Raw genomic sequence first — 111,699 nt, forward strand, 5'->3', positions numbered from 1 at the left:
TGATGGGGTGCAAGCTCCTGATTGAAGTCCCGGTAAACGGCGGCCGTAACTATAACGGTCCTAAGGTAGCGAAATTCCTTGTCGGGTAAGTTCCGACCTGCACGAATGGCGTAACGATGGCCACACTGTCTCCTCCCGAGACTCAGCGAAGTTGAAGTGTTTGTGATGATGCAATCTCCCCGCGGCTAGACGGAAAGACCCCATGAACCTTTACTGTAGCTTTGCATTGGACTTTGAACCGGTCTGTGTAGGATAGGTGGGAGGCTATGAAGCGTGGACGCCAGTCTGCGTGGAGCCGTCCTTGAAATACCACCCTGATCTGTTTGAGGTTCTAACCTTGGTCCGTGATCCGGATCGGGGACCGTGCATGGTAGGCAGTTTGACTGGGGCGGTCTCCTCCCAAAGTGTAACGGAGGAGTACGAAGGTACGCTAGGTACGGTCGGAAATCGTGCTGATAGTGCAATGGCATAAGCGTGCTTGACTGTGAGACTGACAAGTCGAACAGGTGCGAAAGCAGGTCATAGTGATCCGGTGGTTCTGTATGGAAGGGCCATCGCTCAACGGATAAAAGGTACTCTGGGGATAACAGGCTGATACCGCCCAAGAGTTCATATCGACGGCGGTGTTTGGCACCTCGATGTCGGCTCATCTCATCCTGGGGCTGTAGCCGGTCCCAAGGGTATGGCTGTTCGCCATTTAAAGAGGTACGTGAGCTGGGTTTAAAACGTCGTGAGACAGTTTGGTCCCTATCTGCCGTGGGCGCTGGATATTTGAAGGGGGCTGCTCCTAGTACGAGAGGACCGGAGTGGACGAACCTCTGGTGTACCGGTTGTCACGCCAGTGGCATCGCCGGGTAGCTATGTTCGGAAGAGATAACCGCTGAAAGCATCTAAGCGGGAAACTCGCCTTAAGATGAGATATCCCCGGGGCTTCGAGCCCCTTGAAGGGTCGTTCAAGACCAGGACGTTGATAGGTCAGGTGTGCACGTACAGTAATGTACTGAGCTAACTGATACTAATTGCCCGTAAGGCTTGATCCTATAACAGGTGTGTCTCGACCCGCGTTAGTGCTTCAGCACTTGCGCGGGTCCGATCCCCGAAGGGGATTGGTGTGAACTCCCGCGGGAGCTAACAGAAACGCACGGTTGGGATTCAGTGTTGTGCCAGAAACAACACAACCCCCACACGAATCCTTTACGCTTCTTCCCGATTGGCTGTGGCGCAACCGGTTGACTCCAACCCCTGCGACGCAGCAACCCGTCATGCCTGATGACCATAGCGAGTCGGTCCCACCCCTTCCCATCCCGAACAGGACCGTGAAACGACTCCACGCCGATGATAGTGCGGATTGCCCGTGTGAAAGTAGGTAATCGTCAGGCTCCCCCCCAGGTCAGAAACCCCACCCGCCGCGGTGGGGTTTTTGCGTTTACGGACAGCTAACACCCAATCGCTATATAAGTGAGAGCGTTGGGATCGGAACGGTCAAGCAGCCCTTGACAAAGAGACATTGTTCCCCCATAATCATTAGTTCTCTGCGGAGGGGTGCCCGAGTGGCTAAAGGGGGCAGACTGTAAATCTGTTGGCTTACGCCTACGTTGGTTCGAATCCAACCTCCTCCACCAGAATGCAAGATGTAGCAGTTGTTGGGAATCCATGATCCTTGCGGGTGTAGCTCAATGGTAGAGCAGAAGCCTTCCAAGCTTACGACGAGGGTTCGATTCCCTTCACCCGCTCCAGCAACATAGAGGTAGCGCCCATGTGGCTCAGTGGTAGAGCACTCCCTTGGTAAGGGAGAGGTCGGCAGTTCGATCCTGCCCATGGGCACCAGAAGTAATCGGTGATTGTTTGCGCCCGGCGCAACGTACGGAAAATCCTCTTAGGAGTCGAAAATGGCCAAGGGTAAGTTTGAGCGGACCAAGCCGCACGTGAACGTGGGCACGATCGGTCACGTTGACCACGGCAAGACCACGCTGACGGCAGCGATCACGACGGTTCTGACGCAGAAGTTTGGCGGCGAAGCGAAGGCGTACGACCAGATCGACGCGGCGCCGGAAGAAAAGGCGCGTGGTATTACCATTAACACCGCGCACGTCGAGTACGAAACGGCTAACCGCCACTATGCCCACGTCGACTGCCCGGGCCACGCTGACTACGTGAAGAACATGATCACGGGCGCGGCGCAGATGGACGGCGCAATCCTGGTGTGCTCGGCCGCTGATGGTCCGATGCCGCAAACGCGTGAGCACATCCTGCTGGCGCGTCAGGTTGGCGTTCCGTACATCATCGTGTTCCTGAACAAGTGCGACATGGTGGACGACGCCGAGCTGCTGGAACTCGTCGAAATGGAAGTTCGCGAACTTCTGTCGAAGTACGACTTCCCGGGCGACGACACGCCGATCATCAAGGGTTCGGCCAAGCTGGCGCTGGAAGGCGACAAGGGCGAACTGGGCGAAGTGGCGATCATGAACCTGGCCGATGCGCTGGACACGTACATCCCGACGCCGGAGCGCGCGGTTGACGGTGCGTTCCTGATGCCGGTGGAAGACGTGTTCTCGATCTCGGGTCGTGGCACGGTGGTGACGGGCCGCGTCGAGCGTGGCGTGGTCAAGGTCGGCGAGGAAATCGAGATCGTCGGTATCCGCGCAACGGCCAAGACGACCTGCACGGGCGTGGAAATGTTCCGCAAGCTGCTCGACCAAGGTCAGGCAGGCGACAACGTCGGTATCCTGCTGCGCGGCACGAAGCGTGAAGACGTGGAGCGTGGTCAGGTTCTGGCCAAGCCGGGTTCGATCAACCCGCACACGCACTTCACGGCTGAAGTGTACGTGCTGAGCAAGGACGAAGGCGGCCGTCACACGCCGTTCTTCAACAACTACCGTCCGCAGTTCTACTTCCGTACGACGGATGTGACGGGCTCGATCGAACTGCCGAAGGACAAGGAAATGGTGATGCCGGGCGACAACGTGTCGATCACGGTGAAACTGATCAACCCGATCGCGATGGAAGAAGGTCTGCGCTTCGCAATTCGCGAAGGTGGCCGTACGGTCGGCGCTGGTGTCGTCGCCAAGATCATCGAGTAACGCCAGAGAGTTCTCGATAATCGGTTGTATCGGGGTTGGCGGTGTCGTCGACCCTGGATGGTTTAGGGGTATAGCTCAACTGGCAGAGCGTCGGTCTCCAAAACCGAAGGTTGGGGGTTCGATTCCCTCTGCCCCTGCCAACTATCGCGTCGTAGTGGCGCTTGTTAAGGTGTTATGGCGAATCCTTCCGTCGAAACTGTAAATACATCCGGCGACAAGTTGATGTTGATCGCAGGTGTGTTGCTGGTCTTGGCCGGGTTCGTGGGGTTCTTCTGGCTTAGTGGCCAGGAATGGTACATCCGCGGAGTCGCCTTGGCTGTTGGTGCGATCGCGGGTGTCGCAGTCGCTCTTCTCTCGACGCCTGGCAAGGGTTTCATCGCTTTCGCCAATGACTCGTACAAAGAGGTCCGCAAGGTAGTTTGGCCGAGTCGCAAAGAGGCGACCCAAACAACACTCGTGGTCTTCGGCTTCGTAGTCGTGATGGCTATCTTTCTCTGGGTTTGTGATAAATCCATTGAGTGGGCGATTTTCTCGGCGATTCTGGGTTGGAAATGATATGAGTGATACTCCGGCATCCCCGAGCGGCAAACGTTGGTACGTAGTGCACGCATATTCCGGTATGGAGAAGAGCGTGCAACGAGCGCTTCAGGAGCGCATCGAGCGGGCTGGTATGCAGGGTCAGTTCGGCCAGATCCTCGTTCCAACAGAAGAAGTTGTTGAGGTAAAGGGCGGTCACAAATCAGTAACCGAACGTCGTTTTTTCCCGGGCTATGTTTTAGTCGAAATGGAAATGACAGACGAAACGTGGCACCTCGTGAAGAATACGGCGAAGGTGACCGGTTTCGTCGGCGGGGCGCGTAATCGGCCGAGCCCGATCTCCCCTCGGGAAGTTGAAAAGATCATGTCGCAGATGCAGGAGGGCGTGGAGAAGCCGCGCCCGAAGACCCTGTTTGAGGTAGGCGAGATGGTGCGGGTGAAAGAAGGCCCGTTCACAGATTTCAACGGCAGCGTCGAAGAAGTGAACTACGAAAAGTCGCGAGTCCGTGTTTCCGTTACAATCTTCGGCCGCGCAACGCCGGTCGAGTTGGAATTCGGCCAAGTCGAAAAGTTGTAGTCCAGATTTTACGGAACGCACCGCTAGGTGCGTTCCGTATTTCGTGCTTACGGTCCGCGTAATGGCCGTTGAGGAGCGTAACTAGCCAGTTTGTCGGCGAACACGCGCTACTACTCACTGAGCGTCCGCACGTAAGGCGGCGTTCCAAAAGAGGTTCTCGAAATGGCAAAGAAAATTATCGGCTTTATCAAGCTGCAGATTCCTGCAGGTAAAGCCAACCCGTCGCCGCCGGTTGGTCCGGCACTGGGTCAGCGCGGCCTGAACATCATGGAGTTCTGCAAGGCGTTCAACGCACAGACTCAAGCGATGGAACCGGGTCTGCCGATTCCTGTCGTGATCACGGCATTCGCGGACAAGAGCTTCACGTTCGTTCTGAAGACGCCGCCGGCTACGGTTCTGATCAAGAAGGCAGCGAAGCTCGACAAGGGTTCGAGCAAGCCGCATACCGACAAGGTCGGCAAGATCACCCGCGCTCAAGCTGAAGATATCGCCAAGACCAAGATGCCCGATCTGACGGCTGCTGATCTGGCCGCAGCGGTTCGTACGATCGCTGGTAGCGCCCGCTCGATGGGCATCACTGTGGAGGGCGTGTAAATGGCTAAGCTTTCGAAGCGTCTGCAAGCATTTGCAGCCAAAGTGGATCGTCAGAAGCTGTACCCGATCGAAGACGCTCTGTCGCTCGTGAAGGAATGCGCAAGCGCGAAGTTCGACGAGTCGATCGACGTCGCCGTGCAACTCGGCATTGACGCAAAGAAGTCGGATCAAGTGGTTCGCGGCTCGGTCGTGCTGCCCGCTGGTACCGGTAAGTCGGTCCGCGTCGCTGTGTTCGCGCAGGGCGAAAAGGCTGAGCAGGCTCGTGCCGCTGGTGCTGACGTCGTCGGTATGGAAGACTTGGCCGAGCAGGTCAAGGCCGGGAACCTGAACTTTGACATCGTGATCGCTTCGCCGGACACGATGCGTATCGTCGGTACGCTCGGGCAAATCCTCGGCCCGCGTGGCCTGATGCCGAACCCGAAGGTTGGCACGGTCACGCCGGACGTCGCGACCGCGGTCAAGAACGCCAAGGCTGGTCAGGTTCAATTCCGTGTCGATAAGGCCGGCATTATCCACGCAACGATCGGCCGCGCTTCGTTCGAGCCGGCAGCACTGCGCAACAACCTGAATGCGCTGATCGAAGCGCTGCAGAAGGCGAAGCCTACCACGAGCAAGGGCGTGTATCTGCGCAAGGTCGCTCTGTCGAGCACGATGGGCGTTGGTGTTCGTGTCGACCAGACGTCGATCGCTGCCCAGTAATGAATTTCGCCGCTCCGGCGCGAGTTGGGGCGGCGTTTAAGGGCTTTGGGCGGTTGCGAGGTGGCAGTCTGCATCGCGCGACCGGTTGTCAAAGACCGTTGGTGGGCACGCAGCAAGTAGGCGGGTCCTTAATGTAAAGCCAACGCAGATGGCGAACCCGAAAAGGTTTTGTAGTGATGAAGCCGTTGGATGTCTGTAGCGATACGGATTTTTGATGGTCGAAATACTCCTGACTGGTCGGACGCCGTTATTGAACGCGGTACACAAGGCGCACGCCGCGTGTATCGAATCTGGAGGTTAACCGTGCCACTCAACAAAGAAAGCAAGCAGGCCGTCGTCGCTGAGGTTGCCGCGCAAGTCGCGAAAGCTCAGACCGTGGTTCTGGCTGAGTATCGTGGAATCGCGGTTGGCGATCTGACCAAGCTGCGCGCGAAAGCGCGTGAGCAACAGGTTTACCTTCGCGTGTTGAAGAACACGCTGGCGCGTCGCGCCGTCGAGGGTACCCCGTTTGCTCCGCTGGCAGAGCAGATGACTGGCCCCCTGATCTACGGCATCTCGGAAGATGCGATTGCTGCTGCTAAGGTCGTCAATGACTTCAGCAAGAGCAATGACAAGTTGGTCATCAAGGCTGGTTCCTACGAAGGCAAGGTGATGGACAAGGCCGGCGTGCAAGCGCTGGCAAACATCCCGAGCCGCGAAGAACTGCTCTCCAAGCTGTTGTATGTTATGCAGGCACCTGTTTCTGGATTCGCGCGCGCTCTGGCCGCGCTGGCAGAAAAGAAGCAAGGCGAAGAAACCGCTGCGTAATGCACTTCAGTCGAGGCGTGATTGATCGCTGGCTGTATCCGAAATCAATTTAGGAGTATTTCAAATGGCAATCGCAAAAGAAGACATCCTCGAAGCCGTAGGCTCGATGTCGGTTCTGGAACTGAACGAGCTGGTCAAGGCGTTCGAAGAAAAGTTTGGCGTGTCGGCAGCTGCTGTTGCAGTGGCTGGCCCGGCAGGTGCAGCTGGCGGCGCCGCTGCTGCTGAAGAGCAGACTGAATTCACGGTCATCTTGGCTGAAACCGGTGCAAACAAGGTTTCGGTCATTAAGGCCGTTCGCGAACTGACGGGTCTCGGCCTGAAGGAAGCGAAGGATCTGGTCGACGGTGCACCGAAGCCCGTTAAGGAAGCGGTGCCGAAGGCTGCTGCTGAAGAAGCCAAGAAGAAGCTGGAAGAAGCCGGCGCGAAGGTTGAAATCAAGTAAGCTTCAACGCGCTGCGCGAAGGCTGGCGGTTTTTCACCGCCGGCCTTTTTGTGCTTTGTGGAGGACGCGTTTCTGCGGGTGTATGCCGGCAGGAATGTGATCCCAGAAGCCAAAGAAAAACGCCCACGGTAATATTGACCGGCATTTCTCTTTGTCTTCTGAAGCGACTGCAGAAGGCAAGTTTGGTCGGGTAGCGGGCAACACAGGCATTCGCTGCCGTCAGCCAGCGGTTGGTAGCGGCCAACCACCAAGCTTCTAGGCTCGTTCAAGCCATCGGACGGCCATCGGGTCTCAGTCGGTGAACACTCGGGTTGTCTCATCAAGGTATCCTGCCTCGACAACTATGCCCGCCGTGATTCGGAGATCGTATGCAATATTCCTTCACCGAGAAGAAGCGTATTCGCAAGAGTTTTGCGAAGCGCCCCATCGTTCACCAAGTACCTTTCCTGCTGGCTACCCAGCTTGAATCATTCAGCACGTTTCTGCAAGCAGATACGTCGTCTACGCAACGCAAGCCGGAAGGCCTGCAAGCTGCGTTTACTTCCGTTTTCCCGATCGTTTCGCATAACGGCTTCGCGCGTCTCGAGTTCGTCAGCTACATGCTGTCGCCGCCGGCGTTCAACATCAAGGAATGCCAACAGCGCGGTCTGACGTACTGCTCGGCGCTGCGCGCCAAAGTGCGTCTGGTGCTGCTCGACAAGGAATCGCCGAGCAAGCCAGTCGTCAAGGAAGTGAAGGAACAGGAAGTGTACATGGGCGAAATTCCGCTCATGACGCCGACCGGTTCGTTCGTCATCAATGGCACGGAACGTGTGATCGTTTCGCAGCTGCACCGTTCGCCGGGCGTGTTCTTCGAACACGATAAGGGCAAGACGCACAGCTCGGGAAAGCTGCTGTTCTCGGCACGTATCATTCCTTACCGCGGTTCGTGGCTCGACTTTGAGTTCGACCCGAAGGACGTGCTGTACTTCCGCGTCGACCGTCGCCGCAAGATGCCGGTCACGATCCTGCTGAAGGCGATCGGCCTCACTCCGGAACAGATCCTCGCAAACTTCTTCGTGTTCGACAATTTCACGCTGATGCCGGAAGGCGCGCAGATGGAATTCGTGCCGGAGCGTCTGCGTGGCGAAGTTGCGCGTTTCGATATCACGGACCGCGACGGCAACGTGATCGTCCAGAAGGACAAGCGGATCAACGCCAAACACATTCGCGATCTCGACAACGCGAAGACCAAGTTCATCTCGGTCCCGGAAGATTATCTGCTCGGTCGCGTGCTCGCGAAGAATGTGATCGACGGCGATACCGGTGAAGTCATCGCGAACGCGAACGACGAGATCACCGAATCCGTGCTCGACAAGCTGCGCGAAGCGAAGATCAAGGACATCCAGACGCTCTACACGAACGATCTGGACCAAGGTCCGTATATCTCGTCGACGCTGCGCATCGACGAAACGGCCGACAGGATGGCCGCGCGGATCGCGATCTACCGCATGATGCGCCCAGGGGAGCCGCCGACTGAAGAAGCGGTCGAGGCACTGTTCAACCGTCTGTTCTACAGTGAAGAAGCGTACGACCTGTCGAAGGTGGGTCGTATGAAGTTCAATCGTCGCGTCGGCCGTGACGAAATCGTCGGCCCGATGACGCTGCAGGACGACGACATCCTCGCGACGATCAAGATCCTCGTCGAGTTGCGCAACGGCAAGGGCGAAGTAGACGACATCGACCACCTCGGCAACCGTCGTGTACGTTGCGTCGGCGAACTCGCAGAGAACCAGTTCCGCGCGGGCCTCGTGCGCGTCGAACGTGCTGTGAAGGAACGTCTCGGCCAGGCCGAAAGCGAAAACCTGATGCCGCACGACCTGATCAACTCGAAGCCGATTTCCTCGGCGATCCGCGAGTTCTTCGGTTCGTCGCAGCTGTCGCAGTTCATGGACCAGACCAACCCGCTGTCGGAAATCACGCACAAGCGTCGTGTTTCTGCACTGGGCCCGGGCGGTCTGACTCGCGAACGCGCAGGCTTCGAAGTCCGCGACGTGCATCCGACCCACTACGGCCGCGTGTGCCCGATCGAGACGCCAGAAGGTCCGAACATCGGTCTGATCAACTCGCTTGCTCTGTACGCGCACCTGAACGAATACGGCTTCCTCGAAACGCCGTATCGAAAGGTCGCGGACGGCAAGGTCACCGATCAGATCGACTATCTGTCGGCGATCGAAGAGGGCCGTTACGTGATCGCTCAGGCGAACGCGGCAGTAGCCGACGACGGCACGCTGACCGACGAACTCGTGTCGTCCCGTGAAGCGGGCGAAACGCTGATGGTCACACCGGACCGCATCCAGTACATGGACGTGGCGCCGTCGCAGATCGTGTCGGTCGCAGCTTCGCTGATTCCGTTCCTCGAGCACGACGACGCGAACCGCGCATTGATGGGCTCGAACATGCAGCGTCAGGCCGTGCCGTGTCTGCGTCCGGAAAAGCCGGTCGTCGGTACGGGCATCGAGCGCACCGTGGCGGTCGACTCGGGCACGACGGTTCAGGCACTGCGTGGCGGTGTGGTTGATTACGTCGACGCGGGCCGTATCGTGATTCGCGTGAACGACGACGAAGCGGTTGCGGGTGAAGTCGGTGTCGACATCTACAACCTGATCAAGTACACGCGTTCAAATCAGAACACGAACATCAACCAACGTCCGATCGCGAAGATGGGCGACAAGGTTGCGCGTGGCGACGTGCTGGCTGACGGCGCATCGACCGATCTGGGCGAGCTCGCGCTCGGCCAGAACATGCTGATCGCGTTCATGCCGTGGAACGGCTATAACTTCGAAGACTCGATCCTGATATCGGAGAAGGTGGTTGCGGACGACCGCTACACGTCGATCCACATCGAAGAACTGAACGTCGTTGCTCGCGACACGAAGCTCGGACCGGAAGAAATCACGCGCGACATCTCGAACCTCGCGGAAGTGCAGCTTGGCCGTCTCGACGAGTCGGGCATCGTGTACATCGGCGCGGAAGTCGAGGCGGGCGATGTGCTGGTTGGCAAGGTCACGCCGAAGGGCGAAACCCAGCTGACGCCGGAAGAAAAGCTGCTGCGCGCGATCTTCGGTGAGAAGGCGTCGGACGTGAAGGACACGTCGCTGCGCGTGCCGTCGGGCATGAGCGGCACTGTGATCGACGTGCAGGTATTCACGCGTGAAGGCATCCAGCGCGACAAGCGCGCGCAACAGATCATCGACGATGAACTGAAGCGCTATCGTCTCGACCTGAACGACCAGCTGCGTATCGTGGAAGGTGATGCGTTCCAGCGTCTCGCACGTATGCTCGAAGGCAAGGTGGTGAACGGCGGTCCGAAGAAGCTCGCGAAGGGCACGAAGATCGACCGCGCTTACCTCGAAGATCTGGACCACTATCACTGGTTCGACATTCGCCTTGCGGATGAAGAAGCAGCGGCCCAGCTCGAAGCGATCAAGAACTCGATCGAAGAGAAGCGTCACCAGTTCGACCTCGCGTTCGAAGAGAAGCGCAAGAAGCTCACGCAAGGCGACGAACTGCCGCCGGGCGTGCTGAAGATGGTCAAGGTGTATCTGGCGGTGAAGCGCCGTCTGCAGCCTGGCGACAAGATGGCAGGCCGTCACGGTAACAAGGGTGTCGTGTCGAAGATCGTGCCGATCGAAGACATGCCGTACATGGCCGACGGCCGTCCGGCTGACGTCGTTCTGAACCCGCTCGGCGTGCCGTCGCGGATGAACGTGGGTCAGGTTCTCGAAGTGCATCTGGGTTGGGCCGCGAAGGGTCTCGGCTGGCGTATCGGCGAAATGCTGCAGCGTCAGGCGAAGATCGCTGAACTGCGCGAATTCCTGATCAAGATCTACAACGAATCGGGCCGCGCCGAAGAGCTGGACAGCTTCAGCGACGACGAAATCCTCGAACTGGCGAAGAACCTGCGCGAAGGCGTGCCGTTCGCAACGCCGGTGTTCGACGGTGCGACGGAAGAAGAAATGTCCCGCGCGCTGGATCTGGCATTCCCGGACGACATCGCTGAAAACCTCGGCATGACGCCGTCGAAGAACCAGGTGCGTCTGTTCGACGGTCGCACGGGCGAGATGTTCGAACGTACGGTGACGGTCGGCTACATGCACTACCTGAAGCTGCACCACCTGGTCGACGACAAGATGCACGCGCGTTCCACGGGCCCGTACTCGCTCGTCACGCAGCAGCCGTTGGGCGGTAAGGCGCAGTTCGGTGGCCAGCGTTTCGGTGAAATGGAAGTGTGGGCGCTCGAAGCGTACGGCGCATCGTACGTGCTGCAGGAAATGCTGACGGTGAAGTCGGACGACGTGACGGGCCGGACCAAGGTTTACGAGAACCTGGTCAAGGGCGATCACGTGATCGATGCCGGCATGCCTGAGTCGTTCAACGTGTTGGTGAAGGAAATCCGGTCGCTGGGTATCGACATCGACCTGGACCGGAACTAATCGGACTACTGGAGAGAAGCGATGAAAGCTTTGCTCGATCTATTCAAGCAAGTCCAACAACCTGAAGTTTTCGACGCGATCAAGATCGGTCTGGCCTCGCCGGACAAGATCCGTTCGTGGTCGTTCGGTGAAGTCAAGAAGCCGGAAACCATCAACTACCGCACGTTCAAGCCAGAGCGCGATGGTCTGTTCTGCGCGAAGATTTTCGGTCCGATCAAGGACTACGAATGCCTTTGCGGCAAGTACAAGCGCCTGAAGCACCGCGGTGTGATCTGCGAGAAGTGCGGCGTCGAAGTGACGCTTGCGAAGGTGCGTCGTGAGCGGATGGGCCACATTGAGCTGGCCTCGCCGGTCGCGCACATCTGGTTCCTGAAGTCGCTGCCGTCGCGTCTGGGCATGGTGCTCGACATGACGCTGCGCGACATCGAGCGCGTGCTGTACTTCGAAGCATACGTGGTGATCGATCCGGGCATGACGCCGCTCAAAGCGCGGCAGATCATGACCGAAGAGGATTACTACAACAAGGTCGAGGAATACGGCGACGAATTCCGTGCCGAGATGGGCGCGGAAGGTATTCGCGAACTGCTGCGCGCGATCAACATCGACGAGCAGGTCGAGCTGCTGCGCACGGAGCTCAAGAATACCGGCTCGGAAGCGAAGATCAAGAAGTACGCGAAGCGCCTGAAAGTGCTCGAGGCGTTCCAGCGTTCGGGCATCAAGCCGGACTGGATGGTCCTCGAAGTGCTGCCGGTGCTGCCGCCGGAACTGCGTCCGCTCGTCCCGCTCGACGGCGGCCGTTTCGCGACGTCGGACCTGAACGACCTGTATCGCCGCGTGATCAACCGTAACAACCGGTTGAAGCGTTTGCTCGAGCTGAAGGCGCCTGAAATCATCGTCCGCAACGAAAAGCGGATGCTGCAGGAAGCCGTCGACTCGCTGCTCGACAACGGCCGTCGCGGCAAGGCGATGACCGGTGCGAACAAGCGTCCGCTGAAGTCGCTCGCGGACATGATCAAGGGTAAGGGCGGTCGCTTCCGTCAGAACCTGCTCGGTAAGCGTGTCGACTACTCGGGCCGTTCGGTGATCGTGGTCGGCCCGACGCTGAAGCTGCATCAGTGCGGTCTGCCGAAGCTGATGGCGCTCGAACTGTTCAAGCCGTTCATCTTCAATAAGCTCGAAGTGATGGGTGTCGCTACCACCATCAAGGCTGCGAAGAAGGAGGTCGAGAACCAGACACCGGTGGTGTGGGACATCCTCGAAGAGGTGATCCGCGAACATCCGGTCATGCTGAACCGTGCGCCGACGCTGCACCGTCTCGGCATCCAGGCTTTCGAGCCGGTGCTGATCGAAGGTAAGGCAATCCAGCTGCACCCGCTCGTTTGCGCGGCGTTCAACGCCGACTTCGACGGTGACCAGATGGCCGTTCACGTGCCGCTGTCGCTCGAAGCGCAGATGGAAGCGCGCACGCTGATGCTCGCGTCGAACAACGTGCTGTTCCCGGCTAACGGCGATCCGTCGATCGTGCCGTCGCAGGATATCGTGCTGGGCCTGTACTACGCGACGCGTGAAGCGGTGAACGGCAAGGGCGAAGGGCTGACGTTCACGGGCGTGTCGGAAGTGCTGCGCGCGTACGAGAACAAGGAAGTCGAACTGGCCTCGCGCGTCAACGTGCGGATCACCGAAATGGTCCACAACGAAGACAAGTCGGAAGGCGCGCCGGCGTTCGTGCCGAAGATTACGCTGTATGCGACCACGGTTGGCCGCTCGATCCTGTCGGAAATCCTGCCGCCGGGTCTGCCGTTCTCGGTGCTGAACAAGCCGCTGAAGAAGAAGGAAATCTCGCGTCTGATCAACACCGCGTTCCGCAAGTGCGGTCTGCGTGAGACGGTGATTTTCGCCGACCAACTGATGCAGTCAGGCTTCCGTCTGGCAACGCGCGCTGGTATTTCGATCTGCGTCGACGACATGCTCGTACCGCCGCAGAAGGAAACCATCGTTGGCGACGCCGCGAAGAAGGTGAAGGAATACGACCGTCAGTACATGTCGGGTCTCGTCACTGCGCAGGAGCGCTACAACAACGTGGTCGACATCTGGTCGGCGACGTCGGAAGCGGTCGGCAAGGCAATGATGGAACAGCTGTCGACGGAACCGGTCACGGACCGCGACGGCAACCAGACGCGTCAGGAGTCGTTCAACTCCATCTACATGATGGCGGACTCGGGTGCTCGTGGTTCCGCGGTTCAGATCCGTCAGCTGGCCGGTATGCGCGGTCTGATGGCGAAGCCGGACGGCTCGATCATCGAGACGCCGATTACGGCGAACTTCCGCGAAGGTCTGAACGTGTTGCAGTACTTCATCTCGACCCACGGTGCACGTAAGGGTCTGGCTGATACGGCACTGAAGACCGCGAACTCGGGTTACCTGACGCGTCGTCTCGTTGACGTGACGCAGGATCTGGTCGTCGTCGAGGAAGATTGCGGCACGTCGAACGGCGTGGCGATGAAGGCGCTCGTGGAAGGCGGTGAAGTGGTCGAAGCGCTGCGTGACCGTATCCTGGGTCGCGTGGCCGTGGCTGACATCGTCAACCCGGAATCGCAGGAAACGCTGTTCGAAGCGGGCACGCTGCTCGACGAAGACGCGGTCGAAGACATCGAACGCCTCGGCATCGACGAAGTGCGCGTGCGCACGCCGCTTACCTGCGAAACGCGCTACGGTCTGTGCGCGGCCTGCTACGGTCGCGACCTCGGCCGCGGCTCGCTCGTGAACGTCGGCGAAGCGGTCGGCGTGATCGCGGCGCAGTCGATCGGTGAACCGGGCACGCAGCTCACGATGCGTACGTTCCACATCGGTGGCGCGGCGTCGCGTGCGGCGGTGGCTTCGTCGGTCGAAGCGAAGTCGAACGGGACGGTGCGTTTCACGTCGACGATGCGTTACGTCACGAATGCGAAGGGCGAGCAGATCGTCATCTCGCGTTCGGGCGAAGCGATGATCACCGACGATCACGGCCGCGAGCGCGAGCGTCACAAGGTGCCGTACGGCGCCACGCTGCTGCAGCTCGACGGTGCGCAGATCAAGGCTGGCACGCAACTGGCCACGTGGGATCCGATGACGCGTCCGATCATCACCGAGTACGGCGGTACGGTGAAGTTCGAGAACGTCGAGGAAGGCGTGACGGTCGCGAAACAGATCGACGACGTGACGGGTCTGTCCACGCTCGTCGTGATCGACGTGAAGCGTCGTGGTTCGCAGGCGTCGAAGACGGTGCGTCCGCAGGTCAAGCTGCTCGATGCGAACGGCGAGGAAGTGAAGATCCCGAACACCGAGCACTCGGTGCAGATCGGCTTCCAGGTCGGCGCGCTGATCACCGTGAAGGACGGTCAGCAGGTGCAGGTTGGCGAAGTGCTTGCACGTATCCCGACCGAATCGCAGAAGACGCGTGATATTACCGGTGGTCTGCCGCGTGTGGCGGAACTGTTCGAAGCACGTTCGCCGAAGGACGCGGGTATCCTGGCGGAAGTCACGGGTACGACGTCGTTCGGTAAGGACACGAAGGGCAAGCAGCGTCTCGTTATCACGGACCTCGAGGGCAACCAGCACGAGTTCCTGATCGCGAAGGAAAAGCAGGTTCTGGTGCACGATGGTCAGGTCGTCAACAAGGGCGAAATGATCGTCGACGGACCGGCGGATCCGCACGACATCCTGCGTCTGCAGGGCGTCGAGGCGCTGTCGCGCTACATCGTGGACGAAGTGCAGGACGTGTACCGTCTGCAAGGCGTGAAAATCAACGACAAGCACATCGAAGTGATCGTGCGTCAGATGCTGCGCCGCGTGCAGATTTCGGACAACGGCGACACGCGTTTCATCCCGGGCGAACAGGTCGAGCGGTCGGACATGCTCGACGAGAACGACCGTATGATCGCGGAAGACAAGCGTCCGGCAACGTACGAAAACGTGCTGCTCGGTATCACGAAGGCGTCGCTGTCGACCGATTCGTTCATCTCCGCGGCGTCGTTCCAGGAAACGACCCGCGTGCTGACCGAAGCGGCGATCATGGGCAAGCGCGACGACCTGCGTGGCCTGAAGGAAAACGTGATCGTCGGCCGTCTGATTCCGGCCGGTACGGGTCTCGCGTTCCACAAGGCGCGCAAGAGCAAGGAACTGGCCGACCGGGAGCGTTTCGATCAGATCGCAGCGGAAGAGTCGTTCGACTTCGGGACGCCGGAAACCCCGGCTGCCGAACAGCAGCACTCGGGCGAGTAAGTGCTGGCGGCGCAAGCCGCCTTGCCTGACGAGTCACGAAAGCCGCTCAGTTTCGACTGAGCGGTTTTTTTTTGCTCTTTTTGCGCGTGCCATCGGTGCTACGTGCCGGAGCAGTAGTACTAGGCCCGATGGCTAACGTTGTCGCAAAGCGCGGGCGCGGCACGAATGCGTTGGTAAAATTCGTCTCACCGCCTGCGTGCCTTTCCTTCGCCGTCTCTCTCAAATACATGTCCCGACCGCTCGAAATCCTCAATGAAGTCTTTGGTTATCCCGCGTTCAGAGGGCAGCAGGGCGAAATTGTCGAGCACGTCGCCGACGGTGGCGATTGCCTTGTGCTGATGCCGACGGGCGGCGGCAAATCGCTGTGCTATCAGATTCCGTCGCTGGTGCGTCGCGAACGCGGCTTCGGCGCCGGTATTGTCGTATCGCCGTTGATCGCGCTGATGCAGGATCAGGTGGCCGCGCTGACCGAAGTCGGCGTGCGGGCCGCGTACCTGAACTCAACGTTATCGAGCGCGGAGGCGGTGGCCACCGAGCGGGCGCTCCGCGACGGCGACGTCGATCTGCTCTACGTCGCACCGGAGCGGCTGATGACTCCGCGCTTCCAGGAACTGCTCGAACGCACGCGCATCGGTCTTTTCGCGATCGACGAAGCGCACTGCGTGTCGCAATGGGGACACGATTTCCGGCCCGAATACATCCAACTGTCGGTGCTGCACGAGCGCTTTCCGAATGTCCCGCGCATCGCGCTGACGGCGACCGCCGACGCGATCACGCGCGACGAAATCATCCACCGTCTCGCGCTCGAGGATGCGCGCGTATTCGTGTCGAGTTTCGATCGGCCGAACATCCGCTATCGCATCGCCGAAAAAGACAACGCGCGCACGCAACTGCTCGACTTCATTCGCGCGGAGCATACGAAAGCCGATGGCACGACCGACGCGGGCGTCGTTTATTGCCTGTCGCGCCGCAAGGTCGAGGAAACCGCGGAGTGGCTGAAGGAAAAGGGCATGCGCGCGCTGCCGTACCACGCCGGCATGGAGTTCGAGGTGCGCCAGAAACATCAGGAGATGTTCCAGCGCGAGGAAGGCATCGTGATGTGCGCGACGATTGCGTTCGGCATGGGCATCGACAAACCCGACGTGCGGTTCGTCGCGCATCTGGATTTGCCCAAGAGCGTGGAAGGGTACTACCAGGAAACCGGCCGCGCGGGCCGCGACGGACTGCCGTCGAACGCGTGGATGGCCTACGGGCTCGGCGACGTCGTGCAGCAGCGCAAGATGATCGACGAATCCGAAGCAGACGACGCGCACAAGCGCGTCCAGACCGGCAAGCTCGACGCGCTCCTCGGTTTGTGCGAAACGGCGACTTGCCGGCGGGTGCGCCTGCTCGCGTACTTCGGCGAAACGAGCGAACCGTGCGGCAACTGCGATAACTGTCTCGAGCCGCCGCCGACCTGGGATGCGACGCGCGAGGCTCAGATGGCGCTGTCGTGCGTGTTTCGCGCGCAGCGTGCGAGCGGCTTTCATTTCGGCGCCGGACACCTGATAGATATTTTGCGTGGCAACCGCAGCGAAAAAATCCTGCAGCGCGGCCACGAGAAGCTGACCACGTTCGGTATCGGCGCGGCGCTCGGTGAGCCGGAGTGGCGTGCGATCTTCCGCCAACTCGTCGCATTCGGTTACCTGACGGTCGATCACGAGGGCTTCGGTTCGCTCGTGCTGACGGAGGCGAGCAAGCCGGTGCTCAAGGGCGAGCAGAAGGTGACGATGCGCCGCTACGTCAAGCCGACACGCACACGTCAATCGTCGGGTCGTACGAGCGAGCGCGCGGATCCGACCGTCGGCATGGGGCCTCGCGAGCGGGCCCGCTGGGAGCGTCTACGCATGTGGCGCACAGAAACCGCAAAGAGCGACGGAGTGCCGGCTTATGTGATTTTCCATGACGCGACGCTCGCGGAAATCGCCCGTCTCGGCCCCCATTCGATCGACGATCTGCGCGGGATTCCGGGCATGGGGGCGCGTAAACTGGACCGTTTCGGCGACGAATTGCTGCACGTCGTAGCGGCAGACTGACGTAGTCTGACTGTTTAGCCGGATTGACAGGGGGCGAAACACCGCAACTTGTTGACTCTCTTGGTATTTTCGGAATATTATACTAGGTTCCGGTTCTTGGAATGCCTACGCGCAACTTCAGTTAGTGCGTGAGCGGGCCAGCCGGGAAGTTCGATGCGCGGGCGTTTCCGCTTTGCCCGGAAACCGATGCGTCGATTTTCTTCAATTTCAGGAATAAACAATGCCAACCATCAATCAACTGGTTCGCAAAGGCCGCACGTCGGAAACGACGAAGAGCAAGAGCCCGGCTTTGCAGGACTGCCCCCAGCGTCGCGGCGTGTGCACCCGTGTGTACACCACGACGCCGAAGAAGCCGAACTCGGCACTCCGTAAGGTCGCCAAGGTTCGTCTGACGAACGGCTTCGAAGTCATTTCGTACATCGGTGGTGAAGGCCACAACCTGCAGGAACACTCGGTCGTGCTGATTCGCGGCGGCCGTGTGAAGGACTTGCCGGGTGTGCGTTACCACATGGTTCGCGGCTCGCTGGATACCCAGGGCGTCAAGGATCGTAAGCAGGCTCGCTCGAAGTACGGTGCGAAGCGTGCCAAGGCTGGCAAGTAATTAGCCAGTCGATCGTGGTTTCAGGTCGCCTGCAAAGGCGGTAATAGCGATGGTGCCGGAATCGCCGGTGCTATCGAGTAAGTGGTCACCCGACCAGGCTGGTTAGTCTTACGGATGAATCGGGTTAGTTGGTGGCCGCGGGGCTGTAAACGGCTCCAACTGAAAAGATAAAGGAAGAAACATGCCGCGTCGTCGCGAAGTCCCCAAGCGGGAAGTGTTGCCGGATCCGAAGTTTGGCAACGTTGATGTAGCAAAATTCATGAACGTGCTGATGCTCTCCGGCAAGAAGTCAGTTGCCGAGCGTATCGTGTACGGCGCTTTCGAACAGATCCAGACCAAGGGTGGCAAGGACCCGCTGGAAGTGTTCACGGTGGCGCTCAACAACGTCAAGCCGGTGGTCGAAGTGAAGAGCCGCCGCGTTGGTGGTGCGAACTATCAGGTTCCGGTCGAAGTGCGCCCGTCGCGTCGTATGGCATTGGCGATGCGTTGGCTGCGTGAAGCCGCGAAGAAGCGCAGCGAGAAGTCGATGGCCCTGCGTCTGGCAGGTGAACTCTCCGAAGCGGCCGAAGGCCGTGGGGGCGCGATGAAGAAGCGCGACGAAGTTCACCGGATGGCAGAAGCCAACAAGGCGTTCTCGCACTTCCGTTTCTAAGCTTCCCGACCCCGGGTTTAGCGGAAAAACGGAAAGAAATTCCGGGCGGGTGCGCTTCAAAGGCGCCTCGCCCGTTTGTGTTACAGCGCGATGGGTATCTCTCGCATCGCGTCATCCCAATAGAGGATCAAAGTGGCTCGCAAGACTCCTATCGAGCGCTACCGTAACATCGGTATTAGCGCTCACATCGACGCCGGCAAAACGACGACGACCGAGCGCATTCTGTTCTACACGGGCGTGAACCACAAGATTGGTGAAGTTCACGACGGCGCTGCCACCATGGACTGGATGGAGCAGGAACAGGAGCGCGGCATCACGATTACTTCCGCTGCTACCACGGCATTCTGGAAAGGCATGGCAGGCGACCGCGCCGAACACCGCATCAACATCATCGACACCCCGGGTCACGTCGACTTCACGATTGAAGTCGAGCGCTCGATGCGTGTGCTCGACGGCGCGTGCATGGTGTACTGCGCTGTGGGCGGCGTGCAGCCCCAATCGGAAACCGTATGGCGTCAGGCTAACAAGTACAAGGTTCCCCGTCTCGCGTTCATCAACAAGATGGACCGTACCGGCGCGAACTTCTTCAAAGTCTACGACCAGCTCAAGCTGCGTCTGAAGGCGAACCCGGTTCCGGTCGTCGTGCCTATCGGCGCGGAAGAGAACTTCACGGGCGTCGTCGATCTGATGAAGATGAAGGCGATCATTTGGGACGACGCGTCCCAAGGCACCAAGTTCTCGTACGAAGACATCCCGGCAGACCTCGTCGACACATGCAACGAATGGCGTGAAAAGATGATCGAAGCCGCGGCTGAAGCGAACGAGGACATGATGAACAAGTACCTCGAGTCGGGTAAGCTGACCGAAGAGGAAATCATCAAGGGTCTGCGCGACCGAACGATCGCTTGCGAAATCCAGCCGATGCTGTGCGGCACCGCGTTCAAGAACAAGGGTGTGCAGCGCATGCTGGACGCCGTGCTCGACTTCCTGCCGTCGCCGATCGACATCCCGCCGGTTACCGGCGAGTTGGAAAACGGTGAAAAGGGTGAGCGCCGCGCTGCTGACGACGAAAAGTTCTCGGCACTGGCATTCAAGATCATGACCGACCCGTTCGTCGGCCAACTGATCTTCTTTCGGGTGTACTCTGGCGTTGTGAATTCGGGCGACACCCTGCTGAACGCGACGAAGGACAAGAAGGAACGTCTGGGCCGTATTCTGCAGATGCACGCGAACCAGCGCGAAGAAATCAAGGAAGTGCGCGCAGGCGACATCGCTGCTGCGGTGGGCCTGAAGGACGCGACCACGGGCGACACGCTGTGCGATCCGACGAGCCCGATCGTGCTCGAGCGCATGGTTTTCCCGGAACCCGTGATTTCGCAGGCTGTTGAGCCGAAGACGAAGCCGGACCAGGAAAAGATGGGTCTGGCTCTGAACCGTCTAGCGCAGGAAGATCCGTCGTTCCGCGTTCAAACGGACGAAGAATCGGGTCAAACCATTATTTCGGGCATGGGCGAGCTCCACTTGGAAATTCTGGTCGACCGGATGAAACGTGAGTTCGGCGTCGAAGCAACGGTTGGCAAGCCGCAGGTGGCTTACCGCGAAACGATTCGCGGCAAGGCGGAAGACGTTGACGGCAAGTTCGTCAAGCAGTCGGGTGGTCGCGGCCAGTACGGTCATGCGGTCATCACGCTCGAGCCGAACGAGCAAGGCAAGGGCTACGAGTTCCTGGACGAGATCAAGGGCGGTGTGATTCCGCGTGAATACATCCCGGCAGTCGACAAGGGTATCCAGGAAACGCTGAAGGCCGGCGTGCTGGCGGGGTTCCCGGTCGTGGACGTGAAGGTTCACCTGACGTTCGGTTCCTACCACGACGTCGACTCGAACGAAAATGCGTTTCGCATGGCCGGTTCGATGGCGTTCAAGGAAGCTATGCGCAAGGCACAGCCGGTCATCCTCGAACCGATGATGGCTGTCGAAGTCGAAACGCCGGAAGACTACATGGGCAACGTGATGGGCGACCTCTCTGGCCGTCGCGGTATTGTTCAGGGCATGGATGACATGGTTGGCGGCGGCAAGATCGTTCGCGCCGAAGTGCCGCTGTCGGAAATGTTCGGCTACTCGACGTCGCTGCGTTCGCTGACGCAGGGTCGCGCAACGTACACGATGGAGTTCAAGCACTACGCTGAAGCTCCGCGTAACGTGTCGGAAGCGATCATCAACGCGAAGTCGAAGTAATCGCGCGGCAAAGTCATTCAACGATTAACTTTCTGAAAGAAGAGAAACATGGCTAAAGGTAAATTCGAACGGACCAAGCCGCACGTGAACGTGGGCACGATCGGTCACGTTGACCACGGCAAGACCACGCTGACGGCAGCGATCACGACGGTTCTGACGCAGAAGTTTGGCGGCGAAGCGAAGGCGTACGACCAGATCGACGCGGCGCCGGAAGAAAAGGCGCGTGGTATTACCATTAACACCGCGCACGTCGAGTACGAAACGGCTAACCGCCACTATGCCCACGTCGACTGCCCGGGCCACGCTGACTACGTGAAGAACATGATCACGGGCGCGGCGCAGATGGACGGCGCAATCCTGGTGTGCTCGGCCGCTGATGGTCCGATGCCGCAAACGCGTGAGCACATCCTGCTGGCGCGTCAGGTTGGCGTTCCGTACATCATCGTGTTCCTGAACAAGTGCGACATGGTGGACGACGCCGAGCTGCTGGAACTCGTCGAAATGGAAGTTCGCGAACTTCTGTCGAAGTACGACTTCCCGGGCGACGACACGCCGATCATCAAGGGTTCGGCCAAGCTGGCGCTGGAAGGCGACAAGGGCGAACTGGGCGAAGTGGCGATCATGAACCTGGCCGATGCGCTGGACACGTACATCCCGACGCCGGAGCGCGCGGTTGACGGTGCGTTCCTGATGCCGGTGGAAGACGTGTTCTCGATCTCGGGTCGTGGCACGGTGGTGACGGGCCGCGTCGAGCGTGGCGTGGTCAAGGTCGGCGAGGAAATCGAGATCGTCGGTATCCGCGCAACGGCCAAGACGACCTGCACGGGCGTGGAAATGTTCCGCAAGCTGCTCGACCAAGGTCAGGCAGGCGACAACGTCGGTATCCTGCTGCGCGGCACGAAGCGTGAAGACGTGGAGCGTGGTCAGGTTCTGGCCAAGCCGGGTTCGATCAACCCGCACACGCACTTCACGGCTGAAGTGTACGTGCTGAGCAAGGACGAAGGCGGCCGTCACACGCCGTTCTTCAACAACTACCGTCCGCAGTTCTACTTCCGTACGACGGATGTGACGGGCTCGATCGAACTGCCGAAGGACAAGGAAATGGTGATGCCGGGCGACAACGTGTCGATCACGGTGAAACTGATCAACCCGATCGCGATGGAAGAAGGTCTGCGCTTCGCAATTCGCGAAGGTGGCCGTACGGTCGGCGCTGGTGTCGTCGCCAAGATCATCGAGTAAAATCGCGCATTGCTGTAATAGTCTGTAGCGCCCGGGCTCGGGCACTCGCTCGGCGCGAGCGTCCGAGCCCACGTTCTTTTTCTAATCGGCGGTGCAATATCGCCTCGCTCTTTTTAAGGAATTTGTCATGCAGAACCAGAAAATCCGCATTCGCCTGAAGGCTTTCGACTATCGCCTGATCGACCAATCGGCAGCTGAAATCGTCGATACGGCAAAGCGGACTGGCGCAATCGTTCGTGGTCCAGTGCCCCTGCCGACCCGCATTCAACGCTTCGACATCCTGCGTTCGCCGCACGTCAACAAGACGTCGCGTGACCAGCTTGAGATCCGCACGCACCAGCGTCTGATGGACATCGTCGACCCGACGGACAAGACTGTCGACGCGCTGATGAAGCTGGATCTGCCGGCTGGCGTGGACGTTGAAATCAAGCTGCAGTAAGGCTTCACCCTTGGTCCGGCAAGCCGGGCAGCGCTAAGTCATTGATTGCTTGCGAAAAACGAAAAGACTCGCTACAATAATGGGCTTTTCGCGCATTTGCGCAAAAAAGCCGGCGTGCTGCAGCATGGTTTCATGCCCGAAACAGCGCCGGCATTTTGTAAATTAGCCCCGACCAATCGCAGTCGGGAATGGAGAAAACGATGAGCCTTGGACTCGTAGGTCGCAAGGTTGGCATGACCCGTATCTTCACGGCTGAAGGGGATTCGATTCCCGTCACCGTGCTGGACGTGTCCGACAACCGCGTGACGCAGATCAAGACTGTTGAAACCGACGGCTACACGGCCGTGCAGGTTGCCTTCGGTACACGCCGCGCATCGCGCGTGACGAAGCCGTTGGCAGGTCATCTCGCCAAAGCCGGCGTTCAGGCCGGTGAAATCCTCAAAGAATTCCAGATCGATGCCGCTAAGGCTGCCGAGTTGTCGAGCGGCACCGTGGTTGGTCCCGAGCTGTTCGAAGTGGGCCAGAAGGTCGACGTGCAAGGCGTGTCGATCGGTAAGGGCTACGCCGGTACCATCAAGCGTTACAACTTCTCGTCGGGCCGTGCGTCGCACGGTAACTCGCGCTCGCACAACGTGCCGGGCTCGATCGGTATGGCGCAGGATCCGGGCCGTGTTTTCCCGGGTAAGCGCATGACCGGTCACATGGGTGACGAGAAGGTAACGGTGCAAAACCTCGAAATCGCTCGTATCGACGCTGACCGCAAGCTGCTGCTGGTCAAGGGCGCCGTTCCGGGTGCGAAGGGTGGCAAGGTATTCGTTACGCCGGCCGTGAAGACACGTGCCGTGAAAGGAGCGAAATAATGGAACTTAAGCTCCTGAATGCCAATGGTCAGGAAGGTGCGGGCGTTAGCGCGTCGGACGTCGTGTTCGGCCGCGATTACAACGAAGCCCTGATTCACCAGGTGGTGGTGGCGTACCAGGCGAATGCCCGTAGCGGCAACCGCGCGCAGAAGGATCGTGAGCAGGTCAAGCACACGACCAAGAAGCCGTGGCGCCAGAAGGGTACGGGTCGCGCCCGTGCCGGTATGTCGTCGAGCCCGCTGTGGCGCGGCGGTGGCCGTATCTTCCCGAATTCGCCGGAAGAAAACTTTTCGCACAAGGTCAACAAGAAGATGCATCGCGCAGGTCTGTGCTCGATCTTCTCGCAGCTGGCCCGCGAAGGCCGCATCTCGGTCGTCGACGAGCTGACGCTCGAAGCGCCGAAGACGAAGCTGCTGGCCGAAAAATTCAAGGCGATGGGTCTCGACTCCGTGCTGGTGATTACCGACACGGTTGACGAAAACCTGTACCTCGCGTCGCGCAACCTCGCCCACGTGGCGGTTGTCGAGCCGCGTTACGCCGACCCGCTGTCGCTGATCTACTTCAAAAAGATCCTGATCACGAAGGCTGCGGTCGCCCAGATCGAGGAGTTGCTGTCATGAGCGAGATTCGCAAGAACGATCATCGTTTGATGCAGGTCCTGCTCGCGCCGGTGGTCTCCGAAAAGGCGACGCTGGTTGCCGACAAGAACGAGCAAGTTGTGTTCGAAGTCGCGCCGGATGCCACGAAGCAGGAAGTGAAGGCTGCAGTCGAGCTGCTGTTCAAGGTGGAAGTCGATTCCGTCAATGTGCTGGTCGCGAAGGGCAAAGCCAAGCGCTTTGGCCGCTTCATGGGCAAGCGCAAGGACGTGAAGAAGGCGTACGTCTGCCTGAAGCCCGGCCAGGAAATCAACTTTGAAGCGGAGGCCAAGTAATCATGGCAATCGTGAAAGTTAAGCCGACTTCGCCGGGCCGCCGCGCGATGGTCAAGGTGGTCAACAAGGAACTGCATAAGGGCAAGCCGTTCGCAGCGCTGCTCGACACGCAGTCGTCGACCGCCGGCCGTAATAACAACGGTCACATCACCACGCGTCACAAGGGTGGTGGTCACAAGCATCACTATCGTGTCGTCGACTTCCGTCGCACGAAGGATGGTATTCCCGCAAAGGTCGAGCGTCTCGAGTACGACCCGAACCGTAGCGCGAACATCGCGCTGGTTCTGTACGCAGACGGCGAGCGGCGCTACATCATCGCTCCGAAGGGTATCACCGTCGGTCAACAGCTGATGTCGGGTTCGGAGGCGCCGATCCGCGCAGGTAACACGCTGCCGATCCGCAACATCCCGGTCGGTACGACGATTCACTGCATCGAAATGCTGCCGGGCAAGGGCGCGCAAATGGCGCGTTCCGCAGGTACATCGGCGATGCTGCTGGCTCGCGAAGGCATCTACGCGCAGGTCCGTCTGCGTTCGGGCGAAATCCGCCGCGTTCACGTTGAATGCCGCGCAACGATCGGTGAAGTAGGCAACGAAGAGCATAGCCTCCGTCAAATCGGTAAGGCTGGTGCGAACCGCTGGCGCGGTATCCGCCCGACGGTGCGTGGCGTTGCAATGAACCCGGTCGACCACCCGCACGGTGGTGGCGAAGGCAAGACTGCGGCAGGCCGCGATCCGGTGAGCCCGTGGGGCACGCCGACGAAGGGCTATCGTACCCGCAGCAACAAGCGCACGACGAGCATGATCGTCCAGCGCCGTCACAAGCGTTAAGGAGTAGGCAATGGCACGTTCTATTAAGAAAGGTCCGTTCTGCGACGCCCATTTGCTGAAGAAGGTTGAGGCGGCTGCGGCATCGCGTGATAAGAAACCGATTAAGACTTGGTCGCGTCGCTCGACGATCCTGCCGGACTTCATCGGTCTGACGATCGCCGTTCACAACGGCCGTCAACACGTTCCGGTGTATGTCACGGAAAACATGGTCGGCCACAAGCTTGGCGAGTTCGCACTGACCCGTACGTTCAAGGGTCACGCGGCCGACAAGAAGGCCAAGAAATAAGGGGTATCAAGATGGAAGTGAAAGCAATTCATCGCGGTGCCCGCATCTCGGCGCAGAAAACGCGCCTTGTGGCTGACCAGATCCGCGGTTTGCCGGTCGACAAGGCGCTGAACGTTCTGACGTTCTCGCCGAAGAAGGCTGCGGGAATCGTGAAGAAGGTCGTGCTGTCGGCGATCGCGAATGCGGAGCACAACGAAGGTGCCGATATCGACGAGCTCAAGATAAAGAGCATCTACATCGACAAGGCAGCATCGCTGAAGCGTTTCACCGCGCGCGCTAAAGGCCGCGGTAACCGCATCGAGAAGCAATCCTGTCACATCACTGTGACGGTCGGGAATTAAGGGGTCATACGATGGGACAGAAAATTCATCCGACTGGCTTCCGTTTGGCCGTCAGCCGCAATTGGGCGTCGCGTTGGTACGCGAACAACAACAATTTCGCGGCGATGTTGCAGGAAGACATCGGTGTTCGTGAATACCTGAAGAAGAAGCTGAAGAACGCGTCCGTCGGTCGCGTTGTGATCGAGCGTCCTGCAAAGAACGCCCGCATCACGATTTTCAGCTCGCGTCCGGGTGTCGTGATCGGTAAGAAGGGTGAAGACATCGAACTGCTGAAGTCCGAGCTGCAAAAGCGCATGGGCGTTCCGGTTCACGTCAACATCGAAGAAATCCGCAAGCCGGAAACGGACGCGCAACTGATCGCTGATTCGATTACGCAACAGCTCGAGCGCCGGATCATGTTCCGTCGCGCGATGAAGCGTGCGATGCAGAACGCGATGCGTCTGGGTGCTCAAGGCATCAAGATCATGAGCGCTGGCCGCCTGAACGGTATCGAAATCGCCCGTACGGAATGGTATCGCGAAGGTCGCGTGCCGCTTCATACGCTGCGTGCGGATATCGACTACGCAACGTCGGAAGCAAAGACGACGTACGGCATCATCGGCGTGAAGGTGTGGGTCTACAAGGGCGACACGCTCGGCCGCAACGACGCGCCGGTGGTCGAAGAAGTCGCCGAAGAAAAGCGTCCGCGCCGCAACGCGCGTCCGGGTGGCGATCGCCGTCCGCGTCGTGATGGTGAAGGTGGTGGCCCGGCAGGTGCACGCCGTGGCGCTCCTCGTCGTGCTGGCGGTGCTGGCGGCGACGGGAAGACTGGAGAATAACGATGCTGCAACCGAAACGCAGAAAGTATCGCAAAGAGCAGAAAGGTCGTAACACCGGCGTTGCTACCCGCGGCAACGCGGTGTCGTTCGGTGAGTTCGGCCTGAAGGCTGTCGGTCGTGGCCGTCTGACCGCGCGCCAGATTGAAGCGGCGCGTCGCGCAATGACGCGTCACATCAAGCGCGGTGGCCGCATCTGGATCCGGATCTTCCCGGACAAGCCGATCTCGACCAAGCCGGCGGAAGTGCGTATGGGTAACGGTAAGGGTAACCCGGAGTACTACGTCGCTGAGATTCAACCGGGCAAGATGCTGTACGAAATGGACGGCGTAACCGAAGAACTGGCGCGCGAAGCGTTCCGTCTGGCTGCAGCGAAGCTGCCGCTGAAGACGACGTTTATCGTGCGTCAGCTCGGCGCCTAAGGAGCAAATGATGAAGGCTTCCGAACTTCACCAGAAAGATCAGGCCGCGCTCAACAAGGAGCTGTCGGACCTGTTAAAGGCGCAATTCGGCCTGCGCATGCAACTCGCGACCCAGCAGCTCACGAACACGAGCCAGCTGAAGAAGGTCCGTCGCGACATCGCACGTGTGCGGACCGTCCTGACTGAGAAGGCGAACCAGAAATGAACGATAGCGTAAAAACCTCGCTCAAGCGGACGCTGGTCGGCAAGGTCGTCAGCAACAAGATGGACAAGACGGTTACCGTGCTGGTCGAGCACCGCGTGAAGCACCCGATCTACGGCAAGTACGTCGTGCGGTCGAAGAAGTACCACGCGCATGACGACGCGAACACGTACAACGAGGGCGACCTCGTTGAAATCCAGGAAACTCGTCCGATTTCGAAGACGAAGGCTTGGGTTGTGGCTCGCCTAGTCGAGGCTGCTCGCGTCATCTAATGTCGCCAAGCTTTAGAAGTAGTTGAAATCGCAGTAAGTTTCGCTTGCAAGACCGAGGTTATTTGATATAATTTCGGTCTTCCCTCTTTATGGGAGCCCCGTCGCGGGCGAAGTTGGTGGGGGAAGCGGTTCGGGCGCCAGCCTAGACCGAAGGATTCACCGGATTGCGATGGCGGGTTTCGTTTGCCGTCGCTGCTGTTCTAACCCAAGCAGCCGATCGGCTGACGGGACCAAGACTGACCGGGAAGCGCCATGGTGGTGTGACCGGATTAAGTTGGGAAAGATAAACCATGATCCAGACCGAAACTCGGCTTGAAGTAGCCGACAACACGGGTGCACGTGAAGTCATGTGCATCAAGGTGCTCGGCGGCTCGAAGCGTCGTTATGCCAGCATTGGCGACATCATCAAGGTGACTGTCAAAGAGGCAACGCCGCGCGGGCGCGTGAAGAAAGGCGAAATCTACAACGCCGTGGTGGTTCGCACCGCCAAGGGCGTGCGCCGTCAGGACGGCTCGCTGATCAAGTTCGACGGCAACGCAGCTGTGTTGCTCAACACCAAGCTCGAACCGATCGGTACCCGTATTTTCGGGCCTGTCACGCGCGAGTTGCGTAGCGAACGATTCATGAAGATCGTTTCGCTGGCGCCTGAAGTGCTGTAAGGAGTCGCGATGAACAAGATTCGCAAGGGTGACGAAGTTATCGTCATCACCGGCAAAGATAAGGGCAAGCGTGGCGTAGTGCTGGCCGTTCACGGCGAGACCGTGACTGTCGAGGGCATCAATCTCGTCAAGAAGCACGTCAAGCCGAACCCGATGAAGGGTACGACGGGCGGCGTGGAAGCCAAGACGATGCCGCTGCAAATTTCGAACGTCGCATTGGTGGACGCGAATGGCAAGCCATCGCGTGTAGGCATCAAAGTCGAAGGGGACAAGAAGATCCGTTTCCTGAAGACGACCGGTGCCGTACTGAGCGCCTGACGCTGCGGAGTAAAAAATGGCTCGTTTGCAAGAGTTTTACAAAGAGAAGGTTGTACCCGGCCTCATCGAGAAGTTCGGTTACAAGTCCGTGATGGAAGTGCCGCGCATCACCAAGATCACCCTGAACATGGGCCTTGGCGAAGCCGTCGCTGACAAGAAGATCATCGAAAACGCCGTTGGCGATCTGACGAAGATCGCGGGCCAGAAGCCGGTGATCACGAAGGCACGCAAGGCAATCGCTGGCTTCAAGATCCGTCAGGGCTATCCGATCGGTGCAATGGTCACGCTGCGTGGCCAGGCAATGTACGAATTCCTGGACCGTTTCGTGACGGTTGCGCTCCCCCGTGTGCGCGACTTCCGTGGCGTGTCGGGCAAGGCGTTCGATGGTCGCGGCAACTACAACATCGGTGTGAAAGAGCAGATTATTTTCCCCGAAATCGACTACGACAAGATCGACGCACTGCGTGGGCTGAACATCAGCATCACGACGACTGCGAAGACTGACGACGAAGCAAAGGCTCTGCTCGCCAGCTTCAAGTTCCCGTTCAGAAACTGAGGTTACCGTGGCTAAACTGGCACTGATCGAACGTGAAAAGAAGCGTGCTCGCCTCGCCGCCAAGTACGCTCCCAAGCGTGCAGCATTGAAGGCAATCATTGGCGATGCGAGCAAGTCGGAAGAAGAGCACTACGCAGCACGCTTGGAACTGCAGCAACTGCCGCGAAACTCTAACCCGACCCGTAAGCGCAACCGTTGCGCAATTACCGGTCGTCCGCGCGGCACGTTCCGTAAATTCGGGCTGGCGCGTAACAAGATTCGCGAAATCGCGTTCCGCGGCGAGATCCCTGGCCTGACCAAGGCGAGCTGGTAATAGGAGAAACATAAATGAGCATGAGTGATCCTATCGCCGATATGCTGACTCGCATCCGCAATGCGCAGATGGTCGAGAAGGTTTCGGTGACTATGCCCTCGTCGAAAGTCAAGGTTGCGATTGCGCAGGTCCTGAAGGACGAAGGTTATATCGACGATTTCGCAGTGAAGTCCGAAGGTGCGAAGTCGGAATTGAACATCGTGTTGAAGTATTACGCTGGCCGTCCGGTCATCGAGCGCATTGAACGCGTCTCGAAGCCTGGTCTGCGTGTGTACCGCGGCCGTAACGACATCCCTGTGGTCATGAATGGCCTGGGCGTGGCAATCGTGTCGACGCCGAAGGGCGTGATGACGGACCGCAAGGCACGTGCAACGGGCGTTGGCGGCGAAGTCATCTGCTACGTCGCTTAAGGCCGAAAGGAGAGAAACATGTCTCGAGTAGGTAAGAGCCCGATCGCGCTGCAAGGCGCGGAGGTGGCCCTGAGCGCCGACAGCATTACTGTCAAGGGTCCGCTGGGTACGATTTCGCAGGCTGCCAACAGCCTCGTGAAGGTAGTGAACGACAGCGGCACGCTGAAGTTCGAGCCGGTCGATGAAAGCCGCGAAGCGAATGCGATGTCGGGCACGATGCGCGCGCTTGTTGCGAACATGGTGCACGGCGTGACGAAGGGTTTCGAGCGCAAACTGACGCTGGTTGGCGTCGGTTATCGCGCACAAGCGCAAGGCGACAAGCTGAACCTGTCGCTGGGTTTCTCGCACCCGGTGGTGCACCAGATGCCGGCTGGCGTCAAGGCAGAAACCCCGTCGCAAACCGAAATCGTGATCAAGGGGATCAACAAGCAACAAGTCGGTCAAGTCGCTGCAGAAGTGCGCGGCTACCGTCCGCCGGAGCCCTACAAGGGCAAGGGCGTGCGTTACGCCGATGAGGTTGTGATCCTCAAAGAAACGAAGAAGAAGTAAGGGTGCGCAATCATGGATAAGACTCAATCTCGCCTGCGCCGCGCTCGTCAGACGCGTATCAAGCTCGCTGAGCTGCAGGTCGCACGTCTCGCCGTGCATCGCACGAACACGCACATCTATGCGCAAGTGTTCTCGCCGTGCGGCACCAAGGTGCTCGCCAGCGCGTCGACGCTCGAAGCCGAAGTGCGTGCGCAACTGGCCGATCAATCGGGCAAGGGCGGCAACGTTGCTGCTGCGACCCTGATCGGCAAGCGCATTGCTGAAAAGGCTAAGGCTGCCGGCATCGAATCCGTCGCCTTCGACCGTTCGGGTTTCCGTTACCACGGCCGCGTGAAAGCGCTGGCTGATGCGGCGCGCGAAGCCGGACTCAAGTTCTAAGGGAAGAATTCGTCATGGCAAAGATGCAAGCTAAAGTTCAGGCTGACGAACGCGACGACGGCCTTCGTGAAAAGATGATCTCGGTCAACCGCGTGACCAAGGTCGTGAAGGGTGGCCGTATTCTCGGCTTCGCTGCACTGACCGTGGTTGGCGACGGTGATGGCCGCGTCGGTATGGGCAAGGGCAAGGCGAAGGAAGTGCCGGTCGCTGTCCAGAAGGCGATGGAGCAGGCTCGTCGCAACATGTTCAAGGTGCCGCTGAAGAACGGTACCCTGCAACACGAAGTGCACGGTAAGCACGGCGCATCGACGGTTCTCCTCGCTCCGGCGAAGGACGGTACCGGCGTGATCGCTGGGGGCCCGATGCGCGCAGTGTTCGACGTGATGGGCGTGCAGAACGTCGTGGCCAAGAGCCACGGTTCGACGAACCCGTACAACCTCGTTCGTGCGACGCTCGACGGCCTGCGCAAGCAGTCCACGCCGGCCGACATCGCTGCGAAGCGTGGCAAGTCCGTCGAAGACATTCTGGGCTAAAGGTGGACACCATGTCTGATAAAACTGTCAAGGTCCAGCTCGTCAAGAGCCTGATCGGCACCCGTGAATCGCACCGTGCAACGGTGCGTGGCTTGGGTCTGCGCCGACTCAATTCGGTTAGCGAGTTGCAGGACACGCCGGCTGTGCGCGGCATGATCAACAAGGTTTCGTACCTCGTTAAGGTCATCAGCTAAGCGGCTGACTAGGACTCAAGGAGTTGATAATGGAATTGAATAACCTGAAGCCGGCTGAAGGCGCGAAGCACGCAAAGCGTCGCGTTGGTCGCGGCATCGGTTCCGGCCTCGGCAAGACCGCTGGCCGTGGTCACAAGGGTCAGAAGTCGCGTTCGGGCGGCTTTCATAAGGTTGGCTTCGAAGGCGGTCAAATGCCGCTGCAACGTCGCCTGCCGAAGCGTGGATTCACCTCGCTGACGAAGGAATTCGTCGGTGAAGTGCGTCTCTCGGATCTGGAGAAGCTGCCGGTCGACGAAATCGATCTGCTGGCTCTCAAGCAAGCCGGCTTGGTCGGCGAGCTGATCCGTAGCGCCAAGATCATTGCAACGGGCGAGCTCAAGCGCAAGGTCGTTGTGAAGGGTCTGGGTGCGACGAAGAGCGCACGTGCTGCTATCGAGGCAGCCGGTGGCTCTTTTGCCGAGTAACGCGCAAGTTATTTGCCGTCACTAGCATTTGCATCGGAGAAGGTACTTGGCTAACAGCCCGAGTCTCGCAAAACCCGGTCGCAGCGCGGCGAAGTTTGGTGATCTGCGCCGGCGAGCAGTGTTCCTGCTGCTGGCGCTGGTCGTCTACCGAATCGGCGCGCACATTCCGGTGCCGGGTATCGACCCGGACCAACTGGCGAAGCTGTTCCAAAGCCAGTCGGGTGGCATCCTAGGCATGTTCAACATGTTCTCGGGTGGCGCACTTTCGCGGTTCACGATTTTCGCGCTTGGGATCATGCCGTACATTTCGGCGTCGATCATCATGCAGTTGCTGGCGATTGTTTCGCCGCAGCTCGAAGCGCTGAAAAAGGAAGGGCAGGCAGGTCAGCGGAAGATTACGCAGTACACGCGGATCTTCACGGTCGTGCTGGCGACGTTCCAGGCCTTCGGTATTGCCGTCGCGCTGGAAAATCAGCCGGGCCTCGTGATCGATCCGGGGATGGTTTTCCGCTTGACGACGGTCGTAACGCTAGTGACCGGCACGATGTTCCTGATGTGGCTGGGTGAGCAGATCACGGAACGCGGGCTTGGTAACGGTATCTCGATCATCATTTTCGGCGGTATTGCGGCAGGTTTCCCGAACGCAATCGGTGGTCTCTTTGAACTGGTGCGAACCGGCTCGATGAGCATCATCTCGGCGATTATCGTCGTCGCGCTGATTGCGGCTGTGACGTATCTGGTGGTGTTCATCGAACGTGGCCAGCGCAAGATTCTTGTGAATTACGCGAAGCGGCAAGTGGGCAACAAGATTTACGGCGGCCAGTCTTCGCATTTGCCGCTGAAGCTGAACATGTCGGGTGTGATTCCGCCGATCTTCGCATCGTCGATCATTCTCTTCCCGGCAACTATCCTGAACTGGTTCAGTTCGGGTTCGCGTACCAGCTGGTTCGCAGACACGTTGCACAACGTGGCCGAAGCCCTGAAGCCCGGTCAACCCGTGTACGTGTTGCTGTACGCGTTGGCGATCGTCTTCTTCTGTTTCTTTTACACCGCACTGGTGTTTAACAGCAGGGAAACGGCCGACAACCTGAAAAAGAGCGGCGCTTTCGTCCCTGGCATCCGCCCGGGCGATCAGACGGCGCGATATATCGACCGCATCCTAACGCGTCTGACGTTGGCCGGTGCGATCTACATCGTGTTCGTTTGCCTGCTGCCCGAATTTCTGGTGCTGCGCTGGAACGTGCCGTTTTATTTTGGTGGAACGTCGCTGCTGATCATTGTCGTCGTCACAATGGATTTCATGGCACAGGTGCAGTCGTACGTTATGTCGCAACAGTATGAATCGCTGCTGAAGAAAGCTAATTTCAAAGGCGGCGGCGTCCCGATGCGTTGAAAGGACTTATGGCCAAAGACGATGTTATCCAGATGCAGGGCGAAGTAATCGAGAACCTGCCTAACGCTACCTTCAGGGTGAAGCTGGAAAACGGCCATGTCGTGTTGGGACACATATCCGGCAAAATGCGGATGCACTACATCCGGATTTTGCCGGGCGACAAGGTGACGGTTGAATTGACGCCTTACGATCTGTCGCGTGCGCGGATCGTGTTCCGGGCGAAGTGATTTGAAAAAAGGGTAATATCATGAAAGTGATGGCATCGGTTAAGCGCATTTGCCGCAATTGCAAGATCATCAAGCGCAAAGGCGTTGTGCGCGTGATTTGCAGCTCTGATCCGCGCCACAAACAGCGTCAAGGCTGAACGCCGCGCTTTTGCTTGCGCTTTTTGTTTGAGGAAAAACAATGGCTCGTATCGCAGGGGTTAACATCCCGAATCACCAGCATACTGAAATCGGCCTGACGGCTATTTACGGTATCGGTCGCACGCGCTCGCGCGACATTTGCGTCGCTGCTGGTGTGGCATTTTCGAAGAAGGTCAAAGACCTGACTGACGCAGACCTCGAAAAGCTGCGTGAAGAAGTCGGCAAGTTCATCGTTGAAGGCGATCTGCGCCGTGAAACGACGATGAACATCAAGCGCCTGATGGATCTCGGCTGCTATCGTGGCGTGCGGCATCGTAAGGGTCTTCCCCTGCGCGGCCAGCGTACGCGTACGAATGCCCGTACGCGCAAGGGGCCGCGTCGTGCAGCGCAATCGCTGAAGAAGTAAGCGGAACTGACAGTTACAGGAAAACGTAATGGCTAAGGCTTCGAACAACTCCGCGGCGCAACGCGTTCGCAAGAAGGTCAAGAAGAACGTCGCCGAGGGCGTGGTTCACGTTCACGCGTCGTTCAACAACACCATCATCACCATTACCGACCGTCAAGGCAACGCGCTTGCTTGGGCAACGTCAGGCGGTCAGGGCTTCAAGGGTTCGCGTAAGTCGACCCCGTTTGCAGCTCAGGTCGCAGCTGAGTCGGCTGGCCGGGTGGCAATGGAATACGGCGTTAAGAACCTCGAAGTGCGGATCAAGGGCCCCGGTCCTGGCCGTGAATCGGCGGTGCGCGCGCTGCATGGTCTTGGCATCAAGATCACCGCGATCTCCGACGTGACGCCGGTCCCGCACAACGGCTGCCGTCCGCCGAAGCGTCGTCGTATCTAAGACGCTGGGATTGCAAGCGCCTGTTGCCGCCTTGCGCGGTGGCGGGCTGCGCGCGTTATTGAATTGACTAAGCCCACCGTTCGACCCAAAGGGTTCGGACTAGCGCGAGTGGAAGCATTCGCGTGATAAATCACCGAAGGAATCAACGTGGCACGTTATATCGGCCCCAAGGCCAAGCTGTCCCGCCGTGAAGGCACTGACCTCTTCCTGAAGAGCGCGCGCCGTTCGCTCGCTGACAAGTGCAAGCTTGACAGCAAGCCCGGCCAGCACGGCCGTACCTCGGGCGCACGTACGTCCGACTATGGCACTCAGCTGCGCGAGAAGCAAAAAGTAAAGCGTATCTACGGTGTCCTCGAGCGCCAGTTCCGCCGCTACTTCGCTGAAGCAGACCGCCTGAAGGGCAACACGGGTGAAAACCTGCTGCAACTGCTCGAATCGCGTCTGGACAACGTCGTGTATCGCATGGGCTTCGGCTCGACGCGCGCTGAAGCGCGTCAGCTCGTTGGCCACAAGGCAATCACGGTGAACGGCGTCGTGACGAACATCCCGTCGATGCAAGTGAAGGCTGGGGACGTCGTCGCCGTGCGTGAACAGAAGCGCAAGCAGGCTCGCGTCATTGAGGCGCTGTCGCTCGCTGAACAAGGCGGCATGCCGAGCTGGGTCGCGGTCGACGCGAAGAAGTTCGAAGGTACCTTCAAGCAGAAGCCGGAACGCAGCGACATCGCTGGCGACATCAACGAAAGCCTGATCGTCGAATTGTATTCGCGGTAATCGGATTGACGGCCGGGGCGCCCTGATTGCGTTGCGCAAGGGGGCGTCTCGGCTGTTTATTTTCAGGTTGTTACCGGTCAGCCTTATCGGTGTAACGAGCCGAGGGTATTGAAAAGGAAAACCTATGCAAACCAGTTTGTTGAAGCCCAAGATTATTGCAGTTGAATCGCTTGGCGAGAGCCATGCGAAAGTGGTCATGGAGCCGTTTGAACGCGGTTATGGCCACACCTTGGGTAACGCGCTTCGGCGCGTGCTGTTGTCGTCGATGGTGGGCTACGCCCCGACCGAGGTGACGATTGCAGGCGTCGTGCACGAGTATTCGACGCTCGACGGTGTGCAAGAGGATGTGGTCAACCTGTTGTTGAACCTGAAGGGCGTCGTCTTCAAGCTGCATAACCGTGACGAAGTGACGGTTACCCTGCGGAAGGAAGGCGAAGGCGTGGTCACGGCCGGCGATATCGAACTCGCACACGATTGCGAAGTCATCAATCCCGATCACGTGATTGCGCATCTGTCGAAGGGCGGCAAGCTCGACGTGCAGATCAAGGTCGAAAAGGGCCGCGGGTATGTGCCGGGCAATGTGCGTCGTTACGGTGAAGAGTCGGCCAAGATCATCGGCCGGATCGTGCTGGACGCCTCGTTTTCGCCGGTTCGTCGCGTGAGCTACGCGGTCGAAAGCGCTCGCGTCGAGCAGCGCACCGACCTCGACAAGCTCGTGATGAACATCGAGACCAACGGTGTGATTTCGCCGGAAGAAGCGATCCGTCAATCGGCGCGCATTCTGGTCGATCAACTGTCGGTGTTCGCGGCGCTGGAAGGTACCGAAGCAGCGGCGGAAGCGCCGTCGCGCGCACCGCAGATCGATCCGATCCTGCTGCGTCCGGTCGACGATCTCGAACTGACGGTTCGTTCCGCGAACTGCCTGAAGGCCGAGAACATCTACTACATCGGCGACCTGATCCAGCGTACCGAGAACGAGTTGCTCAAGACTCCGAATCTGGGTCGGAAGTCGCTGAACGAGATCAAGGAAGTTCTGGCATCGCGTGGTCTGACGCTCGGCATGAAGCTCGAAAACTGGCCGCCGGCTGGTCTCGACAAGTAAGCGGACAACTCGGTCGGGTGTAACCCGCGAATTGCGCCGCTGTACTGTACTGGCAAAGACGCGGATTTTCCTTTAAAATCCGCGTCTTGTCTGTTGTCACTACCGGCCCGTGCGCTCACTGTTTGTTGTTGATGGTGCAGAACGAGTGCGATAGAAGAGCTGGACCAAAACTTTGAACTGAAGGAATTAACATGCGTCACCGTCATGGTCTGCGGAAACTGAACCGCACGAGCAGCCACCGTTTGGCAATGCTCCGTAACATGTCCAACTCGCTGATCGAGCACGAAGTCATCAAGACCACGCTGCCGAAGGCGAAGGAACTTCGTAAAGTCGTCGAGCCGCTGATCACGCTCGGCAAGAAGCCGTCGCTCGCAAACCGTCGTCTGGCGTTCAACCGCCTGCGCGATCGTGACTCGGTCACGAAGCTCTTCGACGTGCTCGGCCCGCGCTACGCAAACCGTCCGGGCGGCTACCTCCGCGTGCTGAAGTTCGGCTTCCGCATTGGTGACAATGCGCCGATGGCACTGGTCGAACTGCTCGACCGTCCGGAAGTTGAAGAAACGGAAGTGCAAGAAGCTGAGTAAGCTTTCTGCTTCGACAAAAAGCCAGGCGCATCGCCTGGCTTTTTTTGTTTTCTGTGACTCATCCTGAAATACGCTAACGTATCGGGCCACAGTCGCCCAATGGAAGGCTGAGCGTGGGGCGGAACGCCCAGAACCCTGTCTCGGGCAATCTGTTTGTGTTCGTCGGCCGGGACCGCTCGAAGGTCAAATGCCTTTACTGGGATCGCACCGGCTTCGCGCTCTGGCACAAGCGCCTTGAAAGGTCCGCCTTCCGTCACCGCTGGCGCTCGCGCTACGCGGCTTCACACCTCGCCGAGCTCAACGCATGGTTCGAAGGCGTTGAGATCCCGGCGCGCGAGCCGCATCGCGCCGTCGCAGTGACGCGCGTGAGCTGAACTGGCTATTGCTTGCGCAGATACAACGCTCTCCGATCTTGTAAACGTCGCGCGAGTTGGGCATCATGATAGCCATGTCGCCCACCGCCATCACTGTCGCGGATTTGCCGGTCGAGCCCGATGCGCTGCAAGCCTTCGCGCTCGAACATAACAGGCTGGCATGCGTGCTGTGGGAGCAGCTGGAAATCCTGCAGCACCAGATTGCCCAAGCCAAACGCGTGCGCTTCGGTGTCAGTTCCGAGCGGCTGTCGTGCCAGGCGGAACTGTTCGATGCGACCACGGAGTTGCCCATCCCTCCTGAGTCCGTGGAGGTTGCGGTCGCGGGCCACACCCGCAAGGGGCGCCCGACGCTGCTGAAGAATCTGCCGCGCAGGCGAGTTGAATACGATCTGAGCGACGAACAGAAAGTCGCATTCGATTCGCTCGAGAGTATCGGCGAAGAGCGCAGCGAGACGCTGCACTACGAACTGTCCAGGCTCACCGTAATCGAGCACATCCGCTTCAGGTACGCGGCAAGGAAAGACGGTGAGTCGACCATCGTGACCGCAAGCGCACAGCCTTCGCCGCTGCCGAAGAGCGATGCGAGCGCAAGCCTACTGGCTAACATCCCGGTCAATACCTACGTCGATCATCTGCCTTTGAACCGGCAGGAAATGCGCTATGCAGGACGTGGTGTGCATCTGCCCCGGGCAACGCTGTGCGAATGGAAGCTGGCGGCAGCCGAACTGCTCGAAGTGCTGCTGCCACCGCTACAGTCTCACCAGTTGCGAGCGCGCATGCACGTGGACAACACGACGTTGCCATTGCTCGAGAAAGGTCGCAAGGCGACGCGCATGGCGTGATTATGGGGCTATCTGGGCGCCGGCCAACGCGAGGAGAACGGCGTCTGGGTCGACGACCCGCCGGCGGTGGTGTTCGAGTTCGCCGAATCGCGCGCGGGCTCGCATCCGCTGCGGTACCTGCAAAAGCACAAAGGTTATCTGCAGGCGAACGCGTACAGTGGGCATGACGCGCTCTACGAAACAGGAGACATCGTCGAGATCGGATGTTGGGCCCATTGCCGCCGACGCTTCTTCGAAATCGCGAAGGCGCAAAGCAAACCCGGACTTGCAGCACAAGCGCTGCAATGGATCGCCCGACTGTATGCGATCGAGTCGCGGACCAAGGATCACACCCCCGACATCAAATATGCGGCGCGGCAAACCGAGGCGCTGCCGGTGCTCAAACAGTTCCGGCAATGGCTGGAGGGCAACGTCATCGGTTTGCCGACTCAGGCGCCACTCGCGAAAGCCTTCGGCTATGCATTAGGTCATTGGCCAGCGCTCGTCGCTACACTGAGAACGGTATTCTGCTACCGGACAACAATGCGCTGGAGCGTCACATTCGCCCGATTGCCGTCGGAAGATCGAACTGGATATTCGCAGGGCTCGGCGCGTGGCGCTCGAGCGGCCGCCACGATGTATTCCCTGATCGGTACAGCTCGCCTGAACGCAATCGAGCCCTATTCGTGGCTTGAGCGCACGCTTGAGCAGTTACCATCGTATCCTGTCAACCGGGTGCACGAACTGTTGCCGTTCGCCCGATAAACACCTCACTGCCCATGGACATTCTCGACTCGCTTCGGCAGGCGCCCAGCGCCGAGTTGTATCGCCTCTATCTCGCCATCGGCAAAATGCTGGACGACCCGCGACGGATTCTCGAAGTGCGTCAACGCCTGCACCTGGGAATGGAGGTTAGCTATATCGGGGGCGATCCGCTCGGACCACCTTCGCACGGAACGGTGGTGGAGCTGCGGCAATCCCAGGCGGTGATCCAGGATAACCAGAGCCGTCAGCGTTGGTCGGTGCCATACGCGGCGGTTATCCCTGACACTATGAGCGGCCCGACTCGCGCGCCCGCGTCGCCGCCACCGCGAGCACAACGCGAGGAATTCTTCATTGGCGACACCGTTGGCTTCACCGACAAACATCTGGGCGAACGAGTCGGCATCATCGTCCGGTTGAACGCGAAAACTGCGTCTATCGCCGTTAATGATTCGGAAGGCCATTGGCGAGTCTCGTACGCTCTGCTGCGAAAGATTGTCGACATCTAACCCGGCGATTCCGTCAACACGGGTTCCGCTGACGGATACCAGCTAAAGATCGACACCGGCCTAGCAATTTACTTCTGCGATCCACAAAGCCCGTGGCAGCGCGGACCGATGAGAACACCAACGGCCTACTTCGACAATACTTTCCAAAGGACACCGATATCAGCCGATACTCGGAGCGTGAACTCGACGCGGTCGCCAACGCGCTAAACCGCCGACCACGCAAAACACTCGGATGGAAGACGCCAGCAGAAGCGCTAGAGGAGTTACTATTCGCAGCTTGATGGCGGGTGTTGCGACGACTCCTTGAACCTAAGCAGTACTGTTCGACCTACTATCAGGGTATTCATCGGCGCCACGGCTTGCGATGTTCGATGGCGGACGGCTACGACTACTATCGGAACGCCCTGGCCGAACGAATCAAAGCCATTCCTAAAGGCGAGTTCTTGCTGCAGCGTCCTGCCGATCTCAAGCAGGCGGCAAAGATGGTCGAACAGTCGGTGCGCACCTACAACCATGAGCGGCCACATGCCGCTCTGAAATACAAAACGCTCGATGCGGTGCATCGGGCGCTCTAGCATCTGGATACTGTCAACCTATTCCAGGACTTGACACGGCGGCGGATTTTTCATCGATGTCGAAAGCCGCGTCCCAGTGACCAAATGTCGCGGCCGCACCGCGTGACGCCATGCAGGGCGACAGGGTCAGGTGATACGATATCGGGATCGAAATCCTGCGCCGCCGGAGCTTGGTGTGAGTGTGAATGTGACCTTGGTGCTGACAACGGTGCCGGATGCGGCCGTCGCTCAAAAGCTCGCAGCCGACGCGCTCGCTGCTCGCCTTTGCGCGTGCGTCACCCAGCTAGGCAGCGTGCAGTCGAGCTATCACTGGCAGGGCGCGATCGAAACCGCGCAGGAAATCCAGCTGCTGTTCAAGACCAGCGCCGCTCGCGCGCTCGAACTGGAGCAATACATTCAGGCTCACCATCCGTACGGCACGCCGGAAATCCTCTCATGGCAAGCGACGGCCTCCGCCGCCTACGGCCAGTGGATCACTGCTGAAACCCAACGCTCTCTTCATGTTTAACGGTCTCGACCGGCGCGCGCGCGCTGCGCTGCGCACCGCATTCTTTCTGCTCGGCTGCGCGTTCCTCGCGCAAGTCGCCACGCTCGCACGCGCCGCGGACGACTTCCTCGACCCGTCCGTAGCGTTCCGGTTCAGCGCGACCGAGGCTCCCGGCCAAGTCGTCGTCACCTACAAGATTGCGGACGGCTACTACATGTACCGCGAGCGCTTCGCGTTCGCGACCCGCAACGGCACGGCGACGCTTGGCGAGCCTGAACTGCCAGGCGGTCACGTGAAGTTCGATCAGACATTCAACAAGAATGTCGAGACGTACCGCAACAAGCTGACTATTCGTATTCCGGTCAAGCAGGCTGCCGGACCGTTCGATCTTGCGGTGACGTCGCAGGGCTGCGCCGACGCGGGCATCTGCTACCCCCCGATGGAGCGCGTGTACCACGTGAGCAGCGAGGCGCTGCAGCCGGCTGGCCGCGGGGTGGCGACCCCAACCGCGCAACAATCCGCCGCCACTGACAACGAACCCTGGTACGAACGCGCCACCAGCGCCGATTACGCGCAGTCGCTGCTGCAGCGTGGCGGTTTTTTTGCGATCGTCGGGCTTTATTTCGTTGCCGGCGCCATTCTGAGCTTGCTGCCGTGCTCGTATCCGATGATTCCGATTCTGTCGGCGATCATCATCGGTGAGGGAGCGCGCGTCACGCGCAGGCGTGGCTTCGCGCTGTCGCTCGCGTATGTAGTCGGGATGGCGCTCGTGTACACGGTGCTGGGTATCGTGGCGGCACTCGTCGGGCAGAGTCTCGGCGCATGGCTGCAGAACCCGTGGGTGCTCGGCGCGTTCGGCGGGCTTCTTATGATTTTCGCGCTGCTGCTGATCGCCGGTGTGGATCTCGAACTGCCGCCGCGCTGGCGCGAACGCATGTCGAGCGCGTCAGCGGGACGCTCGGGTGGCAAATTAACCGCGGTCGCCGTGATGGGCGCGCTGTCGGCGCTGGTTGTCGGCGCCTGCATGACCGCGCCGCTTTTTGCGGTGCTCGCGTTCATCGCGCATACCGGCAACGCCGTGCTCGGTGGCGCGGCGCTGTTCTCGATGGGCATCGGGCTTGGGCTGCCGCTGCTGATCATTGGCCTCGGCGCGGGTACGCTGCTGCCGCGCGCGGGCAAGTGGATGGACAGCGTAAAAGTGTTCTTTGGCGTCGTTCTGCTGGCCGCGGCGCTGTGGATTGTTTGGCCGGTGCTCGGCGGGGCGGCGTCGATGCTGTTGAGCGCCCTCTGGCTGCTGATCGCCGCGGTTGCGCTCGGCCTGTTTTCCAAGTCGGTTGCGGGCGCCTCGATATGGCACCGGCTTGGGCGGGCGGTCGGCGTCGTGATGGCGGTTTGGGCAGCCGCGCTTCTAGTTGGCCTCGCGGCGGGATCGTCGGATCCGCTGCGACCGCTGGCGGTGCTCGCGGCTCGCGTCGGCAATCAGGCGAGCATCGCGAAGGATGGCTCCAGCGCAGGCGCAACGGCGTCGCAAAGCGATTTGACGTTCGCGCCGGTACGTTCATCGGATCAGCTCGACCAGGCCGTCAAAACGGCGGCGCAGCCAGCCATACTCGATTTTTACGCGGACTGGTGCGTGAGCTGCAAGGAAATGGAGAAATTCACCTTCAGCGACCCGCGCGTTCAGGCGAAGCTGAAGCAGATGAATCTGCTGCGCGCCGACGTCACTGCAAACAATACCGACGACCAGGCGCTGCTCAAGCGCTTCAATCTGTTCGGGCCGCCGGGGATTATTTTTTTCGATCAGGGTGGCAAGGAAGTGTTGCGGGTAGTCGGCTACGAATCGGCGGATAAATTCCTGCGCACACTGGATCGGGCGAGTGCGTCGGGGGTGTAATCGAAGGCCGCGGTGCGTTGCAACGCCGCCGCTTCGCAAAGGGCCGCACAAAAAACGGAGGCGAAACCCTAGGGTTCGCCTCCGTTTTTTTGTCGACGGCCGCGCGCTAAACCGCGCCAGGCTTACTTCTGCGAACGCAGGATCTTCGCTGCATCCAGCGCGAAGTACGTCAGCACGCCGTCCGCGCCTGCACGCTTGAACGCGAGCAGCGATTCCATCATCACCTTGTCGTGATTGAGCCAGCCATTCTGCGCGGCGGCCTTCAGCATCGCGTATTCGCCGCTTACCTGGTACACGTAGGTGGGGAACTGGAACTCGTCCTTCACGCGACGCACGATGTCCAGATACGGCATGCCCGGCTTGACCATCACCATGTCCGCGCCTTCGTCGATGTCGGCCTGCACTTCGCGCAGCGCCTCGTTCGAATTGGCCGGGTCCATCTGGTAGGTCATCTTGTTGCTCTTACCTAGGTTCGTCGCGGAACCGACGGCATCGCGGAACGGGCCGTAGAACGCCGAAGCGTACTTTGCCGCGTACGCCATGATGCGCGTGTGAATGTGGTCCTCGCTCTCGAGCATTTGGCGGATCGCACCGATGCGTCCGTCCATCATGTCCGACGGCGCGACGATGTCGACGCCGGCTTCCGCCTGCGCACGAGCCTGCTCGACGAGGATCTCGACGGTTTCGTCGTTGATCACGTAGCCGGCTTCGTCGAGCACGCCGTCCTGACCATGGCTCGTATACGGATCGAGCGCCACGTCGGTGAGCACGCCGAGTTCCGGAAAATTCTTCTTCAACTCACGCACCGCGCGCGGGATCAGGCCCGCCGGGTTGGCCGCTTCACGGCCTTCGGGTGTTTTCAGCGAGGGCTCGATCGCCGGAAACAGAGACAACACCGGCACGCCCAGTTCGACGCACTGCTCGGCGACGCCCATCAGCAGATCGACCGACACGCGCTCGACGCCCGGCATCGACGGCACGGCTTGCCGCACGTTGGTTCCCTCGACGATGAACACAGGGTAAATCAGATCGTTGGTCGTGAGGATGTTTTCGCGCATCATGCGACGCGAGAAGTCGTCACGGCGCATGCGGCGCGGACGGTAGTGAGGGTAGAAGCTCATATCGAATCGAAGATCGTGGATAGGTGGAGTGGACAAATGGCACCTGGCTCCGCTCCCGGAAACTTTTCGAGACAATGGTATATCATACCGATCGAGCAAGGCGCCTAGCGCTGACCTCCCCGCTTCTCCTCCCTGAGCGGGTGCCTGTCGTTTTTCGATTAGGCTGTTTGACCCGCCGTTCAAGCGGCGGGTTTTTTTATGCGCGGCCGCAAACGCGCTCTGACGCGCGTTTTACAGGCATATCACGCGTGCCGCGGGATTCCTGCATTGATATGCGTTCAGCCCGCGGCCGGCGTTTCGCCTGTTTCGCCCGCTGCCTCCGGGATCAGCCAGCTCTCGATCAGCTCATGCGCTTCATCGAGCCCCGTTCGCTTGAGCGCCGAAAACAGTTGCGCGGTGAGTTCGCCGCGATAGCCCGCAGCCCGATATTCGGCCAGTCCCTTCTGCGCGGTGCGCAACGCGTTCGTGCTTTCCTGGCGCGTCAATTTGTCGCATTTGGTGAGCAGCGTGTGGATCGGCTTGCCGGTCGGCGCGAACCACTCGATCATGCGCCGATCGAGATCCGTCAGAGGGCGGCGCGAATCCATCATGAGGATCATGCCGCGCAGTTGCGAGCGCGATTGCAGATACGTGGACAGCAGCGCCTCCCAGTGCGCCTTCGCCGCACCCGGCACTTCCGCATAACCGTAGCCCGGCAGGTCGACCAGATAGGCGGTCGGCTCATCCGCCTTGCCAACCGAAAAATAATTGATGTGCTGCGTGCGGCCAGGCGTCTTACTTGCGAATGCAAGTCGCTTCTGATTGCAGAGCACGTTGATCGCGGTCGATTTGCCCGCGTTCGAGCGTCCCGCGAAAGCGATCTCGGGCTGCGCGGTGGCCGGCAGGTCGCGCAGATGATTGACGGTGGTATAGAAGCGGGATTCGTGGAGCAGGAAGGGCATGGTGGAAGCCAGATGGAGAAGCTGCGGAGCTCGCAGCGGGAACGGGGTCAAGCCCGACTGGCGTCTAAGCGATTAGCGAGTTATTGTACAATACGATGGTTTACTGAAAACCTTAGGAGGCCGCCCCACGTGCCTTGGCGGCTCCTGGCGGTCACTCGGTCGCCGTCGTCGTACTTTGCAGAACCTCTAAAATCCCACAAGACGAGACAGGGTGTGCGAATGAATCGACTGTGCAAGACTCTGATGGTGCTTCATGTAACGGCAGGTCTTTCAGGTTTGGCAATTCAGGCACGAGCAGCAGATCCGGCAAAGCCGGACATCAATCGGGGGCAGGCAATCGCGGTTCAGGTATGCGCGTCATGTCACGGCGCAGACGGCAACAGTGCCGGCGGCGCATACCCGAAACTGGCGGGCCAGCATCCTGAGTATCTCGTCAAGCAGCTCAGAGATTTCAAGGCGCAGCCGGGCGCCAAACAGGCCGCGCGCAACAATGCGATCATGGCGGGCATGGCCGCCGCGCTTTCCGATCAGGACATGATCAACGTCGCGGCTTACTTCTCGACGCAGACGCCCAAGCCTGGCTATGCGCACAACAAGAACACCGTCGCGGTGGGGCAGCAAATCTATCGCGGTGGGATTGCCGACCGCGGCGTGCCGGCCTGTGCGGCCTGTCACGGGCCAACGGGGCAGGGTATTCCGATCCAGTATCCACGCCTGTCGGGGCAGTGGGCCGAGTACTCGGTGACGCAATTGACCGCGTTCACGCAAGGTCCGGGCGCTCGTAATAACAACGACGCGATGCATGCGATAGCATCGCGTCTGTCGGACAACGAAATCAAAGCGGTCGCCGACTACATCGCGGGCCTGCATTAAGCGCTTCGTCCGCGCGAATCCAACCGGCCCGGCGAGGCCGGTGAAAAACAAGAAAAGGGTGAGGGTGTCGTCGCTATGACAGCCCTTCACCCTTTTTTGCTGTTCAGTCGGAGTTTGAATGAGCGTCACCACGTCGGGTCTGCAGTCGAAGTCGGGCAATCGCGTCATGCGCAGCGCCATCGAGCTCCTGAGCTCGATGCGTTTTGCCATTGCGCTGCTGGTGATTCTGTCGATCGCCAGCATCATCGGTACCGTCCTCACGCAGGACGATCCGTATCCCAACTACGTCAACCAGTTCGGTCCGTTCTGGGCGGACATTTTCCGCGCGCTGAGCCTCTACACGGTGTACAGCTCGTGGTGGTTCATGCTGATTCTCGGCTTCCTGATGGTGTCCGTGTCGCTGTGCGTGATCCGCAATGGGCCGAAGATGGTCGCCGACGCGAGGAGCTGGAAGGACAAGGTTCGCGAAGGCAGCCTGCGCGCGTTCCATCACAAGGGCGAGTTCGCGGTGCACGGCGCGCGCGCACAGTCGGCGGCGGTGCTCGCAAGGTTGTCGGCGAAGCTCGACTACAAATTCGTCACGCGCGAGTCGGACGGCGCGACGTTGATCGCCGCGAAGCGTGGCGCGCTGACGAAGTTCGGCTACATCTCCGCGCACCTCGCGATCGTCGTGATCTGCCTCGGCGGCCTGCTCGACAGCAATCTGCCGATCAAGCTCCAAATGTGGCTGTTCGACAAGTCGCCGATCAACTCGAACACGGTCATCAACGAGATTTCGCCCGAGCATCGGCTGTCGCAATCGAACCCGACGTTCCGCGGCTACGCGTGGGTACCCGAAGGGCAGCACGTGTCGACCGCGATCCTGAATCAGCCCAATGGTTCGCTGATCCAGGACCTGCCGTTTTCGATCGAGCTCAACAAGTTCATCGTCGATTACTACTCGACCGGCATGCCGAAGCTGTTCGCGAGCGACATCGTCGTGATTGATCACAAGACCGGCGCGCGCGTGCCGGCGCGCGTCGAGGTCAACAAGCCGTTCGAATACGACGGCGTGTCGATTTATCAATCGAGCTTCCAGGACGGCGGCTCGCAGATGCAGATGACTGCCTTCCCGATGTCCGGCCCGAGTGCTAAGCCCGCGCCGTTTGGCGGCACGATCGGCGGCAGCGCGCCGTTGAGTTCGGCCACGCCGCTGGCCGACGGCCAGACCGTCGAATTTACCGACTTCCGCGCAATCAACGTCGAAAACATCTCGAACGGTAAGGGGCAGAACGATGCGCGCGGGGTTGCCGCGCAGCACTCGCTGAAGGAAGCGTTCGACGAGCGCCTCGGCTCCGGCGCGAAAACGTCGAAGCCGCTTGATCTGCACAACGTCGGCCCGTCGGTGCAGTACAAGATTCGCGGCAAGGATGGCCAGGCGCGCGAATACAACAACTACATGCTGCCCGTCGACGTGAACGGCGAGAAAATGTTCCTCGCCGGCATGCGCTTGAATCCCGACGACCCGTTCCGCTATCTGCGAATTCCCGCCGACAGCGGCGGCACGCTCAAGGAATGGATGAATCTGCGCGCCACGCTGGAAGACCCGAACCAACGGGCCATGGCCGCTCATCAATTCGCGCAGCGTTCGGTGCCGGGTTCAAATGCGGAGTTGCAGCAACATCTGGAGGAAAGCGCCTTGCGGGTGCTGACCCTTTTTGCGGGCGCCGACAGCAGCATGAAGATGCCGAATGGCGAAACGCTCGGCGGCTTCCAGGCGGTCGCTGGGTTTATCGACCGCTCGGTACCGAAGGGCGAGCAGGAAAAGGCCGTGGGCCTGCTGCTTCGCATGCTCGAAGGCGTGACGTGGGACTTGTGGCAACAGTCGCGCCAGCGGCTCGGCGAGCCCGCCGCGCCGACCGATGCGGACACGAGCCGCTTCATCCAGAGTTCGCTTAATGCGATTTCCGACAGCTTTCTGTATGGATCGCCGGTCTATTTGCAGCTTGACTCATTCAAGCAGGTGCAAGCTTCGGTATTTCAGTTGACGCGCGCGCCGGGCAAAAAAGTCGTGTATCTTGGCAGCCTGCTTCTCGTATTGGGCATCTTCTCGATGTTCTACGTTCGCGAACGGCGTCTGTGGTTCTGGCTCAAGGATACGGACCACGGCACGAGCGTCGTAATGGCGATGTCGAGCGCGCGTAAGACGCTAGACTTCGAGAAAGAGTTCGTCCAGACGCGCGCCGCCGTGAGCGCCGCACTGGGCGCGAAACTCATCGAAGCAGCCGATGCCAGCCCGGCCGCTCAGGCCGCCGCTCCGTCTGCAAGCTCACAGGATTCGACCCGGTAAGATCATGGACTTGACTCAGGTTTCCTCCTCCTCTTCTGCTTCACGCGCCGACACGGCGTTTGCGAGCAGCACGCCCGAACTCCCGAATTTCGACGAACGGCCGTTCCTGAAACGCCTGGGTATCGCCGACTGGCTGTTCGCGCTCGCGCTCGTCGGGGGCGCCGGGTTCGCGCTGTCGCGCTATTACCCGTTCATGAACTACTACGACAAACTGGTGCTGATGTGCTCGGTGCCGGTTTTCGTCGTGCTCGGCTGGCGCTGGAAGCCCGTGCGTCCGCTGATGGTGGGAATCGCCGCCCTGTCGCTGCTGGCGATCCAGATCTACGACGGCGATTTGAGCCGCGCCGACAACGCTTTCTTCCTCAAGTATTTCCTGTCGAGTCAGTCCGCGATCCTGTGGATGAGCGCGCTCTTCGTATTCGCGACCGTGTTCTACTGGATCGCGCTGCTGTCGCGCTCGCCGACCGGCGCCGCGATCGGCTCGAAGATGACGTGGGCGGCGGTGCTGATGGGCTTCGTCGGCATGATGGTGCGCTGGTACGAGTCATACCTGATCGGCGCGGACGTCGGCCATATTCCGATTTCGAACCTCTATGAAGTGTTCGTGCTGTTCAGCCTGATCACCGCGCTGTTCTATCTGTACTACGAGCAGCACTACAACACGCGCGCGCTTGGCGCGTTCGTGTTGCTCGTGATCAGCGCAGCCGTCGGCTTCCTGATGTGGTACTCGGTCGCGCGCGACGCGCAGCAGATCCAGCCGCTCGTGCCGGCGCTGCAAAGCTGGTGGATGAAGATTCACGTGCCGGCGAACTTCATCGGCTATGGCAGCTTCGCGCTGTCGGCGATGGTCGGCGTCGCATATCTGGCGAAGGAACGCGGCGTGCTCGCGGATCGTCTGCCGGCGCTCGACGTGCTCGACGACGTGATGTACAAGTCGATCGCGGTCGGCTTCGCGTTCTTCACGATCGCGACGATTCTCGGCGCGCTGTGGGCCGCCCAAGCCTGGGGCGGCTACTGGAGCTGGGACCCGAAGGAGACGTGGGCGCTGATCGTGTGGCTGAACTACGCGGCCTGGCTGCACATGCGTATGATGAAGGGCCTGCGCGGCGCGCTCGCCGCGTGGTGGGCGCTGACCGGGCTGCTGGTCACGAGCTTCGCGTTCCTCGGCGTGAACATGTTCCTGTCGGGCTTGCATAGCTACGGCAAGCTGTAAGATCCGCCGCGCTGAACCGACTAAGAACCGCCGCGTGCTTTCGCACCGGCGGTTTTTTTATGGCCGATGGAATATTCGTTGCTCCCCGGTGTTCGCCAGTCGAGCACCTGAGCAACTACCCGTGGATGACAGACGCCCCCAAAGGGGCGATCATCAATAAGGCTCCGCAACGCGCGCGACGCGGCGGGCCGGCAAGGAGCAGCACGATGTGGATCAAGCGAAGCGACAGAATTCAACTGACCGGCGATGACATTTCGCGCAGCGAAATCGCGCCGCGGCACGTGTTCGAGAACCGGCGACGCATCCTGCAGGCGGCGGGCGCGATGGCGCTCGGCAGCCTGATCGGCGTGAGCGGCGAGGCGCTCGCGACCTACTCGTCGCCCGATCCGAAGGCGCAGAAGCTCGCGGCGAGAACCAACACCAGGTTCGTCGCGCTCGACAAGATTACGCCGTACAAGGACATCACCACCTACAACAATTTCTACGAGTTCGGCACCGATAAATCCGATCCCTCGCAGCACGCGGGCACGTTGCGGCCGCATCCATGGAAGGTGAGCGTCGAGGGCGAGATCAAGAATCCGAAGGTGTACGACATCGACGATCTGCTGAAGCTCGCGCCGCTCGAGGAGCGTGTGTACCGGCATCGCTGCGTCGAAGGCTGGTCGATCGTGGTGCCGTGGATCGGCGTCTCGTTGTCGGAGCTGATCAAACGCGTCCAGCCGAACGGCAATGCAAAGTACGTGCAGTTCATCACGCTCGCCGATCCGTCGCAGATGCCAGGGCTGTCGGCACCCATACTCGATTGGCCGTACTCCGAAGGTCTGCGGATGGACGAGGCGATGCATCCGCTGACGCTACTGACGATGGGCCTCTACGGCCAGGTGCTGCCGAATCAGAACGGCGCGCCGGTGCGCGTCGTGGTGCCGTGGAAGTACGGCTTCAAGAGTGCGAAGTCGCTCGTGAAAATCCGCTTCGTCGAGAAGCAGCCGCCGACGAGCTGGAACACGTACGCGTCGAACGAATATGGGTTTTATTCGAACGTGAATCCGAATGTCGATCATCCGCGCTGGAGTCAAGCTACTGAACGGCGCATCGGCGAAGACGGCTTTTTCACGCCGAAACGCAAGACACTGATGTTCAACGGTTACGGCGATCAGGTCGCGTCGCTCTATCAGGGCATGGACCTGAAGAAGAACTTCTAGGGCGAGCGCGATGGTTTCCGATACGCAAACTGTCACCCGCACCGAGCCTGCGACGCGGCGGACGTCGTCGACGTCGGCGGCGAAGCCGCGTTCCACCGGCGGCGCGCGCTGGGTCGTGCCCACGAAAGTCGCAGTCTTCATCGCGGCGCTCTATCCTCTCGCGCGCCTGGTGCTGTTCGGCCTGACCGACCGGCTCGGCGCGAATCCGATTGAATTCATCACACGCTCGACCGGCCTGTGGACGCTCGTGTTCCTGTGCATCACGCTTGCGGTGACGCCGCTACGCCGTCTGACCGGCGTCGCCGCGTTCGTGCGTTTCCGCCGCATGCTCGGGCTCTACACGTTCTTCTACGCGACGCTGCATTTCACCACGTACCTGTGGTTCGACAAGTGGTTCGATGTTGCGGAGATTCTGAAGGACATCGGCAAGCGACCGTTCATCACGGTGGGCTTCACCGCGTTCGTGCTGCTGATCGCGCTTGCGGTCACGTCGCCGCGCGCGATGGTGCGCAAGCTCGGACGTCGCTGGCAGACGCTGCATCGCGCGATCTATGCGATCGGCGTGCTCGCGATCCTGCATTTCTGGTGGATGAAGGCGGGCAAGCACGACCTGTTGCTGCCGAAGATCTACGGCGCGGTGATGATCGCGTTGCTGGGATGGCGGCTGGTGGTGTGGATACGTGAGCGGCGGATGGGAACGCGCCGACGATGATGGCGAGTTTATTGGCGTCACGCTGTTTCAAATAAAAATGGCGATGTCACCGTGGCATCGCCATTTTCGTTGCTGCGCTCGACCTTCGCGCTCTGCCGCAGGTACCGACGTTTACGCCGGCAGTATCGTTTCATCCGCAAACAGCTGCTTGACCTCTTCGCGCGCGCGAACCACATGCGCCTGTGTACCATCCACCATCACCTCGGCGGCGCGCGCACGGGTGTTGTAGTTCGAGCTCATCACGAAGCCGTACGCGCCGGCCGAGCGGATCGCGAGCAGATCGCCGGGTTCGACCGCGAGCAGCCGTTCGCGGCCAAGCCAGTCGCCGCTTTCGCAGACGGGGCCGACCACGTCATAGACGTGCGCGGGGACGTCGCGCTTCACGACCGGCTCGATGGCGTGATACGCATCGTACATCGCGGGGCGCGCGAGATCGGTCATCGCCGCGTCGACGATCGCGAAGTTCTTGTCCTCGCCCGGCTTCAGAAACTCGAGACGTGTGAGCAGCACGCCCGCATTGCCGACCAGCGAGCGGCCCGGCTCGAAATAGACTTCGCGGTGACCGTGGCCGCGCGCATCGATGCGATCGAGCACCGTGCGCACGAACTCACCGATTTCCGGCGGCGTTTCGTCGTCGTAGGTGATGCCGAGACCGCCGCCGACGTCGATATGGCGAATCGACACGCCGTCCTGCTCGATCTGCTCGACGAGTTCCAGCACTTTGTCGATCGCGTCGAGATAGGGCGCGACTTCGGTGATCTGCGAGCCAATATGGCAGTCGATGCCGATCACCTCGAGATTCGACATCGCCGCGGCCGCCTGGTAGGTGGCGCGTGCGTCTTCGAACGCGACGCCAAACTTGTTCGTCTTGAGTCCGGTGGAAATGTACGGATGCGTTTTCGCATCGACATCGGGATTCACGCGCAGCGACACCGGCGCTTTCTTGCCCATTTCGCCCGCTACCGCGTTGAGGCGGTCGAGTTCGGGAATGGATTCGACGTTGAAGCATTTGACGCCCGCCGCGAGCGCGTCGCGCATTTCGCTTGCCTGCTTGCCGACGCCCGAAAACAAGGTGTTTTCCGCTTTGCCGCCGGCCGCGAGCACGCGCGCGAGCTCGCCGCCCGACACGATGTCGAAGCCCGCGCCGAGGCGCGCGAAAACGTTCAGCACCGCGAGATTGCTGTTGGCCTTGACGGCCACGTGCACGCTCGCGCGACGCACCCCGCAGGCGCCCGCATAGGCGTTCCACGCAGCGGTGAGCGCGGCGCGCGAATAGACGTAGAGCGGCGTGCCGAACTGCTCGGCGAGTGAAACGGCGGACACGCCTTCGGCGTGCAATACGCCGTCGACGTAGTCAAATGCGGATCGAGTCATGCGAAAGTCTTATTGAACGGAAGGGACGGCAGAGGCGGGCAGCGGCACTGCGGGAGCCGATGCCGCCGAAGCAGGCGGCACCGTGAGCTGGTCTTCGGGGGCGAGCGTGAGCGGCTTGCCCGAGGTGTCCGGGATCGATCCCATGTCGGCCGCGCTGCCGCTAGCCGGTTGCGTTCGATCGGTCGACGGTGTTTGCGTGCGGTGAGCCGGCGGGGCAGGCATCGGCGGTACGGTCGGCAGATAGAGCGAGCCGCGTTGGCCGCAGCCGGTGAGCGCACAACCTGCGAGAATGGCTAAAACCGCTACAATCGCGCGGCCGGGCGCTGCCGCGCGCATCCGAGTTACGACTCGCATGACTGTCCCTGAATGAATAATCGATGGAGTTTAGCATGTCCGATAGTGATTACCTGACCCGTGCGGAAGCCGTGCTGGCCGCCATCGAGAGCGCGCTCGACGACACCGACGCCGACATCGAACTCGAGCGCAGCGGCAACGTTCTGACGCTCGAATTCGAGAACCGCACGAAGATCATCGTCAACCTTCAGCCGCCGATGAGCGAGATCTGGATCGCGGCGAAGGCCGGCGGCTTCCACTTCCGTTTCGTCGACGGTGAATGGCGCGACACGCGCAGCGGCGCGGAGTTTTTCGCGGCGCTGTCGCAGTATGCGACGCAGCAGGCTGGCGAGCCGGTGCATTTCGCCGCGCAATAAGCGCGAAGCGCGCTCAAAACAGAACCGCCGCGTATCGAACGCGGCGGTTTTTCTTTTCTAGCGGGACATCGAGGAAGCCTCAGTGCCCGCGGAACAGATTCATGATGTCCTGCTTTTCCTGTTCGCCGACCTGTTCCGGCGCGGCGGCTGCCGCGCTCGCCTCCGCATCGAGCGTCGCCTGACTGACGCCGACCGTCGCGATGAAACCGTGGCCCGGCGTGAACTCGTCGAAATAAAGCTCCGAGCCGATTTCGCTGACGTCGTCGGGGCGTGGCATCTTGTACTCGGGCACCCCCTTCAGCGCGCGTCCCATGTACTCGATCCACACCGGCAGCGCCAGGCCGCCGCCGGTTTCCTTGTCGCCGAGGCTGCGCGGGTTGTCGTAGCCGATCCACGCGATCGCGGTGAGCGTGTGCTGATAGCCGGCGAACCACGCGTCGCGGGAATCGTTGGTCGTGCCGGTCTTGCCGGCGAGATCGGTGCGCTTGAGCACGTTGCTCTTCGCCCCGGTGCCGTGCTGCGCGACGCTTTGCAGCAGGCTGTTCATCACGTAGGCGTTGCGCGGTTGGATCGCGAACGGCGCGCTTTGCCCGGCCACGAGCGGCTGCGCGTGCGCGACGACGATGCCGCGCTGATCGGTGACCTCCGCGATCAGATACGGATTGATCCGGTAGCCGCCGTTGGCGAACACCGAAAACGCGCCCGCCATCTGCAGCGGCGTCACGAGGCCCGCGCCGAGCGCCATCGGCAGATAGGCGGGATGGCGGTCCGCGTCGAAGCCAAAACGCGTGATGTATTGCTGCGCGTACTTCGGGCCGATCTGGTTCAGGATGCGGATCGACACGAGGTTCTTCGATTTCTGCAGCGCGGTGCGCATCGTCATCGGACCGTCGAAGCCGCCGCCGTAGTTTTTCGGCTCCCACGCCTGGCCGCCGGTTTCGGCGGCGCTGAAGAAAAGCGGCGCGTCGTTGATGATCGTGGCGGGCCCGAGGCCCTTTTCGAGCGACGCCGAATAGATGAACGGCTTGAAGCTGGAGCCCGGCTGACGCCACGCCTGCGTCACGTGATTGAACTTGTTCTTGTTGAAGTCGAAGCCGCCGACCAGCGAGCGGATCGCACCGTCCTGCGGCACCACCGAGATGAACGCGCCTTCCACCTGGGGCAATTGCGTGATCGACCAGTCGCCCTCGTCGTTCTTCACGAGCCGCACGATCGCGCCGGGCCGGATGCGCTGAGTCGGTTGCGCGCGCGGGCCGAGCGCGAACTGCGCATAGCGCAGGCCGTCGCCCTGAATGGTCGCGACATTGCCGTCGATGAACGCCGCCTGCACCTGCTTCGGGCTCGCCGCCGTGACGACGGCCGCGATGATTTCGCCATTGTCGGGATGTTCGAGCAGCGCGTCGTCGATGGCCTGCTCGCGCTCGTCGGCGTCGGCCGGCAGATCGATGAACGCCTCCGGGCCGCGATAGCCGTGACGGCGCTCGTAGTCCATCAAGCCTTTGCGCACCGCGTGGTAGGCGACGTCCTGATCGGCCGAGTCGATCGTGGTCACGACGTTCAGACCGCGCGTGTAGGCTTCCTCGCGATACTGTGCGTACATCATCTGCCGCACCATTTCCGCGACGTATTCCGCGTGCACGCTGTACTCCTTGCCCATGCCCTTCACGACGAGCCGCTGCCGGCTCGCCTCGTCGTACTGTTCCTGAGTGATGTAGTGCAATTCATACATGCGCTGCAGGATGTACTCCTGGCGCACCTTCGCACGCTTCGGATTGACGACCGGGTTATACGCGGACGGCGCCTTCGGCAGACCGGCGAGCATCGCCGATTCGGCGAGCGTCAGGTCCTTCAGATCCTTGCCGAAGTACACGCGCGCGGCACTCGCGAAACCGTACGCGCGCTGACCGAGATAGATCTGATTCATGTACACCTCGAGAATCTGATCCTTGCTCAGCTTCGACTCGATCTTGTACGCGAGCAGCATCTCGTAGATCTTGCGCGTGTACGTCTTCTCACTGGACAGAAAGAAGTTGCGCGCGACCTGCATCGTGATCGTGCTCGCGCCTTGCGTCGCATGACCGTTGGTCAGCGCGACGAAGCCGGCTCGCGCGATGCCGGTGAGGTCGACGCCACCGTGCTCATAGAAGCGGGCGTCCTCGATCGCGAGGATCGCTTTCTTCAGGCTGTCGGGCACGTCGTGGATGTGCACGATGTCGCGCCGCTCCTCGCCGAATTCGCCGATCAGCACGTGGTCGGCCGTATAGATTCGCAGCGGCACTTTGGGCTGATAGTCGGTCAATGCATCGAGTGACGGCAGGTTCGGCGTCGCGACGACGAGCGCATAGCCGAGCACCAGCGCCACGCATACGATGCCCGCCACGATCAACCCGACAAAGCCGAGAATCAGCTTCAGCCATAACGGACGTTTGCGCTTTTTCGGCGCGGGCGGTGGGGACGTAGGAGACGTGGCTTGCATAGGAGTACCGGAAAAACAGTCCCGCGATTATAGCCGCCAGGGTTTTTCTGCTTTCGACAAGCTTACGGATAACGTGCAATCGGCACACGCCAGGAGGCGCGGGAATGACTTCGCTGCAGTCCCAACTGTAGTCGCTTTGATGTCGCTCGGGGCGGCTTCGCAGCCGCGTTAGCCATTCGGCTGAATGTCGTTAGGACGTGCGTCTGCCGACAATGATCCCTCGTTACTCGCGTTCGAATGGTTCGTCGCGTGAGTCAAAGGGAGGGCGGTATGGCCTATAAAAATTCGTGGCTTCAGGCGGTGCGGGAGGGCCGGCAGCGTTTCGCCGCCGGCATCGATGTCGGTTCGCAAAACGTGCGTCTCGTCGTGGTGAGTCAACGCGCCCGGGGCGCGCTGCATCTCGAATATATGAGCACGGTGCCGCTCGCGGCCGGCGCCATGGCGGGCGCCGAGATCGTCGATCGGCAGGCCGTCGCGCGGGCGTTGCGCGATGCGTTCGCCGGTTTGCCGCGCGTGTGCGCGACGCACGCGCTGCGCTGCGCGATGGCCGTGCCTTCGTCGGCCACGCTGACGACGACAGTGCCGCTCGCGCGGCTCGCCGCTCAGAGCGACTGCGAGGCGGAGGGCGGCGGCGTTGCGCTCGCCGGACTTGCGCCCGCGGTGATGGGAGAGGCGGAGCGCATCGCCGGCCTCGAACGTCATGCGCTCGCGGTCGACTGGTACGTCGACGAGACGCCGTCGCCGGTGCGCTCGGTGAAGATCGCCGCGACCGCGCGTCAGCATCTCGAAGCACGGATCGAATGCGCCGCGACCGCGGGGATTTCGCTGTCCGCGATCGATGGCGAACCACACGCGGCATTGCGCGCGCTGCGCCACGCGGCAAGTCGCGAGCTCGACCCGAACGAGCCGTACGCGGCGGTGTGGGTCGGTACGGACGGCGTGTACGGCTGGAGCGTCGTCGATGGCGCGAGCGTCGGCGAGATGCGCTACCCGGCGCCCGAGCATGCCGATCTCGCGGACGCGTTGCGCGATCTCATGCGAGGGCCGGAGTTCGACTGCGCGCTGATCGGCGGCGAAATCGATCTGCTTGACGGCGTCGGCTTTTCACTCGCCGATATTGGCGACGTGCTCGGCTGCTCGGCGCTGCCGTTCGAATGCGCGCTGCTCGGTAGCCACGCGCGGCCGCTCGACGACGCCTTGCTGCACGAGCCGGCTGGCGCGGTCGCGTTTGGGCTCGCGTTGCGCGGGGTGCTGGAATGAGGGCCGTTCTGTCGTTTTCGTCTGGCGTCGCCGCGAGTACCGATCAGCGCGCCGCTGTACCGTGGCTGGGCGGCTTCAATCTGCTGCCGTATCGCCAACGCAACGCGCGACTCGCGCGGCGCCGCTGTATGCGCGACTGGGCTGTGGCTGCGTGTGTCGGTGCCGCAGGTGTGTTGCTCGTCGCCGGTTGGCAGAGCTTCGCCGCAGCGCGGCTCGATGCGCGGCGCGCGGCGGCCGGGCAGGCGCTGACTCCGCTCGCCGCGCCGCTCGCGGAGCACGCGAAGCTGTCGCGGGCCGAACAGGATCAGCGCGAAGCCGCGGCGCGCGCCGCGAGTCTCGCGAGGCCGCTCGCACATCTGCGCGATCTGCTCGACGCGCTGAGCTTCGAACCCGGCGATCGCGTCGTGTTGCGGCAGTTGCGCCAGCGCGAGTACGAGACTGAATTGCTGGCGACTTCGAGTGGCCATATCGCGTCGGCTGAGTGGCTCAAGCGGCTCGGCGCGATCCACGGCGTGCAGGGCGCGGAGATGCGCGATCTGCATCGGGCGACGGGGAAGGGCGACGCGTCGACGGAACAGGCGATAGGCGGACCCGTGGAGTTCGATGCGCGCCTGCGCTGGGGCGATCCGCCGCACAAGGCGACGCGCGCCCTGAAGGCTGCACGAACGGGAGGTGCGCGATGAGCACGACCTTTTTCGAGGCGGGTGGTGCGGCGCATGGGTCCGCTGGTTTTTCGCGCTGGGTCAAGCGGGCGCGTGTGCCGCTCGAGGCGTGGAGCCGGCGCCGTCGCTGGCTCGTCGCGGCGACGCTTGCCGCGCTCGTGTTCGGCGTCGGCGCGTACGGCTGGAACGCGGCTGATCTCGCCGGACTGGAAGCGAGCCGCGCGGCGCTCGCGGTCAGCACGCAGCGGCTCGCGGACGCGCGGCACACGCTCGCACAGCTGCCGTCGCTGCGCCGTGCAGCCGCAGCGATGCCGGCCACGGAGCCGAGCGCCGTGTCGTGGAACTCCGCCGACGACGTGCGCATCGTCTCCGAGCTGGCCACGCAAAGCGGCGTCGCGCTACTTGCGGTGGAACCGGGCGCGGCGAGCGGCGAGGGCGTCGAGCGGATGCGCGTGCTGCAGCTCACCGCGCGCACCGACTTCGTTCACCTGATGGCGTTTTTCCACGGGCTCGCACAACTGCCGGTGCTGATCGTTCCCGTCGACGTGACCGTCAAGCAGGACGGCAAAGGGCTCGCGGTGGCCGCGACGCTGCAGGTGTACGCCGCGCTGCGACCGGTGCCCGACACCCCCGCTGCGAGCGCCGACGCGAGCCCTGACGCCGACGAGGCTGCCGACGATGACGACGAAGGCCTCGTGTTCTTCGATCCTTTTGCGAAGTCGCAGATCTCCGCGAGCGGCGAGCTGGGCGATACCTCTGAGTTGCGCCTTGTCGGTTTGCTGCGCGATCGTACCCGCGGGCTCGCGCTGCTCGACACGCCAGACGGCACGACGACGGTCGCGGCCGGGCAACGACTGGGCGTCGAGCGGGTCACACAGTTCGACGCGCTTGGCATTACGCTCGCGAACGGCGGCGCGACGCGCACGCTGACGCTGACGGAGCCGTCATGATGCGCCCGCTCAAGCGATGGAGCGTGGCGACGCTGGGTGTCGGACGCGAGGTCCGCGTCGTCTCCGGACGGTGTTTCGGGCTCTACGTCGCCGCGACGCTGGTTGCCGGCGTCGCACAGGCAGCGACGCCACTGCTGCTGCCGCCGTTGCCGACTTACGCGGCGCTCGACGACCCGGCCGTATCGGCCAACACCGCCTACGAGACGGCGCCGCTGCCGAGCGGCGGCATCGGCCAGGCGGCGAATCCGTTCGGCGACGTTTCCACGCCAGGCGCGGCCCAGGAGCCGGACACCCTCCAGCCGGCCCCGCGTTCCGCGATAGCACCCGACGCTTCCGCGGACGACGTCGCCAACGGCCCAACGCCGCCGCCTTCGCCAAACCAGCCCGCAAACCCGGCTCGCGACGACAGTGCCGGCACGCCCAGTCTCGAAGGCCCGCCGGTCCCGCTGCCGCCGCGGCCGCGCCTCGCCGACGCTGCGGCCAGTGCGGACTCGGGCCTTCCCGCCGGCAACAAGCCGATCTCGCTGAACTTTCAGCGTGCGCAACTTGGCGCGGTCCTGAAAGCGTTCGCCGAGTTCACCGGCCTGAACATCGTCGCCAGCGACAAAGTGCGCGGCGCCGTGTCGATACGTCTCGACAAGGTGCCGTGGCGCACCGCGTTCGACACCTTGCTCGACGTCAACAATCTGGCGATGGAGCGCCACGGCAACGTAATCTGGGTCGCGCCTGCCGCCGAGCTCGCCGCGCGCGAACGTCAGCGCTTCGAAGCCCACGCGCGCGCCGCGGACCTCGAGCCGCTCGCGAGCCGCACGTTCGAGCTGCACTACGCGCACGCCGAGGACGTGCGTCGCCTGCTGACCGGTTCCGGCACCCAGCGCGTGCTGTCCAAACGTGGCGCCGTCACCGCTGATCCGCGCACCAACCTGCTGTTCGTCACCGATCTCGCGGGGCGGCTCGAGCAGATCGCGGCGCTGATCGCTTCCGTCGACCGGCCGACTCGCCAGGTGCTGATCGAGGCTCAGATCGTCGAAGGCGACCAGGGCTTTTCGCGCAATCTCGGGGTGCGGCTGTCGCTCGCCGGCACCAGCGCGGACGGTACGTCGAGGGGGCTGACGGGTGGAACGGACGGCTCCGTGTACGATCTGTCGGCCCGACCGATCTCCGGATTCGATGCCGCGACCGCTGGCCTCACGCTGTTCGCGGCTCACGCGACCCGGCTGCTGAATATCGAGCTCTCGGCGCTCGAGTCCGAAGGGCATGGGAAAATCGTGTCGAGTCCACGGGTCGTTACCGCGGACCGGATGAAGGCGATCGTCGAGCAGGGCACCGAGCTACCGTATCAGGCGAAGGTCGGCCAGGGCGTATCGGGCGTGCAGTTTCGCCGCGCGACGCTCAAACTGGAGGTCGAGCCGCAGATCATGCCGGATGGCCGCGTGGTGCTCGATCTCGACGTCGCGAAGGACAGCGTCGGCGAGCAGACCGACGCCGGGCCCGCGATCAACACCAAGCACGTGCAAACGCGCGTCGAGGTCGAGGATGGCGGTACGGTGTCGATCGGCGGAATTTACGAGACCGACGACCGTGACGACGTCGAGCGGGTGCCCCTCCTCGGCAAAATACCTGTTCTGGGCGCATTGTTCCGCCATCGGACTCATCGCGACACGCGTAGCGAACTGGCGGTTTTCATCACGCCGCGCGTGGTGCGGGAAAATTAGGGCATATAGGGCACGCATGCGCCGCCGTCCGCCGGCGGCGCGCAGGCTCGACAAGGCAGCCGCTTTGCCAGTAAGCTGCGGCACGAACTACACCGGATTAGCCAGAGGATACCGTTGCAAGCGCGGGACGCACACGCCAATGTTTTTTTCGTAGGGCTCATGGGGGCAGGAAAAACCACTGTGGGTCGGGCGGTTGCGCGCCGTCTCGAGCGCCCGTTCTTCGATTCCGACCATGAAATCGAGGCGCGCACGGGCGCGCGCATTCCCGTGATCTTCGAGCTTGAGGGCGAAGCGGGCTTTCGCGATCGCGAAGCGAGCGTGATCTCGGAGCTGACCGGGCGCGACGATATCGTGCTCGCGACCGGCGGCGGTGCAGTGCTGCGGCCGGAAAACCGCGAAGCGTTGAAAAGCCGTGGCCTCGTGATCTATCTGCGCGCCAATCCGCATGACCTGTGGCTGCGCACGCGGCGCGACAAGAATCGCCCGCTGCTGCAAACGGAAGACCCCAAGGCGCGCCTCGAAGCGCTCTATGAAGTGCGCGACCCGCTGTACCGCGAATGCGCGCACTTCGTGATCGAAACCGGCCGGCCCTCGGTCAACGGACTCGTCAACATGGTTCTGATGCAGCTCGAGATGGCCGGCGTCGCCAAACCTCCTGCGTCATAATGGACCGTATGATTACCGTCAACGTCGAACTGGGCGAGCGCGCCTACCCCATCCATATCGGTGCCGACCTGATCGGCCAGACCGCGCTGTTCGCGCCGCATATCGCCGGCAACTCGGTCACGATCGTCACCAATAGCACCGTCGATCCGCTCTACGGCGACAAGCTGCGCGCGGCGCTTGCGCCGCTGAACAAGCAGGTGTCCACGGTGGTTTTGCCGGACGGCGAAGCTCACAAGAATCTGCAGACGCTGAACCTCATCTTCGACGCGCTGCTCGGCTCGCGCGCCGACCGCAAGACCACGCTGATCGCGCTCGGTGGCGGTGTGATCGGCGACATGACCGGGTTTGCCGCCGCCTGCTACATGCGCGGCGTGCCGTTCATCCAGGTGCCGACCACGTTGCTGTCGCAGGTCGATTCGTCGGTCGGCGGCAAGACCGGCATCAACCATCCGCTAGGCAAGAACATGATCGGCGCGTTCTACCAGCCTCGGGCGGTGATCGCTGACATCGGCGCATTGCGTACGTTGCCCGAACGCGAACTCGCGGCGGGCATCGCCGAGATCATCAAGACCGGCGCAATCGCCGACGCCGGTTTCTTCACCTGGATCGAGGCCAATATCGATGCTTTGAACCGCTGCGAACCGCAGGCGTTGACGGAGGCAGTCAAACGCTCGTGCGAGATCAAGGCGTCGGTGGTGGCGCAGGACGAGCGCGAAGGTGGTCTGCGCGCGATCCTCAACTTCGGTCACACGTTCGGCCACGCGATCGAAGCCGGACTCGGCTATGGCGAGTGGCTGCACGGCGAGGCGGTCGGCTGCGGAATGGTGATGGCGGCGGATCTGTCCGTGAGGCTCGGCCATCTCGATGAAGCGTCGCGCAAGCGGCTCGTCGACGTCGTGCTTGCCGCGCATCTGCCCACTCGTGCTCCCGCGCTCGGCGCGGATCGTTACATCGAGCTGATGCAGATCGACAAGAAGGCGGAAGCCGGCGCGATCAAGTTCATTCTGCTGAAGCGTTTCGGTGAGACACTGATCACCCGCGCGCCCGACGCCGACGTGCATGCGACGCTGGCCGCCGCCGTCTAGATTCGACACGGCCCTGCAGCCACGCTTCACGCACCCGCGTCACGAGGCGCCGCCCATGTTTCGGAGGACCCGGTGACTGACAGGCGCAGCGACGATATCCAGCATGACACGACGAGCGCGCGCGCAGGCGCCGGGAACGGCGTCATCGCTGCCACGGCCAGCACCGCGGATGCCGCTGCCGCGGTTGCCGCACCCGCCGTCCCCGCGCCGACCCAGCAGGCGCTCGAAGCGCATCTCGCACCGTACGCGGCGCATTCGAGCCAGTCGCGTGGGCGTCGCTATGCGGAATCCGCGCCGAGCGCGCGTACCGAGTTTCAGCGCGACCGCGACCGCATCGTCCACTCGACCGCATTCCGGCGGCTCGAATACAAGACTCAGGTATTCGTCAACCACGAGGGCGACCTGTTTCGCACGCGCCTCACCCATAGCCTCGAAGTTGCGCAGATCGCGCGCTCGGTTGCGCGCAATCTGCGCGTCAATGAAGATCTCGTCGAAGCGATTTCGCTGGCGCACGATCTCGGCCATACGCCGTTCGGCCATGCCGGCCAGGATGCGTTGAACGAATGCATGCGCGAGCATGGCGGCTTCGAGCACAACCTGCAGAGCCTCGCGGTCGTCGACGAACTTGAAGAGCACTACGGAGCGTTCAATGGGTTGAACCTGTGCTTCGAGACGCGCGAGGGCATTCTCAAGCATTGCTCGCGCGACAACGCGCGCCGGCTCGGGACGTTGGGCGAGCGCTTTCTCGAAGGGCGGCAACCGTCGCTCGAAGCGCAGATCGCCAACGTCGCCGACGAAATCGCGTACAACAATCACGACGTCGACGACGGTCTGCGCTCCGGTCTGTTGTCGCTCGAGCAGCTCGCCGAAGTGGAACTGTGGCAGATGCACTGCGAGGCGGCGCGCGGCGACTATCCGCAGATCGAGGGGCGTCGGCTGATTCACGAGACGGTGCGGCGCGTGATCAATACGCTGATCGTCGATCTGATCGAAACGACGCGGGCCAATCTCGCGCGCTACGCGCCGGCGTCACTCGACGACGTGCGCGCGGCGCCCCCGCTCGTCGCGCACAGTGATGCGATCGCCGCGCAGGCCGCGGCGCTCAAGCGCTTCCTGTTCAGAAACATGTACCGTCACTATCGGGTGATGCGCATGGCCAACAAGGCACGCCGCGTCGTGGTCGGCCTGTTCGACGCGTTCACCGACGACCCGCGGCTGCTGCCGCCCGACTATCAGTCGGCCGATGCGACGTGTCAGCCGCGTTTGATCGCGCATTACATCGCGGGGATGACCGATCGTTACGCGCTGAAGGAGTATCGGCGGCTGTTCGTGATCGACGATAACTAGGCGCTAGCGGCTGGGCGCGGCAAGCGGTGTAACGTTCAGCCTTGCCGCATCGAAGCGGCCGTCGCGCCCCCCGTGCCAGCACCGTCAAACCGGGCAAGCCAGCGTCATCGCGAACGGGACGCGAACAGCGCCCCCGCCACCAGCGCAAGCCCGCCGACGATCGCAATCGTCTGCCACGGATTTTCATGCACGTAGTGATCGGCGTCCGAGATCGCGACGCCCGCACGATCGCGCATCGCGTCGCGCGTGTCGTTCAGCCGCTCGCGCGCGGCGTCCAACTGTTTGCGCAGCCTGCCGCGTAGGGCCACGGCGTCGGCCTGCGTGCCGTCGGCCAAGGTCGATTCGAGTTCCGACAGCAGGGTGCGCAACTCGACCGCGATATCTTCGGCCGCGTGGCGGCTATGGCGAGCGATGCGCCGCGCGCGGCGACTCGCGCTGGTCCAGGATTCGCCGAGGGCGTCTCGCGTATTTGGAAGTGCTGTCATGGTCGCTCCGTCGATGAGTTGAAAGGCCCCGCGCATCGTCGCGCGGACACGCTATGCGCAGACGCGGTATCGCGTCGTCGCGTAGGAAACGCCATCTAAACGCAACTTCGATGCCAAGCGCTGCATCGCCGGCAACGCTGCACGCGTGCGGCTCGCGACAGGATGGCGCGTGCCCGTATGGTCGCCAGATTTTGCACACCGACGCGCCGAATTCGCGTCAAATTTACAAACGCTGATGCCGGATGACGTTGCCATCCCGATGCAACAGAGACGCCAAATGCAAACGCAGTCATCGGTTCGATGACGGCGTTCCCCAGGTCGCGAAAATTCGACTACCCTAATTCAAGCTACCCGCTCTAGCGAAGCGTTAGAAACGGTAACCGACGTTGACGTAAGTGACGATCGGGTTCAGCTTGATCTTGGTTTGCGATTGCACGGTCAGCGTGCCGACCGGCGTGGCCGATGCCGAACTGAGCTTTGCGGTCGTGCTGAGCGGCAGGTACGAGATCGACACGCCGGCGAACCAATGCTGATTGAAGGCGTACGTGAAGCCCGCATTAAACACAGGTACCCACGAACTATCCGTCGACACACTGGTCGGACCATGCAGAACGTTGGCTTCGAATGCGCTGTTGGAAATGTGTGCGTCGGTGAACCAGATGCGGCTCACACCGAGACCGAGATACGGGCGGAACGAAGCGGTCGGCGCGTTGAAGTAGTACTTGAACAGCAGCGTCGGGCTCCACTGTTTGGCCTGCCCGAGCTTACCGAACTGCGCGAAGCTGCCCGTGCCGAACAGATCGAAAGTAGGGGGGACGCCAATGACGAATTCGGTTGCGATATGGTCGGTGACGAAGTAGCCGGCGGTGAAACCGATGGTATCGGCCGAACTCAGCGAGGCGCCGGTGTTGGCTTCGGTGATGTTGGTTGGGCTACCGCCAATGCTGGTCACGGTCAGTGGGTCGCTGCTCGATTGGGGCGCCAGATGAAACCAGCCCGTCGAGAAGAAAAAGGTGCCGGCCGATTGTGCGTGCGCTGCCGTGCTCACGCAGGCTAGCACTGCCATCCCCGTTACGGCCTGTTTTAATTTCATATGTGCTCCTCCAAAAAAGGCCCGCTCATTATGACTACAACGTTTGAAACAAACCATACGCGGCGGTTAGAGTTTTCTCCCTAAGCGCCGCGTGGTTTCTGGCTTGGCCGCATGGCGCCGAACCTTGCGCCCATGCGGCTCTTCGGACCTTCGGGTATATACCAACGCGACTATTGGACACTCCAGCATGGCACGGCTTGCACGTCTTTATGTCCCCGACCAGCCGCAGCACGTCATCCTCCGCGGGCTCGACCAGCAGCCCGCCTTCGTCGACGACCAGGACTACGAGCTTTTCATCGACTGTTTGAAGGCGGCCTCCCGGGACCATCACCTTTCCATCCACGCTTACGCCTTGATGCCGGGCGCCGTGCAACTGCTGGTCACGCCCACCGAGGAGTCGAGTCTGCCCAAGGCGATGCAGGCCGTCGGGCGGCGCTACGTCGCGCACTTCAACCGGCGCTATGCGCGCCGCGGCACCTTGTGGGAAGGCCGTTACCGGGCCACCGTGATCGAAGGTGAGCGCTACTTCCTGCTTGCGAGCCGCGTCGTCGAAATGTGTCCGGTGCGCTTGGAACTGGTCAACGCGGCCGAGGATTATCGCTGGTCGAGCTATCGTCATCACATCGGCCTCACCCTCGACAGTCTGATCACGGATCATCCCCTTTACTGGTCGCTCGGCAATACGCCGTTCGAGCGGCAGCGTGCTTATCGCGAACTGTGCGAGCAGCCGCTCGACGAGCGCGAGGCAAGCCAGCTCCAGCAAGCCACGTTGAAGGGCTGGGTGCTCGGCAGCGACACGTACCGCGAATGGGCGGCGCGCGCCGCCAACCGACGTGTGTCGCCCCTACCGCGTGGCCGGCCACGTAAGGTGCGCGAGACGCCGCATACGCAGTGAGGCGGGGGCAGGGCGATGCCCGGCGGCGCCGATAGAGCCGCTTTAAATCCGATTAAAGCGTTTTGCATCAAGGGACTGCATGAAGGCGGCATGTCGTATGCCGTTTTCTTTTGCCCCAAATTGATATGGAACCAATAAAAAATAATCGCAATGCACCAATTTGATAATCGGGGGCCGATCACTAGGTTTTATTTGCTATTTCCTTGATTCGTCGCGTATATTCCGATTTCCGACGCTTTTCGTGCCGCGCAGTCTTGCTGCGAGAAGAGCGCCGTCGCGGTCGCGAAGCGCACTGCGGCAAAAAAACAATGGTTTAACGGCCTGTCCGGCCTCCTCACAGACGGTGTCCCCATGAACGACCACCAGCAACCGATTCACCCGGTTCCCGCCGCCCAAGGTCTGTACGACCCGCAAAACGAGCATGACGCCTGCGGCGTCGGCTTCGTCGCTCATATCAAGGGCCACAAGAGTCACGAAATCGTCCAGCAGGGCCTGAAGATTCTCGAGAACCTCGACCACCGGGGCGCAGTCGGCGCCGATCCGCTGATGGGCGACGGCGCGGGCATCCTGATCCAGATTCCGGACGGCTTCTATCGCGAAGAAATGGCCAGGCAGGGCGTGACGCTGCCGCCGGCTGGCGAATACGGCGTCGGCATGATTTTCCTGCCGAAGGAGCACGCGTCGCGCATTGCCTGCGAACAGGAGCTCGAGCGTACGGTGAAGGCCGAAGGTCAGGTCGTGCTCGGCTGGCGCGACGTGCCGGTCGACCACGCCATGCCGATCTCGCCGACGGTGAAGGCGAGCGAGCCGCTGATCCGCCAGATCTTCATCGGCCGCGGCAAGGACATCATGGTGACCGACGCGCTCGAGCGGAAGCTGTACATCATCCGCAAGACCGCGAGCCATCGCATCCAGGCGCTGAAGCTCAAGCACGGCAAGGAATACTTCGTGCCGTCGATGTCGGCGCGCACGGTCGTCTACAAGGGTCTGCTGCTTGCGGGTCAGGTCGGCGTGTATTACCGCGACCTGCAGGACGAGCGCGTCGTGTCGGCGCTCGCACTCGTGCATCAGCGCTTCTCGACCAACACGTTCCCGGCGTGGGAACTGGCTCACCCGTACCGCATGATCGCCCACAACGGCGAAATCAACACGGTGAAGGGCAACGTCAACTGGCTGAACGCGCGTACCGGCGCGATCGCCTCGCACGTACTCGGCGACGATCTGCCGAAGCTGTGGCCACTGATCTATCCGGGCCAATCGGATACGGCATCGTTCGACAACTGTCTCGAACTGCTGGTGATGGCCGGCTACCCGCTCGTCCACGCGATGATGATGATGATTCCGGAAGCCTGGGAACAGCACACGCTGATGGACGAAAACCGCCGCGCGTTCTACGAATACCACGCCGCCATGATGGAGCCGTGGGACGGCCCCGCCGCTATCGCGTTCACCGACGGCCGCCAGATCGGCGCGACGCTCGACCGTAACGGTCTGCGCCCGGCGCGCTACATCGTCACCGACGACGACCTCGTGATCATGGCGTCGGAAGCCGGCACGTTGCCTATTTCCGAGTCGAAAATCGTCAAGAAGTGGCGTCTGCAGCCGGGCAAGATGTTCCTGATCGACATGGAGCACGGCCGCATCATCGACGACAAGGAACTGAAGGACAACCTCGCGAACGCCAAGCCGTACAAGAGCTGGATCGACGCCGTGCGCATCAAGCTCGACGAGATCGAGGCGAAGGCCGAAGACGTCGTGACGGAACGCCGCGAAGCTGCTGCGCTGCTGGATCGCCAGCAGGCGTTCGGCTACACCCAGGAAGACCTGAAGTTCCTGATGGCGCCGATGGCGCAAGCGGGCGAGGAAGCCGTCGGCTCGATGGGCAACGACTCGCCGCTCGCGGTCATGTCCAACAAGAACAAGACGCTCTATCACTACTTCAAGCAGCTGTTCGCGCAGGTCACGAACCCGCCGATCGACCCGATCCGTGAAAACATGGTGATGTCGCTCGTGTCGTTCGTCGGCCCGAAGCCGAATCTGCTCGACACGAACAACATCAACCCGCCGATGCGTCTCGAAGTGTCGCAGCCGGTGCTCGACTTCAAGGACATCGCGAAGATCCGCGCGATCGATCAGTACACGGGCGGCAAGTTCAGCTCGTACGAACTGAACATCTGCTATCCGGTCGCCTGGGGCAAGGAAGGCATCGAGGCACGCCTTGCGTCGCTGTGCGCGGAAGCCGTCGATGCGGTCAAGTCCGGCTACAACATGCTGATCGTGTCGGACCGCAAGACCGACCGCGACAACGTCGCGATTCCGGCGCTGCTCGCTACGGCGGCGATCCACACGCACCTCGTGCAGCAGGGTCTGCGCACGAGCACGGGTCTCGTCGTCGAAACCGGTTCGGCGCGCGAAACGCACCACTTCGCGCTGCTCGCGGGCTATGGCGCGGAAGCCGTGCACCCGTACCTCGCGATGGAAACGCTGAGCCAGCTCGCGGCCGGCCTGAAGGGCGACCTGTCGGCGGAGAAGGCGGTCTACAACTTCACGAAGGCAGTCGGCAAGGGCCTGCAGAAGGTCATGTCGAAGATGGGTATTTCGACCTACATGTCGTACACCGGCGCGCAGATTTTCGAAGCGGTCGGTCTCGCCGCGGATCTGGTGTCGAAGTACTTCCACGGCACGTCGTCGAAAGTCGGCGGCATTGGCCTGTTCGACGTCGCGGAAGAAGCGATCCGTCTGCATCGCGAAGCATTCGGCGACAACCCGGTCCTCGCGAACATGCTCGATGCGGGCGGCGAGTACGCGTACCGGGTACGCGGCGAAGAACACATGTGGACGCCGGATGCGATCGCCAAGCTGCAGCACTCGGCGCGCAGTAACTCGTACCAGACGTACAAGGAATACGCGCATCTGATCAACGATCAGACCAAGCGCCACATGACCTTCCGCGGCCTGTTCGAGTTCAAGTTCGATCCGACCAAGGCGATCCCGCTCGACGAAGTCGAACCGGCGAAGGAAATCGTCAAGCGTTTCGCGACCGGCGCAATGTCGATGGGCTCGATCAGCACCGAAGCGCACGCCACGCTCGCCGTCGCGATGAACCGCATCGGCGGCAAGTCGAACACCGGTGAAGGCGGTGAAGACGCGAACCGTTACCGCAACGAACTGCGTGGCATTCCGATCAAGAACGGCGACACGATGAAGTCCGTGATCGGCGACGAAGTGGTCGTCGACATTCCGCTCAAGGAAGGCGATTCGCTGCGCTCGCGCATCAAGCAGGTCGCGTCGGGCCGCTTCGGCGTGACGGCGGAGTACCTCGCGTCGGCCGATCAGATCCAGATCAAGATGGCGCAGGGCGCGAAGCCGGGCGAAGGCGGTCAGCTGCCGGGCCACAAGGTGTCGGACTATATCGGCAAGCTGCGTTACTCGGTGCCGGGCGTCGGCCTGATTTCGCCGCCGCCGCACCACGACATCTACTCGATCGAAGACCTTGCGCAGCTGATTCACGATCTGAAGAACGTGAACGCGTCGTCGAGCATCTCGGTGAAGCTCGTGTCGGAGTCGGGCGTCGGTACGGTTGCAGCGGGGGTCGCGAAGGCGAAGGCCGATCACGTCGTGATCGCCGGTCATGACGGCGGCACGGGTGCATCGCCGCTGTCGTCGATCAAGCATGCGGGCACGCCGTGGGAACTTGGTCTCGCCGAAACGCAGCAGACGCTGGTGCTGAACCAGTTGCGCGGCCGTATCCGCGTGCAGGCCGACGGTCAGATGAAGACCGGCCGCGACGTCGTGATCGGCGCGCTGCTCGGCGCGGACGAGTTCGGCTTCGCGACGGCGCCGCTTGTCGTCGAAGGCTGCATCATGATGCGCAAGTGCCATCTGAACACGTGCCCGGTCGGCGTCGCGACGCAAGACCCGGTGCTGCGTGCGAAGTTCCAGGGCCAGCCGGAACACGTCGTGAACTTCTTCTTCTTCGTTGCGGAAGAAGCGCGTGAAATCATGGCGCAACTCGGTATCCGCAAGTTCGACGACCTGATCGGCCGCGCGGAACTGCTCGACACGAAGAAGGGCATCGAGCACTGGAAGGCGAAGGGCCTCGACTTCTCGCGTGTGTTCTACCAGCCGCAAGTGCCGGCGCAAGTCGCGCGCAAGCATGTCGACGTGCAGGATCACGGCCTCGACCGCGCGCTCGACCACACGCTGATCGAGAAGGCGAAGGCCGCGATCGAGAAAGGCGAGCACGTGTCGTTCATCCAGCCGGTGCGCAACGTGAACCGCACGGTCGGCGCGATGCTGTCGGGCACGATCGCGAAGAAGTACGGCCACGAAGGTCTCGCGGACGACGCGATCCACATCCAGTTGAAGGGCACCGCGGGTCAGAGCTTCGGCGCGTTCCTCGCGAAGGGCATCACGCTGGATCTGGTCGGCGACGGCAACGACTACGTGGGCAAGGGCCTGTCGGGCGGCCGCATCATCATCCGTCCGACCAACGATTTCCGCGGCAAGTCGGAAGAGAACATCATCTGCGGCAACACGGTGATGTACGGCGCGATCGAAGGCGAAGCCTACTTCCGCGGCGTGGCCGGCGAGCGTTTCTGCGTGCGTAACTCGGGCGCGACGGCGGTCGTCGAAGGCACGGGCGACCACGGTTGCGAATACATGACGGGCGGCACGGTGGTCGTGCTCGGCGAGACGGGCCGTAATTTCGCGGCCGGCATGTCGGGCGGTATCGCGTACGTGTTCGATCCGGACGGCATGTTCGCGAGCAAGTGCAACAAGTCGATGGTCGCGCTCGAACCGGTGCTGCAACAGGCCGAACAGGAGCGCACGGTCGATCGGGGCGTGTGGCATCGCGGCACGACCGACGAAGCGCTGCTCAAGGGGCTCATCGAGCGTCACTTCCAGTTCACGGGCTCTCCGCGTGCGAAGGCGCTGCTCGAAAACTGGGACGCGGCACGCCGTCAGTTCGTGAAGGTGTTCCCGACCGAATACAAGCGCGCGCTCGGCGAACTCGCCGCGAAGAAGGCGAACAGCGAAGTGCTCGCTGCCTGAGCTGCCTTCACGGAAGTCACATTTAGACGTTACCCACCGCGTTCCGACCAATAGAAGCGCGGTGGGTCCAGATTACCCCTAGATACAGATAGAGAAGAGAACCACATGGGCAAGGCAACCGGTTTTCTCGAGTTCGAACGTCGCCACGAGACGTACGAGGCTCCACTCACGCGTGTGAAGCACTACAAGGAATTCGTCGCGGCACTGACCGACGACGAGGCGAAGATTCAAGGCGCGCGTTGCATGGACTGCGGCATTCCGTTCTGCAACAGCGGCTGCCCGGTCAACAACATCATCCCGGACTTCAACGACCTGGTGTTCCGTCAGGACTGGAAGAACGCGATCGAAGTGCTGCACTCGACCAACAACTTCCCCGAGTTCACGGGCCGCATCTGCCCGGCGCCGTGTGAAGCGGCGTGCACGCTCGGCATCAACGACGACCCGGTCGGCATCAAGTCGATCGAGCACGCGATCATCGACAAGGCCTGGGCCGAAGGCTGGGTCGCGCCGCAAACGCCGAAGCACAAGACCGGCAAGAAGGTTGCCGTGGTCGGCTCGGGCCCCGCGGGTCTCGCCGCCGCGCAGCAGCTCGCGCGCGCCGGTCATGACGTGACCGTGTTCGAGAAGAACGACCGGATCGGCGGCCTGCTGCGTTATGGCATCCCCGACTTCAAACTGGAGAAGTGGCAGATCGACCGCCGCATGCGCCAGATGGAAGCCGAAGGCGTGACGTTCCGCACCAACGTGTTCATCGGCAAGCCGGACTCGCTGCCGGCGCACATCGGCAACACGGCGAAGGAGACCATCACGCCGGCCGAGCTGAACGAACAGTTCGAGGCGGTCGTGATCTCCGGTGGTTCGGAAACGCCGCGCGATCTGCCGGTGCCGGGCCGCGAGTTCGAAGGCGTGTACTACGCGATGGAATTCCTGCCGCAGCAGAACAAGGTCAACGCCGGCGACAAAGTGCCTAACCAGCTCGTCGCGAAGGGCAAGCACGTCGTCGTGATCGGTGGCGGCGATACCGGTTCCGACTGCGTGGGCACGTCGAACCGTCATGGCGCGAAGAGCGTCACGCAGTTCGAACTGCTGCCGCAGCCGCCGGAAGAAGAGAACAAGCCGCTCGTATGGCCGTACTGGCCGATCAAGCTGCGCACGTCGTCGTCGCATGAGGAAGGCTGCGAGCGCGACTGGGCGGTCGCGACCAAGCGTCTCGAAGGCAAGAACGGCAAGGTCGAGAAGCTGATCGCCGCGCGGGTCGAATGGAAAGATGGCAAGATGGTCGAAGTGCCGAACTCTGAATTCGAAATGAAGGCCGACCTCGTGCTGCTCGCGATGGGCTTCACGCAGCCGGTGTCGCCGGTGCTCGAGGCGTTCGGCGTCGACAAGGATGCGCGCGGCAACGTGCGCGCCACGACCGAGGGCGACAAGGCGTACTACACGTCGGTGAACAAGGTGTTCACGGCGGGCGACATGCGCCGCGGCCAGTCGCTCGTGGTCTGGGCGATTCGCGAAGGCCGTCAGTGCGCACGTTCGGTCGATGCGTTCCTGATGGGGCATTCGGAACTGCCGCGTTAAGCGTCTTCAGCCGGTGTGCGTGCCTGGAGTTCCAGGCCGCGCGCGCCGGCCACGATTTGCAGGAAGACGTGGAGACCACAAGGCGCCCCATGAAGTGCGCCGGTAGCGGGAAAGCAATGCAGTAAAAAAGAAACCGGGCTCGCCTGAAAGGGGAGCCCGGTTTTCTTTTGCCTGGTCGCGGTGCGTTATGTCCGCCTCATTGGCGATAGCGCGCGAGCGTCAGACCGTCGAGATCGATCTCCGGATTGCGCTGCGCGATCAGATCCGCGACCACGCGCGCCGAGCCCATCGACATCGCCCAGCCCGTCGAGCCGTGCCCGAGGTTCAGCCATAAGTTATCGATGTTGCACGGGCCGAGCAGCGGCGCGCCATCGGGCGTCATCGGCCGGCGGCCGACCCAGAAGTGAGCGGAAGTCGGATTGGCCGCGTGCGGAAACCAGTCGCGCAGCACCGTGAGCAGCGTTTGCAGCGCCTGCTCGCGCAACGTCGTCTGGCGATTGCCGAGCTCCGCCGTACCCGCGATGCGCAGGTTGTTGCCGAAGCGCGTGATCGCCGTCTTCAGCGATTCGTCCATGAGTGCCGCCCGTGGCGCTTTTTCCTCGTCGGTCACAGGCAGCGTGGCCGAATAGCCCTTCACCGGATAGAGCGGCACCTTCACGCCGAGCGGCGCGAGCAGCGCCGCGCTATCGACGCCGAGCGCGACGACCACCGCGTCGGCCGGCAGCGTCTGCGCGCCCCGCTCGCTTTGAATATGCACGCCGCGCACCGTCGCTCCCTCGACATCGAGCGACGTGACGCGCGTGTCGAAGCGAAAGCTCACACCATTGCGTTCGCAGATCGCGCGCAGTTCGCGGGTGAAGCGCGCGCAGTCGCCGGCCTCGTCGTCGGGCAGATAGAGGCCCGAGAACGGCGCCTGACGCGCCCAGTGCAGACCCGGCTCGATCTCCGCGCACTGCGCGGCGCTGACTTCCCGATGCACGATGCCCGCATCGCGCAGCACAGCGAGCGCCGGCTGCGCTAGTTCGACGTCGTACTCGCTGCGAAACAGTTGCAGATAGCCCTGGCTGCGGCCGTAATCGAACGGATGACGGCCGCGAAATTCGTGCAGGCAAGCGCGGCTGTAGTACGCGATGCGCTGCATACGCTGCTTGTTCACGCGAAAGCGGTCGAGGTCGCACTCGCGCAGCCAGCGCGCGATCCAGCGCCATTGGGCCGGATCGAGCGTCGGCCGGAAGATCAGCGGCGAGGCCGGCTTGAACAGGTACTTGAGGATTTTCGCCGGCATGCCGGGCGCGGCCCATGGCGTCACGTAGCCCGGCGCGATCACACCGGCGTTGCCGAAACTCGTGGACAGGGCGACGTCGGGTTCGCGCTCGATCACCATCACGTCGCAGCCTTGCTGGCACAGATAAAAAGCAGTGGCGACGCCGATGACGCCGCCGCCGAGTACGATCGTTTTCATGATTGGGAACTGCGGTTTCAGACGATCTCAAGCGGCGGAGCCGGCCGCCCCGAGTACCTTGCCTTTCGTTTCCGGCAGGCACAACGCGGCGACGATCACGAGCAGATACCCCGAACCCGCGACGATGCCCATCGCCTTCACGAGCGTCATCGTCTGCGCGAAGGTGCCGACGAGTATCGGAAAGAACGAGCCGAGCCCGCGCCCGAGGTTGTAGCAGAAGCCTTGTCCCGAACCGCGGATCTCGTTCGGATACAGCTCCGACAGATACGCGCCGATGCCCGCGAAAATTCCCTGCACGACGATGCCGAGCGGAAAGCCGAGCGCGAGCATCATCGCGTCGGTGATCGGCAGCATCGTGTAGACCATGCCGAGCACGAACGAGCCGACCGCGAACAGCACGAACGACGCGCGCCGGCCGATCCTGTCGCACAGAATCGCGCCGACGATATAGCCGACGAACGAACCGACGATCAGCACGATCAGATAGCCGCTCGTATTGAACACCGACAGATGGCGCTCCGTCTTCAGATAGGTGGGCAGCCACGTCGTGATCGCGTAGTAGCCACCGAGCATGCCGGTGCACAGCGCGCTGCCGAGCACAGTTGTCTTCAGATGCTCGGCTGAGAAGATCTGCATGAAGTGCGACGTGTTGATGCCGCTTTCGCGCGCGCGACGGGTCGCGACAAAGATGTCGGGGTCGCTGACATTGCGGCGGATATAGATGATCCATGCGGCGGGCAGCAGGCCAACCCAGAAGCACGCGCGCCACGCGTACTGCTCCGGCAGCAACGCGAAAGCCGCCCAGTAGACGATCGCCGCGGCCGCCCAGCCGAACGACCAGCTGCTCTGCACGGTGCCGACCGCCTTTGCGCGATGCTGCGGCGAACGGATCGTCTCGGCCATCATGATCGTCACGACCGACCACTCACCGCCGAAGCCGATGCCCTGCAGCGTACGCGTGGCGAGCAACTGCCAGAACGACTGCGTGAAGCCAGACAGGAACGTGAAAATCGCGAAGGTGGCGATCGTCCATTGCAGTACACGGATGCGGCCGTGGCGATCGGCAAGAATGCCGGCGAGCCAGCCGCCGATCGCCGACGAAATCAGCGAGCTGGTGGCGATCATGCCTGCTTCGCTTTTGCTCATGCCCCACGTCGCGATCAGCGTCGGAATGAGGAACGAGTAGATCATGAAGTCGAACGCGTCGATCGCGTATCCGCCGAAACCGGCGAATAGCGTGCGACGCTCGCGCGGGGTCAGCTCGGTGAACCATTGGAGAGAAGACATGTTTTCTTGTGGTCTCCAGGTTTCTTGTGCCTGCGGGGGCCGGATGGGAGGGTGTCCGTATTCTACGGGGATGCGGCGTCGTGAGGCCAGTCGGGGTCAAAAAGGGCGTGCGAGAGGTAACGGCCGATAAGGCACCGCAAGGGAACGGAAATCAGTGGGCCAACCGTCCCTCTTTTTTTCTTACTAACCGCTACGATGTAACGCAAAACGTATTGGTCAACGTTAAACTGCGTCTGCAGCCCCGGCTGCCCCACTATCCTCCTATCACCTGTCGCCCCGATGTCCGTTACCGTGAAAAACCGTTCGCCTTTCCGCGCCCTTGCGAGCATGACCGTGCCCGTGGAGCGCGGCATCCCGGGCGAGGCGTCGGCGGCGCGGCGACGCTTTCTGAGGGACTCGGCCGGTGCGATGCTGGCCGCGGGTTTCGGCAGTACCCTGCTGTCCGCCTGCGGCGGTAGTCTCGAAGCCGATCAGCCGGCTACGCCGCGGCTTGTGTCGGTCAGCAACTTCCGCGATGTCGGCGGCGCGGGTGCCGGCTACCTGACCGTCGACGGCAAACAGATGCGGCGCGGCGTGTTCTATCGCGCGAACGCGCTGACGCTGAGCGGCACCGACACAGCGACGCTCGACAAGCTCGGTATCGTGTCGGTCTACGACCTGCGCACGCCCGCCGAAATCGCACGCACCGCCGACGTGCTGCCGAGCGGCGCGACATCCTCGACGCTGAACGTGCTCGGCATGAACGACTTCGTCGCACCCCCGGTCGATTCTCCGGTCAACGCCGTCGCGTTCATGCAGGCGCAGGCGCGCGAGTATGTGACCGGCGGCCCGCAGCGAGCCGCCTATGGCGCGTTGCTCGGCGCGCTCGCCGACGGCACGGGCGCGCAGCTATTCCACTCGAATGCGGGCAAGGATCGCGCGGGCTGGGTCGCGGCGCTGCTGCTCAGCATCGCCAACGTTCCGCTCGACGTGATCATGCAGGACTACCTGCTCAGCAACGTCTATCTCGCGCCATCGATCGCAGCGCAAACCACCACACTGCGCGCGCAGGAAGGCGCGGCCATCGCGATTGCGAGAGCGCCGTTGCTCGACGTCGACGAGAATTATCTGCAGGCGGGCTTCGACCAGGTGCAGGCGAGCTACGGCACGATGGCGAGCTACCTGACGCAAGGCCTCGGTCTTTCCACGGCGACGGTCGACGCGCTGCGCAATCGGCTCGTGCATTGACGCGCTTCGCTGGCGCGCTTTGTTGGCCTTCCTGCAGCGCAAAAAAAAGTCCGCCGCAGAGGTGCGGGCGGACCGGGAAGGGCTGCATCGAGGTTGCCGAGGGCGACTATAAGGCCGCAACCCGCGCGACAGTCGATGCGGTAAGGGCAGGTAAGTGTCCGGTCCGCGCCGCGTTTGCCTGCGAGCATCCTTACGACAGCGCCGGGTCCACCGGCAATTCGATCCGTACTTCGAGCCCCCCCTGCGCGTGATTGCGCACGAAGCAGCGTCCACCGCGATCGTGTGCGAGCCGCGCGACGATCGCGAGACCGAGCCCGCAATGGCCTTCGCCGCCGCGCGCGGCGTCGAGCCGCACGAACGGCTTCATCGCCGCGGCAATGCGGTCGTCGGGAATGCCGGCGCCGTGGTCGCGCACGCTAATCGTCCAATGACGGTCGTCGCACGCAGTCGAGATTTCCACCGGCGGCATGCCGTGTTCGAGCGCGTTGTCGACGAGATTCGTCACCAGCCGGTCGAGCAGCGTGCGCGGCAGCGTGAACGAGGGGCCGGCGCGCAGATCGAGCGCGAACAGCGGGGTTTCGGCGGGGTCCGCCGCTTCGGCGGTTTCAGCGGCGTCCGCGTAATCGCCTGGGGAAAACTGCTCGCGCAAGAACTCGTCGACTTCGACGGGCGGTCCGGCGTCCGCCGATTGGCCCGCGAATTCGAGGAACTGCTGGACGATGTTGGTCAGCGAATCGACGTCGCGGATCAGGCCCGCGCGCTCGTTTTCGTCGACCAGCACGCTTGCGCGCAGCTTCAGGCGCGTGAGCGGCGCCTTCAGATCGTGCGCGACGCCGGCGAGCATCACCGCCTGGTCGTCGCCGGCTTCGTTCAGGCGCCGCATCATGTCGTTGAATGAGCCGATCAGGTCACGCAGCTCGCGCGGGCCCTGCACCGGCACGGGTTCAGGCCGGCCGCCCGAGCCGAACGCGCGCGACGCATCGGCCACGCGCGACAACGGCCGTTGCATCTGCCACACCGCGAACAACGACAGGATCAGCCCGGCGACCAGCATCGACACCGATTCGATCAGAAAGCGCGGCGGCGGCGGTAGGTCGACCGGCACGACGACCCAGTTCGACTTGCCCGGGACCAGCACCCACAGTTGCGGTGGACGCAGATCGTCGACGGCGATCCGCGTGCCGGCCGGCAAGTTCTCACGCAGGTGCCGGCTCAGTTCGACCACCATATGCTCGTGCGGCTCGCCCAGATGCACGCTGGTCGGCATGTTCCAGGTGGGCACCAGATGCACGCGCATCGCCGGCGCGAGCGCGGCGCCCTTGATCGGCTCGCCGTTGATCGCCTGCAGCACGAGCAGGATGCCGCGCGCGAAGCCGTCGATTTCATGGCGCGGCGGCTGCATCGTCACCAGCACGAACCAGCTCGCCTGAATCGCGAACAGCACCGCCGCCGACAGCAACGCCATTCTGCCGAACAGCGTGTTCAGCGGATTTCTCATGCGCTCGGGGCGGCCCCGTCCTCGAAGGGTGTGCCGTTGGCGTCGGGCACGAACACGTAGCCCTTGCCGCGCACGGTCTGCACGTAGCACGGGTTCGACGGGTCGTCCTCGATCACGCGGCGCAGGCGCCAGATCGGTACGTCGAGGCTACGGTCGCGGAACGCGAGGTTGTCGCGATGCACGAGATCGTGAATCAGCACGCGCGACAGCACCTTGTACGGATTGTTGACGAAGATCTTCAGCAGCGCGAATTCGCTGTCGCGCAGCGGCAGCTTGGCGTCGTCGCGGCTCAGCGAGCGCGTGGCGAAGTCCAGTTCGAATGGACCGAAGCGATAGCGCTTGCGTGCTTCGGGTGCGCTCGTGGTGGACGGCCCGCGCCGGCGCAACACGGTCTGGATCCGCACGAGCAGTTCGCGCGGATCGAACGGTTTGGTCAGATAGTCGTCCGCGCCGAGCGACAGACCGACGATGCGGTCGGCCACCGTGCCGCGCGCGGTCACGAAGATCACCGGGATGTCGTCGCCGGCGGCGCGCAACGCGGTGAGCGCGCGCAGGCCGTCGGTGTTCGGCATCATGATGTCGAGCACGACGACCGACGGCCGCTCACGCTCGAGACGACGCTGCAAATGGGTGCCGTCATGCAGCACGGACGCATCGAAGCCGTTCGACTGCAGAAACTTGCAAAGCAGATCGCGTACGACCGGATCGTCGTCGACGATAAGGACCTGTGGATTCATGGCGAAATTCTAGACTGGCGCGCCCGACGCGCGACCCGGGCATTTCCTTACCAACACTTACTGTGTGCTGCTCGGCGCTGACGGGCTCGCGCCGGGGCGGATCAGCGAAGGTGCAGCGCTTACTTTAGCACTGCCTGATCCGGCTCTGCGCGACGACAGGCACGCGATGACAACAGTTGGCAAGCACTCGAAAGCCCTCGCAAGCCCACGGAACGGATCGTAACAACCGCGCGAAAGCGTGCTTTGCTTCGCCCATCGTCGGCACCCGCGCGGCGCGATGATTGGTTCCGCAGCAAGTCGCGCCGCACGCCGAACGAGGCCCGCTGCCTCGGACGACGGCGCGCGGCGTTCAACCGACACCGGTGCGCAATGCGCGCCTTCGCGAGGTCCATCATGACGATCCACAATACGCTCAGTTCCACGTCTTTCTCCTCGCTGGCGAATAAGCCGGCCACGGAGAAGTCCGCCAGTTCAAGCTCCACGGGCGCGGCGGCGAAATCGCAGCAAAGCACCGGGCTCGGGCAGCCTGCACTGCCTGCGCCGGGGACGGGGCTCATCGGCCATCTGGTCAACACGACTGCGTGAATCGGCGAGGTCCGCGTGCCGTTATCCAGAACTACTGAGCAGCGGCGGCGCGCCGTGGCGTGGCTCGTTGCCGGCGCGCTGCTGTTGCCGCTCGGCGGCTGCGGCGCCGCTGCGCTGCCATGCCGGCTCACGGCAGCGACCCTGAAAGTGCTGCCGGTCGTCGGCCATGCGGCGGCGACGCCTTTCGACATGTGCGCTTCCGCGATCGATTGAATCATGATGCTCACCCGGATGGTTGGTGCACTGATGCTGCTCGGCGGTGTGCTGTCGTGCGCCGCGCATGCACAGCTCGTCGTGCGCAGTGCGAAGGCGGCCAGCGCGGCATCGAACAGCGTCGTCACCGACACCCGGCGGCGCTCGCCGGACGCGCCGTTTTCGTTTCGCGGCGTCGCGCTCGGCATCACGATCGACGAATTCCGCGCGGGCTCGACCGTGCGCGCGACGCCGGTCGGCAGCGTGCCGATCTGCGAGACGGACGTGCAGGCCGGAGCGCTCGGCATGCGGCTGAAGTCGCACGATAGCCTGAGCGTCGCGTGCCGCTGGGCGCATCGCGATGATGAACGCTGGGCGGTGTCGCAGGCCGTGGTCGATGGTGCGCCGGCGCTCGAACACGTGATGCGCTTCGCGCGCATCGACGGGCAGGGCGCGCTGCGTCTCTACGAGATGTCGTTCGTGATCGACGAGCTGACCGCGGAGGATCTGCGCGACGCGCTCGAGGATCGTTACGGGCCGCCGCGTCTCGCGACGCGCAACGCGGCGGCGCCGGGCGCGATGCCGATGTACGTATGGGAGAACGCGGTGAGTTCGATCACGCTGTGCTTTCTGCCCGGCAGCCGCAACGGCACGCTCACGTATCTGCTGAAGGGCTCGGATGGGTGGATGAAAGCGGTCGTGCGGCAGTGGCAGGCGAGCGACGCCGACGCGGGCTGACGATTGCCTGGCATCTCTGATTATCGGCGCGAGCCAATGCCGAAGCCGGGTGGTGTCTGACTAGCGCCGCCCTTCAACTCCATTTCATCTTTCTCGCCACGGAGCCAGCATGACCGCGCTACGTCTCACCCTCGTGCTCGGCGCCGCGAGCTGTCTCGCGGCCTGTTCGAGCGCGCAGACCAGGTCGATCGTCGAAACGCCGATGGCGCCGCCGCTCGCGTCCGCGCCGTTGAACGTCAACACGCAAGGCGCGATCTATCAGGCCGGCGCGCCGCTGCTGCTGTATGAGACGCCGCGCGCGCAGCACGTCGGCGACGTGCTGACGATCCGGCTGTCGGAATCGTATAGCGGCAACAACAGCGCCAGCGCGTCGGCGAACCGCGCGAGCAGCATCACCGCGACCGCCGCGGATCAATCGACGAATGCCGCCGCGCGACTCGCGAAACTGTTCAACATCGGTTCTGCCAGCACCGACTACAAAGGGCAGGGCAATCTGAGCGACATCAGCGACATGACGGGCACGCTAGCCGTGACCGTGATCGGCATGGTGTCGGGCGGCAATCTCGTCGTGTCAGGCGAGAAGGTGATCGCGATGAGCGGGACCCGCGACCGTCTTCGACTCTCGGGCATCGTCAATCCCAAGGACATCGAAGCAGGCAATTACGTCGCGTCGAGCAAGGTCGCGAACGCGCGCATCGAGCAGGCGGGCCTCGGCATGGTCAACGATGCGACGACGATGGGCTGGCTGCAGAGGATGTTTCTGAGTGTGCTGACGTTTTGACCGTCAGCCGGGCCAGCGCGGTGCGCGCGACCCCGCGCTGCGCGTTACGTGCGACGCGTGGGCCGGATCAGCCGGCTTCGACCATCAGGCGCCGCTAACCGGGCGGCGGCGCAGGTCCGCGTTCGGCCGCGCCGATCTCGCCGTCCGGCACGAACACGTAGCCGCGTCCCCACACCGTCTGCACGTAGCGCGGTTCCGACGGGTCCACTTCGATCAATCGACGCAAGCGCCAGATCGATACGTCGAGACTGCGATTGCGATGCGCTTCGCTATTGCCGTGCAGTTTTTCGAGCAGCTGCGCACGCGTGAGCACGGTCATCGCGTGCGTGACGAACACCTTCAGCATCGCGAATTCGCTCGAACGCAGCGTGATGCGATCGCCGTCGCGGCGCAGTTCGCGCGCGGGGAAATTCACTTCGAAGCGGCCGAAATGATAGGGCGCGCGCTGTTCGGGCGCGCCCGGCGCAATCGAGCCGCGACGCCGCAGCACGGTGCGAATCCGCGCGACGAGCTCGCTCGGTTCGAAAGGCTTGCCGAGATAATCGTCGGCGCCGAGTTCGAGGCCGATCACGCGATCGATCGGGTCGGCGCGCGCGGTCAGGAGGATCACGGGAATGTCGTCGCCGGCGACACGCAGGGCGCGCAGCGCGCTGATGCCGTCGAGCTCCGGCATCATGATGTCGAGCACGACGAGCGCGGGCCGCTCGTGCTGCAATCTGCGCTGCAACGCCAAGCCATTTTCCAGCGTGGCGACCTTGAAGCCGCGGCCGTGCAGATATTCGCTGACGAGCTCGCGTACGACGGGATCGTCGTCGACGATCAGGATGGTCTGGTTCATTCAGGTCATCTTAGTGATGCGCACGGGCCGCGCAAAGCGTATACCGCTTTCCAATCCTTTCCCGTGTAAGGCGCTGCAAGCGAAAGCAAAGCCGCGGGCACTCAGTGGGGCGGCGGGAAGGCCTGCGAGGTTTGCAGGGTCTGCTGTTGCTGCGCTTGACGCGGGAAATCGGTCCGATCGATCACCATCCGCTCGATCAGTCCGCCGAGCTTGACCGAGGCCGACGAAAAACGGTCGGTGTTCAGGCCGCCGGTCTGATAGCGCGCGGTGACCAGAATGCGGCCGCTCTGGATCAGCGTCAGATCGATGATCGACAGGTACTGGATCGATTCGTCGCTGAACGAGCGGCGGCCATAGTCGATCGCGGCGTTGTAGACGAGCCGCGCTTCGCAGCCGGCCGGCGAGGTGCCGGGATTGTAGACGTCCGAACGAATACCGCGCCGTTCGAGCGCGAGTTGCAGCGCCGGCACGAAATCGCCGACCGACACCGTCGGGTTCACTTCGATGCAGACGTGCTGCAAATCCGCGGGCCGCCCGTTGACGAAGGTCGGCGACGAGTAGTTCGACGCGATCGCGTAGCCGGCCTGGATGACGGAGCCGGTGGCGTCGGCGGCCTGCATCAGCGTCCAGGCGCAGCCGTCGAGCGCGAGCGTCAGCGTCGCGGCGAAGGCGGCAAGGGCGCAACGACGCCGGCATATCAGCGAGGCGACCAGACACAGGCGCGAGTGCCTGGTTGCCGCTGGCGCGCGGACGGTCGGCGACGAGGTCATGAGGCAGCGCCCGATCCCGGTCACAAAATGCGAAGAAGCATCAAAAGCAGCGACGGCCGCGCGCTCAGCGCGTCACGCGCAGTCGCAGTTCGTTCTGACCTTGCACGCTCGCGGTGACGTTCACGCGGTGGGCGTCGGTGGTCACGATGAAATGCTGGCGCACGGGTGTGTTGACGTCGTGCACGACGCGCGGAAAGCAGGCGGCGATGTCGGCGCCGAGTTCTTCGAGCGGATCGTTGATGACGCCGTCGGCTTGCCAGTGCGCGCGCCAGTGGCAGTCGTACGCGTTCGGGCCGGCGCGGCAATCGTCGGTACGGGAGACACCCGGCAGTTGCGCGGCGGCCTCGCCCGGCAGTTGCCGGAAATCGCTCGCTTCGACGATATGCGTGAGCGCCGGGCAGATATCGGCGGGTTGGTTCGGCTCGGTCGTTTGTGCGGCATCGACGGCGTTCGTGAGCAGCAGCGCCGCGCCGCAGGCGAGCGCGATGCGCGGGAGCAAAGACGGGAGCAAAGGTGAAACACGGCGAGCGAATGACATGGGCGAGGAGTCCGAAGAGCGGTTGCGATGAGAGACGTGACTGACATCAACGAAGGCCGGCGCATGGCGCGGCCCGTACGACTATCGTCGCTGCTCGCAGGCATTTTCAAAGCGCGGAACAGCTTGCGCGCTCCGCAAATGCTTTCGAACTCTTCTCGTGTCTTTCCGGATGTTGCGTCCGGAGATGCCGGCGCGCAGGCGAGGCTTAACCGAGCGTCAAGCCGCCATCGATGTGAATTACCTGGCCGGTGATGTGGCGTGCCGCGTCGGACAGCAGGAATGCGATCAGCGCGGCGACGTCGTCCGGTTCGGCGACGTGACCGAGCGGCGTTGCTTCGGCGGCGTGCGCCCACACGGCCGCGTTGTCGGCGCTTGGGCCGCGATCCTTGCGCGTGTAGCCCGGCGCCACGCAATTGACGGTCACGCCGAGCGGCGCGAGCTCCGCGGCCGCCGTTTTCGCAAGCGCTTCGAGTGCCGCTTTCGCGGCCGCCGTCGCGGCGAATGGCGCATCCGCGCGATAGCGATGCGCGACGAACGAACTCAAGGCGACCACGCGACCGCGCTTCGATGTTTCGAGCGCGGGCATCGCGCGCCGCACGAGCGCGGCGAAGGCGGCTGGCATCGCGGCGAAGGCGGCGCCGAAGGTGTCGGGATCGAGCGCGGCCAGCGTTTGGCGCTGCGCATGGCCGGCGTTCGCGACCAGTTGATCGAGTGCGCCGAAGCTCGCGAGCGTCTGATGGATCACGTGCTCCGCCGCACCGCGCTCGGCGAGGTCGCCGAACACCGTCGCGCAGCGTGCGCCGCTTGCCGTGCAGTCGGCGGCAACCTGCACGAGCCGTCGACGGGAGGCGTCGTCTGCGCCGCGCGCGTGCAGCATCAACGACGTATGCGGCGCCGCGAGGCGCCGTGCGAGCGCCGCGCCGATGCCGGAACCGGCGCCGGTGATCAGCACGACGCGAGCGGCGGTGCCGTGCGCTTCGCTGACGTGAGCGCCGCTCGCGTCGCTCACGCCGCTACCGCTTCGGCAGAACGCTCGACGTCGAGCGTTTCGTCATGGAACGCCGCGAGCGATTCGCGATGCGCGACGCTGACGATCGCCGCCTTCGGCAACCGCTCGGTGAACAGCCGATAGAGCCGCGACTCGTTTTCCGCGTCGAGCGCGCTGGTCGCTTCGTCGAGGAACAGGTAGTCCGGCTTGTGCAGCAGCACGCGCGCGGCGGCGAAGCGCTGCTGCTCACCCGGCGACAGCACGCGAGTCCAGTGCGCGGTTTCCTGCAGACGGTCCGCGTATTCCGACAGATGGCAGGTGATGAGCGCGTCGCGGCATTCGTCGTCGCCATAGGTGTCCGCCGCCGACGGATACGCCAGCGCCGCCTTCAGCGTGCCGATCGGCATGTAGCTGACCTGCGGGATGAACATCATGCGCGCGTTGACCGGTGCGTCGATCGAGCCGTCGCCGAACGGCCACAGGCCCGCGAGCGCGCGCATCAGCGTGCTCTTGCCGGCGCCCGACGGACCGCGCACGAGCCAGCGCGAGCCCGGCCGGATCGCGATATCGCGGATGCGCGACAGTGGGTTGCCATTGGGCAGCGCGAGCTGGAGGCTGTCGGTGGTAAGCGTGTTGCTGTCGACGAAATGCAGATTGATGCCGCCGTGTTCCGTGGCCGGCGACACCGATTCCTTCAGACGTGGCGAATGCACGACGCGCTTGAATTCGCGCAACCGGTTCACGGTCGCGCGCCATTCGACGAGGCTCGTATAACTGTTGATGAACCACGAGAACGAATCGCTGACCGTGCCGAACGCGCTCGAAATCTGCATCAGCACGCCGAACGTGAACGCGCCCGCGAAGTAGCGCGGTGAGGCGACGACGATCGGGAAAATGATCGCGATCTGGCCGTAGAAGCTCAGCACGAAGGTCAGGCGCTTCGTGTACTTCATTACCTGCCACCAGTTGTCGCGGATACGGCCGAACAGCGTGCGCGCGTTCGTCTTCTCGGTTTCCATGCCGTTGTAGAACGCGATCTGCTCGGCGTTCTCACGCAGCCGGATCAAACCGAAACGGAAATCGGCCTCGACCTTCTGCGCCTGATAGTTGATCGACACGAGCGGATGGCCGACCTTCTGCGTGATGAGCGAGCCGACCACCGCATACAGCGCCGCGGCCCACACCATATAGCCGGGGATCTGCAGCGGCATGCCGCCGAGCGAGATGCTCAACGCGCCCGCGAGCGACCACAGGATCGTGATGAACGACACGAGCGTGACGACGGTCGACAGCAGATCGAGCGTCAGCGACAGCGTGGTGGTCGCGAACGACTGCAGGTCGTCGCTGATCCGCTGGTCGGGGTTGTCGGCGAGACGGTCGCGCTCGATGCGGTAGAACGCGCTGTCGTTGAGCCACTCGTTCAGGTAGCGGGTGGTCAGCCACTGGCGCCAGCGGAAGCCGAGCATCTGGCGCAGATAGCGTCCATACACGGCGAGGATGATGAAACCGAACGCGAGTCCGGTAAAGATCATCAGCAGGTGCGGGAAGTCGTGGACGTTCTTCGCCTGCAGCGCGTTGTAGAAGTCCCTGCTCCAGCTATTCAGGCGCACGTTGATCCAGACGACGAGCAGATTCATCACGATGATCGTGACGAGCAGCCCCCACGCGATGCCTCGTTCCTCGGAAACCCAGTAGGGCTTGATCAGGGTCCACGCGGAGACCTTTTCGTCGGGCGGCAGCGCGGGGCTGGCGGAAGTATGTGGTGTCATGAGCGTCCTGATGAAGTGCTGACCCGAAGTGCCATTCCGGCGTACGGGTCCGATCTGGTTGACCCATGTCGGGCGATCCCACAAACAGCAGGCCCCTTTGCGAGGGCGTGGCTGCCGCGGGTCTGCGATACCTGGCCGGGCATCGCGCTATCACGCTCGATGAACGCGAGCCCGGACGGGCGCCCGATTCTGGCGTGACGCCCTTAAGCGAAAATTAATTTTCGGGGCCGGCATCCGCTGGGGTGCCGCCGCCACGCATGCGGCCACGAGCGCCGCGCGCGCCGCGTTTTTGCGGCACCGGTCACGGCATTGTGCCAGAGCGCCGGGCCGCTTCGCACCGGCATCTCGATAGACGGTGCCAGATCAAAACTGGGGTGGCGACCGCGGAGCGCTGGTTTGCGGGCGCCGCGCCTTTTATGGTCTAATGACCTGCGACGAAACAGGGGTGCTTCGCCCACAGGCGGCATGACTTTCATGCCGGGGCGGCGAGGCTGAGAGAGACCCTTTGCACCCGATCCGGGTAATACCGGCGCGGGAAGTTTCCGGAAGCAACCGTCTTCCATTCCCCGCCGGGCGGCGAGCGCAGCTCACATGCGCACGTCGTGACCGGCCGGCTTCACCCGCCGGTTTCGTCCTGGGTACGTGCGTTTTTGGCCGTACGGAAAGGACTCGATGACCGCCTATTCTTCAGACATGCATTTTTCCCTTCGTCACGCCGCCTCGGGCGAGCCGTGCCGCTTTGGTTTTGCCCACCGCAGTCGAACGGAGCGCGCGCGATGAATCATCCCGCCCGACCCGATTTCGCCGTGCTCGGCGGCGGCCTGTGCGGCCGGCTGGTCGCGTGGCGCCTCGCTGGCGACGGGCATCGCGTGGCGCTCTACGAGCGCGGCGATGCCACCGGTTCGCAGGCTGCCGCGTGGGTCGCCGCCGCGATGCTCGCGCCGCTGGCAGAGGCCGCGAGCGCCGAGCTGCTGATCACGCGGCTTGGCGCGAGTTCGCTCGAAAGCTGGCCGCGCGTGCTTGCCGAACTGCCGGAGCCGGTGTTTTTCCAGCGCAACGGCACGCTCGTCGTCTGGCATCACGCGGATCGCACTGAGGCGCCGCTATTCGAGCGGCGCGTGCGTGCGAACGCGCCGGCCGAATTGCTCGACGGCGGCTTCGTCGCGTTGGCGGGCGCGCAGCTCGGCGCCGCCGAACCCGCGTTGGCCGGCCGCTTCAGCCAAGGCTGGCTGCTGCCGCGAGAAGGCCAGCTCGACAACCGCCAGGTGCTGTCCGCGCTCGCGGCCGGGCTTGCCGAGCGCGGCGTCGACACGCACTGGAACACGCCGATCGACGACGCATCGCTGCCCGACGCCGGCATCATCATCGATTGCCGCGGGCTCGGCGCGAAGCCGGTGCTGCCGACGCTGCGCGGCATCCGCGGCGAAGTTGCGCGCGTGCATGCGCCTCACCTGCAGCTGACGCGCCCGGTGCGGCTACTGCATCCGCGCTACCCGCTGTATATCGCGCCGAAGCAGAACGGTCTTTACGTGATCGGCGCGACGGAGATAGAGGGCGAGGACATGTCGCCCGTTAGCGTGCGTTCGGCGCTCGAGTTGCTGAGCGCGGCGTTTTCGGTGCACCCGGGCTTCGGCGAGGCGCGCATTCTCGAGCTGAATTCGCAGTGCCGCCCGACCTTGCCCGATCATCGTCCCGCGCTGCTGTGGGACGGCGCGCGCACGCTGCGCGTGAACGGCCTGTACCGGCACGGCTACATGATCGCGCCCGAAGTCGCCGACGAAGCCGTGCGCTTCGCGAGCGCGCTGCTCGACGGCCGCGTCGGTGATGCCGACACATTCGCCGGCTGGCGGCGTGACTCACGCTGGAGCGAGCTGTTCCAGCAGCATTTCGCGCGCGAGCCGGCCCGAGCGTAGCGGCCGACGTGCCGCGCGCGATGTCGCTTGCGCCATCGATTGAACCGTATTCGAACACCATGGACATTCATATCAATCAGAAGCCGTTGTCGCTGCCCGAGGGCGCGACTGTCGCCGATGCGCTCGCCGCCTTTGGCGCGCGTCCGCCGTTCGCGGTCGCGCTCAACGGCGATTTCGTCGCGCGTGCGCAGCATGCGGCGCGCGCGTTGCAAACGGGCGACCGGCTCGACGTCGTGCAGCCGGTCGCGGGCGGCTGAGCGCGACCGCGCCAGCCTGTCGCTTACCGAACGCGACAACCGTCGCCGAAAACCCATTGCCGCAACGCGGTCGGTTCTAGCCGCGACGGCAAACCAGGATGATGCAAATGACTTCTCACGAGACCGCCGACGCGCTGACGCTATACGGTCAAACTTTTGCAAGCCGCGTGCTGCTCGGCACATCGCGCTATCCGTCGCTGCAATCGCTGTCCGATTCGATCGACGCCGCGCGCCCCGGCATGGTGACGGTCGCGCTGCGCCGTCAGATGAACGAGGGCAACGCCGAAGCCGGCTTCTTCGATCTGCTCAAGCGCCACGGCGTGCCGCTGCTGCCGAACACGGCGGGTTGCCTGAGCGTCGGTGAAGCGGTGACGACCGCGCACATGGCGCGCGAAATTTTCGAGACCGAGTGGATCAAGCTCGAACTGATCGGAGACGACTACACACTGCAGCCCGATCCGGTCGGCCTGATCGAAGCCGCCGCGCGTCTCGTCAAGGATGGCTTCAAGGTGCTGCCGTACTGCACCGAAGATCTGGTGATCGGCCGCCGTCTGCTCGACGCCGGCTGCGAGGCGCTGATGCCGTGGGGCGCGCCGATCGGCACCGGCAAGGGCGTGATCAATCCATACGGGCTGCGCGTGTTGCGCGAGCGGCTGCCGGACGTGCCGCTGATCGTCGACGCCGGGCTCGGCGTGCCGTCGCATGCGGCCCAGGTGATGGAGTGGGGCTTCGACGGCGTGCTGCTGAACACGGCCGTGTCGCAGGCGACGCACCCCGACGCGATGGCGCGCGCGTTCGCGCTGGGTGTCGAGGCGGGTCGGCAAGCGTATCTCGCGGGCCCGATGGCCGAGCGCGAGAGCGCGCACGCGAGCACGCCGGTGGTCGGCATGCCGTTCTGGCATCAGGATGGGGGTACCGCATGACTCAGACGTTGACGCTGAAGGACCGCGATCTGTTCTGGCCGACGGCCGACGAACTCATCGAAGCCGCCGAGCGCATCCGCGCACGTCTCGGCGACTGGCCGCCGACGCACGCGCCGTGGCGCATCTGCCTGATCGCACCCGACGAACCGAACGGTGGCGACCTGATCGTGATCGCTGACGCACAGCAGCACGGCGAGCAGATCGCGCGCTGGCTGACGCGGGGTGCGGGCGTGATCGTCGCCGCGGAAAACCGCGCGACGCTGCATCTGGGCGGCGAGAAATACGGCCTCGAAGGCCATCTGGCGGAAGACTGGATTCCCGCGCTTGCCGCGTTCCTCGACTGCGGTTTCGATCCGCACGACGCGCTGGTGCTCGCGCTCGCGTGGCGCGATGGCGACGAAACCCGCACCGACGATGCTTTCCCGGCCGACCTCGCTCGCTTTCCGCGCCTTACCGACCTGCCGGCGGCACCCGCCAAGGCGTTCCCGCGCTGCCCGGCAAGGCTCGGCCTGTATCCGGTGTTGCCGACCGCGGACTGGGTCGAACGGGTGGTCGGCTTCGGCGTGAAGACGGTGCAGTTGCGCCGCAAGTCGGCCGAACCAGCCGACGAGCTGAAGCGCGAAATCGCGCGCTGCGTGGCGGCCGGCCGCGCGCACGACGCGCAGGTGTTCATCAACGATCACTGGCAGGCGGCGCTCGAGGCGGGCGCGTACGGCGTGCACCTCGGCCAGGAAGACGTGCATACCGCGGATCTGTCCGCGCTGGCCGACGCGGGCATCCGGCTCGGTCTGTCGACTCACGGCTTCTACGAGATGCTGAAGGCGCTGCATTTCCGTCCGAGCTATATTGCGTTGGGCGCCGTGTTCCCGACCACCACCAAAGTGATGCCGACCGCGCCGCAGGGCTTGCGGCGCCTCGCACGCTACGTGCGGCTGCTCGACGGCGTGGTGCCGCTCGTCGCGATCGGCGGGATCGATCTGCAGGTGCTGCCGGACGTGCTCGCGACCGATGTCGGCTGCGCGGCCGTGGTGCGCGCGGTGACGGAAGCGGCCGACCCGGCCGCCGCCGTTTCTGCACTGCAACACACGTTTACGCAATAATCGTCAGGCATAGTCAAGGAACGGGGCACCTCACGGCAGCTTTTGCATGATGGCCCTATAATTCGGCCTTCCCTGTAAAAGGATCGTCAGTTTGGTGCCTTCCTATCCCGAGACCTTACTCGAGCTGCGCGACGTCGACTTCGGTTACGGCGACCGGCTCGTCCTGTCGAATCTGAATCTGCGCTTTCGTCGCGGTCAGGTCGTCGCGGTCATGGGCGGCTCGGGTTGCGGCAAGACCACGGTGCTGCGGCTGATCGGCGGCCTCGTGCGCGCCCAGCGCGGCCAGGTGCTGTTCCATGGCGAGGACATCGGCGAGCAGACGCGCGAAGGCCTTTACGCGCTGCGCCGCAAGATGGGCATGCTGTTCCAGTTCGGCGCGCTGTTCACCGACATGTCGGTGTTCGAAAACGTCGCCTTCTCGCTTCGCGAGCACACCGATCTCCCCGAAGAACTGCTGCGCGACCTCGTGCTGATGAAACTCAACGCGGTCGGTCTGCGCGGCGCGCGCGACCTTCTGCCGTCCGAGATTTCCGGCGGCATGGCGCGACGCGTGGCGCTCGCGCGCGCAATCGCGCTCGACCCCGAACTGATGATGTACGACGAGCCGTTCGCCGGTCTCGACCCGATCTCGCTCGGCATCACCGCGAACCTGATCCGCACGCTGAACCGGGCGCTCGGCGCCACGTCGATTCTCGTCACGCACGACGTGCCGGAATCATTCGCGATCGCCGACTACGTGTACTTCCTGTCCAACGGCGGTGTGCTTGCCGAGGGCACGCCCGACGAACTGCGCGCGTCGACCGATCCGACCGTGCGGCAGTTCATCGACGGCGCGCCGGACGGCCCGTTCAGATTCCACTATCCGGCGCAGACGCCGCTCGCGGCGGACTTCGGCATCGGCGGAGGCCAGTCATGATCAGTACGATCGGTCGCTCGGTCATCACCGGGCTCGGCACCGCCGGCTACGCGACGCGCTTCTTCCTGCGGCTCGTGCTCGAATTTTTCCCGCTGCTGCGCCGCCCGCGTCTTGTCACGAAGCAGATCCACTTCGTCGGTAATTATTCGCTCGTGATCATCGCGGTGTCGGGGCTGTTCGTCGGCTTCGTGCTCGGGTTGCAGGGCTATTACACGCTGAACCGTTATGGCTCCGAGCAGGCGCTCGGGTTGCTGGTCGCGCTGTCGCTCGTGCGCGAGCTCGGGCCGGTCGTGACCGCGCTGTTGTTCGCCGGGCGCGCGGGCACGTCGCTGACCGCGGAAATCGGCCTGATGAAGGCGGGCGAGCAGCTCACCGCGATGGAAATGATGGCCGTCGATCCGGTCAAGGTCGTGATCGCGCCGCGCCTGTGGGCCGGCATCGTGTCGATGCCGATCCTCGCCGCGATCTTCAGCGCGGTCGGCGTTCTGGGCGGTTACGTGGTGGGCGTGCTGCTGATCGGCGTCGATGCCGGCGCATTCTGGTCGCAGATGCAAAGCGGCGTCGACGTGTGGCGCGATGTCGGCGCCGGGGTCGTCAAGAGTGTGGTGTTCGGCCTCGCGGTGACCTTCGTCGCGCTGTTTCAGGGCTACGAGGCGAAGCCGACGCCGGAAGGCGTGTCGCGCGCGACGACCCGCACGGTCGTGTACGCGTCGCTCGCGGTGCTCGGGCTCGATTTCCTGCTGACCGCACTGATGTTCAGCTAAGACCGCGCAGCGTGCCGGCTGCCGGCGGTGCATGATGCGCCGCGCACGGCGGGAAGTGGCGGCGGCGCGGCGGATTCACTTTGGGATGACGATGAAAAAGAATGTTCTCGACTTCTGGGTCGGCCTGTTCGTGGTGCTGGGTTTCGTGGCGTTGCTGTTTCTTGCGCTGAAGGCCGGCAACATGAGCTCGTTGTCGTTCCAGGCAACCTACCCGGTCAAGCTCAAGTTCGACAACATCGGCGGGCTGAAGCCCCGTGCGCCGGTCAAGAGCGCCGGCGTGACGGTCGGCCGGGTCGCGTCGATCGGCTTCGACAGCAACGCCTACCAGGCGCTCGTCACGATCGATATCGACAAGCAATACCAGTTTCCGAGGGACACTTCGGCGAAGATCCTGACCTCGGGTCTGCTCGGCGAACAGTACATCGGGCTCGAGCCGGGCGGCGACTCGGAAATGCTGAAAGCCGGCGATACGATCTCGATGACGCAATCGGCGATCGTGCTGGAAAACCTGATCGGCCAGTTCCTGTATAGCAAGGCCGCGGATTCCGGCGCGGCGAAGCCCGCCGCATCCGCCCCTGCACCGGCGCCGGGCGCGCCGGCCTCCGGCGCTGCCGGCCAGTAAGGCCAACAAGGAGAATTAGATGCAGACGACACTGCAGACCCCGCGCAGCGGCGCGCGTGTCCTACAGTTTGGCAAGGTCGCCGTGGCGGCTGCGCTGCTCGCCGGTTGCACGACCGTACAGACGCCTACCAAGGGCGATCCGTTCGAAGGGTTGAACCGTACGATCTTCACCGTCAACGACAAGATCGACCAGTACGCGCTGAAGCCGGTTGCGCAGGGCTACGTTTGGGTCACGCCGCAGCCGGTTCGCGACAGCGTGACGAACTTTTTCTCGAACATCGGCGACGTCTATATCGCGGCGAACAACCTGCTGCAGCTGCGCATCGCCGACGGCGTGTCCGACATCATGCGGATCGTGATCAACACGTTGTTCGGCGTCGGCGGCCTGTTCGACGTCGCGACGCTCGCGAAGCTCCCGAAGCACGACAACGACCTCGGTCTGACGCTTGGCCACTACGGCGTGCCGGCAGGCCCCTATCTGGTGCTGCCGCTGTTCGGGCCGAGCACGGTGCGCGATGCGGTCGGCTCGCTCGGCAACTACTACGTGAACCCGATCAGCTACGTCGACCCGCCGGGCCTGAGCTGGGCGCTGTATGGCCTGAACATCGTCAACACGCGCGCGAACCTGCTCGGAGCGAGCAACCTGCTGGAAGGCGCGGCGCTCGACAAATACTCGTTCGTGCGTAACGCGTATCTGCAGCGCCGGCAGTATCTGTTGTCGGATAACCGCCGGCGTCCGCAGGAACTGCCGAGCTACGACGAGGAAGCGCCGCTGCCGAAGTACGACGAAGGCGAGCCGGGCGAGGCAGGGGCGCCGGCCAAGGCGGCTCCCGCATCCGGCGCGGCCGTGGGCACGCCGCAAGGCGCGTCGGCACCGGAGGCCGCGTCGGGTGCCGAAACACCGCCTCTCGACCTGAAAGGCGGCCCGGAAACGCAGATTCCGGCCGGTCAGTTGGTGCCGCCCACACGCTTCAACTTCCCGTCCCTAAGATTGCATTGAACGTGCAGCCGTAACAGATCGATACGACTCTCGCAGTTTGCGCATGGATTGCCGTCGAACTCGCGTGATAAGGTCGGTCCAAACTGTTGCACTATTTTTGAGGCAAAGCTCGATATGAAAAAATTCTTCCTGATTCCGTTGTTTGCCGCGTTGTTTTCGTTCATCAGCGCGGGCGCATCGGCGCAAACCGTCGACACCAACGCGCCCGACGCGTTGATCAAGACCGTCACCCAGCAGGTGATGGACGCGATTCGCGGCGACAAGTCGATCCAGCAGGGCGACATCAAGCACATCACGGCGCTCGTCAACGAAAAGATCTTGCCGTACACGGACTTCCGCCGCACCACCCAGCTCGCGATGGGCCGTAACTGGCGCACCGCGACGCCCGAACAGCAGAACCAGGTGGTCGAGCAGTTCAAGATGCTGCTGATCCGCACGTACTCGGGCGCGCTCGCGCAGGTGCGCGACCAGCAGATCCAGTACAAGCCGTTCCGCATGAACCCGGACGACACCGACACGGTGGTGCGCTCGGTCGTGATGAACAACGGCCAGCCGATCGAACTCGACTACCGCCTGTACAAGACGGCGCAGGGCTGGCGCGTGTATGACATTAACGTGCTCGGCGCGTGGCTGATCCAGGCGTATCAGCAGCAGTTCAACGAGCAGATCCAGCAGAAGGGCGTGGACGGACTGATCCAGTTCCTCACGCAGCGCAATCAGCAACTCGCCGCGGGCAAGCAGTCGTGAGCGACGTGCTGAATCCGGTTGCTAACCGCTTCGACAGCGGCACGACGCTGACCCACGCGAGCGCGAACGCCGCGCTCGCGGCGGGTCTGCAACGCATCGCGGCGGGTGCGGGCGGCGTCGATTGCGCGCCGCTCACGCAATTCGATTCGTCGGCGCTCGCCGTCCTGCTCGCGTGGGTGCGGGCCGCGGCGGCGCGCGGCGGCAAGTTCGAAATCGTCAATCTGCCGGCTGGGCTCGCCAGTCTCGCGCAGGCCTACGGCGTCGATACGCTTCTCTCTTCTGGCGCCTCCAGCATGGTTGCGTCAGCGCGACATTGACGCTCCTCTAGCGTCGTCTCCCTCCTTCCGGCCAGGCCGGGGTTTTCAGTTTTTGCCCTATAATCAAACGTTTTTTTGGGGCGTTGAACTGGCCCCCTAATCGGCCCCGGTTCCGTTTCTTCCAGCATTTGCGCGTCCCCAAGCTCCATTGGGGTTACTTCAGGCGCCGCGACGCACGCGGCCCATAGTCATGTCAGCCATAGAAATTCGTAACGTCAAGAAGCGCTACAAGGACTTGCAGGCGCTCAAGGGCGTCAGCCTCACGGTCGAAGAAGGCGAGTTCTTCGGACTGCTCGGTCCGAACGGCGCGGGCAAGACGACGCTCATCAGCATACTCGCGGGTCTCGCCCGCGCCGACGAAGGCAGCATCGCGGTGCGCGGTCACGACGTCGTCGACGATTTCCGCAACGCGCGCCGCGCGCTCGGCGTGGTGCCGCAGGAGCTCGTGTTCGATCCGTTCTTCACGGTGCGCGAAACCTTGCGCATCCAGTCCGGCTACTACGGGCTGCGCAACAACGACGCGTGGATCGACGAGATCATGGCCAATCTCGATCTCACCGAAAAGGCCGATGCCAACATGCGCGCGCTGTCGGGCGGGATGAAGCGCCGCGTGCTGGTCGCGCAGGCGCTTGTGCACCGCCCGCCGGTGATCGTGCTCGACGAGCCGACCGCGGGTGTCGACGTCGAGTTGCGCCAGACGCTGTGGAAGTTCATCTCGCGCCTGAATCGCGAAGGCCACACGATCGTGCTGACCACGCACTATCTTGAAGAAGCCGAATCGTTGTGCGACCGCATCGCGATGCTGCGCCGTGGCGAGGTCGTTGCGCTCGATCGCACCGGCACACTGCTGCAGCGTTTCGCCGGCATGCAACTGTTCGTACGCTTCGCGCAGGGCGTGCTGCCCGCCGAGCTGCGTCCGCTCGAGGCGGAAAGCGGCGCCGGCAACGGCAATGGCCGCCAGCATCTGCTGCGCCTGACGAGCTACGACGACGTCGAGCGCATCCTCGCGCAATGCCGCGCGGCCGGTTGTACATTCGAAGAAATCGAGGTCCGCAAGGCCGACCTCGAAGACGTATTCGTTCAGGTGATGAACGGTCCAGAAGTGATCGAGGGGCTTGCATGAGCGGGTACAGTGGATTTAGCACGCTGTTTTACAAAGAACTGCTGCGCTTCTGGAAGGTGTCGTTTCAGACCGTGCTCGCGCCGGTCATCACCGCGCTGCTTTACCTGACCATCTTCGGCCACGCGCTGCGCGGCCACGTGCAGGTCTATCCGGGCGTCGAATACACGAGCTTCCTGATTCCGGGCCTCGTGATGATGAGCGTGCTGCAGAACGCGTTCGCGAACAGTTCTTCGTCGCTGATTCAATCGAAGATCACCGGCAACCTCGTGTTCGTGCTGCTGCCGCCGCTGTCGCACCACGAGATGTTCGCGGCCTACGTGCTCGCGGCCGTGGCGCGCGGGCTGTGTGTCGGCTTCGGCGTGTTCATCGTGACGATCTGGTTCGTGCCGCTCGCCTTCACCGCGCCGCTCTACATCATCGTGTTCGCGATGTTCGGCGCGGCGATTCTCGGCACGCTGGGTCTGATCGCCGGCATTTGGGCCGAGAAGTTCGACCAGCTCGCCGCGTTCCAGAACTTTCTGATCATGCCGCTCACGTTCCTGTCGGGCGTGTTCTACTCGACGCATACGCTGCCGCCCGTATGGCGCGAAGTATCGCGGCTCAATCCGTTTTTCTACATGATCGACGGCTTTCGCTATGGTTTTTTCGGCGTGTCGGATATCGACCCGCTGGTGAGCCTCGCGATCGTCGCCGGTTTCTTCGTGGTGCTGGCCGTCGTGGCGATGCGCATGCTCGCTACCGGCTACAAGCTGCGCCACTGACGAGGAGCTTCTCTCATGTTGCCGACTCCCGAACAGGTCAAGCAGTACATTGCAGCTGGACTCGCGTGCGAGCATCTCGAAGTCGAAGGCGACGGTCAGCATTTCTTTGCGACGATCGTCTCGCCGAACTTCGAAGGCAAGCGCCTGATCCAGCGTCACCAACTCGTGTATGCGGCGCTCGGCGACCGCATGCGCGAAGAAATCCACGCGCTCAGCATGAAGACGCTGACGCCCGCCGAATGGCAGAACGCGTAATCTGGAAATTTAGTGCGAATTACTCAGGAAGGGCGCGACGCCGCTAGCGGCGCGCCGAACACAGACAAGGCAGGTCCGGACGCGAACCGGGCCGATCAGGAACCCACAGGCATGGATAAACTCATCATTGAAGGTGGCTACCCGCTCTCCGGTGAAGTTGTTGTCTCGGGTGCGAAAAACGCGGCATTGCCGATCCTGTGCGCGGGTCTGCTGAGCGCCGATCCGGTGCATCTGGAGAACGTGCCCGATCTGCAGGACGTGCGCACGATGCTCAAGCTGCTCGGCCAGATGGGCGTGCGTATCGAAGCCGGGGAAGGGCGCGTCGCGCTCGACGCGTCGAAGGTCGACAATCTCGTCGCGCCATACGAAATGGTGAAGACGATGCGCGCGTCGATCCTCGTGCTCGGTCCGCTCGTCGCGCGCTTCGGTCATGCGCGCGTGTCGCTGCCGGGCGGCTGCGCGATCGGCGCGCGTCCGGTCGATCAGCACATCAAGGGTCTGCAGGCGATGGGCGCCGAGATCACGATCGAGCACGGCTTCATCGAAGCGCGCGCGAAGCGTCTGAAGGGCGCGCGCATCGTCACCGACATGATCACCGTGACCGGTACCGAGAACCTGCTGATGGCGGCGGTGCTCGCCGAAGGCGAGACGGTCATCGAGAACGCCGCGCGCGAACCCGAAGTGGTCGACCTCGCGCATCTGCTCGTCGCGATGGGCGCGAAGATCGAAGGCATCGGCACCGACCGTCTGGTGATCCATGGCGTCGACAAGCTGCACGGTGCGAAGCACACGGTGATCCCGGACCGGATCGAAGCGGGCACTTTCCTGTGCGCGGTCGCGGCGGCGGGTGGCGACGTCACGCTGAGCAAGATGCGTCCGCTGCTGCTCGAAGCCGTCACCGAAAAGCTGCGCGAAGCGGGCGTCACGGTCGAGGAAGGCGACGACTGGATGCGCGTGCGTATGGACAAGCGCCCGAGCGCGGTCACGTTCCGCACTTCCGAATACCCGGCGTTTCCGACTGACATGCAGGCGCAGTTCATGGCGCTCAACACAATCGCGGACGGTACGTCGCAAGTTGTGGAGACGATCTTCGAAAACCGCTTCATGCACGTCCAGGAGCTGAACCGTCTCGGCGCGAGCATCACGATCGACGGCAACACGGCGCTCGTAACCGGCGTCGAAAAACTGTCCGGCGCGAAGGTGATGGCCACCGATCTGCGCGCGTCCGCGAGTCTGGTGATCGCCGCGCTGCGCGCCGAGGGCGAGACGCTGATCGACCGCATCTATCACCTCGATCGCGGCTACGACCGCATGGAAGCGAAGCTCAATGCGATCGGCGCGAAGGTGCGCCGGGTTTCCGGGAGCGGGGCATGAGTTCGATGCCGCAAACGTCGTCGTCGCCGGCGGTCAGCGCGCCGCTCACGCTCGCGTTGTCGAAAGGGCGTATCTTCGAGGAAACGCTGCCGCTGCTTGCGGCGGCAGGCATCGAGGTAGCGGAAGATCCCGAGACGTCGCGCAAGCTGATTCTGCCGACCACCGACCCGAACCTGCGCGTGATCGTCGTGCGCGCGACCGACGTGCCGACCTATGTCGAGTACGGCGCGGCCGACTTCGGCGTGGCTGGCAAGGACGTGCTGCTCGAGCATGGCGGCAGCGGCCTGTATCAGCCGGTGGATCTGGACATTGCGCGTTGCCGCATGTCGGTCGCGGTCGCGGCCGGTTTCGATTATGCGAACGCGGTGCGCCAGGGCGCGCGTCTGCGGGTCGCGACCAAGTATGTTGAAACCGCTCGTGAGCATTTTGCCGCCAAGGGCGTTCACGTCGATCTGATCAAGCTGTACGGTTCGATGGAACTCGCTCCGCTGGTTGGTCTCGCCGACGCGATCGTCGACCTGGTCAGCTCGGGCAATACGCTGCGCGCGAACAATCTGGTCGAGGTGGAGGAGATCATGCAGATTTCGTCGCGCCTCGTCGTGAACCAGGCAGCGCTGAAGCTCAAACGCGCCGCGTTGCGGCCGATTCTCGACGCGTTTGCCAATGCTTCGTCGCAAACCGCCGCCCCGGCGGCCTGACTGACGATGGCAATGTGACGTTGCACTGATAGCGCGCCTTACCGAAACGGATACCTGTATGTCTACCAAGATTCGCAAACTCGATTCCACCGCTCGCGACTTCCACAAGTCGCTGCATGCGGTGCTCGCGTTCGAGGCGAGCGAAGACGAAGCCATCGAGCGCGCGGTCGCGCAGATTCTGAACGACGTGAAGACGCGCGGCGACGAGGCGGTGCTCGAGTACACGAATCGCTTCGATCGCGTCGATGCGAAAAGCGTGGCCGAGCTCGAGCTGCCGATGGCCGAGCTCGAGGCGGCGCTCGAAAGTCTCGAGCCGAAGCGGCGCGCGTCGCTCGAAGCGGCGGCGGCACGCGTGCGCGGCTATCACGAGAAGCAGAAGATCGAGTGCGGCAGCCATAGCTGGCAGTACACCGAAGCCGACGGCACCGTGCTCGGCCAGAAGGTCACGCCGCTCGATCGCGCGGGGATCTACGTGCCGGGTGGCAAGGCCGCGTATCCGTCGTCGGTGCTGATGAACGCGATACCGGCGCGGGTGGCCGGCGTTCGCGAAATCGTGATGGTCGTGCCGACGCCGGAAGGCGTGAAGAATCCGCTCGTGCTCGCGGCGGCTCTGCTGGGTGGCGTCGATCGCGTGTTCACGATCGGCGGCGCGCAGGCGGTGGGCGCGCTCGCGTACGGCACGCCGAGCGTGCCCGCGGTCGACAAGATCTGCGGCCCCGGCAACGCGTACGTCGCGTCGGCCAAGCGTCGCGTGTTCGGCACGGTCGGCATCGACATGATCGCCGGGCCGTCGGAGATCCTCGTGTTGTGCGACGGCACGACCGACCCGCGCTGGGTCGCGATGGACCTGTTTTCGCAAGCCGAGCACGACGAGCTCGCGCAGTCGATCCTGCTGTGCCCCGACAACGCGTTCATCGCGCGCGTGCAGGAAGCGATCGATGAACTGCTGCCCACCATGCAGCGCCACGAAGTGATCCGCACGTCGCTCGAAAACCGCGGCGCGCTGATCAAGGTGCGCGACATGGCCGAGGCCTGCGCGATCGCCAACGACATCGCGCCGGAGCACCTTGAAATTTCGGCGCTGGAGCCGCATCAGTGGGCGCAGCAGATCCGTCACGCAGGCGCGATCTTCCTTGGCCGTTACACGAGCGAGAGCCTCGGCGACTACTGCGCGGGCCCGAACCATGTGCTGCCGACGTCGCGTACCGCACGGTTTTCGTCGCCGCTCGGCGTCTATGATTTCTTCAAGCGTTCGAGCCTGATCGAGGTCAGCGCGGAAGGTGCGCAGACGCTCGGCGAGATTGCCGCGGAACTGGCATACGGCGAAGGTCTGCAAGCGCACGCACGCAGCGCCGAATACCGGATGCGGCAGAACAACAACGAACGCGGCTGAGGCGGAGCGCTGATCGCGCTGGCGCGCGGCGGAACTCAAGCAGGCGTAAGCGGGAACAGGAGAAGCGGCGAGGGCCGCAACCGCCGCCGCATCGACCGGCTTCCATGTTTTCCGGCTTCCACCCGCTCGTGCGACGTATCGAGCCCACCCGCCCCGTTTAATAACGACAATAGAGACCAACCCCAGCGCCCCGCGCTGATGACGCCGACCCGGCGTCTTTCGCCCGGCCCGGCCCCCGAACCTATGACGACACCTCAAGACATCATCCGCAGCGACGTGCTCGCAATGACGAGCTATCCGGTTCCGGATGCCACCGGCTTCATCAAGCTCGACGCGATGGAAAATCCGTTTCCGCTGCCGTCGGAACTTGCGGCGCATCTCGGCCAGCGTCTGGCCGGCGTCGCGCTGAATCGTTATCCGGCGCCGCGCCCCGAGCAGTTGATCGAGCGCATTCGTCACGTGATGGGCGTGCCGGCGGCGTGCGACGTGCTGCTCGGCAATGGCTCGGATGAAATCATCAGCATCATGTCGGTCGCGTGCGCGAAGCCGGGCGCGAAGGTGCTCGCGCCGGTGCCGGGCTTCGTCATGTATCAGATGTCGGCGAAGCTGGCGCATCTCGAATTCGTCGGCGTGCCGCTCAAAGCCGACTTCACGCTCGATACCGACGCGATGCTCGCGGCGATAGCCGAGCATGAACCGGCGATCATCTATCTCGCGTATCCGAACAACCCGACCGGCACGCTGTTCGATGACGCCGAAATCGAGCGCATCATCGCCGCGGCGGGCAAGAGCCTCGTCGTGATCGACGAGGCGTATCAGCCGTTCGCGCAGAAGAGCTGGCTGCCGCGCGCCGACCAGTTCGACAACGTCGTCGTGATGCGCACGGTGTCGAAGCTGGGCCTCGCCGGCATTCGCCTCGGTTACCTGGTCGGCAAGCCCGCGTGGCTGACCGAGTTCGACAAGGTGCGCCCGCCGTACAACACCAACGTGCTGACGCAGGCCGCCGCTGATTTCCTGCTGGACCACATCGGCGTGCTCGATGCGCAGGCCGCGCAATTGCGCGACGAACGCGAGAAACTCGCGCAGGCGGTGGCCGCGCTGCCGGGCGCCGAAGTGTTCGCTAGCGCGGGCAACTTCCTGCTCGTGCGGGTGCCCGATGCGTCGGTATTGATCGAGACCCTGCTAACGGCGCGGATTCTGATCAAAAACGTGAGTAAAATGCATCCATTGCTGGCCAATTGCGTGCGTTTGACCGTCGGTTCGCCGAACGAGAACGCCCAGTTGCTCGCCGGCCTGAAACTCGTGTTGCGGTAACCCGCCGCATTGAGCGGCGGCACTGAGCCGCTGCGTTGAACGGCTGCATTGAGCAGCCCGCCAGTTTGTCCACCCCAAATTACTAGCGCTTTTAAGCCAGATTCGAGGAATTGCCATGCGCCTTGCGGAAGTCGTTCGCAACACCAGCGAAACGCAGATCCGTGTGAAGATCAACCTGGACGGCACCGGCCAGCAGAAGCTGACCACCGGTGTGCCGTTCCTGGACCACATGCTCGACCAGATCGCCCGCCACGGGTCGTTCGACCTCGAGATCGAAGCGCATGGCGACCTGCATATCGACGACCATCACACGGTCGAAGACACCGGCATCACGCTCGGCCAGGCCGTCGCGAAGGCGATCGGCGATCGCAAGGGCATTCGCCGCTACGGCCATTCCTACGTGCCGCTCGACGAAGCGCTGTCGCGCGTCGTGATCGATTTTTCCGGCCGTCCGGGCCTCGAATTTCACGTGCCGTTCACGCGCGCGCGCATCGGCACGTTCGACGTCGACCTGTCGATTGAATTCTTCCGCGGCTTCGTGAACCATGCCGGCGTAACGCTGCACATCGACAACCTGCGCGGCATCAACGCGCACCATCAGCTCGAAACGGTGTTCAAGGCATTCGGGCGTGCGTTGCGCATGGCCGTCGAACTCGACGAGCGCGCGGCCGGACAGATTCCGTCGACCAAGGGCAGCCTCTAACGTAACGGCCGTAGCAGGCTTTAACACGGGTTTCACCGCCTCCAACGTCTTCAGGCCACTCACCTTCAAGCGACTCATCGGGCAGGACCGCATTTGCCGGCTCGTCGTTTGACGCCGCGCGGCGGCATCGATGGATCGAGGGCTGAGCGGCCAAACTTGAAATGAAAACTTCGATAGCGATTGTGGATTACGGAATGGGCAACCTGCGCTCGGTTGCCCAGGCACTGCGTAAAGCGGCGCCGGAAGCGGACGTGGCGATCGTCGATCGTCCGGAAGCGATCCGCTCGGCCGACCGCGTGGTGCTGCCGGGCCAGGGTGCGATGCCCGACTGCATGCGCAGTCTCGGCGCGTCCGGTTTGCAGGAAGCGGTCGTCGAGGCGTCGCGCAGCAAGCCGCTGATGGGTGTGTGCGTCGGCGAGCAGATGCTGTTCGACTGGAGCGCCGAAGGCGACACGCCGGGTCTGGGTCTGTTGCCCGGCAAGGTGGTGCGCTTCGAGCTCGAAGGCCAGGTGCAGGACGACGGCTCGCGCTTCAAGGTCCCGCAGATGGGCTGGAACCGCGTGCGTCAGGCGCAGCCGCATCCGCTGTGGGACGGTGTCGCCGACAACGCGTTCTTCTACTTCGTGCACAGCTACTACGTGGTGCCGGACAACCCGGCGCATACGTCGGGCGAAACGGTCTACGGCGTGGCCTTTACCTCGGCGGTAGCGCGGGATAACATCTTTGCCACCCAATTCCACCCTGAAAAGAGCGCCGAGGCGGGTTTGCGCGTGTATCGCAACTTCGTGCACTGGAACCCGTGAACGCCTTTTTTCATCCCGTTGCCGCGCGCGCGTCGCGCGGTGCAGCGGTTCCGCATCCGACCGGCGCCACACTGGAGCGCCGAACGAGTTGTACTAAACTAGCGAGACGGTATTGCGGCGGGCTGACTCGCCAGCCGCTGCCGCCGACCTTCAATCCACTCCCAGATAACACCCGATTGCTATGCTGCTGATTCCCGCCATCGACCTGAAAGATGGTCAGTGTGTACGCCTCAAACAGGGCGATATGGACCAGGCGACGATTTTCTCCGAGGAACCGGCGGCAATGGCCCGACATTGGGTCGACCGCGGCGCGCGTCGTCTGCATCTCGTCGATCTGAATGGCGCGTTCGCCGGCAAGCCGAAGAACGGCGATGCAATCCGGGCGATAGTCGATGAAGTGGGCGGCGCGATTCCGGTTCAGCTGGGCGGTGGCATCCGCGACCTGAACACGATCGAGCGCTATCTGGACGACGGTTTGTCGTACGTGATCATCGGCACGGCCGCGGTGAAGAACCCCGGCTTTCTGCAGGACGCGTGCACCGCGTTCGGCGGTCACATCATCGTTGGTCTCGACGCGAAAGACGGCAAGGTCGCCACCGACGGCTGGAGCAAGCTGACCGGTCACGAAGTGGCCGACCTCGCGCGCAAGTTCGAGGACTACGGCTGCGAGTCGATCATCTACACCGACATCGGCCGTGACGGCATGCTGCAAGGCATCAACATCGAAGCGACGGTGCGCCTTGCGCGCGCGGTCAAGATTCCGGTGATCGCGAGCGGCGGCCTGTCGAACCTCGCGGACATCGAATCGCTGTGCGAAGTCGAAGGCGAGGGCATCGAGGGCGTAATCTGCGGCCGCGCGATCTATTCGGGCGACCTCGACTTCGCGGCCGCGCAGACGCTCGCGGACAAGCTGCGCGAAGCGGACGACGCTTAAGCACGGCGTCGGCCGCGCGTGCTGGGCAGGTTGCGCTCGCCGCCGGCGTCGCGCTCACCTCGGCTTGCGGCACTCGCTCGACCGATGGCTTGCCTGTAACGCGCGTCGCACGATTAAGCGCCCGGAACTTCGCCAGTTTCCGGCCGGCACCTCACTCGCGGCGCGACGCAACCGCTCGCGCCGGCACCGTGCCGCTTGCCCGCAAGCGAGCGGCCTCATCAGCGGTATTGGCAGAATTGCACGATCATGGCTCTAGCTAAACGCATCATCCCCTGTCTCGACGTCACCGCGGGCCGCGTGGTCAAGGGCGTCAACTTCGTCGAACTGCGCGACGCGGGCGACCCGGTCGAAATCGCGCGCCGTTACGACGATCAGGGCGCCGACGAACTGACGTTCCTCGACATCACCGCGACCTCGGATCAGCGCGACCTGATTCTGCCGATCATCGAGGCGGTCGCTTCGCAGGTGTTCATTCCGCTGACGGTCGGTGGCGGCGTGCGCGCGGTCGAAGACGTGCGGCGCCTGCTGAACGCGGGCGCCGACAAGATCAGCATGAATTCGTCGGCGGTAGCGAATCCGCAACTCGTGAAGGACGCGACCGCCAAATACGGCTCGCAGTGCATCGTCGTCGCGATCGATGCGAAGCGCGTGTCGGCCGACGGCGAAACGCCGCGCTGGGAAGTGTTCACGCACGGCGGCCGCAAGGCCACCGGTCTCGATGCGGTCGAATGGGCGCGCAAGATGGCCGAGTTGGGCGCGGGCGAAATCCTGCTGACCAGCATGGATCGCGACGGCACCAAGAGCGGCTTCGACCTTTCGCTCACGCGCGCGGTGTCGGACGCGGTGCCGGTGCCCGTGATCGCCTCGGGCGGCGTCGGCAATCTGCAGCATCTCGCCGACGGCATCAAGAGCGGTCGCGCGGACGCGGTGCTCGCCGCGAGCATCTTCCACTATGGCGAACACACGGTCGGCGAGGCCAAGCGCTTCATGGCCGACCAGGGCATTTCGGTGAGGTTGTGACGTGATGAATCCCTCGGCAGTGAACTGGCTCGACAAAGTCAAGTGGGACGCGAACGGCCTCGTGCCGGTGATCGCACAGGAAGCGTCGACGAGCGACGTGCTGATGTTCGCGTGGATGAACCGCGAGGCTCTCGCGAAGACCGTCGAGACCGGCCGCGCGGTGTATTTCTCGCGCTCGCGCCAGCGCCTGTGGTTCAAGGGTGAGGAGTCGGGCCACGTGCAGCATGTGCATGAAGTGCGACTCGATTGCGACGAAGACGTCGTGCTGCTGAAAGTCGAGCAGGTATCGGGCATCGCGTGCCACACCGGCCGCCACTCGTGCTTTTTCCAGAAATTCGAAGGCTCGGTGGACGACGGCGACTGGCAGGCCGTCGATCCCGTGCTGAAAGACCCCGAACACATCTACAAATGACGCAATCCACGCAAAACCCGTCGCCCGCCACGACTTCCACGCTTGACACGCTGCTGCGCCTCGCGGCGGTGATCGACAGCCGCAAGGGCGGCGATCCGGACATCTCGTATGTATCGCGCCTGTTCCACAAGGGCGACGACGCGGTGCTGAAAAAGATCGGCGAAGAAGCCACCGAAGTCGTGCTGGCCGCGAAGGACGTGCGCCAGGGCGGCGCACCGAAGGCGCTGGTCGGCGAGGTTGCGGACCTGTGGTTCCACTGCCTCGTGATGTTGTCGCATTTCGATCTGAGCCCCGCCGACGTGATCGCCGAACTCGAGCGTCGCGAAGGCCTGTCGGGCATCGAGGAAAAGGCGCTGCGCAAGAGCCGCGAGCGCGAGGAAAACGGCGACTGAGCAGCCGGAGCGGAAATCTGGCGTTTCCGCTTGAAGTCGCGCGCGCGCCACCAATATAGCGGTAACCGCACCTCCGGGAGGACGCAAGCATGGAACAGCCGCAAGGAAGCTATCCGCCGCCGGTCTACCGCCACGCGATGGAGCCTGAGCGCGAGCGCAGCCTGCGCACGCTCACGCACGTGCTGTACGCGCTGTATGCGGTCCACTGGCTGACCGGCGGGCTCACCATTCTGATCGCGATCATCATCAACTACGTCAAACGGTCGGACGTAGCCGGCACGCCGTACGAAGCGCACTTCGAATGGCAGATCCGCACGTTCTGGCTGGGCCTCGTCGGTTACGCGATCGGCGCGTTGCTGCTGCTCGTCGTGATCGGCATTCCGGTGCTGTGGGCAGTCAGCATATGGATGTTGTACCGTATTATCAAAGGCTGGCTGTATCTGTACGATAACAAGCCGTTCGCGAATCCGGCCAGTTGGGTCTGAACGCTAGCCGGTCCGTATGGGCGGGCCGGCTTTCGGATCGAACTTCGGCGCGGGCGGCTTCGCTCGCCTAAGTCATACCGCGTCAGGAATACGATGAGTCACGATCCGAACTGTCTTTTCTGCAAGATTGCCGCTGGCGAAATCCCGTCGACCAGGGTCCACGAAGACGACGAGTTCGTCGCCTTCCGCGACATCCGTCCGGCGGCCGAAACGCATGTGCTGGTGATTCCTCGCAAGCACATTGCAACGCTGTCGAACTGCACGGAAAGCGACGCGCCTCTGCTTGGTAGAATGCTTATCCTGGCCGCGCGACTGGCCGAACAATTGGGGGTCGCGTATAACGGCGGCGAAACGGGCTTTCGCACGGTAATCAATACCGGTCCGGGCGGTGGTCAGGAGGTGTATCACCTGCACGCGCACATTCTCGCGGGACCGCGTCCCTGGCAACGCATGGGCTGAGGGCCGGTTCATGCGCGATGCGTGGCAAGTGCGCACCGCCGCGAGTTTTGGTCGAGGACAATAGCGCTGCCGTTGTTTTTACCGCTGTGTAATAACGTCGACGCGATCGTGTGGCCACAATGACAGGCGTAGAGACGTTGGCCGCATTGCGAGCGAGGCGGTGCAGCCTGCGGTAACGTAGAGATATATGGAGATGAAGCGCACGCGCTTCAGGTTATGCAAATTGGCCGCATCGAGATGCGGCGCCGGGGTTAAGGAGAGTAGTCATGGGTTCGTTGAGTATTTGGCATTGGTTGATCGTTCTGTTGATCGTCGCGCTCGTGTTCGGCACGAAGAAGCTGCGCAACATCGGCAGCGATCTGGGCGGCGCCGTGAAGGGCTTCAAGGAAGGCGTGAAGGAAGCCGATTCGTCGTCGGCCGCCGCGCAACAGCAGCAGCGCGAGCTGCCGCGCAACGGCGCCGTGGACGTCGAAGCGAAGGAAAAGACGCAGCAATCGAGCGATTACCGCTAAGCCGCGGCCTTCGCGCCGTTCCCGCGTTTCTGACGGACATTCCACTTCATGCTGGACCTCGGTCTAACCAAGATGGCGCTGATCGGCGTCGTCGCGCTGGTCGTCCTCGGGCCTGAGCGCCTGCCGCGTGTCGCCCGCACGGCCGGCGCGCTGTTCGGCCGCGCACAGCGGTACATCAACGACGTTAAGGCCGAAGTCACGCGCGAAATCGAGCTCGACGAATTGCGGCGCATGAAGACCGAGTTCGAGAAGGCCGCGAGCAATGTCGAAACGTCGGTTCAGGACAATCTGCGCAAGCACGAGAATGAACTGAACGAAGCATGGAATAGCGGTACGTCGGTGTCGCCGAGCATCGCCGGCGGCGCGCTCGAAGACGCCGGCAGCGGGGCCAGCGGCAGCGCGGGTGCCGCCTCGTGGCCGGTCAGTACGCCGGCCGCCGCGCCCAAACGCAAGACCTGGCGCGTCCAGCAGAGCGCCACGCCCACCTGGTACAAGCGAGCGAGCCTGCGGCGCACGCGCGTGCAGTCGGGCGCCGCGCGCGTTGCGCGGCACACGCCTGCCAACCTGCGTCGTCCGACGCGGTTCTTCTGATGTTCAGATCGACAATCTCTAACCGAGGGCCGGTGTGAGCGACCCCCAGCAATCCCAGAACGAAGGCACTGAAGAGACCTTCATTTCCCACCTCGTCGAACTGCGTGATCGGATCATCCGTGCGGGGCTCGCCGTCGTCGTCGTGTTCATCGGGCTCGTGTACTGGGCGCCGGACATCTTCAAACTGCTCGCCCGTCCGCTGATGATGAATCTGCCGAAGGACGGCAAGATGATCGTCACAGACGTCACTGGCTCGTTCTTCGTGCCGATGAAGGTGACGATGCTGGTCGCCTTCGTGATCGCGCTGCCGGTCGTGCTGTACCAGATCTGGGCGTTCGTTGCGCCCGGGCTCTATCAGCACGAGAAGAAGCTGGTCGCGCCGCTGGTCGCGAGCAGTTACACGCTGTTCCTATGCGGCATGGCGTTCGCGTACTTCGTCGTGTTTCCGACCATTTTCCGCGTGATGGCGCACTACAACGCGCCGCTCGGCGCGGAAATGACAACCGATATCAACAATTACCTGAGCTTCGTGCTGACGATGTTCATCGCGTTCGGCGTCACGTTCGAGGTGCCGATCGTCGTCGTGCTGCTGGTGCGGATGAACGTGGTGACGCTGAAGAAGTTGAAGGAGATTCGGCCGTATGTGATCGTCGGCGCGTTCGTGGTGTCGGCCGTCGTAACGCCGCCGGACGTGTTTTCGCAGCTGATCCTCGCGGTCCCGCTGATTCTGCTGTATGAAGCTGGCATCGTCGCGGCGCGGTTGATCGTCGGCAAGCAGCCGGTGGTCGTGGAGGATGCGAGTCCGCCGCCGTCCAGTTGAGGTGTCGCGAGTCAGTGCCGGGCGTCAAATGAAAAAGGGCAGTTCATTGCGGACTGCCCTTATTCATTGCGTGGAATCGCGGCATTTAGCTTCAGCCGCCTTCGTCATCCGGCTGATCGCCGCCGCCGTTGTCGTCTTCCGTCTGTTTCGGCGGCGGCGGGCGTTTGCCGATCTTCACGTCGAGATCGATCTGATGACCTTTGCGCACCAGATGCACTTTCGCCGCCGTACCGGGCTTGATCTGCGCGATCACGTTCAATAGACGCGTGGTATCGGTGATCGCCTGGCCGTTTACGCTCGTCAGGATGTCGCCGGGCTTGATGCCCGCGCGGTCGGCCGGGCCGCTTTTCAGCACGCCCGCGACAATCGCGCCCGACTTCTGATCGAGCCCGAACGACTCCGCGATTTCCGGCGTTACGTCCTGCGGTTCGACGCCGATCCAGCCGCGCGTGACCGTTCCGGTCGTAATGATGCTCTCGAGCACGCTGCGCGCGGTCGACACCGGAATCGCGAAGCCGATGCCGAGCGAGCCGCCCGAGCGCGAGTAGATGGCGGTGTTGATGCCGAGCAGGTTGCCGTTCATGTCGACGAGCGCACCGCCCGAGTTGCCGGGGTTGATCGGGGCGTCGGTCTGGATGAAGTTTTCGAACGTATTGATGCCGAGATGGTTGCGGCCGAGCGCGCTGACGATGCCCATCGTCACGGTCTGCCCGACGCCGAACGGATTGCCGATCGCGAGTACGACGTCGCCGACGCGGGTCTGGTCCATCCGGCCGAGCGTGATGGTGGGCAGATTGGTCATATTGACCTTGAGCACGGCCAGATCGGTTTCAGGGTCGATGCCGATGACCTTCGCGCTGGCGGTGCGGCCATCGGCGAGCGCGATTTCGATCTGATCGGCGCCGTCGACGACGTGCTGGTTCGTTAGAATGTAACCTTCCGAACTCACTATCACGCCTGAGCCGAGATTCGAGGCAGGCTGCTCCTGCTGCTTGCGATTGTTCCTGTCGCCGAAGAAGTAGCGGAACAGCGGATCTTTGGCGCGCGGGTCGGGAGGCAGCGAGCCATCCTTGCTGGAGAACACGTTGACGACCGCGGGCATGGCCTTTTGCGCCGCTTCGGCATAGGACGTTTCGGCATGGCCAGTGCCGATGCCCGGCGCCACTTCCCGTAGCGCGACGATCGGTTCGGCGAGTTGTCTGCCGAATTGTCCTTGACGCTGCAGCCAATGCGGTTTGAGGGTCGCAATGATGAACATCAGCGCCAACAGCACCGTCACCGCTTGGGCAAATAACAGCCAGAAGCGTCTAAGCATCTGAAGACTAGAGGTCTATATGGATCGGATTGAACTTGAATTGTACTTGAACAATCTCCTTGAAACCGCGCGCTTCAAGGACTATTGCCCGAACGGATTGCAGGTCGAAGGACGCCGCCGGATCAACAAACTCGCGACCGGCGTGACCGCGTCGGTGGCCTTCCTGGAGGCCGCGCTCGACTGGGGCGCGGACGCCGTGCTGGTCCATCACGGCTACTTCTGGCGCAACGAGGCACCGCAGATAACCGGCCGCAAACATGCTCGTTTGAAGCTGCTGCTCGCCAACGACCTGAACCTGTTCGCCTACCATCTGCCGCTCGACGATCATCCCGAGTTCGGCAACAACGCGCAGATCGGCGAGAAGATGGGCTGGATCAGCGACGCGCGTTTCGGCGACAACGATCTGGGCTGGCTCGCCACGCTGCCGATGCCGATCACGCTGTCGCACCTTACCGCGGAAATCGAGCAGACGCTGGGCCGCACGCCGCTCGTGTTCGGCGATTCGGATATGGAACTGCGCCGCGTCGGCTGGTGCACGGGCGCCGCGCAAGGCATGTTCGACGCGGCGATCAACGCGGGTGTCGACGTCTACGTGACCGGCGAGGTATCCGAGTCGGTGATGCATACGGCGGCGGAAAGCGGCGTCGCATTTCTGGCAGCTGGCCACCACGCGACCGAGCGCTTCGGCGTGCAGGCGGTGGGCAAGCATCTGTCCGAATCGTTCGATATCGAACATCTGTTTATCGATATCCCCAATCCCGTTTGAATTGCGAATTGCATTAACGAAGAAAAACGCAGGAATACCGCAGAAGGCACTTAAAAGGGGGCACGAAAAAGTTTGCGATCGGTACGGACAAACCCTGAGTTATCAAGGGCTTCGCACGGTTTTTGGCAATCGGCCCTTGTAAATGGCGACTCCATTCGAGCAAACTAGCGGCGGTAGAAGCGACGTGAAGGAAAAATCCAACTCAGAAGTGGGGCGTGTAATGCGAGACAAAGAAGAGGAACGCGTCGATGGCAGCCGCCGTAACTGGCTGGTAGCGACGACCGTAGCAGGCGGCATAGGAGGTGTTGCCGTTGTCGTACCCTTTGTTAGTTCGTTTGCACCATCCGAAAAGGCCAAGGCCGCAGGTGCCCCGGTCGAGGTCGATATCAGTGGTCTGAAGCCCGGCGACATGATGACGGTCGCCTGGCGTGGCAAGCCGGTGTGGATCATCAACCGCACGGACCGCATGCTCGCCGATGTTCAAAAAGCCGACAGCCAGGTAGCGGACCCCCACTCGCTGAATCCGTTCTCGATGCCGCTGCCGGACTACTGCAACAACGAATTCCGTTCACGCGCCGAGAACAAGCATCTGCTCGTCGCTGTTGCCGTTTGCACGCATCTGGGCTGCACGCCGACGCCGCGCTTCCAGGAAGGCCCGCAGCCGAATCTCCCCGACGACTGGCCCGGCGGCTTCCTGTGCCCGTGCCACGGCTCGACCTACGACATGGCCGGCCGCGTCTTCAAGAACAAACCCGCTCCGCAGAACCTCGACATCCCGCGCTTCATGTTCACGTCGGCGACGGCCCTTGTGATCGGGAAGGACGAAAAAGGAGAAGCGTAATGGCGAGCGAACACGAAGTAGAGACGACCGGGCTGGCTGGTTGGATCGACCAGCGCTTCCCGATGACTGCTACGTGGAAGAAGCACGTTTCCGAGTACTACGCGCCGAAGAACTTCAACTTCTGGTACTTCTTCGGTTCGCTTGCGTTGCTGGTGCTGGTCAACCAGATCGTCACCGGCATATTCCTGACGATGAACTACAAGCCCGACGCGACGCTCGCGTTCTCGTCGGTCGAGTACATCATGCGCGAAGTGCCGTGGGGCTGGCTGATCCGCTACATGCACTCGACGGGTGCGTCGATGTTTTTCGTCGTCGTGTATCTGCACATGTTCCGCGGGCTCATGTACGGCTCGTACCGCAAGCCGCGCGAGCTCGTGTGGATTTTCGGCTGCCTGATCTTCCTGAGCCTGATGGCCGAGGCGTTCTTCGGCTATCTGCTGCCGTGGGGGCAGATGTCGTTCTGGGGCGCGCAGGTGATCGTGAACCTGTTCTCGGCGAT

Annotated in this window: 117 protein-coding genes, 4 tRNA genes, 2 rRNA genes, 3 pseudogenes and 1 riboswitch (2 of these 127 only partly in view); of the genes and pseudogenes, 109 read left to right on the forward strand and 17 right to left on the reverse strand. The window is 62.6% G+C overall.

Going from position 1 to position 111,699, the window contains the following annotated elements; translation table 11 throughout:
* From OKW45_RS33835 to dsbD, 57 genes and pseudogenes are all read left to right on the forward strand, one after another.
* Positions 1–1,040 (forward strand): 23S ribosomal RNA (locus tag OKW45_RS33835); it begins 1,842 nt to the left of the window's first position.
* Positions 1,041–1,265: 225 nt separating this feature from the next.
* Positions 1,266–1,379, forward strand: a 5S ribosomal RNA gene (gene rrf, locus OKW45_RS33840).
* 157 nt (positions 1,380–1,536) lie between these two features.
* Positions 1,537–1,622, forward strand: a tRNA-Tyr gene (locus OKW45_RS33845).
* A 40-nt stretch (positions 1,623–1,662) separates the two neighbouring features.
* Positions 1,663–1,736: transfer RNA gene (locus OKW45_RS33850), tRNA-Gly, on the forward strand.
* A 16-nt stretch (positions 1,737–1,752) separates the two neighbouring features.
* A tRNA-Thr gene (locus tag OKW45_RS33855) sits at positions 1,753–1,827 on the forward strand.
* A gap of 62 nt (positions 1,828–1,889) precedes the next feature.
* Positions 1,890–3,080 carry an elongation factor Tu gene (gene tuf, locus OKW45_RS33860; protein WP_018420138.1) on the forward strand — a complete coding sequence of 397 codons (1,191 nt, stop codon included), beginning with the start codon at positions 1,890–1,892 and terminating at the stop codon, positions 3,078–3,080.
* A gap of 64 nt (positions 3,081–3,144) precedes the next feature.
* Positions 3,145–3,220: transfer RNA gene (locus tag OKW45_RS33865), tRNA-Trp, on the forward strand.
* 34 nt (positions 3,221–3,254) lie between these two features.
* Positions 3,255–3,635, forward strand: a complete 381-nt coding sequence (gene secE, locus OKW45_RS33870) for a preprotein translocase subunit SecE (RefSeq protein ID WP_429473178.1) — start codon at positions 3,255–3,257, stop codon at positions 3,633–3,635.
* Between the two features lies 1 nt (position 3,636).
* Positions 3,637–4,194: a transcription termination/antitermination protein NusG gene (nusG, locus tag OKW45_RS33875; RefSeq protein ID WP_026225725.1), complete on the forward strand. Its 558-nt coding sequence runs from the start codon at positions 3,637–3,639 to the stop codon at positions 4,192–4,194.
* Positions 4,195–4,356: 162 nt separating this feature from the next.
* Positions 4,357–4,788, forward strand: coding sequence for a 50S ribosomal protein L11 (gene rplK / locus OKW45_RS33880; RefSeq protein WP_018420141.1), 432 nt, complete (start codon positions 4,357–4,359; stop codon positions 4,786–4,788).
* Positions 4,789–5,487, forward strand: coding sequence for a 50S ribosomal protein L1 (gene rplA, locus OKW45_RS33885; protein ID WP_018420142.1), 699 nt, complete (start codon positions 4,789–4,791; stop codon positions 5,485–5,487).
* A gap of 303 nt (positions 5,488–5,790) precedes the next feature.
* The gene (gene rplJ / locus OKW45_RS33890; protein ID WP_008922978.1) at positions 5,791–6,294 is read left to right on the forward strand and encodes a 50S ribosomal protein L10; all 504 of its coding nucleotides are present in this window, start codon (positions 5,791–5,793) and stop codon (positions 6,292–6,294) included.
* Positions 6,295–6,358: 64 nt separating this feature from the next.
* Entirely contained in the window at positions 6,359–6,736 is a 378-nt protein-coding gene (gene rplL, locus OKW45_RS33895; protein ID WP_018420143.1) for a 50S ribosomal protein L7/L12, read from the forward strand.
* Positions 6,737–7,104: 368 nt separating this feature from the next.
* Positions 7,105–11,211: a DNA-directed RNA polymerase subunit beta gene (gene rpoB, locus OKW45_RS33900; RefSeq protein WP_018420144.1), complete on the forward strand. Its 4,107-nt coding sequence runs from the start codon at positions 7,105–7,107 to the stop codon at positions 11,209–11,211.
* 21 nt (positions 11,212–11,232) lie between these two features.
* Positions 11,233–15,471, forward strand: coding sequence for a DNA-directed RNA polymerase subunit beta' (rpoC, locus tag OKW45_RS33905; RefSeq protein ID WP_429473180.1), 4,239 nt, complete (start codon positions 11,233–11,235; stop codon positions 15,469–15,471).
* Positions 15,472–15,698: 227 nt separating this feature from the next.
* On the forward strand, positions 15,699–17,546 hold the full coding sequence (gene recQ / locus OKW45_RS33910) for a DNA helicase RecQ (RefSeq protein ID WP_429473181.1): 1,848 nt from the start codon (positions 15,699–15,701) through the stop codon (positions 17,544–17,546).
* A gap of 220 nt (positions 17,547–17,766) precedes the next feature.
* Complete coding sequence (gene rpsL / locus OKW45_RS33915; protein WP_006053290.1) at positions 17,767–18,147, forward strand: 30S ribosomal protein S12; 381 nt, start codon at positions 17,767–17,769, stop codon at positions 18,145–18,147.
* 181 nt (positions 18,148–18,328) lie between these two features.
* Positions 18,329–18,799 (forward strand): 30S ribosomal protein S7, encoded by a 471-nt coding sequence (rpsG, locus tag OKW45_RS33920; protein WP_006053291.1) that lies wholly within the window; start codon positions 18,329–18,331, stop codon positions 18,797–18,799.
* Positions 18,800–18,931: 132 nt separating this feature from the next.
* The gene (gene fusA / locus OKW45_RS33925) at positions 18,932–21,034 is read left to right on the forward strand and encodes an elongation factor G (RefSeq protein WP_018420147.1); all 2,103 of its coding nucleotides are present in this window, start codon (positions 18,932–18,934) and stop codon (positions 21,032–21,034) included.
* Between the two features lie 48 nt (positions 21,035–21,082).
* A complete protein-coding gene (tuf, locus tag OKW45_RS33930; RefSeq protein ID WP_018420138.1) occupies positions 21,083–22,273 on the forward strand; it encodes an elongation factor Tu in 1,191 nt (396 codons plus the stop codon).
* Positions 22,274–22,400: 127 nt separating this feature from the next.
* The gene (rpsJ, locus tag OKW45_RS33935; RefSeq protein WP_006998489.1) at positions 22,401–22,712 is read left to right on the forward strand and encodes a 30S ribosomal protein S10; all 312 of its coding nucleotides are present in this window, start codon (positions 22,401–22,403) and stop codon (positions 22,710–22,712) included.
* A 200-nt stretch (positions 22,713–22,912) separates the two neighbouring features.
* Positions 22,913–23,572 (forward strand): 50S ribosomal protein L3, encoded by a 660-nt coding sequence (gene rplC / locus OKW45_RS33940; RefSeq protein ID WP_026225726.1) that lies wholly within the window; start codon positions 22,913–22,915, stop codon positions 23,570–23,572.
* Positions 23,572–24,192: a 50S ribosomal protein L4 gene (gene rplD / locus OKW45_RS33945; protein WP_007180136.1), complete on the forward strand. Its 621-nt coding sequence runs from the start codon at positions 23,572–23,574 to the stop codon at positions 24,190–24,192. The genes rplC and rplD overlap by 1 nt, the downstream gene beginning before the upstream one ends.
* Entirely contained in the window at positions 24,189–24,503 is a 315-nt protein-coding gene (gene rplW / locus OKW45_RS33950) for a 50S ribosomal protein L23 (RefSeq protein WP_008923345.1), read from the forward strand. Before rplD ends, rplW begins: the two co-directional genes overlap by 4 nt.
* A gap of 2 nt (positions 24,504–24,505) precedes the next feature.
* Positions 24,506–25,333: a 50S ribosomal protein L2 gene (gene rplB / locus OKW45_RS33955; protein WP_018420149.1), complete on the forward strand. Its 828-nt coding sequence runs from the start codon at positions 24,506–24,508 to the stop codon at positions 25,331–25,333.
* Positions 25,334–25,343: 10 nt separating this feature from the next.
* The gene (rpsS, locus tag OKW45_RS33960) at positions 25,344–25,619 is read left to right on the forward strand and encodes a 30S ribosomal protein S19 (RefSeq protein WP_006998484.1); all 276 of its coding nucleotides are present in this window, start codon (positions 25,344–25,346) and stop codon (positions 25,617–25,619) included.
* An 11-nt stretch (positions 25,620–25,630) separates the two neighbouring features.
* Positions 25,631–25,960, forward strand: a complete 330-nt coding sequence (gene rplV, locus OKW45_RS33965) for a 50S ribosomal protein L22 (RefSeq protein WP_018420150.1) — start codon at positions 25,631–25,633, stop codon at positions 25,958–25,960.
* Positions 25,961–25,971: 11 nt separating this feature from the next.
* Positions 25,972–26,778, forward strand: a complete 807-nt coding sequence (gene rpsC, locus OKW45_RS33970; RefSeq protein WP_012434570.1) for a 30S ribosomal protein S3 — start codon at positions 25,972–25,974, stop codon at positions 26,776–26,778.
* Positions 26,779–26,780: 2 nt separating this feature from the next.
* The gene (gene rplP, locus OKW45_RS33975; protein WP_008923342.1) at positions 26,781–27,197 is read left to right on the forward strand and encodes a 50S ribosomal protein L16; all 417 of its coding nucleotides are present in this window, start codon (positions 26,781–26,783) and stop codon (positions 27,195–27,197) included.
* A 10-nt stretch (positions 27,198–27,207) separates the two neighbouring features.
* Positions 27,208–27,402 (forward strand): 50S ribosomal protein L29, encoded by a 195-nt coding sequence (gene rpmC / locus OKW45_RS33980; RefSeq protein WP_007180130.1) that lies wholly within the window; start codon positions 27,208–27,210, stop codon positions 27,400–27,402.
* Complete coding sequence (gene rpsQ / locus OKW45_RS33985) at positions 27,399–27,671, forward strand: 30S ribosomal protein S17 (RefSeq protein WP_007180129.1); 273 nt, start codon at positions 27,399–27,401, stop codon at positions 27,669–27,671. The genes rpmC and rpsQ overlap by 4 nt, the downstream gene beginning before the upstream one ends.
* Positions 27,672–27,961: 290 nt before the next feature.
* Entirely contained in the window at positions 27,962–28,330 is a 369-nt protein-coding gene (gene rplN, locus OKW45_RS33990) for a 50S ribosomal protein L14 (RefSeq protein ID WP_006998478.1), read from the forward strand.
* Positions 28,331–28,339: 9 nt separating this feature from the next.
* On the forward strand, positions 28,340–28,648 hold the full coding sequence (gene rplX, locus OKW45_RS33995; protein ID WP_429473182.1) for a 50S ribosomal protein L24: 309 nt from the start codon (positions 28,340–28,342) through the stop codon (positions 28,646–28,648).
* Positions 28,649–28,664: 16 nt separating this feature from the next.
* Positions 28,665–29,204 (forward strand): 50S ribosomal protein L5, encoded by a 540-nt coding sequence (gene rplE / locus OKW45_RS34000; RefSeq protein ID WP_008923339.1) that lies wholly within the window; start codon positions 28,665–28,667, stop codon positions 29,202–29,204.
* Positions 29,205–29,211: 7 nt separating this feature from the next.
* The gene (gene rpsN, locus OKW45_RS34005) at positions 29,212–29,517 is read left to right on the forward strand and encodes a 30S ribosomal protein S14 (RefSeq protein WP_018420153.1); all 306 of its coding nucleotides are present in this window, start codon (positions 29,212–29,214) and stop codon (positions 29,515–29,517) included.
* Between the two features lie 14 nt (positions 29,518–29,531).
* Positions 29,532–29,927 (forward strand): 30S ribosomal protein S8, encoded by a 396-nt coding sequence (gene rpsH / locus OKW45_RS34010; RefSeq protein ID WP_006052216.1) that lies wholly within the window; start codon positions 29,532–29,534, stop codon positions 29,925–29,927.
* 18 nt (positions 29,928–29,945) lie between these two features.
* Positions 29,946–30,476 carry a 50S ribosomal protein L6 gene (gene rplF / locus OKW45_RS34015; protein ID WP_018420154.1) on the forward strand — a complete coding sequence of 177 codons (531 nt, stop codon included), beginning with the start codon at positions 29,946–29,948 and terminating at the stop codon, positions 30,474–30,476.
* A 12-nt stretch (positions 30,477–30,488) separates the two neighbouring features.
* Positions 30,489–30,854 (forward strand): 50S ribosomal protein L18, encoded by a 366-nt coding sequence (gene rplR / locus OKW45_RS34020; protein ID WP_018420155.1) that lies wholly within the window; start codon positions 30,489–30,491, stop codon positions 30,852–30,854.
* A 14-nt stretch (positions 30,855–30,868) separates the two neighbouring features.
* Positions 30,869–31,387 (forward strand): 30S ribosomal protein S5, encoded by a 519-nt coding sequence (rpsE, locus tag OKW45_RS34025; protein WP_007730604.1) that lies wholly within the window; start codon positions 30,869–30,871, stop codon positions 31,385–31,387.
* 11 nt (positions 31,388–31,398) lie between these two features.
* On the forward strand, positions 31,399–31,581 hold the full coding sequence (rpmD, locus tag OKW45_RS34030) for a 50S ribosomal protein L30 (RefSeq protein WP_008923335.1): 183 nt from the start codon (positions 31,399–31,401) through the stop codon (positions 31,579–31,581).
* A gap of 29 nt (positions 31,582–31,610) precedes the next feature.
* A complete protein-coding gene (gene rplO / locus OKW45_RS34035; protein ID WP_018420156.1) occupies positions 31,611–32,045 on the forward strand; it encodes a 50S ribosomal protein L15 in 435 nt (144 codons plus the stop codon).
* A gap of 46 nt (positions 32,046–32,091) precedes the next feature.
* Positions 32,092–33,438 (forward strand): preprotein translocase subunit SecY, encoded by a 1,347-nt coding sequence (secY, locus tag OKW45_RS34040; protein WP_013090753.1) that lies wholly within the window; start codon positions 32,092–32,094, stop codon positions 33,436–33,438.
* 8 nt (positions 33,439–33,446) lie between these two features.
* Positions 33,447–33,665, forward strand: coding sequence for a translation initiation factor IF-1 (gene infA / locus OKW45_RS34045; protein ID WP_004521905.1), 219 nt, complete (start codon positions 33,447–33,449; stop codon positions 33,663–33,665).
* A 20-nt stretch (positions 33,666–33,685) separates the two neighbouring features.
* A complete protein-coding gene (gene rpmJ / locus OKW45_RS34050) occupies positions 33,686–33,802 on the forward strand; it encodes a 50S ribosomal protein L36 (RefSeq protein ID WP_004199844.1) in 117 nt (38 codons plus the stop codon).
* Positions 33,803–33,843: 41 nt separating this feature from the next.
* Positions 33,844–34,209: a 30S ribosomal protein S13 gene (rpsM, locus tag OKW45_RS34055; protein WP_008923332.1), complete on the forward strand. Its 366-nt coding sequence runs from the start codon at positions 33,844–33,846 to the stop codon at positions 34,207–34,209.
* 28 nt (positions 34,210–34,237) lie between these two features.
* Positions 34,238–34,642: a 30S ribosomal protein S11 gene (gene rpsK / locus OKW45_RS34060; protein WP_006052224.1), complete on the forward strand. Its 405-nt coding sequence runs from the start codon at positions 34,238–34,240 to the stop codon at positions 34,640–34,642.
* 147 nt (positions 34,643–34,789) lie between these two features.
* Positions 34,790–35,413 (forward strand): 30S ribosomal protein S4, encoded by a 624-nt coding sequence (rpsD, locus tag OKW45_RS34065; RefSeq protein ID WP_429473184.1) that lies wholly within the window; start codon positions 34,790–34,792, stop codon positions 35,411–35,413.
* A gap of 124 nt (positions 35,414–35,537) precedes the next feature.
* Positions 35,538–36,515, forward strand: coding sequence for a DNA-directed RNA polymerase subunit alpha (locus tag OKW45_RS34070; protein WP_007730697.1), 978 nt, complete (start codon positions 35,538–35,540; stop codon positions 36,513–36,515).
* Between the two features lie 191 nt (positions 36,516–36,706).
* Complete coding sequence (gene rplQ / locus OKW45_RS34075; RefSeq protein WP_018420158.1) at positions 36,707–37,099, forward strand: 50S ribosomal protein L17; 393 nt, start codon at positions 36,707–36,709, stop codon at positions 37,097–37,099.
* A 113-nt stretch (positions 37,100–37,212) separates the two neighbouring features.
* A complete protein-coding gene (gene tnpB / locus OKW45_RS34080; RefSeq protein WP_429473185.1) occupies positions 37,213–37,473 on the forward strand; it encodes an IS66 family insertion sequence element accessory protein TnpB in 261 nt (86 codons plus the stop codon).
* A 74-nt stretch (positions 37,474–37,547) separates the two neighbouring features.
* Positions 37,548–38,989, forward strand: a pseudogene (tnpC, locus tag OKW45_RS34085) (IS66 family transposase).
* Positions 38,931–39,059 (forward strand): transposase domain-containing protein, encoded by a 129-nt coding sequence (locus OKW45_RS34090; protein ID WP_429473186.1) that lies wholly within the window; start codon positions 38,931–38,933, stop codon positions 39,057–39,059. Before tnpC ends, OKW45_RS34090 begins: the two are co-directional and overlap by 59 nt.
* Positions 39,060–39,073: 14 nt before the next feature.
* Positions 39,074–39,565: a hypothetical protein gene (locus tag OKW45_RS34095; protein WP_018420160.1), complete on the forward strand. Its 492-nt coding sequence runs from the start codon at positions 39,074–39,076 to the stop codon at positions 39,563–39,565.
* 54 nt (positions 39,566–39,619) lie between these two features.
* Positions 39,620–39,872 (forward strand): annotated as a pseudogene (locus OKW45_RS34100) (IS30 family transposase); the annotation flags it as partial.
* Positions 39,873–39,879: 7 nt separating this feature from the next.
* A pseudogene (locus OKW45_RS34105) lies at positions 39,880–40,140 on the forward strand (integrase core domain-containing protein); the annotation flags it as partial.
* A 175-nt stretch (positions 40,141–40,315) separates the two neighbouring features.
* Positions 40,316–40,648, forward strand: coding sequence for a divalent-cation tolerance protein CutA (gene cutA / locus OKW45_RS34110; protein WP_429473188.1), 333 nt, complete (start codon positions 40,316–40,318; stop codon positions 40,646–40,648).
* The gene (gene dsbD, locus OKW45_RS34115) at positions 40,641–42,521 is read left to right on the forward strand and encodes a protein-disulfide reductase DsbD (protein ID WP_429473190.1); all 1,881 of its coding nucleotides are present in this window, start codon (positions 40,641–40,643) and stop codon (positions 42,519–42,521) included. The genes cutA and dsbD overlap by 8 nt, the downstream gene beginning before the upstream one ends.
* 122 nt (positions 42,522–42,643) lie before the next feature.
* Here the strand turns inward: dsbD and hemB are convergent, their stop codons facing one another.
* Positions 42,644–43,642, reverse strand: a complete 999-nt coding sequence (gene hemB / locus OKW45_RS34120; protein ID WP_429473192.1) for a porphobilinogen synthase — start codon at positions 43,640–43,642, stop codon at positions 42,644–42,646.
* 278 nt (positions 43,643–43,920) lie between these two features.
* Positions 43,921–44,583, reverse strand: coding sequence for a ribosome biogenesis GTP-binding protein YihA/YsxC (yihA, locus tag OKW45_RS34125; RefSeq protein ID WP_018420165.1), 663 nt, complete (start codon positions 44,581–44,583; stop codon positions 43,921–43,923).
* Positions 44,584–44,802: 219 nt separating this feature from the next.
* On the opposite strand from yihA, the gene OKW45_RS34130 reads away from it, so the two are divergent.
* The 5 genes from OKW45_RS34130 (at position 44,803) to msrQ (ending at position 50,912) form a co-directional block, all read left to right on the forward strand.
* A complete protein-coding gene (locus OKW45_RS34130; protein ID WP_429452006.1) occupies positions 44,803–45,456 on the forward strand; it encodes a c-type cytochrome in 654 nt (217 codons plus the stop codon).
* Between the two features lie 118 nt (positions 45,457–45,574).
* Positions 45,575–47,785: a cytochrome c biogenesis protein ResB gene (locus OKW45_RS34135; RefSeq protein WP_429473194.1), complete on the forward strand. Its 2,211-nt coding sequence runs from the start codon at positions 45,575–45,577 to the stop codon at positions 47,783–47,785.
* 4 nt (positions 47,786–47,789) lie between these two features.
* Positions 47,790–48,998, forward strand: coding sequence for a c-type cytochrome biogenesis protein CcsB (gene ccsB / locus OKW45_RS34140; protein WP_429473195.1), 1,209 nt, complete (start codon positions 47,790–47,792; stop codon positions 48,996–48,998).
* A 206-nt stretch (positions 48,999–49,204) separates the two neighbouring features.
* Positions 49,205–50,200: a protein-methionine-sulfoxide reductase catalytic subunit MsrP gene (gene msrP, locus OKW45_RS34145; RefSeq protein WP_018420169.1), complete on the forward strand. Its 996-nt coding sequence runs from the start codon at positions 49,205–49,207 to the stop codon at positions 50,198–50,200.
* Positions 50,201–50,210: 10 nt separating this feature from the next.
* Positions 50,211–50,912, forward strand: a complete 702-nt coding sequence (gene msrQ / locus OKW45_RS34150) for a protein-methionine-sulfoxide reductase heme-binding subunit MsrQ (protein ID WP_429473197.1) — start codon at positions 50,211–50,213, stop codon at positions 50,910–50,912.
* A 111-nt stretch (positions 50,913–51,023) separates the two neighbouring features.
* Here the strand turns inward: msrQ and lysA are convergent, their stop codons facing one another.
* Both lysA and lptM read right to left on the reverse strand, forming a co-directional pair.
* Positions 51,024–52,286, reverse strand: a complete 1,263-nt coding sequence (gene lysA, locus OKW45_RS34155) for a diaminopimelate decarboxylase (protein WP_429473198.1) — start codon at positions 52,284–52,286, stop codon at positions 51,024–51,026.
* A gap of 9 nt (positions 52,287–52,295) precedes the next feature.
* Complete coding sequence (gene lptM, locus OKW45_RS34160; protein ID WP_429473200.1) at positions 52,296–52,640, reverse strand: LPS translocon maturation chaperone LptM; 345 nt, start codon at positions 52,638–52,640, stop codon at positions 52,296–52,298.
* Between the two features lie 35 nt (positions 52,641–52,675).
* Here lptM and cyaY point away from each other — a divergent pair, with 35 nt between their 5' ends.
* Positions 52,676–52,996 carry an iron donor protein CyaY gene (cyaY, locus tag OKW45_RS34165; RefSeq protein ID WP_018420173.1) on the forward strand — a complete coding sequence of 107 codons (321 nt, stop codon included), beginning with the start codon at positions 52,676–52,678 and terminating at the stop codon, positions 52,994–52,996.
* Positions 52,997–53,075: 79 nt separating this feature from the next.
* Here cyaY and OKW45_RS34170 read toward each other — a convergent pair whose 3' ends face one another.
* Positions 53,076–55,472, reverse strand: a complete 2,397-nt coding sequence (locus OKW45_RS34170; protein WP_018420174.1) for a penicillin-binding protein 1A — start codon at positions 55,470–55,472, stop codon at positions 53,076–53,078.
* Between the two features lie 270 nt (positions 55,473–55,742).
* Here OKW45_RS34170 and pilM point away from each other — a divergent pair, with 270 nt between their 5' ends.
* The 7 genes from pilM (at position 55,743) to OKW45_RS34205 (ending at position 63,157) form a co-directional block, all read left to right on the forward strand.
* Positions 55,743–56,732: a pilus assembly protein PilM gene (gene pilM / locus OKW45_RS34175; protein WP_429473201.1), complete on the forward strand. Its 990-nt coding sequence runs from the start codon at positions 55,743–55,745 to the stop codon at positions 56,730–56,732.
* The gene (locus OKW45_RS34180) at positions 56,729–57,415 is read left to right on the forward strand and encodes a fimbrial assembly protein (RefSeq protein WP_429473203.1); all 687 of its coding nucleotides are present in this window, start codon (positions 56,729–56,731) and stop codon (positions 57,413–57,415) included. Before pilM ends, OKW45_RS34180 begins: the two co-directional genes overlap by 4 nt.
* On the forward strand, positions 57,412–58,344 hold the full coding sequence (locus OKW45_RS34185; protein ID WP_429473204.1) for a hypothetical protein: 933 nt from the start codon (positions 57,412–57,414) through the stop codon (positions 58,342–58,344). The genes OKW45_RS34180 and OKW45_RS34185 overlap by 4 nt, the downstream gene beginning before the upstream one ends.
* Positions 58,341–60,059, forward strand: coding sequence for a type IV pilus secretin PilQ (locus OKW45_RS34190; protein ID WP_429473206.1), 1,719 nt, complete (start codon positions 58,341–58,343; stop codon positions 60,057–60,059). Before OKW45_RS34185 ends, OKW45_RS34190 begins: the two co-directional genes overlap by 4 nt.
* A 114-nt stretch (positions 60,060–60,173) precedes the next feature.
* Positions 60,174–60,725 carry a shikimate kinase gene (locus OKW45_RS34195; RefSeq protein ID WP_026225731.1) on the forward strand — a complete coding sequence of 184 codons (552 nt, stop codon included), beginning with the start codon at positions 60,174–60,176 and terminating at the stop codon, positions 60,723–60,725.
* Entirely contained in the window at positions 60,725–61,810 is a 1,086-nt protein-coding gene (gene aroB / locus OKW45_RS34200; protein WP_429473207.1) for a 3-dehydroquinate synthase, read from the forward strand. Before OKW45_RS34195 ends, aroB begins: the two co-directional genes overlap by 1 nt.
* A gap of 144 nt (positions 61,811–61,954) precedes the next feature.
* Positions 61,955–63,157, forward strand: coding sequence for a deoxyguanosinetriphosphate triphosphohydrolase (locus tag OKW45_RS34205; RefSeq protein ID WP_429473405.1), 1,203 nt, complete (start codon positions 61,955–61,957; stop codon positions 63,155–63,157).
* A gap of 104 nt (positions 63,158–63,261) precedes the next feature.
* Here OKW45_RS34205 and OKW45_RS34210 read toward each other — a convergent pair whose 3' ends face one another.
* Complete coding sequence (locus OKW45_RS34210) at positions 63,262–63,642, reverse strand: ElaB/YgaM/YqjD family protein (RefSeq protein WP_013090729.1); 381 nt, start codon at positions 63,640–63,642, stop codon at positions 63,262–63,264.
* 367 nt (positions 63,643–64,009) lie between these two features.
* Positions 64,010–64,735, reverse strand: a complete 726-nt coding sequence (locus OKW45_RS34215; protein WP_026225733.1) for an OmpW/AlkL family protein — start codon at positions 64,733–64,735, stop codon at positions 64,010–64,012.
* 187 nt (positions 64,736–64,922) lie between these two features.
* On the opposite strand from OKW45_RS34215, the gene OKW45_RS34220 reads away from it, so the two are divergent.
* The 3 genes from OKW45_RS34220 (at position 64,923) to OKW45_RS34230 (ending at position 72,260) form a co-directional block, all read left to right on the forward strand.
* The gene (locus OKW45_RS34220) at positions 64,923–65,630 is read left to right on the forward strand and encodes a transposase (RefSeq protein ID WP_018420184.1); all 708 of its coding nucleotides are present in this window, start codon (positions 64,923–64,925) and stop codon (positions 65,628–65,630) included.
* A gap of 351 nt (positions 65,631–65,981) precedes the next feature.
* Positions 65,982–70,685, forward strand: coding sequence for a glutamate synthase-related protein (locus tag OKW45_RS34225; RefSeq protein WP_429473209.1), 4,704 nt, complete (start codon positions 65,982–65,984; stop codon positions 70,683–70,685).
* 105 nt (positions 70,686–70,790) lie between these two features.
* A complete protein-coding gene (locus OKW45_RS34230; RefSeq protein ID WP_429473210.1) occupies positions 70,791–72,260 on the forward strand; it encodes a glutamate synthase subunit beta in 1,470 nt (489 codons plus the stop codon).
* 196 nt (positions 72,261–72,456) lie between these two features.
* Here the strand turns inward: OKW45_RS34230 and OKW45_RS34235 are convergent, their stop codons facing one another.
* The gene (locus OKW45_RS34235; RefSeq protein WP_018420187.1) at positions 72,457–73,722 is read right to left on the reverse strand and encodes a D-amino acid dehydrogenase; all 1,266 of its coding nucleotides are present in this window, start codon (positions 73,720–73,722) and stop codon (positions 72,457–72,459) included.
* Between the two features lie 27 nt (positions 73,723–73,749).
* Positions 73,750–75,009, reverse strand: coding sequence for an MFS transporter (locus OKW45_RS34240; protein WP_429473212.1), 1,260 nt, complete (start codon positions 75,007–75,009; stop codon positions 73,750–73,752).
* 327 nt (positions 75,010–75,336) lie between these two features.
* Between OKW45_RS34240 and OKW45_RS34245 the strand changes: the two genes are divergently transcribed.
* Positions 75,337–76,236 (forward strand): tyrosine-protein phosphatase, encoded by a 900-nt coding sequence (locus OKW45_RS34245; RefSeq protein ID WP_018420190.1) that lies wholly within the window; start codon positions 75,337–75,339, stop codon positions 76,234–76,236.
* A gap of 190 nt (positions 76,237–76,426) precedes the next feature.
* On the opposite strand, the gene OKW45_RS34250 is transcribed toward OKW45_RS34245, so the two are convergent.
* Both OKW45_RS34250 and OKW45_RS34255 read right to left on the reverse strand, forming a co-directional pair.
* A complete protein-coding gene (locus tag OKW45_RS34250; RefSeq protein ID WP_429473214.1) occupies positions 76,427–77,734 on the reverse strand; it encodes an ATP-binding protein in 1,308 nt (435 codons plus the stop codon).
* Entirely contained in the window at positions 77,731–78,471 is a 741-nt protein-coding gene (locus OKW45_RS34255) for a response regulator (protein ID WP_018420192.1), read from the reverse strand. The genes OKW45_RS34250 and OKW45_RS34255 overlap by 4 nt, the downstream gene beginning before the upstream one ends.
* A gap of 393 nt (positions 78,472–78,864) precedes the next feature.
* Here OKW45_RS34255 and OKW45_RS34260 point away from each other — a divergent pair, with 393 nt between their 5' ends.
* The 4 genes from OKW45_RS34260 to OKW45_RS34275 all read left to right on the forward strand — a co-directional run bounded on the left by OKW45_RS34260 (position 78,865) and on the right by OKW45_RS34275 (position 80,767).
* Complete coding sequence (locus OKW45_RS34260; RefSeq protein WP_429473216.1) at positions 78,865–79,056, forward strand: hypothetical protein; 192 nt, start codon at positions 78,865–78,867, stop codon at positions 79,054–79,056.
* 54 nt (positions 79,057–79,110) lie between these two features.
* Positions 79,111–79,269, forward strand: coding sequence for a DUF6726 family protein (locus OKW45_RS34265; protein ID WP_018420194.1), 159 nt, complete (start codon positions 79,111–79,113; stop codon positions 79,267–79,269).
* 3 nt (positions 79,270–79,272) lie between these two features.
* Positions 79,273–79,986 carry a hypothetical protein gene (locus OKW45_RS34270; RefSeq protein ID WP_429473218.1) on the forward strand — a complete coding sequence of 238 codons (714 nt, stop codon included), beginning with the start codon at positions 79,273–79,275 and terminating at the stop codon, positions 79,984–79,986.
* Between the two features lie 109 nt (positions 79,987–80,095).
* Positions 80,096–80,767: a flagellar basal body L-ring protein FlgH gene (locus OKW45_RS34275; RefSeq protein WP_018420196.1), complete on the forward strand. Its 672-nt coding sequence runs from the start codon at positions 80,096–80,098 to the stop codon at positions 80,765–80,767.
* A 94-nt stretch (positions 80,768–80,861) separates the two neighbouring features.
* Here OKW45_RS34275 and OKW45_RS34280 read toward each other — a convergent pair whose 3' ends face one another.
* The 5 genes from OKW45_RS34280 to OKW45_RS34300 form a co-directional block, all read right to left on the reverse strand.
* Positions 80,862–81,605: a response regulator gene (locus OKW45_RS34280; RefSeq protein ID WP_018420197.1), complete on the reverse strand. Its 744-nt coding sequence runs from the start codon at positions 81,603–81,605 to the stop codon at positions 80,862–80,864.
* A 101-nt stretch (positions 81,606–81,706) separates the two neighbouring features.
* Positions 81,707–82,375 (reverse strand): hypothetical protein, encoded by a 669-nt coding sequence (locus OKW45_RS34285; RefSeq protein ID WP_429473219.1) that lies wholly within the window; start codon positions 82,373–82,375, stop codon positions 81,707–81,709.
* A 64-nt stretch (positions 82,376–82,439) separates the two neighbouring features.
* On the reverse strand, positions 82,440–82,913 hold the full coding sequence (locus OKW45_RS34290; protein WP_429473221.1) for a hypothetical protein: 474 nt from the start codon (positions 82,911–82,913) through the stop codon (positions 82,440–82,442).
* Positions 82,914–83,118: 205 nt separating this feature from the next.
* Positions 83,119–83,922 carry an SDR family NAD(P)-dependent oxidoreductase gene (locus OKW45_RS34295; protein ID WP_090802109.1) on the reverse strand — a complete coding sequence of 268 codons (804 nt, stop codon included), beginning with the start codon at positions 83,920–83,922 and terminating at the stop codon, positions 83,119–83,121.
* Positions 83,919–85,670: an ABC transporter ATP-binding protein/permease gene (locus tag OKW45_RS34300; RefSeq protein WP_429473222.1), complete on the reverse strand. Its 1,752-nt coding sequence runs from the start codon at positions 85,668–85,670 to the stop codon at positions 83,919–83,921. Before OKW45_RS34300 ends, OKW45_RS34295 begins: the two co-directional genes overlap by 4 nt.
* Positions 85,671–86,101: 431 nt before the next feature.
* A riboswitch (TPP riboswitch) is annotated at positions 86,102–86,225 on the forward strand.
* Between the two features lie 221 nt (positions 86,226–86,446).
* Here OKW45_RS34300 and OKW45_RS34305 point away from each other — a divergent pair.
* The 28 genes from OKW45_RS34305 (at position 86,447) to tatC (ending at position 108,278) form a co-directional block, all read left to right on the forward strand.
* A complete protein-coding gene (locus OKW45_RS34305; RefSeq protein WP_429473223.1) occupies positions 86,447–87,583 on the forward strand; it encodes an FAD-dependent oxidoreductase in 1,137 nt (378 codons plus the stop codon).
* A gap of 59 nt (positions 87,584–87,642) precedes the next feature.
* Positions 87,643–87,840, forward strand: coding sequence for a sulfur carrier protein ThiS (gene thiS / locus OKW45_RS34310; RefSeq protein ID WP_026225709.1), 198 nt, complete (start codon positions 87,643–87,645; stop codon positions 87,838–87,840).
* A 107-nt stretch (positions 87,841–87,947) separates the two neighbouring features.
* Complete coding sequence (locus OKW45_RS34315) at positions 87,948–88,763, forward strand: thiazole synthase (RefSeq protein ID WP_429473224.1); 816 nt, start codon at positions 87,948–87,950, stop codon at positions 88,761–88,763.
* The gene (gene thiE / locus OKW45_RS34320) at positions 88,760–89,863 is read left to right on the forward strand and encodes a thiamine phosphate synthase (protein ID WP_429473226.1); all 1,104 of its coding nucleotides are present in this window, start codon (positions 88,760–88,762) and stop codon (positions 89,861–89,863) included. Before OKW45_RS34315 ends, thiE begins: the two co-directional genes overlap by 4 nt.
* Positions 89,864–89,954: 91 nt before the next feature.
* A complete protein-coding gene (locus OKW45_RS34325) occupies positions 89,955–90,779 on the forward strand; it encodes an ABC transporter ATP-binding protein (RefSeq protein WP_018420056.1) in 825 nt (274 codons plus the stop codon).
* A complete protein-coding gene (gene mlaE, locus OKW45_RS34330) occupies positions 90,776–91,543 on the forward strand; it encodes a lipid asymmetry maintenance ABC transporter permease subunit MlaE (protein WP_018420057.1) in 768 nt (255 codons plus the stop codon). Before OKW45_RS34325 ends, mlaE begins: the two co-directional genes overlap by 4 nt.
* 91 nt (positions 91,544–91,634) lie before the next feature.
* Positions 91,635–92,165, forward strand: coding sequence for an outer membrane lipid asymmetry maintenance protein MlaD (mlaD, locus tag OKW45_RS34335; protein ID WP_035470668.1), 531 nt, complete (start codon positions 91,635–91,637; stop codon positions 92,163–92,165).
* 19 nt (positions 92,166–92,184) lie between these two features.
* Positions 92,185–93,165, forward strand: a complete 981-nt coding sequence (locus OKW45_RS34340; protein WP_429473228.1) for an MlaA family lipoprotein — start codon at positions 92,185–92,187, stop codon at positions 93,163–93,165.
* A gap of 114 nt (positions 93,166–93,279) precedes the next feature.
* Entirely contained in the window at positions 93,280–93,912 is a 633-nt protein-coding gene (locus OKW45_RS34345; protein WP_018420060.1) for an MlaC/ttg2D family ABC transporter substrate-binding protein, read from the forward strand.
* Positions 93,909–94,229 carry an STAS domain-containing protein gene (locus tag OKW45_RS34350; RefSeq protein ID WP_018420061.1) on the forward strand — a complete coding sequence of 107 codons (321 nt, stop codon included), beginning with the start codon at positions 93,909–93,911 and terminating at the stop codon, positions 94,227–94,229. Before OKW45_RS34345 ends, OKW45_RS34350 begins: the two co-directional genes overlap by 4 nt.
* Before the next feature lie 190 nt (positions 94,230–94,419).
* On the forward strand, positions 94,420–95,352 hold the full coding sequence (locus tag OKW45_RS34355) for an ABC transporter ATP-binding protein (protein WP_018420062.1): 933 nt from the start codon (positions 94,420–94,422) through the stop codon (positions 95,350–95,352).
* The gene (locus OKW45_RS34360; RefSeq protein ID WP_018420063.1) at positions 95,349–96,113 is read left to right on the forward strand and encodes an ABC transporter permease; all 765 of its coding nucleotides are present in this window, start codon (positions 95,349–95,351) and stop codon (positions 96,111–96,113) included. The genes OKW45_RS34355 and OKW45_RS34360 overlap by 4 nt, the downstream gene beginning before the upstream one ends.
* A gap of 15 nt (positions 96,114–96,128) precedes the next feature.
* Complete coding sequence (locus tag OKW45_RS34365; RefSeq protein ID WP_008918725.1) at positions 96,129–96,368, forward strand: BolA family protein; 240 nt, start codon at positions 96,129–96,131, stop codon at positions 96,366–96,368.
* Positions 96,369–96,479: 111 nt separating this feature from the next.
* Entirely contained in the window at positions 96,480–97,742 is a 1,263-nt protein-coding gene (murA, locus tag OKW45_RS34370) for a UDP-N-acetylglucosamine 1-carboxyvinyltransferase (RefSeq protein ID WP_184009192.1), read from the forward strand.
* Positions 97,739–98,440: an ATP phosphoribosyltransferase gene (gene hisG, locus OKW45_RS34375; RefSeq protein WP_018420065.1), complete on the forward strand. Its 702-nt coding sequence runs from the start codon at positions 97,739–97,741 to the stop codon at positions 98,438–98,440. The genes murA and hisG overlap by 4 nt, the downstream gene beginning before the upstream one ends.
* Before the next feature lie 58 nt (positions 98,441–98,498).
* On the forward strand, positions 98,499–99,833 hold the full coding sequence (gene hisD / locus OKW45_RS34380; protein ID WP_018420066.1) for a histidinol dehydrogenase: 1,335 nt from the start codon (positions 98,499–98,501) through the stop codon (positions 99,831–99,833).
* Between the two features lie 243 nt (positions 99,834–100,076).
* On the forward strand, positions 100,077–101,147 hold the full coding sequence (hisC, locus tag OKW45_RS34385; protein WP_018420067.1) for a histidinol-phosphate transaminase: 1,071 nt from the start codon (positions 100,077–100,079) through the stop codon (positions 101,145–101,147).
* Positions 101,148–101,262: 115 nt separating this feature from the next.
* A complete protein-coding gene (hisB, locus tag OKW45_RS34390; RefSeq protein ID WP_429473229.1) occupies positions 101,263–101,850 on the forward strand; it encodes an imidazoleglycerol-phosphate dehydratase HisB in 588 nt (195 codons plus the stop codon).
* A 161-nt stretch (positions 101,851–102,011) separates the two neighbouring features.
* A complete protein-coding gene (gene hisH, locus OKW45_RS34395; RefSeq protein WP_026225712.1) occupies positions 102,012–102,653 on the forward strand; it encodes an imidazole glycerol phosphate synthase subunit HisH in 642 nt (213 codons plus the stop codon).
* Between the two features lie 181 nt (positions 102,654–102,834).
* The gene (gene hisA, locus OKW45_RS34400; protein WP_018420070.1) at positions 102,835–103,587 is read left to right on the forward strand and encodes a 1-(5-phosphoribosyl)-5-[(5-phosphoribosylamino)methylideneamino]imidazole-4-carboxamide isomerase; all 753 of its coding nucleotides are present in this window, start codon (positions 102,835–102,837) and stop codon (positions 103,585–103,587) included.
* A 246-nt stretch (positions 103,588–103,833) separates the two neighbouring features.
* Entirely contained in the window at positions 103,834–104,607 is a 774-nt protein-coding gene (hisF, locus tag OKW45_RS34405; protein WP_026225713.1) for an imidazole glycerol phosphate synthase subunit HisF, read from the forward strand.
* A gap of 4 nt (positions 104,608–104,611) precedes the next feature.
* Positions 104,612–105,019 (forward strand): phosphoribosyl-AMP cyclohydrolase, encoded by a 408-nt coding sequence (gene hisI, locus OKW45_RS34410; RefSeq protein WP_018420072.1) that lies wholly within the window; start codon positions 104,612–104,614, stop codon positions 105,017–105,019.
* Entirely contained in the window at positions 105,016–105,411 is a 396-nt protein-coding gene (locus OKW45_RS34415; RefSeq protein ID WP_429473231.1) for a phosphoribosyl-ATP diphosphatase, read from the forward strand. Before hisI ends, OKW45_RS34415 begins: the two co-directional genes overlap by 4 nt.
* A gap of 89 nt (positions 105,412–105,500) precedes the next feature.
* Positions 105,501–105,896 carry a DUF4870 family protein gene (locus OKW45_RS34420; RefSeq protein ID WP_184009178.1) on the forward strand — a complete coding sequence of 132 codons (396 nt, stop codon included), beginning with the start codon at positions 105,501–105,503 and terminating at the stop codon, positions 105,894–105,896.
* A 93-nt stretch (positions 105,897–105,989) separates the two neighbouring features.
* Positions 105,990–106,355, forward strand: a complete 366-nt coding sequence (locus tag OKW45_RS34425; RefSeq protein ID WP_018420075.1) for a histidine triad nucleotide-binding protein — start codon at positions 105,990–105,992, stop codon at positions 106,353–106,355.
* 266 nt (positions 106,356–106,621) lie between these two features.
* The gene (tatA, locus tag OKW45_RS34430) at positions 106,622–106,867 is read left to right on the forward strand and encodes a Sec-independent protein translocase subunit TatA (RefSeq protein ID WP_429473232.1); all 246 of its coding nucleotides are present in this window, start codon (positions 106,622–106,624) and stop codon (positions 106,865–106,867) included.
* A 48-nt stretch (positions 106,868–106,915) separates the two neighbouring features.
* Positions 106,916–107,458, forward strand: a complete 543-nt coding sequence (gene tatB, locus OKW45_RS34435) for a Sec-independent protein translocase protein TatB (protein WP_429473233.1) — start codon at positions 106,916–106,918, stop codon at positions 107,456–107,458.
* 34 nt (positions 107,459–107,492) lie between these two features.
* Positions 107,493–108,278, forward strand: coding sequence for a twin-arginine translocase subunit TatC (gene tatC, locus OKW45_RS34440; RefSeq protein ID WP_018420078.1), 786 nt, complete (start codon positions 107,493–107,495; stop codon positions 108,276–108,278).
* A gap of 91 nt (positions 108,279–108,369) precedes the next feature.
* Here the strand turns inward: tatC and OKW45_RS34445 are convergent, their stop codons facing one another.
* Positions 108,370–109,593, reverse strand: a complete 1,224-nt coding sequence (locus tag OKW45_RS34445; RefSeq protein ID WP_429473235.1) for a Do family serine endopeptidase — start codon at positions 109,591–109,593, stop codon at positions 108,370–108,372.
* Between the two features lie 19 nt (positions 109,594–109,612).
* On the opposite strand from OKW45_RS34445, the gene OKW45_RS34450 reads away from it, so the two are divergent.
* From OKW45_RS34450 to OKW45_RS34460, 3 genes are all read left to right on the forward strand, one after another.
* Positions 109,613–110,359 (forward strand): Nif3-like dinuclear metal center hexameric protein, encoded by a 747-nt coding sequence (locus tag OKW45_RS34450; RefSeq protein WP_026225715.1) that lies wholly within the window; start codon positions 109,613–109,615, stop codon positions 110,357–110,359.
* 220 nt (positions 110,360–110,579) lie between these two features.
* Positions 110,580–111,200, forward strand: coding sequence for a ubiquinol-cytochrome c reductase iron-sulfur subunit (petA, locus tag OKW45_RS34455; protein ID WP_090802072.1), 621 nt, complete (start codon positions 110,580–110,582; stop codon positions 111,198–111,200).
* Positions 111,200–111,699, forward strand: the beginning of a protein-coding gene (locus tag OKW45_RS34460; RefSeq protein WP_018420082.1) for a cytochrome b. It continues 880 nt past the right edge of the window; only the first 500 of its 1,380 coding nucleotides appear in the window; the start codon lies at positions 111,200–111,202; its stop codon lies off the right edge, out of view. Before petA ends, OKW45_RS34460 begins: the two co-directional genes overlap by 1 nt.

It is taken from the genome of Paraburkholderia lebeckiae, from assembly GCF_050436225.1.
Taxonomy (GTDB): domain Bacteria; phylum Pseudomonadota; class Gammaproteobacteria; order Burkholderiales; family Burkholderiaceae; genus Paraburkholderia; species Paraburkholderia tuberum.

Coding starts and splice junctions, on each gene's coding strand:
- rpsQ (WP_007180129.1), top strand. CDS start 27,399: ATGAACGATAGCGTAAAAACCTCGCTCAAGCGGACGCTGGTCGGCAAG.
- aroB (WP_429473207.1), top strand. CDS start 60,725: ATGGACCGTATGATTACCGTCAACGTCGAACTGGGCGAGCGCGCCTAC.
- thiE (WP_429473226.1), top strand. CDS start 88,760: ATGACTCAGACGTTGACGCTGAAGGACCGCGATCTGTTCTGGCCGACG.
- rplD (WP_007180136.1), top strand. CDS start 23,572: ATGGAACTTAAGCTCCTGAATGCCAATGGTCAGGAAGGTGCGGGCGTT.
- rplB (WP_018420149.1), top strand. CDS start 24,506: ATGGCAATCGTGAAAGTTAAGCCGACTTCGCCGGGCCGCCGCGCGATG.
- recQ (WP_429473181.1), top strand. CDS start 15,699: ATGTCCCGACCGCTCGAAATCCTCAATGAAGTCTTTGGTTATCCCGCG.
- OKW45_RS34190 (WP_429473206.1), top strand. CDS start 58,341: ATGATGCGCCCGCTCAAGCGATGGAGCGTGGCGACGCTGGGTGTCGGA.
- hisG (WP_018420065.1), top strand. CDS start 97,739: ATGAGTTCGATGCCGCAAACGTCGTCGTCGCCGGCGGTCAGCGCGCCG.
- msrP (WP_018420169.1), top strand. CDS start 49,205: ATGTGGATCAAGCGAAGCGACAGAATTCAACTGACCGGCGATGACATT.
- OKW45_RS34450 (WP_026225715.1), top strand. CDS start 109,613: ATGGATCGGATTGAACTTGAATTGTACTTGAACAATCTCCTTGAAACC.
- thiS (WP_026225709.1), top strand. CDS start 87,643: ATGGACATTCATATCAATCAGAAGCCGTTGTCGCTGCCCGAGGGCGCG.
- tatA (WP_429473232.1), top strand. CDS start 106,622: ATGGGTTCGTTGAGTATTTGGCATTGGTTGATCGTTCTGTTGATCGTC.
- OKW45_RS34230 (WP_429473210.1), top strand. CDS start 70,791: ATGGGCAAGGCAACCGGTTTTCTCGAGTTCGAACGTCGCCACGAGACG.
- rplL (WP_018420143.1), top strand. CDS start 6,359: ATGGCAATCGCAAAAGAAGACATCCTCGAAGCCGTAGGCTCGATGTCG.
- rplO (WP_018420156.1), top strand. CDS start 31,611: ATGGAATTGAATAACCTGAAGCCGGCTGAAGGCGCGAAGCACGCAAAG.
- OKW45_RS34170 (WP_018420174.1), bottom strand. CDS start 55,472: ATGCAAGCCACGTCTCCTACGTCCCCACCGCCCGCGCCGAAAAAGCGC.
- hisC (WP_018420067.1), top strand. CDS start 100,077: ATGACGACACCTCAAGACATCATCCGCAGCGACGTGCTCGCAATGACG.
- hisH (WP_026225712.1), top strand. CDS start 102,012: ATGAAAACTTCGATAGCGATTGTGGATTACGGAATGGGCAACCTGCGC.
- OKW45_RS34095 (WP_018420160.1), top strand. CDS start 39,074: ATGGACATTCTCGACTCGCTTCGGCAGGCGCCCAGCGCCGAGTTGTAT.
- hisD (WP_018420066.1), top strand. CDS start 98,499: ATGTCTACCAAGATTCGCAAACTCGATTCCACCGCTCGCGACTTCCAC.
- rpmD (WP_008923335.1), top strand. CDS start 31,399: ATGTCTGATAAAACTGTCAAGGTCCAGCTCGTCAAGAGCCTGATCGGC.
- rpsE (WP_007730604.1), top strand. CDS start 30,869: ATGGCAAAGATGCAAGCTAAAGTTCAGGCTGACGAACGCGACGACGGC.
- rplF (WP_018420154.1), top strand. CDS start 29,946: ATGTCTCGAGTAGGTAAGAGCCCGATCGCGCTGCAAGGCGCGGAGGTG.
- rpsM (WP_008923332.1), top strand. CDS start 33,844: ATGGCTCGTATCGCAGGGGTTAACATCCCGAATCACCAGCATACTGAA.
- OKW45_RS34275 (WP_018420196.1), top strand. CDS start 80,096: ATGACCGCGCTACGTCTCACCCTCGTGCTCGGCGCCGCGAGCTGTCTC.
- OKW45_RS34090 (WP_429473186.1), top strand. CDS start 38,931: ATGTATTCCCTGATCGGTACAGCTCGCCTGAACGCAATCGAGCCCTAT.
- OKW45_RS34255 (WP_018420192.1), bottom strand. CDS start 78,471: ATGAATCCACAGGTCCTTATCGTCGACGACGATCCGGTCGTACGCGAT.
- rpsJ (WP_006998489.1), top strand. CDS start 22,401: ATGCAGAACCAGAAAATCCGCATTCGCCTGAAGGCTTTCGACTATCGC.
- mlaE (WP_018420057.1), top strand. CDS start 90,776: ATGATCAGTACGATCGGTCGCTCGGTCATCACCGGGCTCGGCACCGCC.
- yihA (WP_018420165.1), bottom strand. CDS start 44,583: ATGCCCTTCCTGCTCCACGAATCCCGCTTCTATACCACCGTCAATCAT.
- OKW45_RS34180 (WP_429473203.1), top strand. CDS start 56,729: ATGAGGGCCGTTCTGTCGTTTTCGTCTGGCGTCGCCGCGAGTACCGAT.
- OKW45_RS34210 (WP_013090729.1), bottom strand. CDS start 63,642: ATGACAGCACTTCCAAATACGCGAGACGCCCTCGGCGAATCCTGGACC.
- tatB (WP_429473233.1), top strand. CDS start 106,916: ATGCTGGACCTCGGTCTAACCAAGATGGCGCTGATCGGCGTCGTCGCG.
- murA (WP_184009192.1), top strand. CDS start 96,480: ATGGATAAACTCATCATTGAAGGTGGCTACCCGCTCTCCGGTGAAGTT.
- hisB (WP_429473229.1), top strand. CDS start 101,263: ATGCGCCTTGCGGAAGTCGTTCGCAACACCAGCGAAACGCAGATCCGT.
- rplE (WP_008923339.1), top strand. CDS start 28,665: ATGGCTCGTTTGCAAGAGTTTTACAAAGAGAAGGTTGTACCCGGCCTC.
- OKW45_RS34220 (WP_018420184.1), top strand. CDS start 64,923: ATGGCACGGCTTGCACGTCTTTATGTCCCCGACCAGCCGCAGCACGTC.
- ccsB (WP_429473195.1), top strand. CDS start 47,790: ATGGACTTGACTCAGGTTTCCTCCTCCTCTTCTGCTTCACGCGCCGAC.
- rplK (WP_018420141.1), top strand. CDS start 4,357: ATGGCAAAGAAAATTATCGGCTTTATCAAGCTGCAGATTCCTGCAGGT.
- OKW45_RS34355 (WP_018420062.1), top strand. CDS start 94,420: ATGTCAGCCATAGAAATTCGTAACGTCAAGAAGCGCTACAAGGACTTG.
- OKW45_RS34290 (WP_429473221.1), bottom strand. CDS start 82,913: ATGTCATTCGCTCGCCGTGTTTCACCTTTGCTCCCGTCTTTGCTCCCG.
- OKW45_RS34445 (WP_429473235.1), bottom strand. CDS start 109,593: ATGCTTAGACGCTTCTGGCTGTTATTTGCCCAAGCGGTGACGGTGCTG.
- OKW45_RS34280 (WP_018420197.1), bottom strand. CDS start 81,605: ATGAACCAGACCATCCTGATCGTCGACGACGATCCCGTCGTACGCGAG.
- OKW45_RS34250 (WP_429473214.1), bottom strand. CDS start 77,734: ATGAGAAATCCGCTGAACACGCTGTTCGGCAGAATGGCGTTGCTGTCG.
- rpsL (WP_006053290.1), top strand. CDS start 17,767: ATGCCAACCATCAATCAACTGGTTCGCAAAGGCCGCACGTCGGAAACG.
- rpsC (WP_012434570.1), top strand. CDS start 25,972: ATGGGACAGAAAATTCATCCGACTGGCTTCCGTTTGGCCGTCAGCCGC.
- rplN (WP_006998478.1), top strand. CDS start 27,962: ATGATCCAGACCGAAACTCGGCTTGAAGTAGCCGACAACACGGGTGCA.
- rplR (WP_018420155.1), top strand. CDS start 30,489: ATGGATAAGACTCAATCTCGCCTGCGCCGCGCTCGTCAGACGCGTATC.
- rpsH (WP_006052216.1), top strand. CDS start 29,532: ATGAGCATGAGTGATCCTATCGCCGATATGCTGACTCGCATCCGCAAT.
- OKW45_RS34260 (WP_429473216.1), top strand. CDS start 78,865: ATGACGATCCACAATACGCTCAGTTCCACGTCTTTCTCCTCGCTGGCG.
- OKW45_RS34285 (WP_429473219.1), bottom strand. CDS start 82,375: ATGACCTCGTCGCCGACCGTCCGCGCGCCAGCGGCAACCAGGCACTCG.
- pilM (WP_429473201.1), top strand. CDS start 55,743: ATGGCCTATAAAAATTCGTGGCTTCAGGCGGTGCGGGAGGGCCGGCAG.
- OKW45_RS34130 (WP_429452006.1), top strand. CDS start 44,803: ATGAATCGACTGTGCAAGACTCTGATGGTGCTTCATGTAACGGCAGGT.
- OKW45_RS34215 (WP_026225733.1), bottom strand. CDS start 64,735: ATGAAATTAAAACAGGCCGTAACGGGGATGGCAGTGCTAGCCTGCGTG.
- rplX (WP_429473182.1), top strand. CDS start 28,340: ATGAACAAGATTCGCAAGGGTGACGAAGTTATCGTCATCACCGGCAAA.
- OKW45_RS34235 (WP_018420187.1), bottom strand. CDS start 73,722: ATGAAAACGATCGTACTCGGCGGCGGCGTCATCGGCGTCGCCACTGCT.
- OKW45_RS34270 (WP_429473218.1), top strand. CDS start 79,273: ATGATGCTCACCCGGATGGTTGGTGCACTGATGCTGCTCGGCGGTGTG.
- rpoB (WP_018420144.1), top strand. CDS start 7,105: ATGCAATATTCCTTCACCGAGAAGAAGCGTATTCGCAAGAGTTTTGCG.
- OKW45_RS34135 (WP_429473194.1), top strand. CDS start 45,575: ATGAGCGTCACCACGTCGGGTCTGCAGTCGAAGTCGGGCAATCGCGTC.
- lysA (WP_429473198.1), bottom strand. CDS start 52,286: ATGACTCGATCCGCATTTGACTACGTCGACGGCGTATTGCACGCCGAA.
- infA (WP_004521905.1), top strand. CDS start 33,447: ATGGCCAAAGACGATGTTATCCAGATGCAGGGCGAAGTAATCGAGAAC.
- rpsG (WP_006053291.1), top strand. CDS start 18,329: ATGCCGCGTCGTCGCGAAGTCCCCAAGCGGGAAGTGTTGCCGGATCCG.
- hemB (WP_429473192.1), bottom strand. CDS start 43,642: ATGAGCTTCTACCCTCACTACCGTCCGCGCCGCATGCGCCGTGACGAC.
- OKW45_RS34425 (WP_018420075.1), top strand. CDS start 105,990: ATGAGTCACGATCCGAACTGTCTTTTCTGCAAGATTGCCGCTGGCGAA.
- rpmJ (WP_004199844.1), top strand. CDS start 33,686: ATGAAAGTGATGGCATCGGTTAAGCGCATTTGCCGCAATTGCAAGATC.
- OKW45_RS34225 (WP_429473209.1), top strand. CDS start 65,982: ATGAACGACCACCAGCAACCGATTCACCCGGTTCCCGCCGCCCAAGGT.
- OKW45_RS34315 (WP_429473224.1), top strand. CDS start 87,948: ATGACTTCTCACGAGACCGCCGACGCGCTGACGCTATACGGTCAAACT.
- OKW45_RS34340 (WP_429473228.1), top strand. CDS start 92,185: ATGCAGACGACACTGCAGACCCCGCGCAGCGGCGCGCGTGTCCTACAG.
- OKW45_RS34345 (WP_018420060.1), top strand. CDS start 93,280: ATGAAAAAATTCTTCCTGATTCCGTTGTTTGCCGCGTTGTTTTCGTTC.
- OKW45_RS34245 (WP_018420190.1), top strand. CDS start 75,337: ATGACCGTGCCCGTGGAGCGCGGCATCCCGGGCGAGGCGTCGGCGGCG.
- rplA (WP_018420142.1), top strand. CDS start 4,789: ATGGCTAAGCTTTCGAAGCGTCTGCAAGCATTTGCAGCCAAAGTGGAT.
- rplC (WP_026225726.1), top strand. CDS start 22,913: ATGAGCCTTGGACTCGTAGGTCGCAAGGTTGGCATGACCCGTATCTTC.
- OKW45_RS34240 (WP_429473212.1), bottom strand. CDS start 75,009: ATGTCTTCTCTCCAATGGTTCACCGAGCTGACCCCGCGCGAGCGTCGC.
- OKW45_RS34360 (WP_018420063.1), top strand. CDS start 95,349: ATGAGCGGGTACAGTGGATTTAGCACGCTGTTTTACAAAGAACTGCTG.
- OKW45_RS34420 (WP_184009178.1), top strand. CDS start 105,501: ATGGAACAGCCGCAAGGAAGCTATCCGCCGCCGGTCTACCGCCACGCG.
- rpsS (WP_006998484.1), top strand. CDS start 25,344: ATGGCACGTTCTATTAAGAAAGGTCCGTTCTGCGACGCCCATTTGCTG.
- OKW45_RS34300 (WP_429473222.1), bottom strand. CDS start 85,670: ATGACACCACATACTTCCGCCAGCCCCGCGCTGCCGCCCGACGAAAAG.
- rplW (WP_008923345.1), top strand. CDS start 24,189: ATGAGCGAGATTCGCAAGAACGATCATCGTTTGATGCAGGTCCTGCTC.
- OKW45_RS34365 (WP_008918725.1), top strand. CDS start 96,129: ATGTTGCCGACTCCCGAACAGGTCAAGCAGTACATTGCAGCTGGACTC.
- rplV (WP_018420150.1), top strand. CDS start 25,631: ATGGAAGTGAAAGCAATTCATCGCGGTGCCCGCATCTCGGCGCAGAAA.
- hisF (WP_026225713.1), top strand. CDS start 103,834: ATGGCTCTAGCTAAACGCATCATCCCCTGTCTCGACGTCACCGCGGGC.
- msrQ (WP_429473197.1), top strand. CDS start 50,211: ATGGTTTCCGATACGCAAACTGTCACCCGCACCGAGCCTGCGACGCGG.
- mlaD (WP_035470668.1), top strand. CDS start 91,635: ATGAAAAAGAATGTTCTCGACTTCTGGGTCGGCCTGTTCGTGGTGCTG.
- cyaY (WP_018420173.1), top strand. CDS start 52,676: ATGTCCGATAGTGATTACCTGACCCGTGCGGAAGCCGTGCTGGCCGCC.
- tuf (WP_018420138.1), top strand. CDS start 21,083: ATGGCTAAAGGTAAATTCGAACGGACCAAGCCGCACGTGAACGTGGGC.
- rpmC (WP_007180130.1), top strand. CDS start 27,208: ATGAAGGCTTCCGAACTTCACCAGAAAGATCAGGCCGCGCTCAACAAG.
- rpsK (WP_006052224.1), top strand. CDS start 34,238: ATGGCTAAGGCTTCGAACAACTCCGCGGCGCAACGCGTTCGCAAGAAG.
- nusG (WP_026225725.1), top strand. CDS start 3,637: ATGAGTGATACTCCGGCATCCCCGAGCGGCAAACGTTGGTACGTAGTG.
- tuf (WP_018420138.1), top strand. CDS start 1,890: ATGGCCAAGGGTAAGTTTGAGCGGACCAAGCCGCACGTGAACGTGGGC.
- rplQ (WP_018420158.1), top strand. CDS start 36,707: ATGCGTCACCGTCATGGTCTGCGGAAACTGAACCGCACGAGCAGCCAC.
- dsbD (WP_429473190.1), top strand. CDS start 40,641: ATGTTTAACGGTCTCGACCGGCGCGCGCGCGCTGCGCTGCGCACCGCA.
- OKW45_RS34305 (WP_429473223.1), top strand. CDS start 86,447: ATGAATCATCCCGCCCGACCCGATTTCGCCGTGCTCGGCGGCGGCCTG.
- secE (WP_429473178.1), top strand. CDS start 3,255: ATGGCGAATCCTTCCGTCGAAACTGTAAATACATCCGGCGACAAGTTG.
- rpoC (WP_429473180.1), top strand. CDS start 11,233: ATGAAAGCTTTGCTCGATCTATTCAAGCAAGTCCAACAACCTGAAGTT.
- hisA (WP_018420070.1), top strand. CDS start 102,835: ATGCTGCTGATTCCCGCCATCGACCTGAAAGATGGTCAGTGTGTACGC.
- lptM (WP_429473200.1), bottom strand. CDS start 52,640: ATGCGAGTCGTAACTCGGATGCGCGCGGCAGCGCCCGGCCGCGCGATT.
- OKW45_RS34415 (WP_429473231.1), top strand. CDS start 105,016: ATGACGCAATCCACGCAAAACCCGTCGCCCGCCACGACTTCCACGCTT.
- hisI (WP_018420072.1), top strand. CDS start 104,612: ATGAATCCCTCGGCAGTGAACTGGCTCGACAAAGTCAAGTGGGACGCG.
- OKW45_RS34070 (WP_007730697.1), top strand. CDS start 35,538: ATGCAAACCAGTTTGTTGAAGCCCAAGATTATTGCAGTTGAATCGCTT.
- rplP (WP_008923342.1), top strand. CDS start 26,781: ATGCTGCAACCGAAACGCAGAAAGTATCGCAAAGAGCAGAAAGGTCGT.
- petA (WP_090802072.1), top strand. CDS start 110,580: ATGCGAGACAAAGAAGAGGAACGCGTCGATGGCAGCCGCCGTAACTGG.
- OKW45_RS34185 (WP_429473204.1), top strand. CDS start 57,412: ATGAGCACGACCTTTTTCGAGGCGGGTGGTGCGGCGCATGGGTCCGCT.